Source organism: Streptomyces sp. NBC_00370 (assembly GCF_036084755.1).
Taxonomy (GTDB): domain Bacteria; phylum Actinomycetota; class Actinomycetes; order Streptomycetales; family Streptomycetaceae; genus Streptomyces.
In genome coordinates this window covers 5,205,600-5,320,942 of the sequence record NZ_CP107968.1, presented here as the reverse complement: position 1 = coordinate 5,320,942, position 115,343 = coordinate 5,205,600, and the positions used below count along the sequence as shown (strand labels likewise).

Genomic DNA, 115,343 nt, shown 5'->3' with positions numbered 1-115,343 from the left:
TGGGTCAACCTGCTGCTCGGCGTACCCGCCGTGCTCCCGCTCCATTCGGCGTGGCTGCTCCTCACCACGTACCGCGCGTGCGCGTTCGACAACTCGGGCTACGGGCTCAACACCTGTGGCGATTCCAGCATGGTCGAAGGCGCCGGATGGGCCAGGGTCGGCGTGGTCCTCGTCGGCGGGCTGGGTCTGCTGGTGGTGCTCCTGGTGGATGTCCTGCTCCCGGCCAACAGGGGACGGCGATGGCGGCAGTGGACCGCCGCCGCGCTCGTCATCCCCGTTCCGTACCTGCTTGCGGTAATCGCATTCAAGCTCCTCCACTGACCTGACTGAAGGAAACGGATTCAGACATGACGCAACAGGCCATGCCTCGGCGCGCGATGCTCATGAGACTCGCCGGGATCGGAGCGGGCGCCGCCTTGGTGTCGGCGTCCGGAGGGCTCCTGGTTCCCGCCGCCGCGGCGGAGAACGAGGGGCAGCGGACCCAGGAACCGCGTAAGCACCCGGCGACCCCGAACGGGTGGCTGGTGGCCGACTCGGCCAACACCGACCAGGGGGTGTGGTCGCGCCCGGTCTCCGGCGCCGGATTCACCGTCGCCACCCGCCTCGGCATGGTGGAAACCGTCCTGGTGCACGTCGTGCGGCGCTGGCACTACGAGATAGAGACCCTGCGCGAAGGGGAGGTCGTCGGCTGGCGGCCTCTCACCGGCCTCGACGCCGGTCATCCGGAGGCGAACCAGGCCTCCGGGACCGCGGTCACCATCCGTCCCGGTTCCTATGTGAAGGGCGCCAGGGGCGGGCTGACGCAGCCGCAGCGGAGCGTCGTGCGGGACATCCTGGACGACTGCGGCGGCCTGGTCCGCTGGGGCGGCGACGACGACGTCCCCTACGAGGCGCTGTTCTACATCGACATTCCCCCGAACGCTGCGGCACGTTCCGGCGGCGGCGCGCTGGTGAAGCTGGCCGACAAGGTGCGCGGCTGGAACCAGACACCGGGCCTGGGGGCGGGCGTGAAGGCGTAGCCCGAGCGACGGGACGGACGTACGGGTCTCCGCTGTCGGCGGCGGAGACCCGTACGTCCCCCTGGCCGGGTTTACGCGCCGGCCGGCTGGCGGACGTTCGCGTTGACCCAGTCGACGATCGACGTCGTCGTCGCCCCCGGCGTGAAGATCTCCGCCACGCCCAGCTCCTTCAGCGGCGGGATGTCCGCCTCGGGGATGATGCCGCCGCCGAAGACCTTGATGTCCTCGGCCTCCCGCTCCTTCAGCAGCTCGATGACCTTCGAGAAGAGCGTGTTGTGCGCACCGGACAGGATGGACAGACCGATCGCGTCGGCGTCCTCCTGGATCGCGGTGTCCACGATCTGCTCGGGCGTCTGGTGGAGACCCGTGTAGATGACCTCCATCCCGGCGTCCCGCAGCGCACGCGCGATCACCTTGGCCCCACGATCGTGGCCGTCGAGACCGGGCTTGGCCACCACCACTCGGATCGGACCGGACACACCCATCACTGCCTCCACATACCGACTGCGCTGTCACTGGCACGGGTCTTCGAACCGGTGACGGTACGAAGATGTGAACGAACGTTATCCACAGCATCCCGCAACCTGCTGTTTCGCGGAGGCCGGGAGGGGGAAATCACATAGAGGACATGTTCGCTTTATGGCGTTAGCGCACGACTCGGCAGCGCCGTTCGGAGGTGACCATGAGGATTCCGCCCTTCCAATGGCCACCGCTGATGTGGCTGCAGGCCACCGCCCTGGACCTGGCGATTCTCACGGGTCATCTGCTCCTCTACCCGACCGGCTTCACCCAGGAGCGCCGGGACGCCGATCTGCCGGCCGACACGACGAAACTCCCCACGGAGGGCCGCGCGCACCCGCCGGTCCTGATGGTGCACGGGTTCGTGGACAACCGCTCCGTCTTCGTCCTGCTGCGGCGCTCCCTGTCCCGGCACGGCTGGCGGCATCTGGAATTCATCAATTACTCCCCGCTGACCTGCGACATCCCGACCGCGGCCGCCACCCTCGGCGAGCGCATCGAGGAGATCTGCGCCCGTACGGGGCACCGGCGGGTCGATGTCATCGGGCACAGCCTGGGCGGCCTGATCGCCCGCTACTACGTCCAGCGGCTGGACGGCGACGCGCGGATCAGGACCCTGGTCACGCTGGGCACGCCGCACGAGGGCACGTCCGTCGTCCCGATCGCCAGCGCGCACCCCATCGTGCGGCAGATGCGGCCCGGCTCGGCCGTCATGAAGGAGCTACGGCTCCCCGCGCCCGGCTGCCGCACCCGGTTCGTGAGCTTCTGGAGCGATCTGGACCCGCTGATGACCCCCGTGGGGACGGCCAGGATCGACCACCCGGACCTCGACACCGAGAACGTGCGGGTGACCGGCGTGGGCCATCTCGCCCTGCCCGTCCATCCGGCGGTCGCGGCCGGAATCCGACGCGTCCTCGGGTCCGAGCGGAGCGCCGCCGGGGTCGACGGAGCGGTCTCCGTGGCCTGAGCGAGACGTCAATACACTCGAACACGTTTCGAACATAGGGCCAAAGCTGTGCCCGCAGTCCCCCGAAAGACGGCCGAATGCCCCTTTCCGCAGGGCCCAGAACCCGCCGAAGATTGTCGCCGTCGTATACCGCCGGGTACAGTCGCGGCCACTGCTTTCCCCTCCCGGGGCCCTCCCTCCAAGGACGGCTTCCGAGAGGCCCTGGTTCTGCTGCCGAGGCGAGAGAGAAGTTGGTGACCGACCAGCACACCCACGCCGGGTACGCCCCATACGGCGGCGACACCACTGGCAGTTTCGACACCGACCCGCTCTTCGGCTCCCTGCCCGGTGGCTACGAGACCGGCATCGCCTACGACACCGGCCAGTACGGAACCGATCAGTACGGCACCGACCAGTACGGAACCGGCCAGTACGACAGCACGCAGTGGAACACCGGGGCGCAGCAGACGGCGGGCTACGACGCGTACGCCACCACCGCCTACGCCACGGGCTACGCGCAGCCGCAGTACGACACCAGCGGCCAGTGGGACGCGAGCGCCTGGAACCAGCCGGACGGCGCGACGCAGGTACAGCAGACGCCCGTCCAGCAGGCTCCCGTACAGCAGACGCAGGCGCAGACCGCGCCGTACGGCTACGACACGACAGGGCAGTGGGGCACTCCCACCTTCGACACCGGCGCCTACGACGCCACCGCGTGGAACGCGACGCAGCTGACGGAGCAGTACGCGGCCGAGCCGTACGAGCACGAGCGGGCGCCCGAGCACCACCAGGAACAGCACCACCAGGAACAGCCGCACACGGAACAGCCGCAGCCGGCGGAGCAGTACGAACCGGAACACTACGAACCGGAGCAGTACGCCGCCGACCCGTACGAGCCCGTGGCGCACGAGCCCGACCCGTACCAACCCGCCGCACACGAGCCCGCGGCGCACGGATCCGAAGCGTACGAGCCCGAGCCGGAGCACGGTTTCGACCCCGGCGACGAGCCGGACCTCGACCTCGCGCCGCGCCCCGAGATCCCGGTCCGCCGGGTCGGCTCGGGCGGCGGCAGCCGTGGCCGGCGCCGTACGCCCAGCAAGCGCTCCGCGCTCCTCACCATCGCCGTCCCCTCCGCCTGCGTGATGGGCGTCGCCGGTATCGCGGCCGCCTCCGTCGGCGGGATCAGCGGCGGCGAAGAGACCCAGGACGACCGGACCTCACAGGCCGCGGCCGACCCCGCCTCGGTGCACCCCGTCGCCGCCAACAACAAGGTCGACACCCAGCTCGCCGCGCTCAGCGCCGACGCCCGGGACTTCGGGGACCGCGCCAGCCGCACCCAGGAGCGCATCGACCTGAAGGAGCGGCAGGAGGCGGAGAAGAAGAAACGTGAGGAGGAGGCGGCGCGCAAGGAGGCGCTGCGGCCCAAGTACGTCCTCCCCGTCGAACAGCACGGGCTCAGCGCCTACTTCGGCCAGGCCGGCGTCAACTGGATGTCCGTGCACACCGGCATCGACTTCCCCGTCTCGTACGGCACGACGGTGATGGCGGCGACCGACGGCACCGTGCGCACGCAGTACAACAGCGCCTACGGCAACATGGCCATCGTGACCTCGCCGGACGGCACGGAGACCTGGTACTGCCATCTGAGCAGCACCAAGATCCGCTCGGGTTCGGTCAAGGCCGGTGACGTCATCGCGTACTCCGGCAACTCCGGCAACTCCACCGGCCCGCACATGCACTTCGAGGTGCGGCCGGGCGGCGGCGCGGCGATCGACCCGATCCCGTGGCTGCGCAGCCACGGGATCAACCCCGAGTAGGAGCGCCCCGGAGCTTCTACAGCTCCAGGCCGCCGCTCACAGCTTCTGGACCGGTGCGTACCGCAGCAGCAGCCGCTTCGGCTTCGTGTCCCCGAAGTCGATCGTCGCCTGCGCGTCCGCGCCCTGACCCGTGACCGTCACGACCGTACCGAGACCGAACTGGTCGTGTGTCACCCGGTCGCCCACCGCCAGCTGGATCACCGGCTTGTCGGTCGCGCGCCGAGTCGCGAAGCCGGACGGGCCGCCGCCCGAGCGGGACCGCGCCGAGGTGGACGACAGCGACGACGTGATCCCCGAGGTGGGGCCCGCCGGGATCTGCGCGCCGGTGCGCTTCCAGTCCAGATGCGCGCCCGGAATCTCCTCAAGGAACCGCGACGGCGGGTTGTACGCCGGCTGCCCCCAGGCACTGCGCATCGCCGAGCGGGTCAGATACAGCCGCTCGCGGGCGCGGGTGATGCCGACGTACGCGAGACGGCGCTCCTCCTCCAGCTCCTTCACCTGGCCGAGGGCGCGCATGTGCGGGAAGACGCCGTCCTCCATGCCGGTCAGGAACACGACGGGGAATTCGAGGCCCTTGGCGGTGTGCAGCGTCATCAGCGTGATGACCCCTGAGCCGTCCTCGTCCTCGTCGGGGATCTGGTCCGAGTCGGCGACGAGCGCGACCTGTTCGAGGAACTCGGCGAGCGTGCCGGGGGTGGCGGGAACCGGGGCCGGAGCGGCCGGGTCCGCAACGGGAGCAGCCGGGTCCGCCGCGGGAGCAGCCGGGTCCGCCGCCGGAGTGTCCGGGCCGGCCGCCGCTCCGTCGTCACCCGCCGCCTGCTGTCTGGCCTGCTCGAACTCCAGCGCCACGGCGGCCAGTTCCTGCAAGTTCTCGATCCGGGTCTCGTCCTGCGGGTCGGTCGACGCCTGCAACTCGGCGAGATAGCCGGTCCGTTCGAGCACGGCCTCCAGGACCGTCGCGGGCCCCGCGCCCGACTCGACGACCGTGCGCAGCTCCTCCATCAGCGTGTTGAACCGCTTGACGGCGTTGGCCGAGCGCGCCGCCATCCCGTACGCCTCGTCCACCCGGCGCAGCGCCTGCGGGAAGGTGATCTTCTCGCGCTGCGCGAGCCCGTCGATCATCGCCTCGGCGCGGTCGCCGATGCCGCGCTTGGGCACGTTCAGGATGCGGCGCAGCGGGACGCTGTCCTCCGGGTTGGCCAGGACGCGCAGATAGGCCAGCACGTCGCGGACCTCCTTGCGCTCGTAGAACCGCACACCGCCGACGACCTTGTAGGGCAGGCCGACCCTGATGAAGATCTCCTCGAAGACACGCGACTGCGCGTTCGTCCGGTAGAAGATCGCGACATCGCCCGCCTTGACGTCGCCCGCGTCGGTCAGCCGGTCGATCTCCTCGGCGACGAACTGCGCCTCGTCGTGCTCGGTGTCGGCGACATAGCCGGTGATCTGGGCGCCGGCGCCCGCGTTGGTCCACAGGTTCTTCGGGCGGCGGCTCTCGTTGCGCTCGATGACGGCGTTGGCCGCGCTGAGGATGGTCTGGGTGGAGCGGTAGTTCTGCTCCAGCAGGATCGTCGTCGCGTCGGGGTAGTCCTCCTCGAACTGGAGGATGTTACGGATCGTGGCGCCCCGGAACGCGTAGATCGACTGGTCCGCGTCACCGACGACGCACAGCTCCCCCGGGTCGTGCCCCTCGCCCGACGGGCCGACCAGCTCCCTGACGAGGGTGTACTGGGCGTGGTTGGTGTCCTGGTACTCGTCGACGAGGACGTGCCGGAAGCGGCGCCGGTAGTGCTCGGCGACGTCCGGGAACGCCTGGAGGAGATGGACGGCGGTCATGATGATGTCGTCGAAGTCGAGGGCGTTGGCCTCGCGCAGCCGGGACTGGTACATCCGGTACGCCTCGGCGAGCGTCTTCTCGAAGCCGTCCGTGGCCTGTCCTGCGAACGTCTCCTCGTCGATCAGCTCGTTCTTCAGGTTCGAGACCTTGGCGCTGAACGACTTCGGCGGGTGCCGCTTGGGGTCCAGGTCCAGATCGCGGCAGACCAGGGCCATCAGCCGCTTGGAGTCCGCCGCGTCGTAGATCGAGAACGAGGACGTGAAGCCGAGCCTCTTCGACTCGCGCCGCAGGATCCGTACGCAGGCGCTGTGGAACGTCATCACCCACATGGCGGCGGCGCGCGGTCCGACGAGCTGTTCGACCCGCTCCTTCATCTCGCCGGCGGCCTTGTTGGTGAAGGTGATGGCCAGTATCTCGCCGGGGTGCACACTGCGGGTACCCAGCAGATGGGCGATCCGGTGGGTCAGCACCCGGGTCTTGCCGGACCCGGCCCCCGCGACGATGAGCAGCGGCGATCCGGTGTGCACGACGGCGGCGCGCTGCTCCTCGTTGAGCCCGTCGAGCAGCGCGGCGGGATCCACGACGGTGCGCGGAGCGCCGTCGCGGTGGTACGCATCCCTGGCCGCGGGCACGTGGAACGCCCCCTCGAATAGGTCGTCGGGCACCTGCTCGGGCGCGGTGTCCTCGGGCGGCGGCGGAGGCTCGTCGCCGGAGGGCTGGAGGTCCGCCAGGAAGCTGTCGTCAAAGAGGCTGCTCATCGCCTCCAGAGTCTAGGCTCCCGCACTGACACCCCACGCCCGCCTTCACTCAACCACGGAGTGTGACGAGACGCACTTCACGTCAAAGGTCACGAAAATGTATCGGGCATATCGCACATCAACCTTCACAGAGTGTCCACGGTTGGCTAGCGTGCTCGATCAGGCAGCCCGTCCCCTCATGAGGCGAGCCACGCCGGCCGGACGGCTCATGCCCCGGCGGGCGGTTCACGGAAGGAGATGCCGGCCTTGTCGTCGCATCGCAAAACGCGCAGCCGCACCGGAATTCGCGCGGGTTCGCCCGCCGTCGGGCTCACCACCGCGGCCATCGCCTCGGTCACCCTGCTCTCCTCGCAGAGCGCGTACGCGGCACCACGCGACCCGAAGCCGTCCGTCGAAGAGGTGCAGAAGAAGGTCGACGACCTTTACCGGCAGGCCGGTTCGGCCACCGAGCAGTACAACAAGGCGAAGGAGTCGACGGACAAGCAGCGCAAGACCGTCGACCAGGTGCTGGACCAGGTCGCCGCACGCGCCGACAAGGTCAACGAGGCCCGCCGCGCGCTGGGGATGTTCGCGACGGCCCAGTACCGCGAGGGCGCGGTCTCGGGCACGGCGGCGCTGATGTTCTCCGACAGCCCCCAGCAGTTCTTCGAGCAGAGCCAGCTGATGTCCCGGGTGACCGACCGCCAGCAGGCGGCCGTCTCCGACTTCCAGGATCAGCAGACAGCCGCGGCCGAGAAGCGCGCCGAGGCGACGAAGCAGCTCGCGACGCTGACCGCGTCGCAGACCTCGCTGCGCACCAGCAAGGTGCAGGTCCAGCAGAAGCTCGGCGCCGCACGCACGCTGCTGTCGAAGCTGACCAAGGAGGAGAAGGAGCGGCTCGCCGCGCTGGAGCGCAAGAAGGAGGACGAGGCGCGCCGCAAGGCCGAGGCCAAGGCGAAGGCGGAGGCGCGCGCGAGGGCGGAGGCGGCGAAGGCCGCGAAGAAGCCCGCCGCCACCGGGTCGGGCACCGGCTCCGGCACGGGCTCCACCGGCTCCTCGGCCGGTTCGAGCGGCGGTGCCACCACCGGTTACGCCGCCAAGGCCGCCAAGGTGCTCGCCTTCGCCCGCTCACAGATCGGCAAGCCGTACGTGTGGGGCGCGACGGGCCCCAGCTCGTACGACTGCTCGGGGCTGACCCAGGCCGCCTGGCGGGCGGCCGGCGTCGAGCTGCCCCGTACGACGTACGACCAGGTGAACGTGGGCACGCGCGTCGCGACGGACGATCTGCTCCCCGGCGACCTGGTCTTCTTCTACGACGACATCAGCCACGTCGGCATCTACATCGGCGACGGCATGATGATCCACGCGCCGAAGCCGGGTGCGAACGTCCGCGAGGAGTCGATCTACTACATGCCGATCTACGGCAGCGTGCGCCCCGCCTGACCCATCCCGGTCACCTGACCACCCCGGCCGCCCTGACCCACCAACCGCCGTCTGTATCACCACTTCGCGCTCCGGCGCCGCGTTCTCGGCGTATCGGTCGGGTCCGGAGCGGAAGCGATGATCTTGCCGTCGGCCATCCGGTCAGAAAACAGCTTTGTACTTTCATCTCGCGCCAATACCTGGCTTGTCGATGCCTCTTCGTGACCTTGCGCCCTAGCGTCCTCCTTGCAACGGACATATGACGTAAGGAAGTGGACGCCCCCGTGGCAGCGCACCGGAAACGCAAGCACCGCCCGTTCACAGGACCGGCCCGCCGTACCGCCGCCACCCTCGCCCTCGCGGGAGCGGCGACGGCGACGGCCTCGGGCGGAGCGGCGCACGCGGAGCCACAGCTCTCGCCGGCTCAGGTCAAGGCCAAGGTCGACAAGCTGTACGAGGAGGCGGAGGCCGCCACCGAGAAGTACAACGGGGCGAAGGTGAAGGCCGACTCTGCCCGCCGCTCGCTCTCGTCGCTGCGCGACCAGGCGACCCGCAGGACGGAACGGCTCAACACCTCGCGCAACGCGCTGGGTTCGATGGCGACGGCGCAGTACCGCTCGGGCGGCCTCGACCCCGCCGTACAGCTCGCGCTGTCGTCGAAGCCCGACGACTACCTGGACAGCGCGTCACTCGCCGAGCGCGTGGGCTCGCGCCAGGCGAACACGCTCAGCAGGGTCCGCGGGGAACTCGCCGCGATCGGCCGGCTGCGGAACCAGGCCGACGGCGACCTCGCGGACCTGAAGGCCCGGCAGAAGGAACTGGCGGACCGGAAGACCACCATCCAGACGAAGCTGGACGAGGCGCGGCAACTGCTGGCGCGGCTGAGCGAGCCGCAGCGGGCGGCGTACACCCAGGCGTCCGGCGCCGCCGCCCCGGCCACCCTCACGACCCGCGCCAGCCGCTCGATGTCCCGCTCCTCGTCCCAGGCCCCGGCCCGGACGCAGGCGCCGACGTCCCGCGCGGCCGCCGCCGTCGCCTTCGCGTACGGGGCGCTCGGCAAGCCGTACGTGTGGGGCGCGACGGGCCCCAATTCCTTCGACTGCTCGGGGCTGACCCAGGCGGCCTGGCGCGCCGCCGGTGTCTCGCTGCCGCGCACGACGTACACCCAGATCAACGCGGGCCGCCGGGTGTCCCGCTCCGAGCTGGCCCCCGGTGACCTGGTCTTCTTCTACTCCGGGGTCAGTCATGTCGGGCTCTACATCGGCAACGGCCAGATGATCCACGCCCCGCGCCCCGGCACCCCGGTCCGGGTGGCCCCGATCGACCAGATGCCCTTCGCGGGCGCGACCCGCCCGGCCTGAGGCCTCTCGTTCGGCTGATGCCGGGATGCCCCCGGCCGTCCCCCGGGCCACGATGGGCGGGCAGCACACCCGCAGGCCCGCGAAGGGACAGCCGTGAGAGCCGTGAGACGAAGCAGCACCGCCGGCGCGACGGGGCTGGCCCTGGTCGCGGCCGCGTTCTTCGTACTGGCCCCGGTAGGCGCACCCCCGGCGGGCTGCGACGACACCCCCGAAGGCCGCCTGTGCATCGAGGGCCCGATCGGCGCGCAGGGCACCTTCACCACCCGCTACACCCAACGCCCCGGCCACCCGGCCACCGACGTCCAGCTGGGCTACCAGCGCAAGGACCACCGCCTGACGGCCTTCGCCGCCTGGTTCGGCACCGAACGCACCCAGCACGGCCGGGCAGAACTGACCGGCACCCTGGCCACCCTCCCGGGCGAATGCATCAGAGGAGTCCTACGCGACCCCCAGGGCCACACAAGAGCAACAACCTGGCACTGCGCGCAACAGCCCGCGCGACACTGAGCGCGGGGACCGCTCGGACCGGGACCGGTCAGACCAGGACCGGTCAGACCAGGCGGCGGGCTGTTGCCCAGCGGGTCAGTTCGTGGCGGTTGGAGAGCTGGAGTTTGCGCAGGACCGCCGAGACGTGCGACTCGACCGTCTTCACCGAGATGAAGAGCTGCTTCGCGATCTCCTTGTACGCGTAGCCGCGCGCGATCAGGCGCAGGACCTCGCGTTCGCGTTGGGTCAGGCGGTCCAGGTCCTCGTCCACCGGGGGTGCGTCCGTCGAGGCGAAGGCGTCCAGGACGAAGCCGGCCAGGCGGGGGGAGAAGACCGCGTCGCCGTCCTGGACGCGGAAGATCGAGTCGACCAGGTCGGTGCCGGTGATCGTCTTGGTGACGTAGCCGCGGGCGCCGCCCCTGATCACGCCGATGACGTCCTCGGCCGCGTCCGAGACCGACAGGGCCAGGAAGCGGACCTGGTGCTCGGACGCCGCCATGAAGGGGGCGCAGCGGCGCAGGACCTCGACGCCGCCGCCGCCCGGGAGGTGGACGTCGAGCAGGACCACCTCGGGGCGGGTCGCCGTGATGACGGTGACCGCCTGGTCCACGTCGGCCGCCTCGCCGACGACCTCGACGCCCGTCTCCTCCGTACGGCCGATCTCGGCCTGGACGCCCGTGCGGAACATCCGGTGGTCGTCGACGAGCACGACCCGTACCCTGCGGCCGTCCCCCGTGCTCTCGGCCTGTACGTCCTCGCTGCTCATGGTGTGTGCCCCTCGATCGTCCGCAGGTCGTGTCGCCCGGCTGCTCATTCGTCTGCCCGTTCCATCTCCAGCTCGACCTCGGTGCCGCCGTCCGGCACCGCGCGCAGCCTGGCCGTACCGCCGTTGCGCTGCATCCGGCCGATGATCGACTCGCGGACTCCCATCCGGTCGTCGGGTACGGCGTCCAGGTCGAACCCGGGTCCGCGGTCCCGTACGGAGATGAAGACCGTCCGGCCCTCGACCTCCGCGTACACCTGCACCGCGCCCCCCTCGCCACCGTACTTGGCCGCGTTGACCATCGCCTCGCGCGCGGCCTGGAGCTGCGCCGCCAGCTTGTCGTCGAGCGGGCAGTCGCCGACGACGACGACCTCGATCGGTACGCCGTGGTAGTCCTCGACCTCGGCCGCCGTCTTCTTCACCGCGTCGGCGAGCGTGGTCGGTTCGTCCTCCTCGTCCTTGCCCGTGCCCTCCGGTTTGTACAACCAGGCGCGCAGCTCACGCTCCTGGGCGCGGGCGAGCCTGCGGACCTCGCCCCCGTCGTCCGCGTTGCGCTGGATCAGGGTGAGGGTGTGCAGCACCGAGTCGTGGACGTGCGCGGCGACTTCGGCGCGCTCCTGCGCGCGGATACGCATCAGCCGCTCCTCCGACAGGTCCTGGGTCATCCGGACCAGCCAGGGCCCGACCAGCAGCCCCACCCCGGCGAGGATGGCGATGGCCGCCGTCAGGACGTTGCCGAACTGCGCCGCCGAGCCGCGTACCACCACGAAGACGGTCAGCCCGAGCCCGACGAGGGCCACCCCCGCGAGACCGCGCGCCAGTTGCAGCACCCGGCGGCGGCGGCCGATCTCGCCCCAGCGGGCCCGCCGCGCGTTGTCGGCCTGCCGCCAGACCAGGACCACGCCCACCGCGATGAGCAGCACCGGCCAGATGTACCGGCCCGCGTGGCCACGGCCGAGATTGACGTTGCCGATGAAGATGCCGGCGCCGATGACGAGCGCGATCAGGGCGAAGACCTGCCCCTTGTCGGGCTTGCGCAGCCGGCGTTTGCCGTCGGGGCCCGTCTCGAAGACCGAGCGCGGCTGCGCCGCCGTGCCGCCGACGCCCAGCGGGACGACGATCCAGAACACCGCGTAGAGCAGCGCGCCCAAGCCCTGGGCGAAGAAGAGGCCGAGGAAGACCAGCCGGACCCAGACGACCGGCAGTCCGAGATGGCCGGCGAGTCCGCGGGCGACGCCGCCGAGCAGCCGGCCGTCGGCGCTGCGGTAGAGCTTGCGCTGCGGCGGCTCCTCGGGCGCCGAGGGGCGCGCGGAGCCACGGGCGGAACCACGGGCAGAGGTCGCTCCGGCGGCGGACGTGGCGGCTGGCATGCCACTGATGGTCACACGGACGGCCGCCCCGGGGCATCAGGGTCGCGCCCCTGAGCCGACCCTGATGCCCCCGGCGGCCCGCGCGTGGTCAAAATCAGGGATCGTCCAGGGTCCCTTCCGGTACGGCCACGCCCCGCGGGCCGTCACCATGGACGTATGACTCCGCCGCCCGCCCACCCGGTCGCCGAACCGGCTCCCCCGCCGCAGACGCCGCCCGCGCCGGCCGCGCCGCCCGCACGGCCGCCGCTGCACCGCGCCCCGCGCCAGAAGGTGGTGGCCGGTGTCTGCGGCGGTCTCGGGCGGTACTGCGACATCGACCCGGTCATCTTCCGGATCGTCATCGGCGTGCTGTCGGTGACCGGCGGCCTCGGGCTGATCTTCTACGGCTTCGCCTGGCTGCTCGTCCCCATGGAGGGCGAGGACGAGAACGAGGCGCGCCGGCTGCTGTCGGGCCGGGTCGACGGCGCCGCGCTCATCGCCGTCCTGCTCGCCCTGATCGGCTGCGGTCTGTTCCTGTCGATGCTGGGCAACGGCGGCACGCTCGGCTTCGCCGCGCTGCTGTCGCTCGCCGTCGTCGGCTCCGCCGTCTGGTCCCAGCGCCGCCGCGGCGCCGTACCGCAGGGGCAGCCGCTGGACCCCGCCGCGCCCCGGCCGCCTGTCGTGCACACGGTCGAGGCGCCGCCGGAGACCAAGGCGCCGCCGACGCCTGGCAGCCCGTCGTGGTGGCGGGACCCGATCGTCAAGGACGGTACGACGGGCCCGGTGCCCACCGGCTACCTCTGGGGCCCGCAGGACGCGGCCCCGAGGGACACCGCGCCGCCCGGCCAGCGCTACGGGGGGTACCGGTACGGGGGTCCGGTCCGCGCCACCCGGGTGCGGGGGCCGCGCTCCATCGGCGGTCTGCTCTTCGTGCTCGCGCTGATCGCGGTCGGCCTCGGCACCGGCCTGTCCTGGCACACGCAGCCGCTGGGGACGAGCCTGCAGATCGGGCTGAGCGCGGCGCTCGGCGTCTTCGGTCTCGGTCTCGCCGTGAGCTGCCTCTTCGGCCGTACCGGCTTCGGCACGATTTTCCTGACCGTGGTCACCGCCCTGCTGCTCGCCGGGGCTGCGGCGGTTCCCAAGGACATCAGCACGCAGTGGAGCCGGCAGAACTGGACGGCGACGTCGGCTGCGGCCGTCAAGCCGGGCTACACGCTGGGCAACGGCGTCGGCACGCTCGATCTGGGGAAGCTGACCGTCCCGCGCGGACAGACGGTGGTGACGTCCGCCGATGCCGGTCTTGGCCGGCTCAGGGTGATCGTCCCGCCGGACGCCACGGTGAAGGTGCGCGTCTCCACGGGGTTCGCCAATCTGCGGCTGCCCGGCGGCACGTCCGACCGGTTCGTGACGGACGACCGGGCGGGGCAGCGGACGCTGCCGCCGCCGGCCGGTTCCCGTCCCGCCGGCTCGCTCGTCCTGCGACTCCATGTCGACCTCGGCCAGGTGGAGGTCACTCGTGCCGCGTCATGACGCCAAACCCGGCCGGCTGGTCGTAGGACTCGCGGCGCTGGGCGCCGCCGCCGTCTACGCGGGCGACGCGGCGGGCGCCTGGCAGGTCCCCTGGTTCCTGGTCCTGACGATCGTCGGCGACAGCCTGTTCCTGAGCGCCGTCGTCGCGATGGGGCATCAGCGCATCCGACGGCGCCGCGAGGCCCACAGGGCGTCGAGGGAGAACATCGGGGCGCCGGCCAGTACCAGCGGCAGCCATGCCATCAGGTAGGCGAGGTCGTTGCCGTAGTAGTACGGCGTGGACTGCCAGCTGACCGTCAGCCACAGGCTCAGCGAGATCAGCGCGCCACCGAAGGCGGCGAGCCGGCCGAGGACCCCGAAGAGGGTGCCGAGGCCGACGGCGAGTTCACCGAAGGCGATGGCGTAGCCGAACCCGGCGGGGCTCTTGAGGGCCAGGTCGACCAGGGCGGGGACGGCGGCGCTGTCGCGCACGCCGTTCATCATCTCGCCGACCGAGCCCGCGCCGCTCGCCTGGAAGAAGCCGCTGGTGGTCAGCTTGTCGATGCCCGCGTAGATGAACGTGATGCCGAGGAACAGCCGGAGCGGCAGCAGCGCGTAGCGTACGGAGTTCTCCCGCCACCCCTGCGCCTGCCGGTCACCGCCTATCGTCCCGTAGTTGTCCGTCCGGTAGTCCTGAGTCATGGCCGACCTGCCCTTCGTGTCCCACGCCGCGGCCGCAGGTTCCGCTTTCCCCTGCGTGCTCATTGATGCATACGGACACGGCGCGGCCGACGCTCACCCCTCAGTCGAGAACGTCCACGGTGACCTTGTTCGTCTCCACCCCGGCCGCCGTGATCACCTGCACGTCGACCTCGCCGGGCTCCACGTCGACCGGTACGGGCACGGTCAGCGCCGCGTCCGAGGGGTTGGCGAAACCGCCCGATACCGGGACGAGCGGGACGTGCACGTGCACGGCGCCGATCCGTACGACCATCTTCGCGAGCCGGTCGGGGGTCCCGGCACCCGGCGGTACGAAGCCGGCTCCCCGGATCTCGATGTCGTCACCGGTCCGGATGGGCGCGTCCAGATCGCCGGCCTCCCTGGCCCGTACGACGGACAGCACGACGGGCCTGCCGCCCTCGGTGTACTTGCCCGCGAAGTACGTGGCGGCCGAGACGGCGACCAGCAGCGCCAGCGCCCAGGGCAGATCAGGCAGTTGCTCGGGGCGCCTGGCGAGCCGTACGCCGCTGAAGACGACGGCCGCCGCGTTGACGAACGCGTACTGCACGTCGGTGAAACTGCCGCGCCCCGCGTCGTCGCAGAGCAGATCGGCGGCGCGCGGCCGGTCGGCGCGCACCTTCTGCAGCCGCTGCGCCAGCACCCGTACGGCGACGACGCGCCGTACGACGACGGCGATCGCGCAGACGATCGCGAGGACGGTCAAGATCCCGGCGCCACGGGCGAGTTCGAGCCCGTCGATGAGCGCGTCGCGGTCCTTGTGCCCGGAGGCTCCGGCCAGTTCGAGGGCGAGGACGAGGACGGCGAAGACGACGAACAGCACCCAGGCGGAGGCGACGGCGCGCGAGGTGGAGAGCCGGTTGTCCTCGCCGATCAGCGGCGCGAGCAGCCCGCCGCGTGCGCGGTGCAGCGCGGCGGCGCCGGTGAGCAGCCCGCCGACGACGAGCGCGCCGAGCAGCCCCGCCGTGCGCGCCACGGTCCACCCGGCGCCGATGGCGGTGGCCGCCTGGGCGAGCGCGAGGACGACGACTCCGCCCCACACCGCGAACAGCGTGTAGCGCCAGACGGCCTGCAGCCAGGCTTCGCCCGCTTCCCTGCTGCGGTCGGCCACGGCCCGCGCCGACTGGGTGAGTTCGTCGGAGACCCACTGCCGGGACGCCCCCGCCGAGTGCGCGACGGCGGCCGGCAGCCCTTCTCCCGCCGCCAGTTCCTCCCGCTTGGCCAGGAAGGCGGCCACCGCCTGCCGGTGTCCCTCCCGCGCCCCGTGCGGGCAGTCGCCGCACATACAGCCACCGCCGTGCGTGCCCTGTCGCGCCTCTTGCACCGCCACGCCGAATGCCGCCTTCCCCACCCTGTCCGCCATGCCCGGTGAACTTCCTTGTGCCGCTTGCGAATTGTGCCGCACGGAACGGGGGGTACGGGCCGCCCTCCCGGCTGTGGCGGGTGACGACACGATTACGTTGTTGACGCGGGTCGCCGACCTGCGCGGGAAGGCACGTACCACAATGGCGGCCATGGCAGACAACATCTCACCGCTGGTCGCGCTCCTCGGTCTCGAACAGCACGTCGAGGGCGGCTGGTTCAAGGAAACCTGGCGCACCCCGACGGCCGCGACCCCGCCCGGCTACCCGGGCGAGCGCGCCTTCGCGACCGGCATCTACTTCCTGCTGCACCCCGGCGAGCGCTCCCGCCGCCACAAGGTGCGCTCCGACGAACTGTGGCTCTGGCACAGCGGAGGCCCGCTGCGGCTGCACATCGGCGGCACGGACGACGACGCGTCGTCGGCGGAGCCGCACATCCTCGGCCCGTCGGTCGAGGCGGGCGAACAGCCCCAACTGCTGGTGCCGGCAGGCGCCTGGCAGTCGGCCGAACCGGTCGGCACGGAACCGACGCTGGTCTCGTGTGTGGTGGCCCCGGGCTTCGACTTCACGGACTTCACCCTCGACGAGAACGACCCGGCCTGACCCCGAAACGAGCCGGCCTGACCCCGAGGGGACAGGCCGGGCAGGGGTCCGAGGTCACCGGGGTCCGAGGTCACCGGGACCGGAGATCACCGGGGGTCGGAGGTCACTCCCACTCGATCGTGCCCGGCGGCTTGCTCGTCACGTCCAGGACCACGCGGTTGACCTCGGCCACCTCGTTCGTGATCCGGGTCGAGATCTTCGCCAGTACCTCGTACGGCAGGCGGGACCAGTCGGCGGTCATCGCGTCTTCCGAGGAGACCGGGCGGAGCACGATCGGGTGGCCGTAGGTGCGGCCGTCACCCTGGACGCCGACCGAGCGGACGTCGGCGAGGAGGACCACGGGGCACTGCCAGATGTCACGGTCCAGGCCGGCCGCCGTCAGCTCCTCGCGGGCGATGGCGTCCGCCTCGCGCAGCAGGTCGAGGCGTTCGCGGGTGACGTCCCCGACGATGCGGATGCCGAGGCCGGGACCCGGGAACGGCTGGCGCTGGACGATCTCCTCCGGCAGGCCGAGCTGCTGGCCGACCATCCTGACCTCGTCCTTGAACAGCTGGCGCAGCGGTTCGATCAGCTGGAACTCGATGTCGTCGGGCAGGCCGCCGACGTTGTGGTGCGACTTGATGTTGGCGGTGCCGGTGCCGCCGCCGGACTCGACCACGTCGGGGTAGAGGGTGCCCTGGACGAGGAACGCGACGTCCTCGCCCTCGGCGCCCGCCTCGGCGACGATCTCGGCCTGGGCCTGCTCGAAGACGCGGATGAACTCACGGCCGATGATCTTGCGCTTCTGCTCGGGGTCGGAGACCCCCTTGAGCGCGGTGAGGAAGCGCTCCTCCGCGTCGACGACCTTGAGCTGCACGCCCGTGGCGGCGACGAAGTCCTTCTCGACCTGCTCGGTCTCGCCCTTGCGCATCAGGCCGTGGTCGACGTACACGCAGGTCAGCTGGGCACCGATGGCCTTCTGTACGAGCGCGGCCGCCACCGCCGAGTCGACGCCGCCGGACAGCCCGCAGATGGCGCGCTTGGTGCCGACCTGCTCGCGGATCAGCGCGACCTGCTCGTCCACGACGTTGGCCGTGGTCCAGGTCGGCTCGATGCCGGCGCCCCGGTAGAGGAAGTGCTCAAGGACCTGCTGGCCGTAGGTCGAGTGCAGCACCTCGGGGTGGTGCTGGACGCCGTACAGCTTCTTCTCGTCGTTCTCGAAGGCGGCGACCGGGACGACGTCGGTGGACGCGGTCACGGTGAAACCGGCCGGGGCCGCCGAGCAGGCGTCGCCGTGCGACATCCAGACGGGCTGCTCCGCCGGGGTGCCCTCGAAGAGGGTGGAGCCGGTCTTGGAGACATGCAGTCCGGTGCGGCCGTACTCGCGCGCACCCGAGTTGTCGACGGTCCCGCCGAGGGCCGTCGCCATCAGCTGGAAGCCGTAGCACATGCCGAAGACCGGCACGCCCGCCTCGAAGATCGCGGGGTCCAGGCGCGGGGCGCCCTCCGCGTACACGGAGGAGGGGCCGCCGGAGAGGATGATCGCCCGGGGGTTCTTGGCCAGCATCTCGGCCACCGGCATCGTGGACGGGACGATCTCGCTGTAGACCCGGGCCTCACGCACCCGACGGGCGATGAGCTGGGCGTACTGCGCGCCGAAATCGACGACCAGGACGGCGTCGGGAGTGGCGATCTCGGGGGCGGCGGGGGGCGCTGCTGGCACGGGGCGGCCTTCCGGCGGGAACAAAAAGGAGGTCTGGTCCTACGATTCTAACGGCGGCCGGAGGACCACTTTTCGTCTCGTCCGTCTCACCATCCGAAACCGGGTTGGTCCGGTTCCGGATCCGTGGTCCATACTTCCGGCATGCGCAAGCACCTCACGTACGTCTTTACCTATGGCACCGGCCCGTCCGGCTGCCATGGTCGTGCTGCTTGAGCTGACAAGCGACTTCCGACAGGCGCCCCGGGCCGGCAAGGCCCGGGGCGCCTGTCGCGTTCGGGGCCCGGCACGGTCCGGGGAGCGATCCCTCCCGACAAGGAGCACCCCATGACCGCCATGGACACGACGGGCACCACGGACACCGCGGACGCCCTCATCGCCGACGCGCGCGTGCGCATCGACGCACTCGACGAACAGATCATCGCCCTCGTGCGGGAACGGACCGCGGTGTCCGCCGTCGTCCAGCAGGCCCGGATCTCGGCCGGTGGCCGGCGGGTCAGCCTCTCCCGGGAGAACGAGATCCTCGGCCACTACCGGGCGGAGCTGGGCAAGCCCGGCACCGCGCTCGCGATGACGCTGCTGGAGCTGTCCAGGGGCCGGCTCTGACCCGTCGCGCCGCCACGTTTCCCGTACCTGCGTTCGAGCACCGCTCTCACCCGTACGGCGCGTGACCGGGTCCCGAAGGCCGTCGTTGGACCGTTCGTCCGTTGGGGCGTGTGGCGCACCGGAAGGTACGCCGTGGGACCTCGCCCCGGCGCCCCGTGACCGGACGGCAGGGGACAGCAGCCCGGTCACCCAGGGACGGCCGGCTCCGGGGACGCCCGGGGCCGGCCGTTTCCACGTCCGTCCGACGATGCCGGTCCGGCCATGCCGGTTCAACGATGTGACGCAGATCACTCAAGAAGAACACGATCTCGGCAGCAACCATCTACGCGGGTCACCGGTCTTCTATGCGTTGAGACCAACGCGGGAGACGCTGCACTCGGAGGGGGGTGCAGCGCCTCTTTCGTTCATCGACACGGATCGGCGCGGATCAGCGCGGATCAGCGCGGATCAGCGCGGCGGGACCTTCGGCATCCCGAGGAACGGCAGCCGCAGCGCGCCGAACGCCCCCTCGGGGACAGCGGGCGCCACCGGCTCGACAGCGGCCGTACGGACATACGCGGCGCCCTGCTCCGGACGCCCGTCCGCTTCACCCTTGTTGGGCCAGAGCGCCATCGCGCGCTCCGCCTGCGCCGTGATCGTCAGCGACGGATTGACGCCGAGGTTCGCCGAGACCGCCGAACCGTCCACCACCGAGATGCCCGGGTGTCCGTACACCCGGTGGTACGGGTCGATGACGCCCTCGTCGGCCGAGGCACCGATGGGACAGCCGCCCAGGAAGTGCGCCGTCAGCGGGGTGCCCATCAGCTCACCGACGTTGCTGCCGGCGAAGCCGTTGATCTCCTCGGCGATCAGCGTCGCCGCCCGGGTCGCCTCCGGTATCTGCTTCGGGTTGGGCGCGCCGTGGCCCTGTCGCGCCGTGAGCAGCCCTTTGCCGACACCGCCCGGCTTGCGGTACGTGGTCAGGGAGTTGTCCAGCGACTGCATGACCAGACCGATGATGGTCCGCTCCGACCAGTGGTGGTTGGAGAGCGAACGCGCCAGCAGCAGCGGATGCCTGGCCGCGTTGGCGAGCCAGCCGCTGACCCGCCGGTCGCTGTGCGGCACCTGGAGGATGGACAGCGCGCCCATCGCGTTCGAGCCCTTGCCGTAACGCACCGGCTCCACATGGGTGTTGGCGTCCGGGTGCATCGAGGACGTGATGGCGACGCCCTTGGTGAAGTCCGCCTTCGCCGCGCCGTGGCGCGCCCGGTAGCGCCGGTCGTCGGTCTGCGCGCCCACCAGCGCCTCGGAGTTGGTACGGGTCAGCTCGCCGAGCCGCGCCGAGAGCCGGGGCAGCAGCCCCTTGTCCTTCATCGTGTGCAGCAGGGTCTGCGTGCCGTACGTGCCGGCGGCGATCACCACCTGACGGGCGCGCAGCGTGCGGTACGTGCCCTTCTTGCGGCTCTTGCGGGCGTCGGTCGGCACGGTCGTGACGCGATGGCCGCCCGCCTTGTCCTCGGTCACCGCGACGACCGAGGTCATGGGGTGGATCACGGCCCCCGCCCGCTCGGCGAGATGGAGATAGTTCTCGGTGAGGGTGTTCTTCGCGCCGTGCCGGCAGGCGGTCATGCACTCGCCGCACTCGGTGCAGGCGTTGCGCGCGGGGCCCGCGCCGCCGAAGTACGGGTCGGCGACGCTCTCGCCCGGCCGGCCGCGCGCCGCGCCCTCCGCGTCGTCACCGTCGCCGAAGAAGACGCCGACCGGGGCGAGATGGAAGCTCTCGCCCACGCCCATCGCCTCGGCCGCCGCCTTCAGATGGACGTCGGAGGGGGTCATGGTCGGGTTGAGCCGTACGCCGAGCATCCGCTTCGCCTGGTCGTAGTAGGGCGCCAACTCCCCCTGCCAGTCGGTGATCGAGGCCCACTGCGGGTCCTCGAAGAACGCGGCGGGCGGTACGTACAGGGTGTTCGCGTAGTTGAGGGAGCCGCCGCCCACCCCCGCGCCCGCCAGCACCATCACGTTGCCGAGCAGATGGACGCGCTGGATGCCGTAGAGCCCGAGGGCCGGGGCCCAGAGGTAATTCTTGACGTCCCAGGAGTTCTTGGGGAGGGTCTCGCGGGTGAAGCGGCGGCCCGCCTCCAGCACCCCGACGCGGTACCCCTTCTCGGTCAGCCGCAGGGCGGCGACCGAACCCCCGAACCCCGAGCCGACCACGATCACGTCGTAGTCGTACGTCTCGTCGTCCTCGTCCTTGCCCTCGTCCTTGCCCTTGCCCTGGCGCTCGTCCGAGGCGCCGTACGTCTTGCGGTCGTCCGACACTCGTCCTCCTCGCTGTCGTGGAGAGCCGGCTCAGCGCAGCCGGAACGCCTTCATCGCCCGCAGGCCGCGGCTCATCAGCGCGGCGTACTTCTCGTCGTCCATCCCGAACGAAGGGGACAGCGGCAGCAGTCGCTGGTGGGCGACCGTCTGGGCCTCGGTGTACTTGAGAATGCCCTCGGAGCCGTGCCGCCTGCCGAGCCCGGAGTCCTTCATGCCGCCCATCGGCGACCCGACGCTGCCGTACGCCGCCGCGTAGCCCTCGTTGATGTTGACGGTGCCGGTGCGCAGCCGGGTCGCGACCGCGTGGGCGTGCCGGCCGCTCCTGCTCCAGACGCTCGCGTTGAGGCCGTACGCCGTGGAGTTGGCCAGCCGGACCGCCTCGTCCTCGTCGCTGAAGCGGTAGAGCGAGACGACCGGGCCGAACGTCTCCTGCGCGCACACGGCCATCGGCTCCTCGACGCCTTCGAGGACGGTGGGCTCGTAGAAGTACGGGCCGATGTCCGGACGTGCCACACCGCCCGCGACGACCGTGGCGCCCTTGGCGACGGCCTCCTCGACATGGCTGGTGACGGCCTTCAGCTGGCGTTCGCCGACGAGGGAGCCCATGTCGGCCCCGTACGAGAGGGAGTTGCCGAGCCGCATGGCTTTCGTCCGCGCCACGAAGCGCTGGACGAACGTGTCGGCGACCGCCTCGTGCACGTACAACCGCTCGATGGAGATGCACAGTTGGCCTGCGGAGGAGAAGCAGGCGCGCACCGCGCCCTCGGCCGCCTTCTCGACATCGGCGTCGTCCAGGACCAGCATCGCGTTCTTGCCGCCCAGTTCGAGCGACACCCCGATCAGCCGGTCGGCTGCGCCGCGCGCGACCTCGCGTCCGGTCGGGGTGGAGCCGGTGAACGAGACGTAGTCGGCGTGCTTGACCAACTCGGGGCCGACCACCGGGCCTTCGCCGATGACGACCTGGAAGACCTCGGCGGGCAGTCCCGCCTCGATCAGCAGATCACGCGTCCACAGGGCGGTGAGCGCCGTCTCCGTGTCCGGCTTCATCACGACGGCGTTGCCCGCGACGAAGGCGGGCAGCGCGTCGCCCGCCGACAGCTCCAGCGGATAGTTCCAGGGCACGATCTGGCCGACGACCCCGCGCGGCTGGCGCAGCTCGGTGACCTTGGTCAGCGTCGGTACGACGCCCAGATGGCGCTTGGGCTTCAGGTACGAGACGGCGGCGCGCCCGTAATGCCGCGCCTCCACGGCCACGCTCTGGACCTCTTCATGGGCATGCTGCCTGGCCTTGCCGGTCTCCAGCTGGATCAGGTCGAGCACCTCGCCCTGCCGGGAGAGCAGCAGGTCGTGGAAGCGCAGCAGCACCGCCGCCCGCTGCCGTACCGGCGTCGCCGCCCAGCCGGGCTGGGCGGCCCTGGCCCGGTCGAAGGCGGTCGCGACGTCGTCGGGCGTCGACTCGGGCAGGTCGGCCAGCTTCTCCCCGGTGTACGGGGTGTGGCTGACCGTACGGCCCGAGCCGACGATGTCGCGGGTGAGCCGGGCGACCACCTCGGGGGTGACCACGTCGGCCGCCGTGCGCGCGCCGGCCGGGGCTGCGGCCACGGGGTTGGTGCCGGGGGCGGGTGCCTGCGAGTCCGTCATGGCGCAGAGCGTATGCCGCCTGTCACAGCTTTGGGTACCCGGCGGTAACACCTTTCACCGGCCGCTCACAAAAGCGCCAGTGATCACTGGCGCCTTGCCCGCTCCCCCGCGCCCGACCTCAGGACTTCTCCAGGACGAGCTGGTCCACGACGGTGCCGTAGAACTCCTCGCCCGGCTTCGCCGCCCATCCCTTCGCGGGCATCGACACCCGCAGCCGCAGATAGAAACCACCCGAATCGGGGATGACGAGCTCGTGCCAGCGGTAGCGGAAGGCGTCGTCGTCCGACGCGCTGTAGTCGGTGTAGTCGACGACCGTCTCGAACCCCTTCCTGCCCTGGACGACGGTGTCCTTGGTGGTGACGGCGGCGTCCTTGATCTCGGTGCCGTTGTCACCGCCCTTCCGGTAGAAGGTCTTCCAGGCGGCGGGCGTCGGCGCGAGGATCTCCGCCTCCGCGTCGGGCCGTACCCGCTCCGCGTAGACGCGGAAGACATTGCTCGGGTCGTAGTAGGTCACGTTGCCGTCGTCGGCGTCCTCGACGCGCAGGTACTCGTCGGGGACGGCGATCTTGGCGTGCAGGATCTCGTTCTCCGTCCGTACGCCCCAGCCGGACGGCAGCCCACCGCCGCTCGCGAACGGGTTGGCGACGATCAGCGCGATGACGACCGCGAGGGCCAGCAGAGCGCCGCCGAGTCCGTAGCGGGCCGGGCGGCTGCGGGCCAGCACCGGCGGCACCCAGCCGGCGGCGCCCGTGACGGGCACCGGGGCCTGGGCGCCCGCGGTGACCACGCGCGTCTCGCCGGGGCCGCCCTGCGGGGGCCGCGCCACCGACTCCAGCGTCTGCCGGATCTCCGTGACGTCCGGCCGGGCCGCCGGGTCCTTGCGCAGCAGTCGCATGACCAGCGTGCCGAAGGCGCCGGAGCCCCGCGCGGGCATCTGCGGTTCGGCGGACAGCACGGCCTGGAGCGTCGCGGGCGCGTTGGAGCGGCGGTACGGGGACATCCCCTCGACCGCCGCGTACAGCACGACACCCAGCGACCAGAGGTCCGACTCGGGCCCCGGCCGCTGCCCCAGCACCCGCTCGGGCGCGATGAACTCGGGCGAACCGACGAAGGAGCCGGTCTCGGTGAGCCCCTGCTCGCCCTCGACCTGCGCGATCCCGAAGTCGCTGAGGACCACCCGGTCGTCCCGCCCGAGCAGGACGTTGTCGGGCTTCACGTCGCGGTGCAGTACGCCGACGGCATGGGCGGCGGCGAGCGCGCCCAGCACGGCGAGCCCGATCCTGGCCGCCTCGCGGGGGTCGAGCGTGCCCTCCTGGAGCCGGTCGCCCAGCGACTGGCCGCGCACCAGCTCCATGACGATCCACGGCTTGGCGTCCTCGACCACCACGTCGTGCATGGTGACGACGGAGGGATGGTCGATCCTGGCGGCGGCCCGCGCCTCGCGCTGCATCCGCAGATAGACATGGCCGCGCTCGCGCTCGCCCACGTGGTCAGGAACGCGTGGCTCCTTGATCGCCACATCGCGGTCGACGACCTCGTCGTGCGCGAGCCAGACCGTCCCCATCCCGCCGTGCCCGAGCCGCGAGACGAGCCGGTACCGGCCGCCGAGCACCCGCCCGACGGCGGGGTCGGCGGCCGGTGTCACGGCCTGGGTCAGGCTCTGCGGTGGCACAGTTGGCGCGATAGGCGGCTGAAGTCCGTAGCTGGTGGGCTCGTTCGCCCGTCCCCCGTCGTTGGTCATGGGGATATCTTTACCAACTGTCCCTGCCGTGACCACCGCGAAGGCCGAGCGGATGCACAGCCGTGACAGAGCCGAAGGCCCGGTGCGGGGCCGGCCGGCGGCTCAGCCGGTGGAGCCCGGCGGCTGCCAGCCGCGCAGCGCGGTCGCGAACTGCTTCTGGGTGGCGTCCCAGTCGTCCGCGGGGCCCGACATGAAGATGGCGTACTCGGCGCCGGTCTCGTCGTCGAAGTACATCTGGTCGACGGCGTGCCGGGGGCCCGGCACGCCGTTCTTCGCCGACTGGGTCCAGCTGAACTCCCAGCGCGCCACCTGCTTCTGGTCCCGGTAGTCGACGGGGCCGAGCTGGAGCTGCTGGTAGTCGGGCAGGACGGCGAGCCCCTTCTCCAGGTCGCGCATGTGCGCCTCGGGGGTCGCGAAGTCGGGTTCGGGGTCGATGCTCACCCGCAGCACGTGGTTGCCGCCGTCGGGGCTGTAGTCGATGGTGTTGACGTCCGTCTGCCGGGTCCAGCCGTCCGGCACCCAGAGGCCGAACCCCTCGTCGGCGTTGACCTCCTGGTAGCCGTCGGGGACGGCCCCGCCGTCCGAGGGATCCCCGGTCGGGCTCGGCGTCGTCGTGTCGTCCCCCGCGGTGTCGTCCCCTGCGGTGTCGTCCCCCGCGGTGTCGTCGGCCGTCGGCCCGGAAGCGGTCGGTCCAGGGCCCGGGTCGTTGCCGTCGCCCGGAAAGTGCATGGCGGCGAACCCGATACCGGCACCGAGCACGGCGGCCACGGCGATGGCCGTCACGGTCGTACGCCAGCGTCTGCGGCTGCGCTCGCGCGACGCCGGGGAGGGCGGCGGGTACGGGCCCGAGGGAGCGGTGTGCGGTCCGGACGGCTGCGGTCCTGTCTGCCCGGCGCCCGGCACCGGCGTCGTTTGATAGCCCGGCGGGTAACCGGCGGCGGCCGGGTAAGCGACCGTCGGGCCGCCGTCCTGCGGCATGTTCCGCGTCGGTACGTACGCCTCGGCCCCCGTGGGCCGGCCCTCCAGTACGGCGCGCAGCATCCGCTCGGTCTCGGCGACGTCCGGTCTGGCCGCCGGGTCCTTGCAGAGCAGCGCGGCGATGACCGGGGTGAGCGGTCCCGCCCGGTCCGGGGTGGGCGGCTCGTCCGTCACGACGGCCTGCATGGTGGAGAGCGGCGAGTTGCGGCGGAACGGCGACTTGCCCTGTACGGCGGTGTAGAGCGTCGCGCCGAGCGACCACAGGTCGGAGGCGGGGCCCGGGTCGGAGCCACGGACCCGCTCGGGGGCGAGATAGTCGATGGAGCCGACGATCTCACCGGTCCTGGTGATCGTCGAGTCACCCTCGATCGCGGCGATGCCGAAGTCGGTCAGCAGCACCTGACCGTCGCGGGCCAGCAGCACATTGCCGGGCTTCACGTCGCGGTGCAGCACACCGGCCGCGTGCGCGGCACGCAGCGCGCCCAGTATCTGGAGGCCTATGCCGGCCGCCTCGCGCGGCTCGATCCTGCCCCCGTCGCGCCCGGACTCGCGGGCGGCGTCGGCGAGCGAGGGCCCGTCCACGTACTGCATGACGATCCAGGGGCGGCCGTCGTACTCGATGACGTCATGGACGGTGACGACGCCGGGGTGGCTGATCCGGGCCGCGGCCCGCGCCTCCTTCTGCGTCCGCTCGTGCAGAACGGCGCGGTCGTCCGCCGAGACGTACAGCCCGGCGGTCAACTCCTTGACGGCGACGGTCCGGTGGAGAAGCTCGTCCTGGGCACGCCACACCCGGCCCATGCCGCCGCTGCCGATGGTCTCGCCGAGCCGGTAGCGCCCGGCGAGCAGCAGACCGGCACCCGTGCTCTGTGAATGTTCCACGTCTCCCGCCCTGATCTTTGAGTTGACAGGTTACGGATGACACCGCCATGCGGGGAACCTCGGGTGGCGTACGGAGACACCACTGTGACCGTCGCCTTTGACGGACCGGCAGGTGTGAGCCGCGGTCAACTCCGGTGCGTGGTCAGCCGGTCGCGCGATAGGAGCTGGTGGCCTGCTGGTAGATGTCGGTGACGGCGTCCCGCTGGCTGTCCGGGCCGATGACCTGGATCACGTGGTAGCGACCGCCGATGATCAGGGCGAGGTTGCGCACGTAGACCTGCCGGCCGCTGCTGTCCTGCCAGGTGAACTGCCCCTCAGCCATGGCCTGCTGACCCACATTGATCCGGCGGAGGCCGGAGGCGGTGGCCCAGGAGGAGTCCCGGAAGGGCTGCAACTCCCGTTCCTTGTCACGCTGGTAGGCCAGCGGGTCGCCGCCGTTGGCCTGCACGGTGTCCCGCCCGGGGACGATGACCAGCGTGAAGTCGGAGTTGCCGTAGCGCACTTGCCCGCTGTCGTTGATCGGGCTGCGCTGCCAGTCCTTGTTGACGGCGACCTGGAAGCCCTCGGTGTCCTTGCGCAGGACGTAGCCCTTTTCGAGGTTGCCGGCCGGCGCGGTCGGCGCGGCGGGTGAGGACGGCGGCTTGTCCGCACCGGACTTCGACGGCGCGGGGTCGTCCGACACCGGCGGCGGCGCCTGGGAAGCGGTGACCCCGGGGCTCGCCTCGGTGACGCTCTGCCCCTCGTTGTCGCTGGACTTGGGCATGAACATCACCGCGTAGACGATCGCGGCCACCAGCACCAGCAGGATCAGGATCAGCAAAGTGCGGCCCAGGGAACGGGGTTTGCGGTCCCGGTCGCGGTCGGGCCTGCCCTGGCGCTCGTAGCGGTCGTAGCTCTCGGCGGGCTCATACCGCTCGGGGCTCTCGCGGCGGGGCGGCGACTCGCGGCGCTGCGCGTTCTCGTAGCGCGCGGGACGCTCGTACCGCTCGTCGGCCTGCTCCCCCAACAGCTCGCCGAGGGAGGTCCTTTCGTCCTGCTCGTCGCGCTCCCTGCCCCGGCGCTGGCGGTGCCGGCCGCGGTCGATGTCGCGGTTCTTGTTCCGGCCCCAGCGGCGCCTGCGGACCAGCTCACCCCTGCGGCGGACTATCGGCAGCCGGCCGTCGATGGTCGGTACGGTCACGACGTCCTGGCCCGCGTCGGGCTCGGGCGCCGACCTGACGAGCGAGCGCAGCCAGCCGCGCAGTTCCTCGAAGTCCGGCCGCTCCGTGGGGTCCTGGCGCAGCAGCGACTCGACGACGGGGCGCAGCGGGCCGCACTCCTCGGCGAAGGCGGGCGGCTCGGCGCAGACGAGCTGCACCAGCTCGAACGCGTTCTCCTCGGGGTACGGGGCGTGGCCCTGGACCGCGCGGTAGAGCAGCGCGCCGAGCGCCCACAGGTCGGTCGCGGGCCCGATGGGCGGGGCGAGCTGCCAGTTCTCGTGGACGGGCCCTGCCTGTTCGGGGGCCCAGCGCTCGGTGACGGGGCCGACGATGGCGATCCGGGCCTGCCGGGCGCGCTCGGCGGCGAGCGGGCTGGCCGGGCCCCGGTAGGCGGGGACGGAGCCGCCGCTCGCGACGACGTCGTCCCACCGGCCCGCGCCGGGGGCCGCGCCCACGACGGCGGGGAGCTGGGCGGAATGCCGCTGGTCGTCGGCGCGCATCGCGTCGTAGGCGCCGGATGTCGTGTACCGGCTGCTGCCGCTGCCGGGGCCTGAGTACGGGGCGTCGCCGCCGTCGCCGCCGGTACGGGCCATGGCGATGCCGTGGTCGTCGCCCCGGCCGCCGTGGCCGCCCTGCGCGCCCTGGCCGCTGCCGCCGGGCGGGAGCGCCGGCACGGCGCCGGAGGCGCCGGGCGCCGGGGTGAAGCCGGCGGGCAGCGCCGGGGGCGTACGGCCCTGCGTACGGCCGGGGGCCGGGCGGTCGCCGTAGGGGCTGCCCGCGTCCGGGCCGTAGTACGGCCCTTCGGGCTCGGGGTCGGGTCCCTGCGCCGGGTGGCGGCCACCGGGCACGGGGATGCCCGACGTGCCGCCGGCCGGTACGGGCCCGGGGCCGTCCTGCCACGACGCGGGTCCGTCGCGCCACGTACCGGCCAGTTCGGCGCGGTAGGGCGGCGGCGGGTCCTCGTCGTCGTCGGCGTCCGCTTCGCTGTCGGCGTCGGCGAAGCCGCGCGGAGGCTGGGCCCACCAGTCCTGGTTGCCGCCCTGCGGTTGAGGTGCCGCGGGCGCGCCCGGTGTCCCGGGTACGCCGGGCTCCGTGCCGGTCCCCGGCGGCTGGGGCCGCTGACCCGGGCCGTCCTGACCGTCCTGGCCGTCCTGACCGTCCTGCGGGCGGGGCGCGGGGAGCGCCGCCGCCGAGCGCTGCTCGTCCTCGCTGACACGGGCCGCCGCGCGGGCCCCCGCCCGGTACGCGGCGATGGCGCCGGCGCGCGCTGCGCGGATGTCGCCCGAGGCGTTGCCGCCGCTCGGCAGCGCGGGGCGGGCCGACGGATTGCCGTAGGGGGCGGGCACCCCGGGCGTGCCCTGCTGCGGCCGGGGCATCGCACCGGACGTACCGGACGAGCCCGTGCTGTACGGCGGTTCGGGGGCGGGCACCGGGTCGAGCGCCGGCCGGCCGACGGGCCCCGGCACGCCGGCCGTCGAGCCGGTCTCGCCGGGCCCGGGGCCGTAAGGACCCGGACCAGGGCCGTAAGGACCTGCGGGACCGGGCACCCCCGGCTGGTACGGCAGACCGGGCTGCGGCTGCGGCGGTCCCTGCTGCCGGCCGCCCTGTGTGTAGTCCTGCGCCGGGCCCGGTGCCTGCTCGACCGGCTCGGACAGCGCCGGCGGCGGGGCGTGCCCCAGCGAGCCGGGCGCGCCGGCGGGCGGTACGGGTGCGCCGAAGGCGCCGGGTGCGCCAGGTGCGCCGATCGGTCCTGGCGCGCCAAGTGGGCCGACGGGACCGAGCTGTTGCTGCTGTCCCGGCACGCCGGGCGGCTCGGGCACCGGCGCGTATCCGCACAGCGCCTCCTCCGCCGCTCCGGCGGCGAGGCCGGTCAGCACCACGCGCCCGTCGTCGCAGACGAGCACCGTACGGACGGTGATGTTCCGATGGGTCCAGCCGTGGCCGTGCAGCACCCGTACGGCGGTGAGCACGTCGGAGGCGATCTCGGCGGCGCGGTAGGGATTCAGCGGGCGTTCGGCGAGCAGCGCGGCGAGCGGCCTGGCGGCGACCAGTTCACTCACTATCCACAGCGAGCCACCCTCGGCGAACACGTCGAAGACCTGGTCGAGCCGAGGGTGGTCGGGGATCTGCGCCGCGCTCTGCGCCGCCTCGATGGCCCGGCGCACCGCGGGGTCGGTCGGCCGCCGGGTGGTGCGTCCGGAGACCCGGCGCGGCGCGGGACCGCTCTCCGCCTCCACCACCTCGGCGTCCACGACTTCCGGTAACGGGACCTGCCTGACGAGGACTTCCTGGCCGCTGTACGTGTCGAAGGCCCGGGTCTCGACGAGGTCGTACTCGTCGGAGGGCGGCAGGGGCAGGCGATAGCGGTCGGCGAGCACCCGACCCGCGTATTCGTCCACAACGCCTCCCCTCACCTCTCGGGTCTCCTGATCCGGAAGACCTACGAAACCGCCAATTCCGGTCGATTACCGGCCCATTGTGGCTGCGTACGGTTCGCGTACTCTCACGATACGTGGCCGCAGGCAAACGCGCCGCAGGGTCGCGGCAACCGAATCTGGAACGTGTCGTTCCGGAGCCGCGCCCCTGCGCGCCGACGGCTGAAAGGTGTCAGTCCTTCGGCTTGAACGTGGCGAAGGCCGTGTCGCGCAGCGTCTTGCATTCCGCCCCGTCCCATTCGCTCGCCTTGCAGCTGACCATTATCGAATATCCGTGCTTGGAGTCGATTCGGAAACCCCGGTCGAGCACCTTCATCTGCTCGCCGTTCTGCTGCCGTTCGAAAGTCCAGTCCGCCACGGTCGGATACCCGTTGTAGTCGGACTTGCGCATCCCGACGAGCTTGTAGTTGGAACTGCTGCCCCGGACCGCCGACTCCAACTGCTGCCAGGCGAGCAGGGCGTTGCCCGTGGGACTGCTGGTGAAGTCGACCTGGACGCGCGGGAAGCCGCCGTTCTCGCTGTATATGCCGCCGGAGTTCTGGCCCGCTATGTCGGTGCGGTGGAAGCCCTTGGGCAGCGCCATCGAGAAGTGGAACCTGCTGTCGGTCACCGTGGAGTAGCCGGCGGGCAGTTCGGCTCCGCCGCCGCCCGCACCTCCCGTGCCCGCCGAAGCGCCGTCGCCCGGCTCGCCGGACTTCGCCGGTGAGGCGGGGGCCGACGGGGTGTCACCACTGCCGCCCGCCTTGCCCGGTGCCTCGCTCTGTCCCTGGCCCTTGTCGTCGTCCTTGCCGTCGCCGGTCGGCTGACCGCCCGCGCCGGCCCCCGCCGAAGCCGACGGGTCGTCCTTGCCGGACGCGGAGCCGCCGGAGTCGCCGCCGCTGAGGGTGATGGCGAGGATCGTGGCGATCAGCGCCAGCGCGACGACGGCCGCGATGATCACCAGGGTGCGCCGGGGCACCACATCGGTGAGGGAAGCGCGCTGCGTCGCGGGTCTGGTGGGCGCTCCGGGCGTGGCCGGCTGCGCCGTCGGCCGGGTGGGCGTGCGGCCCGTACCGGCCCCCACCGAGGCGGATGCCGTGGTCTTCACCGGCTTCGGGGTCTTCTGGGGCTTGGGGGCGCGCTCGGCCTTCGCCGGCTTGCCCGCCGCCGGGGGGACCGGCGGCAGCGGCACGACGCGGGTCTTCTCGGACGCCGGCAGGGCCGGCGGCGGCGCGGCCGGCTTCTCCGGCGCGTTGATCACATCGAGCAACAGCCTGCGGGTGCCCGGCTCGTCGAGCCGCAGCGCGGGGTCCTTGGCCAGCAGCCCGTATATGACCTCGGCCAGCTCGCCCGCGTTCTTCGGCGGGTCGAGCGGCTCGGTCATCACGGCCGTGAGCGTGGCGATGGCGGAGCCCTTGTCGTACGGGGGCGAGCCCTCGACCGACGCGTACAGCAAACCGCCGAGCGACCACAGGTCGGCGGCGGGGCCCGGCTTGTGGCCGCGTGCGCGCTCGGGCGAGATGTACGAGGGGGCGCCGACGAGCATGCCGGTGGAGGTGACCGAGGGGTCGCCCTCGACCTGGGCGATGCCGAAGTCCGTGAGGACGACCCGGCCGTCCTCCCCCGCGATCAGCACGTTGGACGGCTTCACGTCGCGGTGCAGGATGCCCTCGCTGTGCGCGGCGCGCAGCACGTCGAGGATGGCGAGACCGACCTCGGCCGCGCGCCTCGGGGTGAGCGTGCCGTCCTCGCGGATGGCCTCCGCGAGCGACTTGCCCTCGATGAGCTCCATGACGATCCAGGGCCGGTCGTCCTCGTCGACGACGTCGAAGACCGTCACGGCGCCGTTGTTACGGATCCGGGCGATCGCCTTGGCCTCGCGCAGGGTGCGGGTGATGAGCCGGCGCTTCTCGTCGTCGTCGATGCTGGAGGGGAAGCGCAGTTCCTTCACCGCGACCGTACGGCCGAGGGTTTCGTCCAGCGCCCGCCAGACGGTGCCCATGCCGCCGCGGCCGAGCACACCGCCCAGCCGGTACCTGCCCGCGAGCAGCCGCCCTTCGGGGGTGGGGCTCTTGACGGCGCCGCGCGGCGTGTCCGCGGGCGCGTCCGTCGGCGCGTCCGGCACCGCGTCGTCGGGCGCGTCCCGCCGCACGTCCCTGGGCGCGTCTTCCGGTGCGTCCTGGGACGCGTCTCGTCGTGCGTCGTCCGGCGCGTCCTGCTTCGGTTCCGGTTCCGATTCGTGCTGGGGATCCTGCGCCGTGTCCCGCGACTGCTCCGCCTCCGACATGCGTCCCCTCTGCGTTCCCTGATCCTGGCCCGCGACCGCCGCCAGGCGCTTGTCTGGCCCGGCCCGCGCGATGCCGTAACGCGCCCTGGCAGAGGCTCCATTGTCCCTCACTCCGGCACCACTGCCGCTCCCGGGTCCCGCGTCGGTAAGGATGGGTCCGGAGGAGAGGACCCCCACCATGCCACTACCCCGGCTCCGACTGGTCACCCCGCTGGTCATAGCCCTGTTCGGGCTTGGCGCAAGCGTGCTGGGGACGGGCGTACGAAGCGACGGCCCCGTCCTGTCGCTGCTGGTCTCGGCGGGCGGCGCCCCCGCCGCCGCCCAGTTGTCCCGTACACCGGGCGCCACCCGCTTCCAGAGCGCGGGGGCCGGGATCGGCAGGGCCGACCACTTCCGCGCGGGGTCCGTCACCAAGAGTCTGCTGGCGACGGTCGTTCTGCAGCTCTCCGCCGAGGGCGCGTTGAGACTCGACGACACCGTGGAGCGCTGGCTGCCGGGGCTGGTGCGCGGCCACGGCAACGACGGGCGCCGGCTGACCGTACGCGCCCTGCTCACCCACACCAGCGGTCTGTACGACTACACCGCCGACCGCTCAGCGCCGGCCCCGACGACCCCGCGGGCCGCCGTACGCGTCGCCCTGGCCCGTACGCCGGGCCCGGCCGGCGACTACGCGTACTCCAACACCGATTACGTACTGCTCGGCCTGATCATCCGCCAGGTCACCGGCCGGTCGTACGCCGCCGAGGCCGAGCGGCGCGTCATCGTCCCGCTCGGTCTCACCGGCACCTCGTTCCCCGGGAGCCGCACCACGCTCCCCGACCCGCACGGCCGTGCCTACAGCCGCACTTCGGGCCCGGACGGGCCGCTGAGCGACGTCACCGATCTCGATCCGCGTACGGCGGGGGCGGCGGGCGAGCTGATCTCGACGCTGGACGACCTCGACCGCTTCTACTCCGCGCTGCTGGACGGTGAACTCCTCGCCCCCGCCCAGCGGCGCGAACTGCTCGACACCCGGGCCACGCACGGCGTCTACGGGATGGGCGTCTATCCGCAGCGGCTCTCCTGCGGCGTCACGGTGTGGGGCCACAACGGCCGGATCGCGGGCAGTTACGTCCGCACCGCGACCACGGCCGACGGCCGCCACACCCTGTCGTACCGGATCGACACGGACGCCCTCACCGACGACTCGCTCGAACCGGCCCTCCTCGACGCGGAATTCTGCGGATCCTGATCCTGATCCGCCCGCGCGGGGAGGGCCGCCCGCGCGGGGAGAGCCGCCCGGCGCCCGCCCGGCCCGCGGCTAGATCGGCACGATGTCCGGCGCGCCCAGCCGCGCGGCGTCCGCCGTCAGATCGTCCGGCTGGCGCTGCGACTCGCGCTCGGCCTCCACCCGCTTCTCGTAATGCTCGACCTCCCTGGCGATCTGGTCCTTGTCCCAGCCGAGCACCGGCGCCATCAGCTCGGCGCACTCCTGCGCGCTGCGGGTGCCCCGGTCGAACGTTTCGATCGAGATGCGGGTGCGCCGGGTCAGCACGTCGTCGAGATGGCGCGCGCCCTCGTGCGAGGCGGCGTAGACGATCTCGGCGCGCAGATAGTCCTCGGCGGCCGGCAGCGGCTCACCGAGCCGGGGGTCGGCCTCGATCAGCTCCAGCACCTCCTCGACCAGCGTGCCGTAGCGGTTGAGCAGATGCTCCACCCTGACCACGTGGATGCCGGTGCGCTCCGCCATCCTGGCCCGGCCGTTCCACAGGGCGTGGTAGCCCTCGGCGCCGAGCAGCGGCACGTCTTCCGTGACGCACTCGGCGACCCGCTGGTCGAGGCCGTGCACCGCCTCGTCCACCGCGTCCTTCGCCATCACCCGGTACGTCGTGTACTTGCCGCCCGCCACGACGACCATGCCGGGCACCGGATGGGCGACGGTGTGCTCGCGGGACAGCTTGCTCGTCGCGTCCGACTCGCCGGCCAGCAGCGGCCGCAGCCCCGCGTACACCCCCTGCACGTCGTCACGGGTCAGCGGCACCGACAGCACCGCGTTGACATGCTCCAGCACATAGTCGATGTCCGCGCTGGACGCCGCCGGGTGGGCCTTGTCGAGGCTCCAGTCGGTGTCGGTGGTGCCCACGATCCAGTGCCGCCCCCACGGGATCACGAAGAGCACCGACTTCTCCGTGCGCAGGATCAGCCCCGTCGTGGAGTGGATCCGGTCCTTCGGGACGACCAGATGGACGCCCTTGGAGGCGCGGACATGGAACTGGCCGCGCTCGGCGATCAGCGACTGCGTGTCGTCCGTCCACACCCCGGTGGCGTTGACGATCTGCTTGGCCCTGATCTCGTACTCGCCGCCCCCTTCGACGTCCTGCACCCGGGCGCCGACGACCCGCTCGCCCTCGCGGAGGAAGCCGACGACCCGCGACCGGCTCGCCACATGCGCGCCGTAACTGGCCGCCGTACGCACCAGCGTCGCCACATAGCGCGCGTCGTCCATCTGCGCGTCGTAGTACTGCAAGGCGCCCACCAGGGCGTCCTTCTTCAGGCACGGCGCGACGCGCAGCGCGTGGCGGCGCGTCAGATGACGGTGTGTCGGCAGGCCGCGGCCATGGCCGGACGACACCGACATCGCGTCGTACAGCGCGACGCCCGAGCCCGCGTAGAGCCGCTCCCAGCCCTTGTGCTGCAACGGGTAGAGGAACGGAACGGGCTTCACCAGATGCGGCGCCAGCTTCTCCAGCAGCAGACCGCGCTCCTTCAGGGCCTCGCGCACCAGCCCGAAGTCGAGCATCTCCAGATAGCGCAGACCGCCGTGGATCAGCTTGCTCGACCGGCTCGACGTGCCGGAGGCCCAGTCGCGCGCCTCCACGATGCCGGTGGCCAGGCCACGCGTCACCGCGTCGAGGGCGGTCCCCGCACCGACCACACCCGCGCCCACCACCAGCACGTCCAGCTCGCGCTCGGCCATCGCCGCGAGCGCGGATTCGCGCTCAGCGGGTCCCAGTGTCGCTGTCCTCACTGTTTGCCTCCCGTCGCCCCCGTGTGGTCAGGCCCACCACTGGTCAGGCCCACCACTCGATTCTGTCCGCCCTCGCCGACTTCAGCCACTGCCTGTGGATAACACCGGTCGAAGATCCGGATCCGACGCCGACTCCCCGGGCCACGCAATGCCGCATAACGGTCATATTTAAGCCTAGTCTGACATTGCGCTTGCTCGTTCTGTCCAACCTGGCTTGCGCTCACTGTCCACTCCGGCTAAGGGAAGGACGGCCACCGCCATGCCCGCAGATCTCGCCGTCATCGGACTCGGCCATCTCGGCCTGCCCCTCGCCCAGGCCGCGGTAGCCGCAGGTATCGACACCATCGGCTACGACACCGACCCGCGCCCGGTCGCCGAACTCGCGGCGGGCCACACCCCGGCCGAGGGTTCACTCACCGCGTCCGACGTGCGCAGGATGCTGTCACGCGGCTTCCGCCCCACCACCAACCCGACCGAGCTGGGCCGGGTCCGCACCGCCGTCATCTGCGCGCCGGCCCCCCTCGGGCCCGACCGCACCCCCGATCTCAGCGCCATCGGCACCGCGGCGCGCGCCCTCGCGGCGCGGCTGCGCCCGCACACCACCGTGCTGCTGGAGTCGCCGGTCGCGCCCGGCACCACCGAGGGCTTCCTGCGCGGCGTACTGGAAGAGGGCTCCGGGCTGCGCGCCGGGCGCGACTTCCACCTCGCGTACTCCCCCGGCCGGCTCGACCCCGGCAACCGCAGCCACGGCATCGCCAACACCCCCAAGGTCATCGGCGGCCTCACCCCCGCCTGCACCGAGTCGGCCGCCGCGTTCTACGGCCGGCTCAGCGACAAGGTCGTACGGGCCCGGGGCCCGCGCGAGGCCGAGACGGTCAAGCTCCTCGAAACCAACTTCCGCCATGTCAACATCGCCCTCGTCAACGAGATGGCCGTCCTCTGCCACGACCTCGGTGTCGACCTGTGGGACGTCATCCGCTGCGCCGAGACGAAACCGTTCGGCTTCCAGGCGTTCCGGCCAGGACCCGGCGTCGGCGGCCACGGCGTACCGCTCGACCCCAGCTATCTGCCGCACGCGGGCCGCACCCCCGGCCATCCGCTGCGGATGGTCGGGCTCGCCCAGGAGATCAACACGCGGATGCCGCAGTACGTCATCCAGCGCTGCGCGACCCTGCTCAACGAGCACGGCAAGTCGGCGCGCGGCGCGCGGGTGCTGCTGCTCGGCGTCACGTACAAGCCGGACCTCGCCGACCAGGAGAGCTCACCGGCCACCGAGATCGCCTGCCGGCTCACGGATCTCGGCGCCGCCGTCAGCTACCACGACCCGTACGTCCCCGACTGGCGCGTGCGCGACCAGCCCGTACCGCGCGCCGACTCGCTGTACGAGGCGGCGGCCAACGCGGATCTGACGGTGCTGCTCCAGCACCACCGCACGTACGACCTCCAGGGGCTCGCCGTCAAGGCCCAACTGCTGCTGGACACCAGGGGCGCGAGCCCGGCGGGGGCCGCGCACCGGCTCTGAACCGGCCACACCGGCCCTGAGCTGGAATTGCGTACCGCGTTGTCGGTGGCGGCTGTTACTCTCCAGGGCCATCGTGTGCAAGTCATGCGCACGCCATAATCCCTGGGGGGGATTTTCACCATGAGCCAGCCTGTCCAGCCGCCCGGCAACCAGCCCGTTCCGCCGTCCGGCAACCCGTTCGCCGACGGCGCGGGCGCCGTTCCGCCCGCCCCGTTCATGCCGGCCCCGCCGCCGGCCAGGGTCCGCAACAACATCGCGGGCGGTGTGGTCGCAGCGGTGATCGCCGCGCTCGTGGCCGCCCTGGTGTACGGCTGGATCATCGGGCTCACCGAGCGCGAGATCGGCTGGGCCGCCCTCGGCGTCGGCGCCCTCATCGGCTTCGCCGCGGGCAAGGTCGGCGGCGGCAACCAGCTGCTGGCGGGCGTCAGCGCGCTCCTCGCGCTGGGCGCCGTCTACCTGGGGCAGATCTTCGGCCTCGCCGCGATCGGCGGCAAGCAGCTGAATGTGTCGGCGACGAGCATGGTGATGGACCACTTCAGCGTCCTCACCGACGCGTGGAGCCAGGAGATGGACTTCATGAGCTTCGTCTTCCTGGCGCTCGCCGCGTTCGCCGCGTTCTCGGCGGCGAAGAAGACGGCCGAGTAGAGCCCGTACGCACCAGAGTGCCCCGGCCGGAATCCGGCCGGGGCACCCTCATCTACGAGCGCCAGGTACGAGCGCCACGCACGCGCGTGGCCGTCAGCGCCGGTGCTGCGAGTCCGCGACCGTGACCTCGACGCGCTGGAACTCCTTGAGTTCGCTGTAGCCCGTCGTCGCCATGGCCCGCCGCAGCGCGCCGAAGAAGTTCATCGAGCCGTCCGGGATGGTCGAGGGCCCCGCCAGGACCTCCTCCGTCGTCCCGACGACACCGAGGTCCACCAGCTTGCCGCGCGGCACGTCCTCGTGGACGGCCTCCATGCCCCAGTGCCTGCCCTTGCCCGGCGCGTCCGACGAGCGCGCGAGCGGCGAGCCGATCATCACGGAGTCGGCGCCGCAGGCGATCGCCTTCGGCAGGTCGCCGGACCAGCCGACCCCGCCGTCCGCGATGACATGCACGTACCGGCCGCCCGACTCGTCCATGTAGTCCCTGCGGGCCGCCGCCACATCCGCGACGGCCGTCGCCATCGGGACCTGGATCCCCAGCACGTTACGGGTGGTGTGCGCGGCGCCGCCGCCGAAACCGACGAGCACCCCGGCCGCGCCGGTACGCATCAGGTGCAGCGCCGCCGTGTACGTGGCGCAGCCGCCGACGATGACCGGGACGTCCAGCTCGTAGATGAACTGCTTCAGGTTCAGCGGCTCGGCCGCGCCCGAGACATGCTCGGCGGAGACCGTCGTACCGCGGATGACGAAGATGTCGACGCCCGCGTCCACCACGGCCTTCGAGAACTGCGCGGTGCGCTGCGGCGAGAGCGCGGCGGCCGTGACGACGCCCGAGTCCCGCACCTCCTTGATGCGCAGCCCGATCAGCTCTTCCTTGATCGGCTCGGCGTAGATCTCCTGGAGCCTGCGGTTGGCCGTGGCCTCCTCCAGCTCGGCGATCTCGTCGAGCAGCGGCTGCGGGTCCTCGTAACGGGTCCAGAGGCCTTCGAGGTTGAGCACCCCGAGCCCGCCCAGCTCACCGATGCGGATCGCGGTCTGCGGGGAGACGACCGAGTCCATCGGAGCGGCCAGGAACGGCAGGTCGAACCGGTAGGCGTCGATCTGCCAGGCGATCGAGACCTCCTTCGGGTCCCGGGTGCGCCGGCTGGGGACGACGGCGATGTCGTCGAAGGCGTACGCCCTGCGGCCGCGCTTGCCGCGCCCGATCTCGATCTCAGTCACGATGTGCCTTTCCCTCTACGTCAGCCGTCCCAGTATCCCCGACACACCGATGCCGCCGGTGACGGGCCACCGGCGGCATCGGGAGATGTCAGTGCTGGTTGTAGTTCGGCGCCTCGACCGTCATCTGGATGTCGTGGGGGTGGCTCTCCTTGAGCCCCGCCGCCGTGATCCGGACGAACTGCCCCTTGCGCTCCATCTCGTCGATGGAGGCGGCGCCCACATAGCCCATGGTCTGCCGCAGCCCGCCGATCAGCTGGTGCAGCACGGCGCCGAGCGGGCCCCGGTAGGGCACCTGGCCCTCGATGCCCTCGGGCACGAGCTTGTCGTCGGAGGAGACGTCCGCCTGGAAGTAGCGGTCCTTCGAGTACGAGCGGGCCTGGCCGCGCGACTGCATGGCGCCGAGCGAGCCCATGCCGCGGTACGACTTGAACTGCTTGCCGTTGATGAACTGCAGCTCGCCCGGTGACTCCTCGCAGCCCGCGAGCAGGCTGCCGAGCATGACCGTGCTGGCCCCTGCGGCGAGCGCCTTGCCGATGTCGCCCGAGTACTGCAGGCCGCCGTCGCCGATGACGGGGACACCGGCGGCCATGCAGACCGACGCCGCCTCGTAGATCGCCGTGACCTGGGGGACGCCGATGCCGGCGACCACGCGCGTGGTGCAGATGGAGCCGGGGCCCACACCCACCTTGACGCCGTCCACGCCCGCGTCGATGAGCGCCTTCGCGCCGTCGCGGGTGGCGATGTTGCCGCCGATAACATCCACGGAGACACTGGACTTGATCTTGGACATCCAGCTGAGCGCGTTGCTGTTGTGGCCGTGCGAGGTGTCCACGACGATGAAGTCGACCCCGGCCTCGGCCAGCGCCTGGGCCCGCTCCAGGGCCTCCTGGCTGGCGCCGACGGCCGCGCCGACGAGCAGCCTGCCCTCGGCGTCCTTGGCCGCGTTCGGGTACTGCTCGGCCTTGACGAAGTCCTTGACGGTGATGAGGCCCTTGAGGATGCCCGCGTCGTCGACGAGCGGCAGCTTCTCGATCTTGTGGCGGCGCAGCAGCTCCATGGCGTCCACGCCGGAGATGCCGACCTTGCCGGTGACCAGCGGCATGGGGGTCATGACGGCGCGCACCTGCTGGCCGCGGTCCGTCTCGAAGGCCATGTCGCGGTTGGTGACGATGCCGAGCAGCTTGCCGGCCGCGTCGGTGACGGGGACGCCGCTGATCCGGAACTTCGCGCAGAGCTGGTCGGCCTCGGCCAGCGTGGCATCCGGATGGACCGTGATCGGGTCGGTCACCATGCCGGACTCGGAGCGCTTCACGAGGTCGACCTGGTTGGCCTGGTCGGCGATGGAGAGGTTCCGGTGGAGCACACCGACCCCGCCCTGGCGGGCCATCGCGATGGCCATCCGCGCCTCGGTGACCTTGTCCATCGCCGCGGAGAGCAGCGGGATGTTGACCCGTACGTTCCTGGATACCTGGGACGCCGTGTCCACCTGGTTGGGCAGCACCTCCGAGGCGCCAGGCAACAGCAGCACGTCGTCGTATGTCAGCCCCAGCGTCGCGAACTTCTCGGGCACTCCGTCGACGTTTGCAGTCATGACACCTTCCCCAGATGGCCTTGATCGGTGCGGATGTCCATGCTAACGGGCTCCACGGCGGTCTCATTCCACGATCGTCTCGATCAGGACCTGGGTCACGGCCGGAGGGCCGGGTGCCGGGCCGCTGCCGCCGCCTACTGCTCGGCGAGGGCGCGCAGTCTGCTGAGCGCGCGGTGCTGCGCGACCCGTACGGCGCCGGGCGACATGCCGAGCAGCTGTCCGGTCTCCTCGGCGGTCAGCCCCACGGCGACCCGCAGCACCAGCAGTTCGCGCTGGTTGTCGGGGAGGTTGGCGAGCAGCTTCTTGGCCCACTCGGCGTCGCTGCTGAGCAGCGCCCGCTCCTCGGGTCCCAGCGAGTCGTCGGGCCGCTCCGGCATCTCGTCGGACGGTACGGCCGTGGATCCCGGGTGCCGCATGGCGGACCGCTGGAGATCGGCGACCTTGTGTCCGGCGATGGCGAAGACGAACGCCTCGAAGGGCCTGCCCGTGTCGCGGTAGCGCGGCAGCGCCATGAGGACCGCCACACACACTTCCTGCGCGAGGTCCTCGACGAAGTGCCGTGCGTCACCGGGGAGCCTGCTCAGTCGCGTACGGCAGTAGCGCAGCGCCAGTGGGTGGACCCGGGCGAGGAGGTCGTGCGTCGCCTGCTGGTCACCGTCGACGGCACGGTGGACGAGCGCACCGATCACTGTGGGCTCGTCGTCGCGCATCGGTCCATGGTGCCTTGGCGGCTCCTGATTGGTGGCACCGCGTCCGTAGTTGTGCACTGAAGCGTTATGAGCAGGTGCGGCGGAACTCATGCCCTGTGCCCTCCCCTCGCGCTCGTCCGACTCGTTCCCGAGGAACTCCACATCTCCAAGGATGCGGCATCGCGCGGGAAACGGTCGCGTACGGGCATACGTTGCCCCGCCCACCCTGAGTTATGGCCTGTCCGGCGGATCAGGGTCGGACAGGCCGCGGCGTCTGGTGCGGTGGATCGCAAGGCGCCGGGACGCTTCGATAGCGGAGCCATCGGGGCGGTTCGGCAACGCCGCGAGGTGCCGTGCCAGGCGTCGCGGACCCGGCCATGATCCGCCGGACAGGCCAGAGGCAGCGAGCGGGGTTCAGGGACCGCCGGTCCCGGGGTCCGGGGAGACCGGCGCCCGGAAGGGTGCGGCGGATCGTGAAGCCTGCGGACCGCGCGGCCCCTGCGGGCTCAGCGCACCAGGCCCCAGCGGAATCCGAGCGCGACGGCATGCGCGCGGTCCGAGGCGCCGAGCTTCTTGAACAGCCGCCTGGCGTGCGTCTTCACCGTGTCCTCCGAGAGGAAGAGCTCCCGGCCGATCTCCGCGTTGGAGCGGCCGTGGCTCATGCCTTCGAGCACCTGGATCTCCCGCGCGGTGAGCGTGGGCGCCGCACCCATCTCCGCCGAGCGGAGCCGGCGCGGGGCCAGCCGCCACGTCGGGTCGGCGAGCGCCTGGGTGACGGTCGCGCGCAGTTCGGCGCGCGACGCGTCCTTGTGCAGATAGCCGCGGGCACCGGCGGCGACCGCGAGCGCGACCCCGTCCAGGTCCTCGGCGACCGTGAGCATGATGATCCGGGCGCCGGGGTCGGCGGAGAGCAGTCTGCGCACCGTCTCGACGCCGCCAAGACCTGGCATGCGTACGTCCATCAGAATCAGGTCCGAGCGATCGGCGCCCCAGCGGCGGAGGACTTCCTCGCCGTTGGCCGCGGTCGTCACGCGCTCGACGCCGGGCACGGTCGCGACCGCGCGGCGGAGCGCCTCTCGGGCAAGCGGGGAGTCGTCGCAGACGAGGACGGATGTCATGACCGTCCTCCGCAGCTGATGCGCGTCACCTTGGGCCTCCAGGCTGGTTACATTTCGTCACCTGTGCGATTGACGGCTTTCGGACATGTGCCCGATCGCTCGTTCTCTCAACCGCCTCGCACATTCAACGACGGTCACTCGAAAGAGTTACGGGTCCGACGATCGACTTCAACACTCTTTGTAAGCGGGCGCACACAGAGATGTACGGGGCGGATCACCCGTTTCCCCCGTTAGGGGTATGCCCCATTTAGTGGCTTTTCTTCCCTTTTGCTGGTGTCTGTGGCTAGATTCGCAATGAGTCATATTTACATCTACTTACACTGCAGATGTACGGTCATGAGTGATCCAACGCCGTCCAGGTTTCAAGGGGACTTAAGCAATGGCAGATTTCTCCCGCCTTCCCGGACCGAACGCCGATCTGTGGGACTGGCAACTCCTCGCGGCCTGTCGTGGCGTCGACAGTTCACTCTTCTTCCATCCGGAGGGGGAGCGCGGCGCGGCGAGAAGCGCGCGTGAGAACTCGGCGAAAGAGGTGTGCATGCGGTGCCCGGTCCGCGCGGAGTGCGCGGCACACGCACTGGCGGTGCGGGAGCCGTACGGCGTGTGGGGCGGACTGACCGAGGACGAGCGCGAGGAGCTGATGGGCCGCGCCCGCACCCGGCTGATCACGGCGTCCACCGCCGCCTCGCACGGCGGCGCGCACCAGGGGCCACCGCCGTCGCACGACCCGGGGCCCGGGGGTCACGGCCTGGGGCACGGCGGTCATAGCGGCCACGGGGGCCACTCCTTCGGCGACCACCTCGACCACCTCGACGACTGAGGCAGCAGCCCCCAACAGCCGAGAAGAAACGTTTCTGCACTGCCTGGTCGGGACGGTCCGGTCGGCCGGTACGGCGGGGGCGGCCGCCTCAGCGGGCGGCGGCCACGGCCAGCTCGTCCAGCGTGGCGGCGACGGCGGGCACCCTGGCCAGGTCCGGCAGGGTGAGCGCGACGACCTCACGGAGCACCGCCGGCTCGACCGCGAGCGTACGGACCCCTTCGGTACGCACCGAGGCCAGCGCCAGCTCGGGCAGTACGGCGACCCCGAGCCCGGCGGCGACCAGGCCGACCACGGCCGGGTAGTCGTCCGTGGCGAAGTCGATCCGCGGGGTGAACCCCGACTCCTCGCAGGCGGCGACGAGTTGGGTACGGCAGCGCGGACAGCCCGCGATCCACGGCTCGCCCGCCAAGTCCCCCATGGCGACCGCTTCGGCGCCGGCGCGCGCCAGCCGGTGCCCTTCGGGTACGAGTCCGACGAGCCGGTCCACCAGCAGCGGCCGTACGACCAGGTCGTCCCACTCGGCGTCGGCGCCGTCCCCGTACCGGAACGCCAGCGCCACGTCACAGTCGCCGTCCCGCAGCATCCCGGCCGAACTGGGCGGTTCGGCCTCGACGAGTGAGACCCGGGTGCCGGGGTGGGCGGCGCGCAGCGCGGCGAGCGCGGCGGGGACGAGTGTCGAGCTGCCGCTGGGGAAGGAGACGAGCCTGACCCGGCCCGCCCGCAGCCCCACCAGGGCGGCGATCTCCTCCTCCGCGGCCGTGAGCCCGCCGAGGATCCCCGTCGCGTGCCGGACCAGCACCTCACCGGCCTGGGTGAGCCGCGTCTCGCGCCCGGTGCGGACGAGCAGGGTGGTGCCCGCCGACGCTTCGAGGGCCTTCATCTGCTGGCTGACGGCGGGCTGGGTGCAGCCCAGCTCACGCGCGGCGGCCGAGAAGGAACCGGTGACGGCGACGGCGCGCAGGACGCGGAGATGGCGGGCCTCGATCATCTTCCAACTATAAGCAACGCTTGGGCACGGCGGAAAATAATCGGTGGATGCTTTGAGGTGGCTGCCGATACCGTGCTGCCATGAAAGTTCTGACCGTGAACGTGGGGCGGCCCGAAGTCGTCCCGTACACCGACACGCCGGGCAAGGTCACGGGCATCGGCAAGCAGCCGGCCGAGGGTCCCGTGCGGGTGCGGGACCCCGGCGCCAAGGGCGAGGGCGGCAGCGGTCTCATCGGGGACGCGGTGTGCGACCTGCGCCATCACGGCGGCAGCGACCAGGCCGTGTACGCGTTCGCGCGGGAGGATCTGGACCACTGGGAGCGGGAGCTGGGCCGCCCCCTGGCCAACGGCGCGTTCGGCGAGAATCTCACCACGTCGGGGCTCGACATGGCGGCGGCGAAGGTCGGTGAGCGCTGGCGGATCGGGGACGAGTTGGTGCTGGAGGCGACGAGCGGCCGCATCCCGTGCCGTACGTTCCAGGCGACGCTCGGCGAGAAGGGCTGGATGAAGCGCTTCACCCGCCATGCGGTGACGGGCGCGTATCTGCGGGTCATCACACCCGGGGAGATCCGCTCGGGCGACCCGATCGAGATCGTGCACCGTCCGGACCATGACGTCACGGTGGCGCTGGCCTTCCGCGCCGTCACCCTGGAGCGCGAGCTGCTGCCGCGCATCCTGGCCGCCGCGGACGCCCTGCACACCGAGGAGTTGAAGGCCGCCAGGGAGTACGTCGCCAAGTACGGCAGCTGAGCGGCGGCCTGGTACGGCAGGTGAGCGGCGCCCTGCCGGATCGGCGGGCCGCCGTGGGGCGCTAACGTGCCGTCGCATGACGACTGCTCTCATCACCGGCGCGACGGCGGGTATCGGCGCCGCCTTCGCGCGGCGGCTGGCCACGGACGGACACAATCTCGTCCTGGTGGCCCGCGACACCGAGCGCTTGCGCACGCACGCCACGGAACTGCACGACCGCCACGGCATCGAGGCCGAGGTGCTGACCGCCGATCTGGCCACCGACGCGGGGATCGAAGCGGTCGAGAAGCGGCTCGCCGACCGGAGGCATCCGGTCGATCTGCTGGTCAACAACGCGGGGTTCGGCAGCAAGGGCGCGTTCCTCGAAGTCTCCCTCGCCGACGAGCTGACCATGCTGAAGGTGCACTGCGAGGCGGTGCTGCGGCTGACCTCGGCCGCCGTCGCCGGGATGCGGGCGCGCGAGCGGGGCGGAGTCGTCAACGTGGCCTCGGTGGCCGCCTTCCTGCCGCGCGGTACGTACGGCGCCTCCAAGGCGTGGGTCGTGCAGTTCACCCAGGGTGTCGCCAAGGACGTGGCGGGCTCGGGCGTACGGCTGATGGCGCTGTGCCCGGGGTTCGTACGGACCGAGTTCCATGAGCGGGCCGGGCTCGGCACGGAGAAGATCCCCGACTGGATGTGGCTGGACGCGGACAAGCTGGTGACGGCGGCGCTGGCCGACCTGGCGCGCGGCAGGACGGTGTCGGTGCCGGATCCGCGCTACAAGGCGCTGATGGGCGCGGTGAAGATCGCGCCGCGCGGGCTGCTCGGCGGGATCACGTCGAAGGCGCGGAGCAAGTACGGCCCGCAGTGACCGCCCACTTCGCCGCCGATCGATCGCGATGAGCGCCGGGTGTCGCTGGCTGTCATCGCCCGCTGTCAGCGCCAGCTGTGGTCGACAGCCGTGATCGAATGATCGGATGCCCGCCTTTCGATCGTACGCATTAGGCTCGTCGCGTCCGGGCCATGCCATGGCGCGTGACATCACATTGCGAAGGGTCTGCCACCGTGCGCGAAGGTGCCGCTGAACGTCATGACCGCCTGCTGAACCTGGTACGCGAACGGGGCACCGTCCGGGTCGCCGACCTCGCCGTCGAGCTGCGGGTGTCCCCCGTCACCGCCCGCCGTGACGTGGAGACGCTGGCAGGCCGCGGGCTGCTCGACCGGGCGCACGGCTCGGTGTCCTGGCCCGAGCGGCGGGGTCCGGCCGGTACGGCGCCGGGCGGCGGCGGCCCGGTCATCGGGATGCTGGCGCCTGCGGCCGCCTACTACTTCGCCGAGGTGATCAGGGGCGCCCACGAAGCGGCGGCCAGGCTCGGCGCCCGGCTGATCCTGCGGGTCTCCGACTACCGCCCCGACGACGACGCCTCGCACGCGGCGGGGCTGCTCGCCGCCGGCGCCGAGGGCCTGCTGGTCGCGCCCAGTTGGACGGCCCCCGACCACCCGGCCCTGCACAGCGACTGGATCGCCCGGCTGCCGGTGGCCACGGTGCTGGTGGAGCGGGCCGGGGTGCCCGGCGGCCCGCTGGACGACATGGACCAGGTCAGGTCCGACCACGCGCACGGCGTGCTGATCGCCGTCCGGCACCTGGTCCGGCTCGGCCACGGGGCGCCGCTGCTGGTGGCGCGCTGGGACAGCCCGACCGCCATGGCCGTACGGGCCGGGTACGGGCGGGCGCTGGACGCGCTGGGGCTCACGGCGCCAGGGCCGATGATCGACTCGAACTCGCCCGAGCGTGACCCGGAGCTCTTCGAGCGCGCGGCGCTCGCGCTGCGCGACGCGGTGACGTCCGGTGAGGCGACGGCCGCGCTGATGCACAACGACGAGGACGCCACCTGGATCGTCCGGCGCCTGGCCGAGCTGGGCGTACGGGTGCCGGGCGACCTCGCCCTGATCACGTACGACGACGAGGTGGCGGCCCTCGCCGACACTCCGCTGACCGCCGTGGCGCCGCCCAAGCGCGAGGTGGGCGCAGCGGCGGCCGAACTGCTGATCGAGCGGCTCACCGGCAGGTCCGGCGGCGGCGCGGGGCCGGGCGCCGAGGTGACCCGCCGCCATCTGGAGCTGCTGCCGCGGCTGCGGGTGCGAGAATCCTGCGGCGCCCCGGCAAGATCGAAACAGCGCTAGACCCAGCCGTTTCGCTCATTTTTCGATCATTCAATCTTTCGCTCTTGACTTCGCTCACGGCTCCTCGAAGTATCACGGCACGCCTGTCCCCGCACGCATCAGGAGCCGCGCCGTGAGTCGCAGTTGGTCCCGTCCCATCCATGCCCTGGCCGGCGCCGCCACCGCGCTGGCCGCACTCGTGGCGCTCACGGCGTGCGGTGGCGGCGCCGAATCCCCGGCCCAGGGCACCGCCGAGCACCCGGTCACCGTCACGTTCTGGGCCTGGACCAAGGGATCCCAGGAGGTCGTGGACGCGTTCAACGCCTCCCACGACACGATCAAGGTGAAGTTCGAGGAGATCCCGTCGGGCGGTCTCGGCGGCTATCCCAAGATCGCCAATGCGGTGAAGGCGGGCATCGCGCCCGATCTGCTCTCCATCGAGTATCCGCAGCTCGGACAGTTCGTCAGCCAGGGCTCGCTGCAGGACCTCAGCGGCTATCTCACCCCGGCCGAGAAGCGGAAGTTCCTGCCGCAGACCATCGAGCTGACCACCCTGGGCGGCAAGAACTGGGCGATCCCGTCCGACGCCTCGCCGCAGATCTTCTACTACCGCAAGGACTTCTTCCAGCAGCACCACATCGCACTGCCGCGCACCTGGGCCGAGTTCCGCACGGCGGCGCAGCAGGTCAAGAAGATCGCGCCGGACACCAGGATCGCCACGTTCTTCCCCGACGATCCGACCTTCTTCCAGTCGATGGCCTGGCAGGCCGGCGCCGAGTGGTTCAAGACCGACCACGACGCCTGGCAGATCAACACGACGGACCCGGCGACGCTCAAGACCGCGAAGTACTGGCAGGGCATGATCGACGACAAGCTGATCAGCACCGCCTCGTCGTACAGCCCCGAGTGGACCAGCTCGCTCAAGGCGGGCACCACGCTCGGCTATCTCGGCGCCTCCTGGAGCGCGGGCACCCTCGCCGGGATCGTGCCGGAGGAGAAGGGCAAGTGGGCGGCCGTACAGATGCCGAGCTGGGACGCGGCCAAGCCGTCCAGCGGCATGATCCAGGGCTCGTCCTTCGCGGTCAGCAAGAACAGCAAGAAGACGGCCGCCGCCGTCCAGTTCGCCCTGTGGATGACCACGTCGAAGGAAGCCGTCCAGGCCAGGATCGGCGCGAGCACGTCGAGCGCCCTGCCCGCGGCCCCGGCCATGGTGCCGGTCGCGCAGAAGGCCTTCGACACCAGCTTCTACGGCGGCCAGGACCTCTACGCCCTGTACGAGAAGGCCGGCGCGACGATCAACCCGGACTGGATCTGGGGCCCGAGCACGGGCGCGACCAACGACGCGCTCGGTGACGCGCTGACCAAGGTCGTCGGCGGTACGTCCACCCTGCCCGAGGCGGTCAGGACGGCTCAGAAAGCCACTGTCGCCGATCTGAAGAAGCGCGGCCTGAAGGTCGAGGACCCCTCATGAGCACCGACGCAAGCACCAGTACCCGCACGAGCACCGATGTGAGCACCACGGCGAGCACCAGCGGAAGCACGAAGCGGCTGAAGACCAACAGGGCCCGCACCGGCCTCGCCGCCGGTGTGCTGCTCACTCCCTTCTTCGTCCTGTTCACCGTCGCGATGGTCGTCCCCATCGGCTACGCGCTCTGGCTCAGCCTGTTCACCGAGAAGTCGACCGGGCTCGGCTTCGACGGCCCCACGACCGTCTTCCACGGCCTCGGCAACTACGCGGCCGCACTCGGCGACTCCGCGTTCCGCGACGGGTTCTGGGTGCTGGCCAAGTACTGCGTGTTCTACATCCCGCTGATGGTCGGCGGCGCGCTCGTCCTGTCGCTGCTGCTGGACACCGCCCTGGCCAGGGCCCGCCGCTTCTTCCAGCTGGCGCTGTTCCTGCCGCACGCCATCCCCGGCCTGATCGCGGCGCTGATCTGGATCTACCTCTACACACCGGGGCTCAGCCCCGTCGTCAACGCCATGCACTCCGGCGGTATCGGCTTCGACTTCTTCTCGTCGGACGGCGCTTTGCCGTCCATCGTCAACATCGCCCTGTGGGAATGGCTCGGCTACAACGTCGTGATCTTCTACGCCTCGCTCCAGGCCGTCGACCGCTCCCTGCTGGAAGCGGCGACCGTGGACGGCGCTGGTCAGTGGCGGCTCGCCTTCAGCATCAAGATCCCGCTGATCCGCTCCTCCCTGATGCTCGTGCTGCTCTTCACGATCATCGGCTCGATGCAGCTGTTCACCGAACCGCTGATCCTCAGCGGCTCGGGCGCGGCCGTCACCAGCGCCTGGACGCCCAACATGTACGCCTACAGCGCGGCCTTCCAGCGCAACGACTACGGCCTCGCCGCCGCCGCTTCCGTCTTCATCGCCCTCGTCGCGGCCGTGCTGTCCTTCGTCGTCACCCGACTCTCCAACCGGAAGGAGGCGTCGGCGTCATGACGACTCCTCTCGTGGTCGACCCGGCCACCCAGCTCAGCTCGCAGCGTGGCCGCGACACCGGCCGCCGCTCCCCCGTCGGGGCCGCCCGCCGCCCCGGCACCAGCCGCTGGCTGTCCAAGTCCGCGGTCAACGGCGTCCTCGTACTGGCCGCCGCGTACACGCTCTTCCCGCTCGTCTGGCTGATCACGGCCTCGACCAAGGACGCCGGGAATCTGCTGGGCGGTGACGTCTTCTCGTTCGAGGGCTTCAACCTCGGCAACAACCTCTCCGAGCTGTCGTCCTACCAGGACGGCATCTACTTCCGCTGGTACGGCAACTCGCTGCTCTACGCCGGCATCGGCGCCCTCGGCTGCTCGCTGGTGAGCATCGCCGCCGGGTACGCCTTCGACAAGTACCGCTTCCGGGGCAAGGAGAAGCTGTTCGCCGTCGTCCTGCTGGGGGTGCTGCTGCCGTCGACCGCGCTGTCGCTCCCGCTGTACCTGCTCGCCGTGAAGACGCACACCATCAACACCTACTGGTCCGTGCTGATACCCGTGCTCGTCAATCCGTTCGGCGTGTACCTGTCCCGGATCTTCAGCGCCGGCTATATCCCGAACGAGTCCCTGGAGGCGGCCAGGATCGACGGCGCCGGCGAATTCCGCACCTTCTGGTCGATCGGGCTGCGCATGGTGATGCCGGGGTTCGTGACCGTCTTCCTCTTCCAGTTCACCGCGATCTGGAACAACTTCTTCCTCCCCCTGGTGATGCTCTCCGACAAGAACCTGTATCCACTGAGCCTCGGGCTCTACAACTGGCACAGCAACGCCAACGCCACCCCGGACTTCTATCCGATGGTGGTCACCGGGTCCCTCCTCGCCGTCGTCCCGCTGATCGTCGCGTTCATCGCGCTGCAACGGCACTGGAAGGCCGGCCTCACCGCAGGCAGCGTCAAATGACCGACGCTGATCGACCGTCGCCGATCGACCGACGCCGGACGACCGCCGGGTGACCGGCCCCCAGTGACCAGCCCCACGTGATCCCGAGGAGCACACGTCCCACCATGCACCACACCACTGACAACCGGCCGTCCGCGCTGCTCGCCATGAGTCCGGGCATCGCGGACCGGCTGCTGACCGCCGCCCACCGCACCCGGCTCACCGGTCTCGTCCGCACCGACCTGGCCCTGACGGCCCATCAGCTCACCGACCCGACCCCGGCGGTCGCCGCCGCGCTCGCCGACGCCGAACTGCTGCTCACCAGCTGGGGCGCGCCGCCCCTCACCGCCGAGGTGCTGGCGGCGGCGCCCCGGCTGCGCGCCGTCGTGCACGCGGCGGGCACCGTCAAGCACCACATCACCGAGGCGTGCTGGGAGCGCGGCATCACGGTCACCTCCGCCGCCGCGGCCAACGCCGTGCCGGTCGCCGAGTACACGCTGGCCGCGATCCTCTTCGCCGGCAAGAACGTCCTCGGCTCGGCCCGCCGCTACCGGGAGCTGCGCACCGAGCACGACTGGCGCGCGGAGCTGGACGGCGCGGGCAACTACCGCCGTACGGTCGGGCTCGTCGGCGCCTCCCGCATCGGCCGCCGGGTGGCCGAGCTGCTGCGGCCGTTCGATCTCGACGTCCTGCTGTACGACCCGTACGTCGACGCCGAAGCGGCGGCGGCGCTCGGCGCGGCGGCCGTACCGCTCGACGAGCTGTGCGCGCGCAGCTCGATCGTCTCCGTACATGCCCCGCAGCTCGCGGCGACGCACCACATGATCGGCGCGGCGCAGCTCGCGGCCATGGCGGACGGCGCGACGCTGATCAACACCTCGCGCGGCTCGCTCGTGGACGAGCGGGCGCTGCTGCCCGAGCTGGTCTCCGGCCGGCTGCACGCCGTACTGGACGTGACGGAGCCGGAACTGCCGCCTGCGGATTCGCCGTTGTACGACCTGCCGAACGTGCTGCTCACCCCGCATGTGGCGGGTTCGCTCGGCAACGAGATCCACCGTATGGCGGACCAGGCGCTCGACGAGATCGAGCGCTACACGAAGGGCCTGCCCTTCGCCGATCCCGTACTCCCGGCGGCGCTGCACCTCTCCGCGTAGCCCGCGGCGCCGGACGGCGTACGCACCGAGGCCCGGTGCCCCCGCGAGGGGACACCGGGCCTCGGTGTACTGAACAGACTGAGCAGCGACGCGCTACGTCAGTGGCTGTGCCCGTGGCCGCCGGCCGCCTCGGGCTCCTCCTCCGCCGGCTTCTCGACGACCAGGGTCTCGGTCGTGAGCAGCAGGGCGGCGATGGAAGCGGCGTTCTCCAGCGCGGAGCGGGTGACCTTGACCGGGTCGATGACGCCGGCCTTCACCAGGTCGACGTACTCGCCGGTCGCGGCGTTGAAGCCGTGGCCCTTGTCGAGCTCGGAGACCTTCGCGGTGATGACGTAGCCCTCCAGGCCCGCGTTCTCCGCGATCCAGCGCAGCGGCTCGACGACGGCGCGGCGGACGACGGCGACACCGGTGGCCTCGTCGCCCTCCTTGCCGAGGTTGCCTTCGAGCACCTTGGCGGCGTGCACCAGGGCGGAGCCACCACCGGAGACGATGCCCTCCTCGACCGCGGCGCGGGTCGCGGAGATGGCGTCCTCCAGACGGTGCTTCTTCTCCTTGAGCTCCACCTCGGTGGCGGCACCCACGGAGATCACGCACACGCCGCCGGCCAGCTTCGCGAGGCGCTCCTGGAGCTTCTCGCGGTCCCAGTCGGAGTCCGTGGACTCGATCTCGGCCTTGATCTGGTTGACGCGGCCGACGACCTCGGTGCTGTCGCCACCACCGTCGACGATCGTCGTGTCGTCCTTGGTGATCGTGACGCGGCGGGCGGAGCCCAGCACGTCGAGACCGGCCTGGTCGAGCTTGAGGCCGACCTCCTCGGCGATGACGGTCGCACCGGTGAGGGTGGCGATGTCGCCGAGCATGGCCTTGCGGCGGTCACCGAAGCCGGGGGCCTTCACCGCGACGGCGTTGAAGGTGCCACGGATCTTGTTGACGACGAGGGTGGAGAGCGCCTCGCCCTCGACATCCTCGGCGATGATCAGCAGCGGCTTGGAGCCACCCGCCTGGATGACCTTCTCCAGCAGCGGCAGCATGTCCTGGATGGAGGAGATCTTGCCCTGGTTGATCAGGATGTACGGGTCGTCGAGGACGGCCTCCATACGCTCCTGGTCGGTCACCATGTACGGCGACAGGTAACCCTTGTCGAAGGCCATGCCCTCGGTGAAGTCCAGCTCAAGGCCGAAGGTGTTGGACTCCTCGACGGTGATGACACCGTCCTTGCCGACCTTGTCCATCGCCTCGGCGATGAGGTCACCGACCTGCTGGTCCTGCGCGGAGAGCGCGGCCACGGCGGCGATGTCGGACTTGTCGTCGATCGGGCGCGCGGTCGCCAGCAGCTCCTGCGAGACGGCGGCGACGGCTGCGTCGATGCCCTTCTTCAGGGCGGCGGGGGAAGCACCGGCGGCGACGTTGCGCAGGCCCTCGCGGACCAGCGCCTGGGCCAGCACGGTCGCGGTGGTGGTGCCGTCACCCGCGATGTCGTTGGTCTTGGTCGCCACCTCCTTCACCAGCTGCGCGCCCAGGTTCTCGTACGGGTCGTCGAGCTCGACCTCGCGGGCGATCGTGACACCGTCGTTGGTGATGGTCGGGGCGCCGAACTTCTTGTCGATGACGACGTTGCGGCCCTTGGGGCCGATCGTCACCTTCACCGTGTCGGCAAGCTTGTTGACGCCGCGCTCGAGGGCGCGACGGGCGTCCTCGTCGAACTTCAGGATCTTCGCCATTAGAGCTTCTGTGTCCTCTCAAATGAACTGCGCCCCCGTCCGCCCGGCAATCGCAGGGGGGCCGAGGGCGCAGATCAAAAGCAAACGAACTGGTGAATTACTTCTCGATGATCGCGAGAACGTCGCGAGCCGAGAGGACGAGGTACTCCTCGCCGCTGTACTTCACCTCGGTGCCGCCGTACTTGCTGTAAAGAACGACGTCGCCGACGGAAACGTCGAGCGGAAGCCGCTCGCCGTTCTCGAAACGGCCCGGACCGACTGCCAGGACGACGCCCTCCTGGGGCTTCTCCTTCGCAGTGTCCGGGATGACCAGGCCAGAGGCCGTGGTCTGCTCGGCGTCGAGCGGCTGGACCACAATGCGGTCCTCGAGCGGCTTGATGGCAACCTTGGTGCTGGCGGTCGTCACGATCCGACCTCCCCCTTCGGAGATCTCACGGGGTTAACTGTCTGGGGTGGCGACAGCTGGGATCCGTCGTCGCGGGAGCCGGACCTGCTTGTCGCGCTTTGGCACTCTCCAGTGGGGAGTGCCAGACCTGAGACTATGACCGCGGTTAGCACTCGGTCAAGCGGAGTGCCAGCGGGCGGGCGCGTGGCGGATCCGCGCGGATCACGAAACCGCTGGCCGGAGGCGGCCGTTCCGTACGAAAGTACGAGCGTGACAAACCCTCTCGACCCGGTGTCCTCCGCTGACGCGGCGCCCTCCGCCGATGCGGCACCCTCCGCCGACGCGGCGCGGCCGACGCGTGGCGCCGACGCGTTCCTGGCCTTCGTCGTCCTGGTCGCCGACGCCATGCTCCTGGGGATCGGCACGCTGCTGCTGATCTTCGCCCAGCTCGACGTGGGCCCCCGCGACCTGCCGCCGCGCACGGTGCCGGAGATGGACTGGGCGCCGCTGCTCTCGTACGGCGTCCCGGTGCTGCTGATCGCGCTGTCGGTCTGGTGGTTCGTACGGAGCAGGCACCCGATCACCGTCTGCGTACAGGTCCTGGTGGTGCTGGTGGTCGGCGGGGCGATGCTGGCGGTGACGGCACGGGCCTACCAGCACGCGCACCCGCCGCCGCGGCCCCCGCAGCGCCACTACGTGCCGTGCTACAGCGGCAGCGGCGACTGCCCGGGCGGCTGAGCGCGGCAGCCCCCGTGGCGGCCGGGGTCAGACGTAGTCCTCCAGCTTGGCCACGGCGAAGCCGCTGTCGGTGATCCGCTTCAGCAGCGACCTGATCAGGTCCGGCATCGACGCCTTCCAGTCGGAACGGCCCCTGAAGTGGGTAAGGATGATGTCGCCGGGGTCCAGGTGCTGGTCGGCGTCCCGCCAGTCCATGTGGTCGGGGAACGCCTCGGTCTCCCACAGCGGTACGGCGGTCACTCCGCACGCCTTGGCGATACGCAGCGTGTCGGCGTTGTAGTTGCCGAACGGCGGCCGGAAGAGCGTCGGCCGCTTCCCGTAGTGCTTGGCGAGCTTGTCCTGCTGGTCGCAGATCTCGTGCCGCTGCTGGGCCGGGGTGAGCTTGGGAAGGTAAAGGTGGTGCAGGGTGTGGTTGTTCAGCGAGACGCCGAGGTTCTGCGCCTTCTTGAAGTAGCCGTAGTCGTCGCTGATCAGGTAGTCGCTGAGGAACGCGCTGTACGGAATGCGCAGCTCGGACATCATCCGCAGCAGCTCGGGGTCCTTCTCGGCGCCGTCGTCCATGGTCAGGAAGACGACCTTGTCCTTGACGGGGACGGTCGTGAACACCGGTGGCAGTCCCGCGTCGCCGCCCCTGACCTCGAAGCCCTTGCGGGTGGTGATCTTCGGCTTGACCGCGGGCGGCGGGGGCGCGAGCAGGGGCACCTTGCGCAGCCCCCACTTCTTGGCCAGGGCGACCCGGGCGAGCTGGCCGCGCTTGAGCAGGTCCGCCTGTGCGGCCACGGCCCCGGCCGGTCCGCCCAGCGCCTGCGCGGCCTGCGCCGCCTGCGGCCCGGCGGCGGGCTTGGCGGGTACGGGACGCAGGGCCGGCTTCGATGCGGGAGCGGCGGGCGGGAAGGTGATCGGGCGGACATCGAGCGGCAGGGGCATCGGCCGGGACGTGGGGCCGCCCCCGGCGCCGTCCGCCCCTGCGGCGCAGCCGGAGCCGATCGCGGCGACCAGCAGCACCGCGAGTGCCGTACGGGTACGCCGGACGCCCCGGAGCCGGGCCCGCGCCTGCGCCCTCAGCCGCGCTGTTGCCGCCCCTTTGGTCACCGCATCTTCCTTTTGTCTTACTAGTTGCATGGCCCCGCATCCTGTCAGCGCTGCGGGCCGCCGCCCGGCAGACACCTCCGCCCGAAGCGCGCGGTCCCCCGGCTGGCCCACAATGGCCGGGTGACCGACCGCACGCCCGCCCCGCACCCGTCGCCCACCCCGCACCCCGCGCCCGCCCCGTCGCCCGCCTCCGCCGGCCTGGCGCCGCTGCTGTCGGCCGAGGGCCAGGCGCTCCTCGCCGAACTGCGCGACCACGACCCCGCGACGGAACTCGCCCTCGCCACCCGGCTGCGCCGTGACCACCCGGCCGAACTGGTCTCGGCGGCGCTGGCGCAGGCGCGGCTGCGCCAGCGCGCGGTGGCGAAGTTCGGCGCCGAGGACGCGTACCGGATGTTCTTCACGCCCAACGGCGTCGAACAGGCCACCCGCACCGTGGTCGCCGCCCACCGGGCCGCCCGCTTCCGCCGCACCGGCGCGCGCCGGATCACCGACCTGTGCTGCGGGATCGGCGGGGACGCACTCGCCCTGGCCCGCGCGGGGTTCGCCGTGACGGCCGTCGATCTGGACGGTCCGACGTGCGAGATCGCGGCGGCCAACCTCCGTACGCTGGCGCCCGCCGCGCCCCCGGCGACCGTGCTCAACGCCGACGTCCTGACCCACGACCTGTCGGACGCCGAGGCCGTCTTCGTCGACCCGGCCCGGCGCGGCGGCCGGGGCAGGATCTTCGACCCCGAGGCGTACGCGCCGCCGCTGTCCTGGGCGATCGAAGCGGTACGCCGGGTCGGCACGGGAGCCGTCAAGATCGCCCCCGGCATCCCGCACGAACTCGTCCCCGACGACTTCGAGGCGGAGTGGATCTCGGCGGGCGGCGACGTGAAGGAGGCGGTGCTCTGGCACGCGCCGGACGCTTCGTCCGACATCACCCCCGGCACCCGCCGCGCCACCCTGCTCCCCACCGGCGCGACCCTCACCACCCGCGGCCTCCCCAACCCCCCGGTCCGCCCACTCGGCCGCTACCTCTACGAACCGGACGGCGCCGTCATCCGTGCCCACCTGGTGGCCGAGGCAGCCGAAGACCTCGCCGGCGGCCTGATCGACGAGACGATCGCGTACATCACCTCCGACCACCTGCGCCCCACCCCGTACGCCACGGCCTACGAGATCACCGACCAACTCCCCTTCGGCCTGAAGAAACTGAAGGCGCTTCTCCGCGAACGCGAGGTGGGCGTACTGACGGTGAAGAAACGCGGCTCGGCGGTGGAACCGGAAGAACTCCGCCGCCGCATGAAACTCAAGGGCCCGAACGCCACGACGGTCTTCCTGACGAGAGTCGCCGGAGCCCCGACGATGCTGCTCGGCGCCCCCGCCAAAGGGGCCGAAAATCTCTGACGTCCCCTCACGGTCCCCTGTTTATAGTATTGACGGCAAGATCCATACGGGGTGATGAACGACTGTCCGGGGGGATCATGGTGGACCGGCCCGATCTCGACGTCTCGGAGGACGACCTGACACGCCTGTCGGGCGACCTGGACGACATGCAGCAGCATCTGAACAGCCAGGTACGGCGGATGGACGCGATCGTCGACCGCATCGAGGCAGGCTGGCAGGGCGCGGCCGCCACCGGATACCGCGACCTGCACCGAGGCGCCGCCGAGGACGCCGTACGCATCCGTGAGGTCCTGGTCGTCATCGAAGAGGCAGTCCGCCTGAGCCGCGACGGGTTCACCCACCAGGAACTCGAAACGCTACGCCGGATGCGCGGCGCCGAGTCCCAGGTCGACGTGGCGGGCGAGGCGGCGAAACTGTCCGACGACACCTCCCCGCCTCAGAGCCGCATCCTCGACATCTGACCGATCTGAGCCATCGCATCCAACCGGGGGGAACAGATGCCGGACGACGACCACATCAAGGTCAGCTTCGCCACGTTGCGCGAACTCGCGGGTGAGCTGGAGGACATACTCAAACAGCTGAACCAGCGCCTCGACTCGCTCTACGACCGTACGGAGAAGGTCGTCCTGAGCTGGGACGGCCAGGCGCGGGACGCCTTCGTCGACGAATTCGACACCTGGGACCGCTCGATGCAGGACCTCCAGGCCGCCCAGGCCTGGCTCCACGAGGTCGTGACGACGGGCCACGCCAACTACGCGGCGGCACACCGGGCGGTGCTGCGCGGCTGGGGAGCAGCCTGATGGCCACCCCACCACCGCCCCAGCCCTCACCGTCCGCTTCGCCGTCCGCAGGCGACGCACCGCCTGTACCGCCGATGCCCGACCGGACGCCCAGTCCTACCCCTGGCCCGTCCCCCGATCCGAACTACGAACCGCCGCCCCCGCCGCCCACCGGGGCGGACGGTCTGCCCAGCGACAAGCGCCGCAAGTGGGAGCGGGAACAGCTGAAGCAGCCGGCGCCGGACGCGGGAGGCGGCTTCGACGTGCGGCCCGGCCACGTCTACTACACGTCCGCACTCGTGCGCGACGAGCAGTTCACGTTCCACAAGGCCGGCCAGCAGATGGTCGAGGACGTCGACCATCGCCAGGCCGCGGGCAAGGGCGAGGGCCCCGACGCGTTCGCCGCCGCGTACGAGGATGTCGCCAAACGGTTCCTCGACGTGTGGGCCAGATGCATCCAGAGCATCGGCGGCGTGGCCGTCGGACTCACGGAAACGGCCAACCACTACCAGGCCGCAGACTGGGCAGCGCGCAAAATACAGGGCCCGCCGCCCCGCAGGGACCCGCCGATCGGCGTCGGCAACACGCACTACGGTCCTGTCGCCTCCATCAAGTGGACCGGCACGGGAGACGGCACGGACATCCCGTTCGTGGCCGGGATAGGCAACTTCCCCGACTTTCTCTCCGACTTGATCGAGCCGGCCATCAAAGAGGGACTCCGGCTCGGGAAGACCCACGACATCACGCCGGGCGCGGACAGTGACGATCTGCGTGGCATCGGGGACGGCTGGAAGCGGACCGGAGACTCCGCGAAAACGTCGGCCGGTAACTTCGCGGGGATCATCGGCTATCTGACGGACGACGGAAACAGCGAATGGCAGGCCGCGATGAACGGCTTCTGCCAGTCCATCTGGGGAACGACACCGTGGGGCGAACCGCGCAACGCGGACGGCACAGCGGTGCCCAAGGGCTCCTCCGGGGGACGGGAATGGCGCACCAACCCGTCGAAGAAACCCGGTGAGCGACAACCCGTCATTGAGGTGCTGCAGAAGACGGCGAATGCCGTGAAGAAGGCGTGCGACGACCTGGCCACCACGGCGGACACCACCAGGGAGACCACGTCCCGGCTCGGTTCCGAGGCCGCGAAGGCGACCGTGAAGGACCTCACGACCGGTCTTGACTTCGGGGAGCTGACGCGGCTGGGCTCCACCTTGGCGTTCGGCGAGATCGTCATGACGTTCCGGTCCCACATGGACAAGTCAGGTGTGGACGCCGCCGTGGACGCGTACCAGCAGGCCTTCCACGATGCCGCCGCGACGCTCAGCGGCCTGCTCCCCGAGCTGGAGGAGGCGTACCAGAGCGCGCCGACCTACCAGTCGGAGGAGGCTCGGGCCGAGGGGTTCGGCGCCCGGTCCCTCGACGAGTTCAAACCACGGCACCGTTGGACGAAGGACGGGGACACCGCCAACGGCAACTACCAGCTCGACCTGGCATCGACGGAGTGGCTGAACAACTCGCACACGCTCAACAAACATGTCGGGCTGACCGACGACCAGCTCGCCCAGCGGCTGCGCGACGATTTGAAGAAACCGCCGCGACCCGGCACCGCCTGGCCGTACGGACAGCCGAAGATAGGAAACGCATCGACGTTCCCGGACATCGACACGGCGCAACGACTCACGCAGTACACGATTGACCGGAACAACAGCAAGATCAGCACCTGGCTCGCGACCCAGCCCAATCCCAAAGAACCGCGTCTCGATATTCGAGTGGATCATCCGGCCAACCCGGATGAATTCAGCGGACGCAGTATCGACAGGACGGAGATGCAGACGTCACCCTTCCCGTCGGGCAAGGCAACGGACGTGAAGGGCGTCGAAACCCGCCTGGCGTATGATCCGGACCTGGACCCTCCCTTCACCGTGGTGACGTCCATGCCGGTGGCCGCGAAGCCCGGCACAGGCCCTTAATGCCCCGCCAGGAAACAAGGGAGGCTATTTTGACGCCGATTCGAGACCATTGGCGACTGCCCGGCGCCAGAGAACTGCTGTCGATCGTCGACCACAAAGGCATCCCGGACGACCGCACCGAATGGGAGCCCGCGCTGGCATCCTCGATTCGAGGGCTCTATTACGCCGCGAGCGGCGGCGGTCGGACCCTGCACGAGACTGCTGCTCAACTACGCACGGCTGCCGATCTGTTCATCGACGATCCCGGCTCATCCGTACTGGAGAACATTCCCAGGACAGTCACTCCCGAGAAAACACCCGCAGTCCTCCGGGAAATCGCGGAGCATCTCGACACATGGAAGCCTTTCCCGGCCGAAGGCAGAACCTGTCCCGTCAGGACGACAGCCACCGAACTCGAATTCCGATTCCCTCGGTTGAGTCAGATCCTGCCCATCTACTTCGGTCAGGACGGTCTTGCCGTCTCGGACGACATGAGCGACGCGACCACCGAGGAGGGCATCGCCATGGTGATCAACGAGGCTCACCCTGCCTGTCCGTGGCACCTGCCTGCCGTGGCCGGCGAGTGCTATGAGGCGTTGGCCACGTTCCAGACCGAGGAACGATTGGATCTGTTCTTCACCGGCGTGATCCACGGCGGCTCCAGCTACGCGGACTTCACGGAATTCTTCCCCATGCTCGCGCAAGCCTGCATCGACCACATGACGGAGTTCCACCCAGTCAGCTGGGACGGACGCTGACCACATCCAGGCAGGGCAATCAATCATGCGAACGCGCAGCGCCAGCTATCCCGACCGGGAGACCGCCCAGTGGGCCACGCAGCAGGTGGTGACGTGGAACGAGCAGGCGATTCATCGGTGGCTCGCTCAGAACACCCGACAGCGGCTCACCGTCGAGGCCGCCTGGCCTTCGCGGGCCGAGCCCGTGGGGCGGGTGTTGTTGCAGGCCATGATGCTGGCCGGGCGGGAGCCTGTGGACGTGCGGGCCGCTCGGGTCGTGCTCAAGCGGGACGCCGGCAGTCCGCACGGCTTCACCGTCCACGCCACCTTCCCGATCCACCTCTAGAGGCAGGCCGTCCATGTCCCTGAAGCCCCTCGAACACGACCGTAAGTACGGCGAGTTGGATCAGGTCATCCGTGCGTTCGTGGGCAGGACCGCCGACGACGAGGAAGCGCTGGCCGGCTATCTGCGGCATACCTGGCGTACCCGACCGTGGGCGCTCGCCGTGGCCGAGGAGCAGTTGCGGCAGTACGCCGAACATCCGCCGGGGCGGCTGCGGCTGCGGCTCGGTGAGTTCTATCCGGTGCCCGATGTCGGACTGACCGACTCCGAGATCCAGGCGTGGCTGCTGTCCCTCGCCGATCGCATCAAAGTAAGCGTCGAGAACGGCGCGGCACCGCCGGCCTCGACTCCGCGGACCCATGGCGAGTGGCATGCCCGCTTCCCCGAACTCGCGCAGTTCCTGGGCGGGTGGTTCTCGCAGGACATGCCCGACGAGTTCGAGGATCACGACGCGGCGCTCCAGGACTACCTCGACACCACCGACCCCGGCCTGGTCGCCGCGCTCGCCGGGGAGCTGGCCGAGCTGTTGGCGCTGCCGCTCGGGGAGTCCGACCACGCCGTCGCCGTCGCCGAGCTGGGCATGGAGATGGATCCTCCCGAGCCCTACTCCCCCAGCGGCTGGCTCGCCGCCCTCGCCGTCCGGCTCAGGTGATCGGGGGCTCGGCGGGCACGAGTTACCGGTCCGCTTCGGAGGTGCCGCCTGTTCGTTCGTCTTGTGTGTCCGTCTCCGGGGACCGGCAGTGGATGCGGATGCCCGTGGCGTCCGGGGCGTGGTGGGGGCGGAGGACCAGGTGGTCGTCGTAGTCGCCGCCGTTCTGGTGGCGGTAGGAGATCGGGGGCGTTTGCGGGAGGGTGAGGAGGCGGTCGCGTAGCTGGGCCGCGGCCGTCGCGTAGTCGGCGTCCGACAGGGCTACCGCGCCGTTGACGACCAGTGGGGGGACGACGTCCATGCCCGTGTACCAGAGCGTGCCGTGCAGGACGGGGAACAGGACCTCGTTGATGTCGCCGTGGATCCCGCGCGGGCCCGTCGTGGCGGCGTTCGCGCCGACCGTCGTCACCACCATGGCCCGCCTGCCGGTCAGGCCACCGTTGCCGTAGCGCTGGGCGCGGCCGGTTTCCGGGTCGAGGACGCCTTGCGCGTAGCCCTGCACGAACAGCCGGTCGAACCAGCCCTTCAGGATGGCCGGCACGCTGAACCACCAGAGCGGGAACTGCACGATCAGCGTGTCCGCCCGGTCCAGTTTGGCCTGTTCGCGGCGGATGTCGTCGCTGAGCGTCCCCGACTCGAAGGCCTGCTGGGACTCGTTGAGTACGTCGAGCCGCTTCACCGGGTCGTGCTGGAAGTCGGCATGGTCGACGACCGGGTTCCACTTCATGGCGTACAGGTCCGACTCCACCACCTCGTGCCCGTGTTCGCGCAGCACGGCGATCCCCTCGTCGCGCAACGCGCCGTTCAGCGAGCGCGGGTCGGGGTGGGCCGACACCCAGAGCACCTGCATGGAGTCATCCCTTCGCGCGTGGTCTTTTCCGTGTGCGGTCGCGCAGAAGGCGACCGCACACCCGCACGACGGTGCCTGCCCTCACGCCAGGTCCGTAAGCTCGTCAGCGTAGATCTGCGACAGCGGCTGCGGGCCGATGTACTGCTGGCAGTTGCACTGCCTGCGTTCGTACCGCAGCGGCTTCTTGTTCTCGTCCCACTCCGTCGGCACTTCCACGTCCTCGTGGCACTTGCCCTTGCGGTCGTGCTTTGCCAGATGGTGTGAGCATCCGCATACCGGCTCGGGTGGCTTGTGTGCCTCTTCCAGAGCCAGCCGTTCCTTCTCGCCCAGCTTGAGCCGTTCCATCCTTCGCTCATGCCGGGTTTTCAGCGCCGTACGCCCGGTGTCGGCTATCCAGCTGAAGCCGCCCACCATAAAGAAGACGAAAACCCACCAAAACCAGTCCATCCGCCGCCCCTTAACCCTGAATGGCGCATGCGTTCCCACTCCAGGATAGGCCGGACACGGTAGGAACCGCCTCAGCGATGGGCGCCGCCCCTGCCCCGCCCGGAAACCGGCCGCAGCAACCGCCCTGACCAGCGCAAATGTCCGGCCGCCCGGACGAAGCCCAGAACACCCGCCAGCAGGACTGTCGCGGCGAGACCGTACGCGTACAACATCTGACCGACGGTGACCGATTCTGCTGCGCCGCCCGCGTTCAGTAGCGTCCACACCCCGTACCCGCAGAGCGCGGCCGACGACAGCAGCCAGCCGGCGCAGCGGCGCTCCGCCCGCAGCCGCTCGTCGGTGACGAGTTCGGCGCCGACATCGGCCCAGTCGTCGAGCCGGTCGCGTATCTCGCGGCCCGTGCTCACCCAGACCGCTATACCGATCGAGGCGGGCAGCAGGAACAGCGCCCCGAGGACCAGACCGACGAGCCCGGACAGCGCCCCGAGGCCGCCCTGCTCGAAGCTGTCACTCGCCAGCCCCAGCGCCGCCCAGCCGAGGACCGCCACCCCGGCCGCCAGCCAGAGCGCCAGCAGCCGCCACACCGACAGACCCCGGGTCGCCAGTTCCAGCATCGCCGCGTCCCTGGCCGCGACCACGGCCTCGTCGTCGGGCCCGAGGTCCGCCGGCTCCTCGTCGGGCCCGAGGTCCGCCGGCTCGTCGGAGGACAGCTCGTACGGGGACGGGGGCAGCGGGCGGCGGTTGATCATGAGACATGACAGTAGCGGGGCGCCTCGGGTGCTACGCCGGGTGCCCGGCCCCCGCCGACCCCGTGCCTGCCGGGTCGGGCGCGCCCCCGCCGAACAACTCCAGCTTGGCGTAACGCGACTGCCAGAACAGCCGGTTGACCAGCCGCGCGGGCGGCGGCAGGGCGGCCAGGAACTGCCGCTGCTCGACGCGCGGCCTCCCGTCGAGTATCCACGGGATGTAGACGGCGGCGCCCTTGACGCCCTGAGCCCGCCGCATCTGACCGCCGAAGGCGGCCCAGTCCGCCGGTGTGAGCACGGCCTGAATCAGCGGGAGCGCGCTGATCTCCTCGTGTACGAGGTGATGGCCCAGCGCGTCGGAGAGCTCCCGCAGCCGCTCCGGCAGCACGTCCGGCCGGTCGTCCCTGGCGGCGCCCCTGGGGGCGTCCAGGCCGGCGTCCATGGCGGCGTCGACCGCGGCGAGCAGCGGATCGATCAGGGCATGCTCCGCCTCCATCTCGTCCAGCAGCGCCAGATCCGCCGGGTCGGTGACGGCGGCGCGCAGCCGGGGCCACAGCGTGTCGTCCTCGACCGTGTGGTGGATGTGCAGCTGGTGCTTGAAGTTGCGCCAGCCCGCCCGGGTCTGCGGCGTGTCCGCCCGGCCCCCGGCAGCGGCGGCCTGGATCCGGCCCAGATCCCGCCGGAAGGCGTTGTGCGTCGCGTACATCATGATGAAGTCGATCTTCTCGGTGTCCGCGCCCCCGGTCATGACGGCCTCCCCGCCTCTGCGACGGCGTGCGGGTGCGTGAACGCGCCGGCGTGGTCGGCCACCCAGTCGGCGAAGGTGCGCGCGGGGCGGCCGAGCAGCCGCTCGACCGTGTCGGTGGCCGGGCCCGGCTCGTGCAGGCACGCGGCGAGATAGCCGAGCATCCGGTCGGGGACGTTCTCCTCGACGCCCTGGGCGAGCATCGCCTCCCTGACCTGGTCGGGCGGGACCTCCTCCCAGGACACCTCCCTGCCGAGCGCGGCGCCGACGGCGGCGACCTTGTCGCGCTGGCTGAGCGACCGAGGCCCGGTGAGCGCGTACGCGCGTCCCGCGTGCGCCTCGTCGGTCAGCGCCAGCGCGGCCACCTCGGCGATGTCCCGCTCATGGATCGCCGAGGTCGCCGCAGCTCCGTACGCCCCCCGAACAACTCCGGTCGTACGGATCTGCGGCGCCCAGACGAGGGCGTTCGCGTCGAAGTCGGCGCAGCGCAGATGCGTCCACGCCAGTCCCGACGCCTCGGCGGCGGTCTCCACCGCCGTGAACGCCTCGGCGAACCGCCGGTAGCCACCGCCGTACTCGACGGTGACCGCCGACAGCACGACCACCCGCCGTACGCCCGCGTCGGCGGCGAGCGCCAGCAGTTCCCCCACCCCCGCGCCGACCGCGCGCGGGCTGAGCAGGATCGCTTCGACGCCGCGCAGCGCGGGCGCGAGGGTCGCGGGCCACGACGGATCGCCGCCGATCACCCGCGCCTCGGCCGGCAGGGCCGCCCCGGCCGGATCGCGGGTGACCGCGGTGACCTGCTCGCCCGCGGCCAGCAGCAGGTCGACCGCCGCGCGGCCGACGTGGCCCGTCGCTCCAGTAATCAAGATCATGGCGTACCTCTCCAGGCACCCCTCGGGGTACCCTGGTCCATGAAGTCCATATCTTACGTGGAGAATATCATATGAGTTCCGTAGAATCAGAAGGGCTCGACGGTGCGGCCGTGGACCCGGCCGGTGGTGCGGCCGGTGACGCGCGCGCCCGCAGACGGCTCGGGGTCTCGGTGAAGGAGTCGCTCCGGGAGCTGAGCGTCCAGCTGTCGCTGCTGAACAACCGGGTCGGCGCCCGGCTGGACCTCAAAGAGGTCGATGTGGACTGTCTTGACCTGATCACCCGGCACGGGCCGATCGGCCCCAGCTCGCTGGCGCGCCGCGCCGGCCTGCATCCGGCGACCATGACCGGCATCCTCGACCGGCTGGAGCGCGGCGGCTGGATCGCGCGCGAGCGGGACGCGTCGGACCGCCGCGCTGTGCTGGTACGGGCGTTGCGCGACCGAACGGGCGAGCTGTTCGGGCTCTACGCGGGGATGAACACCGCGATGGACTCGATCTGCGCGGGGTACGCGGATGCGGAGCTGGAGGTCCTGGCCGACTTCTTGCGGCGCACGGTGGACGCGGGCCGGGTGGCTACGGACGACTTGGCGTCGGACTGACGCGGCGCGGTGTCGCCGTCCGGCGCGGTGTCGGTTGGCGGTTTTGGTTGCGGTTGTTGCCGGGTGTCGTTCCGGGGTCGTGTCCTGCGCTGCATGATTTACGGCGCGTACTCCCCAGACGCGGAGCCACCGCAAAGATGCGCCACAAATCACGCTCTACGCTCCGGACACCACCCCTGCACGACCCCCTTCAGCCCCCGCCCCATCGGGGGGGCTGCCCGGACCCGCTGCCCGCAGGGCACCGCTCACCCGCGGCGACGCGGACGGGCGTGCCCGACCACCGGGGGGAGGGGGCCGGGGCCGGAGGAGGGGGGTGTCCGGACGTAAAGCGAAGGAGCTCATGCGACAAGCAGTCCGGACACCCCCCTCCGCAGGACCCGGACACCGACACGGACGACGACAACCGCAACCACCGAACCCGGCCGCCCCCGCCGGACGGCGACACCGCCGGACGGCGAACCGTCAGGCGCCGACGATCTCGCGGACCTCGCAGGCGATCTCCCACTCCGGTTCGTGCAGCTCGATGAACTTGCGGGACCACTCCACCGCCTGGGCCAGATCGTCCGCGCGCAGGATCATGTAGCCGCCGACGACCTCCTTGGTCTCCGTGAAGGGCCCGTCGGTCACCGCGATCTGCCCGCCGCGCTGCCCTACGCGTGCCGACTTCGACGTCGGCAGGAGGCCGCCCGTTTCGAGCATGACGCCCGCCTCGGTCATCTCCTCGATCAGCTTGCCCATGCCCTCCATGAGCGCGTCGCTCGGGCCGCCTGCGGGGTGGTTGTTCTCGTCGTTGCAGATCATGGAAAGAAAGCGCGGCATGGTGACTCCTCGATGTGCTGGGCGGGCTGTTCCCCGCCTCTCACCCTTACGTCGATCGAGGGGAGCCCGCATCGACACACGCCGGAGGATTCTTCTACTCCACCGTCTCGAACCGCCAGCGGTGCACCGCCCGCGCCACCAAGTCGTCGGCCGGCTCGGGCAGTTCGGGCAGCTCCGCGTCGTAGGGGGCGTCCCACCAGGTGAGGACCAGGACCCGGTCCTGCGGGGCGCGCAGTACCTCGCTGCGCAGCGGCGCGGGCGAGGGGCGCTCCAGCGCCCGTACCCAGGCCAGCAGGTCGGCGCCCCGGCCGGGCGCCGCCTTCGCCTCCCACATCAGTGCGACGGTCATGAGTACAGGTTGTCCTTGCTCAGCTCGTGCAGGTGGTCGTGGCCCGGTACGTGTGTCTCCGTCACCGGCAGCGAGGAGTCGGCCGACAGGTCCCAGTCCGACGGCGCCCGCCCCCGTGCCACCATCTCGGCGCCGAGCGCGGCGACCATCGCGCCGTTGTCCGTGCACAGCCCGGGCCGCGGCACCCGCAGCCGGATGCCCGCGCGCTCGCACCGTTCGGCCGCCAGCGCCCGCAGCCGGGAGTTGGCGGCGACACCGCCGCCGATCATCAGATGGTCGACGCCCTCGTCCTTGCAGGCGCGGACCGCCTTACGGGTCAGCACGTCGACGACCGCCTCCTGGAACGACGCCGCCACATCCCGTACCGGAACCTCCTCGCCGGCCTTCCGCTTCGCCTCGATCCAGCGCGCGACCGACGTCTTGAGGCCGGAGAACGAGAAGTCGTACGCCGCGTCGCGCGGCCCCGTGAGGCCGCGCGGGAACGCGATGGCCGCCGGGTCGCCCTCCCGGGCGAGCCGGTCGATCACCGGGCCGCCCGGGAAGCCGAGCTGCAGCACGCGCGCGATCTTGTCGAACGCCTCGCCCGCCGCGTCGTCGATGGTCGCGCCCAGCGGCCGTACGTCGGCGGTGATGTCCGGCGCGAGCAGCAGCGACGAGTGGCCGCCGCTGACCAGGAGCGCCATCGTCGGCTCGGGCAGCGGCCCGTGCTCCAGCTGGTCGACGCAGATGTGCGAGGCCAGGTGGTTGACGCCGTAGAGCGGCTTGCCGAGCGCGTACGCGTACGCCTTCGCCGCCGATACGCCCACCAGCAGCGCCCCGGCGAGCCCCGGGCCCGCCGTCACGGAGATCCCGTCCAGGTCGCGCGCGGCGATCCCGGCGTCTTTCAGGGCGCGCTCGATGGTGGGGACCATGGCCTCCAGATGCGCCCGGGAGGCGACCTCGGGCACCACTCCGCCGAACCGGGCGTGCTCGTCCACGCTGGAGGCGACGGCGTCGGCGAGCAGGGTCGTCCCGCGCACGATGCCGACGCCGGTCTCGTCGCAGGACGTCTCGATGCCGAGGACGAGAGGTTCGTCAGCCATGGTTCTCAGTTCCTTGTATGTGGAGTCCTTGCATATGGAGGCGCATGACGAGCGCGTCCACATTGCCCGGCTGGTAGTAGCCGCGCCGGAAGCCGATGGGCTCGAAGCCGAAGCGCTCGTACAGCTTCTGCGCGCGGTAGTTGTCGACCCGCACTTCGAGCAGCACCTCCTCGCACTCGAAGGCGGTGGCGTGCTGCAGCAGGTCGGTGAGCAGCCGGGCGCCGAGACCGCCGCCCCAGTGGTCGCGGGCCACACCGATCGTCTGGACGTCACCGAGCCCGCCGGCCGCGGCGAGGCCCGCGTAGCCGACGATGCGCTCGCCGTCGTCGGCGACGACGTAGCGCCGGGTGGCGTGCGGGCCGCGCGCGTGGGCCAGCTCCGACCAGAACATGCCCGTGGACCAGGCGTCCTCGGGGAACAGCTCGTGCTCAAGGGTCAGTACGGGCTCGATGTCCCACCAGCGCATCTCGCGCAACGGCACGGACGGGCGCTCGGTATCGGTCACTTCGGAGTGACCACCTTGTAGTTCTTCGGGACCTGCGCGTCGGGCCTGCGCAGATAGAGCGGCAGCGGCGGCAGGAACTCCCCGCCCGCCGCCAGTCGCTCGGCGGCCAGCGCGGCGAGCGCCGCCGCCGACTGATGCTCGGGGGCGCGGGCGTCGGGGAAGGAGTCCGGGTAGAGCAGCGCGCCGGCGCCCACCACGGGCAGCCCGGCGAGCTGTTCGGCGATGTCGGCGGGTCGGTCGACCGCCGGTTCGCCGGTACGGGTACGGGCGTCCGCGTACCGCGCCCAGTAGACCTCCTTGCGGCGCGCGTCGGTGGCGACGGCGAACGGGCCTTCGAGCCCCGCCGCGTACGCGAGGCCGTCCAGCGTGCACAGCCCGTGCACCGGAACGCCGAGCACGGAGCCGAAGGTGACGGCGGTGGCGAGCCCCACGCGCAGGCCCGTGTACGGTCCTGGTCCGACGCCGACGACCACATCCGTCACGGCGTCGAGCCGCATCCCGGCGCCGGCGAGCACCCGGTCGACGGCGGGGAGCAGCAGCTCGCCGTGGCGGCGCGCGTCGACCTGACTCTCCTCGGCGATGACGGACGTGCCGTCGTGGAGGGCGACGGTCACGGCTGGTGTGGCGGTATCGACAGCAAGCAGAAGCACGCAAACAGCCTACGGCTCCTGAGCGCCAGGCACGGCGCCCCTGAGCGTCACCCGGCTGCTGCTACCGTCACCAGGCAGTCATACGTACGAGAGGTGGATCAAGGTGCCCAAGCGCAGCTCGGGAATCGTGGCCGGGCTCACCGCTGCGGCTCTCGCCGCCGTGGGCTTCCTCGCCTACCAGGCGTCGGCGAACGTACCCGACAGCCTGGCCAAGCCCGCCGCACCGAGTTCGGCGGCCCCAGGCCCGTCCGGCTCCCCCGTCAAGAAGCCCGACCCGCTGGTCGTCCCGGCCACGTCGGGCACGGGCAAGCGGGTCGTGTACGCGCTGAAGGCCCGGCGGGTGTGGCTCGTGTCGGCGAGCGGCAAGGCGCAGCGGACGTTCCCCGTCATGCCGAGCACGATCAACCCGAAGCCCGGCGCGTACGCGGTGACGAGCCGGACCGGACAGACCGCGGGCTCCGACGGCGTTCCGATCGAGCATGTGGTGCGGTTCGCGACGGTGGGCGGGGCGACGATCGGGTTCAGCGCCGCGCTGGACAACACCATGCCGAGCCCGGACCCGACGTCGAAGACCGGCGGGGTCAGGATGAAGCGGGCGGACGGCGACGCGCTGTGGTCGTTCACGACCGTCACGTCGAAGGTCGTCGTCGTCCGGTAGCGCCGAAGCCGGAATTACGCCGCGTCGAGCCGCGCCCCGGCACGTTCCTGTTCGGCCCGCGCCGACACGGCCGACGGCTCGTCGGGCGGTGTCGATACGGCCGAGGCCGCCGCACAGGACGCCAAGAGGTCCTTCATCGACACGTCCGACGGCTGCGGGCGACGCTGCGGACGCGGTTCGCTGTCTGGCGCCGGCATGGATGCCTCCTGAGGCTCCGGGGGCAGGCCTGGTTAGGTAGACCTAACCATGTCTCTCCAACCATGTGAACACGCCAGGACCGGCGTGCGCAACATTTTGCCGACGTCTTGTCGGAATCTTCCCCGGAAAGGTGGGTCAGCGGCCCTGCCGTGCCAGCGCGGCGACTTCCGCCTCCGCCCAGCGGCTGCCGTACCCGGTCAGCGTGACCACCCGGCGGTCGTCGTCCGTGTCGCCCGCAACCCGGTCGATGACGACGTGCAGCCGGTCGTCGGACAGCTCCTCCACCTTGCCGTCGCCCCACTCCACCACCACCACGGAGTCGGGCAGCGACACGTCGAGGTCGAGGTCCTCCATCTCGTCGAGTCCGCCGCCGAGCCGGTACGCGTCGACATGGACCAGCGCGGGCCCGCCGGTCAGCGACGGGTGGACGCGCGCGATCACGAAGGTCGGGGACGTGACGGCGCCCCGCACCCCGAGCCCGGCGCCGAGCCCCCGGGTGAGCGTCGTCTTCCCCGCGCCGAGTTCACCCGTGAGCATGACGAGGTCGCCGGGGCGCAGCACGGCGGCCAGGGCGCGGCCGAGATCGGCCATCAGCTCGGGCGAATCGACGGTGAGGGTGTGGGCGGCGGTGGTGCCGGCGTCAGCCGCCGGGCCGTGCGGTGCTTCCATGGGGGTCAACGTTAGCCCCGGCGGGCACGGCACCCGCCCGGGTCAGCAGGTCCGCGAGCCGGTCGGTGACGACCTCCGGGTGCTCCAGCATCACCAGGTGGCCCGCGTCGGGCACCAGCACCAGCTCGGCGTCCGGCAGCAGGTCCTGGATGGCCTCGCTGTGCGTACTGGGCGTCACCAGATCGCTCTCGCCCGCCAGCACCAGCGCCGGCACCTCGCGGAACTCCGCCAGCGCCCCGGTCTTGTCGTGGTCCGCGAAGGCCGGGTAGAACTCGGCGACCACATCGATCGGGGTGCCCTCGATCATCCGCTCCGCGAACCGCGCGACGGCCGGGTCCACGTCCTTCGAGCTGAACGAGTAGCGCTTGATCAGCCCGGCGAACAGATCGGCGCTGGCCCGCCGGCCGCGCTCGACCAGCTCGGGCTGCGAACCCAGCGCCTTCAGCACCCCGGGCAGCACCCGCCGTACGGCGTTCACACCGGCCACCGGCAGACCGTAGTTGACCTCGCCGAGCCTCCCGCTCGACGTGCCGACGAGGGCGACAGCGACGACCCGCTCCCGCACCAGCTCCGGGTACTGGTCGGCGAGGGCCATCATCGTCATCCCGCCCATCGAGTGCCCGACCAGCACCAGCGGCCCCTCGGGCGCCGCAGCGTCGATGACGGCCTTCAGATCGCGGCCCAGCTGCTCGATGGTGACCGGCACGGCGCCGGGGCCGCGCTGGGCGACTCCGCGCCCCGACCGGCCGTGGCTGCGCTGGTCCCAGTGGACGGTACGGACCAGACCGCGCAGCGCGGCACGCTGGAAGTGCCAGGAGTCCTGGTTGAGGCAGTAGCCGTGGCTGAAGACGACCGTGACGGGCGCGGGCGCCTTACGGCCGAACAGCCGCCGCCTGCGCGGCGCGTCGGCGGCCGGATCGGGCAGGTCGTCCAGCTCGTCGGTCTCGTAGTAGAGCTGCGTGCCGTCGTCGGCGACGGCCTTGCCGGGGGCGCCGCGCAGCGCGCCGTACGGGCCCGTCGCGTCGAGCGCGAGGCGCGCCTTCTTCCGCATGCCACGGCCCACGGCGAGGCGGTCCATCGCGATACCGGCAGCGGCGCCCGCCGCGATCACGCCTATGGCGACGCCGGCCACACCGGCCCTGCTCCAGTTCCCGGCGGCAGCGTCCCTCGACATCGTCACCGTGGCGGCCGCGACAGCCGCCGCGTCCCCCGCCGCGCTTCCCTTGCTCAACGTGCCGCTCCTCGCTGTCCTGGCTTGTCTTCCCCTTCGTGCGGTGGTTCACCCGAGCGGGATCACACGGGATCCTCGTTCACATACACCCGCGGCACCCGCGCGCCGATCCGGGTGACGATCTCGTACGCGATGGTCTGCGCGGCCTCCGCCCAGTCCTCGGCGGTCGGCTCGCCGTTGTCGCCGGGGCCGAACAGGACGGCGGGAGCGCCCGCCTCGACCGTGTCGTCGCCCATGTCGACCACGAACTGGTCCATGGCGACCCGCCCCGCCACCCGCCGCCAGGCACCGCCGACGAGCACCGGGCCGCGCCCGGAGGCGTGCCGGGGGATGCCGTCGGCGTACCCGAGCGGTACGAGTCCGAGCGTCGTCTCGCCCGCCGTGCGGTACGTGTGCCCGTAGCTGACGCCGTGTCCCTCCGGCACCCGCTTCACCAGCGCGACGGAGGCGGCGAGCGTCATCACCGGGCGCAGCCCGAAGTCGCGCGAGGTGCCCAGCTCGGGGCTGGGCGAGATGCCGTACGTGGCGATGCCGGCCCGTACGAGGTCGAAGTGCGACTCGGGGACGGTCAGGGTGGCGGCGGAGTTGGCGATGTGCCGCACCTCGGGCTCGACGCCCTCCTTCTCCGCGTAGCCGACCATCTCGTGGAAGACGTCCAGTTGCGCGGCGACGGACGGGTGGCCCGGCTCGTCGGCGCACGCGAAGTGCGACCACAGCCCGGTCACCTCGACGGCCCCCTCGGCCCGCGCGGCGAGCGCGGCGCCGACGAGTTCCGGCCAGTCGGCGGGCTGGCAGCCGTTGCGGCCGAGGCCGGTGTCGGCCTTGAGCTGGATACGGGCGGGCCGCCCCGCCGCACGCGCCGCCGCCACCACCTCGCGCAGCGCCCACATCGCGCTGACCGACATGTCGAGGTCGGCCTCGATGCCCTCGCGCCAGGGGTCGCCGGGTGTCCAGAGCCAGCACATCAGCCGCCCCCCGACACCGGCGGCCCGCAGCGCCAGCGCCTCGTGCGGTGTCGCCGTCCCCAGCCAGGCCGCGCCGGCCGCCTGCGCCGCGCGGGCGCTGGGCACCATGCCATGCCCGTACGCGTCGGACTTCACGACCGCCATGAGCGCGGTACGCGGCCCGACGCGGGCGCGCAGCGCGCGCACATTGCCGCGCAGAGCGGCGAGATCGATCTCCGCGCTGGCTCTGCCGCGCTGCGTGGTTGGTGTCGTTCCGGTCATCCCGCCCAGTGTCGCAGAGCAGCGCCTCGACGCACCGCCGCACGCCGTACGCTCGGACGCGGACAAGCGGAGGAGGACCCCATGCCCGACATCCCGGCCTCGCACCTCCCGGCCCCGCCGGACCTCCCGGACGCCCTGCCCGAACCGTCCGTGGCCGAACTGCGCCTGGAAACCGTGCTGGGCGCCCTGAGCGACCCGCTGCGGATCGGCATCGTGCGCAAACTCCTCCTGGAGCGCTCGGAGTTCGACCACACCTGCGGCTGGTTCGGACTCGACCGCCCGAAGTCCTCGCTCACCCACCACTTCCGCGCGCTGCGGGACGCGGGCCTGATCAGACAGCGCCAGTACGGTCTGGAACGCCGGAGCCACGTACGGACGGACGACCTCGACGCCCGCTTCCCCGGCCTGCTGGACCTGGTCGTCGCCTGGTCCCCCGAGTGAGACTGGCGTGGCGGCCGCTGATCGCGGAGGGTTGACCCATGCGTACTGCGTACAGCGTGGAGACAGTCCGGACGGCCGAGCGCGAGCTGATGGCCCGCCTTCCCGAAGGCGCGCTCATGCAGCGCGCGGCGGCGGGCCTCGCCGCGGCCTGCGCGGGGCTGCTGGGCCGGGTGCGCGGCGCCCACGTCGTGCTGCTCGTCGGCAGCGGCGACAACGGCGGTGACGCGCTGTACGCCGGCGCGCGGCTCGCGGGGCGCGGCGCGGCCGTCACGGCGGTGCTGCTGGCCCCCGACCGGGTCCACACCGCCGGCCTCGCCGCCCTGCGCGGCGCGGGCGGCCGGGTCGCCGACGACCCGTTCGACGTACTGGCCTCCGCCGACCTCGTCCTGGACGGGATCACCGGCATCGGCGGCCACGGCGGTCTGCGCCCGGACGCCGTCCCCGTGGCCCGCGCGGCCCACGGCTCGGACGCCGTCGTCGTCGCCGTCGACCTGCCGAGCGGCGTCGAGGCGGCGAGCGGCGAGGTGACGGGCGAGGCGGTACGGGCGGACGCGACGGTGACGTTCGGCGCGTACAAGCCGGGCCTGCTGATCGACCCGGCGCACGAGTACGCGGGGGCCGTCCAGCTCGTCGACATCGGCCTCGGCCCGCACCTGCCGTCCGTGCCCGACGTGGAGGCGCTGCAGCACGCGGACGTGGCGGTGTTGCTGCCGGAGCCCTCGGCGGAGAGCGACAAGTACCGCCGGGGCGTCCTCGGCGTCCTGGCGGGCTCGGCCCGCTACCCGGGTGCGGCGGTGCTGGCCGTGGCGGGCGCGCTGCACGGCGGCGCGGGCGCCGTACGGTACGTGGGCCCCGGCCGGGACGCGGTGCTCGCCCGCTTCCCGGAGGCCCTGGTGCACGAGGGGCCGCCGTCGCAGGCGGGCCGCGTCCAGGCCTGGGCGGCGGGGCCCGGCCTCGGCGACAGCCCGGGCCTGGACGAGGTGCTGGCCTCGGACGTACCGGTCCTGATCGACGCGGACGGTCTCCACGACCTGGACCCGGCGGCGGTCCGCGCCCGTACGGCCCCGACGGTGCTGACCCCGCACGCGGGCGAGGCGGCGGCGCTGCTGGGCACGGACCGTACGAAGGTCGAAGTGGCGCGGCTGTCCGCCGTGCGGGAACTGGCGTCGCGCTTCGGCGCGACGGTCCTGCTCAAGGGCTCGACGACGCTGATCGCCTCGCCGGAAGAGGGCGTTCCGGTCCGGGTGAACCCGACGGGCACGCCCTGGCTGGCGACGGCGGGCAGCGGCGACATCCTCTCGGGCCTCACGGGCTCGCTCCTGGCCACGGGCCTGGCGCCGCGCGACGCGGCGTCGGTGGGCGCGTACCTCCACGGCCTGGCGGCGCGCCTGGCGTCGAGGGGGGCGCCGGTGTCGGCGTTTGACGTGGCGAGGCATGTGGCGTCGGCGTGGCGGAACGTGGCCGAAGGCTGAGCGGTTTCGCCGTCCGACGCGGTTTGGTGTGCGGGTTCGTGGTTGCGGTTGTCGCCGGGTGCCGTTCCCGGGTCGTGTCCTGCGCGGTGTCGCCGTCCGGCGCGGTTCGGGGTTGCGGGTCTTGGTTGCGGTTGTTGCCGGGTGCCGTTCCGGGGTCGTGTCCTGCGCGGTGTCGCCGTCCGGCGCGGTTCTTGGTTGCGGGTCGTGGTTGCGGTTGTCGCCGGGGGCCGTTCCGGGGTCGTGTCCTGCGCTGCATGATTTACGGCGCGTACTCGCCTGACGCGGAGCCACCGCCGAGATGCGCCACAAATCACGCTCTACGCTCCGGACACCACCCCTGCACGACCCCCTTCAGCCCGGCAGCCACGGACGGCTGCGCCGCGACCACCAAGGGCCGGTGGCCGGGCGTTCACGCCAGGGATGTTCCCTCGGCCCGCAGGGCACCGCTCGCCCGCGCTGACGCGGTGGTCTGCTGGGACCCACCGGGGGGAGGGGGCCGGGGCCGGAGGAGGGGGGTGTCCGGACGTAAAGCGAAGGAGCTCATGCGACAAGCAGTCCGGACACCCCCCTCCGCAGGACCCGGAACCCGGCACGGACGACGACAACCGCAACCAAGAACCCGCACCCCCCGCCGGAAGGCGAACCGTCAGCCCTCCGCGATCACCACCGCCGACGCCACCCCCGCGTCGTGGCTCAGCGACACGTGCCACCCCCGTACCCCCAGCTCCGCCGCGCGCGCCGCCACCGTTCCGCGTACGCGCAGGCGTGGCTGGCCGGACGGTTCGACGTAGACCTCCACGTCCGTCCAGCTCAGCCCGCCCGGCGCGCCCAGCGCCTTCGCCGTCGCCTCCTTCGCCGCGAAGCGCGCCGCCAGCGACGCCACCCCGCGGCGGTCGCCGCCCGGCAGCAGCAGTTCCTCGTCGCGGAACAGCCGCGCGGCGAGCTGCGGCGTGCGCCGCAGGGACGCGCCGAACCGTTCGATCTCCGCCACGTCGATCCCCACCCCGATGATCAAGCCGGACTCCTCACTCCACCGTCACGGACTTCGCCAAGTTACGAGGCTGATCCACCTCGTTGCCGCGCGCCGTCGCCAGCTCGCAGGCGAACACCTGGAGGGGCACCGTCGCGACCAGCGGCTGGAGCAGCGTAGGCGTCGCGGGGATCCGGATCAGGTGGTCGGCGTACGGGACCACCGCCTCGTCGCCCTCCTCCGCGATCACGATCGTCCGCGCACCCCGCGCCCTGATCTCCTGGATGTTCGACACGATCTTGTCGTGCAGCACGGACCGGCCGCGCGGCGAGGGTACGACCACGACGACCGGCACGTCGTCCTCGATCAGGGCGATCGGTCCGTGCTTCAGCTCGCCGGCGGCGAACCCCTCGGCGTGCATGTACGCCAGTTCCTTCAGCTTGAGCGCGCCTTCGAGGGCCACCGGGTAGCCCACGTGGCGGCCCAGGAACAGCACCGTCCGCTTGTCCTTGAGCGAGCGCGCCAGCTCCCGTACCGGCTCCATCGTCTCCAGCACCCGCTCGACCTCGCAGGAGATCCGCGACAGGTCCTTGATGACGGCGCGGATCTCGTCGCCCCACTTCGTGCCGCGCAGCTGGCCCAGGTAGAGCGCCACCAGGTAGCAGGCCACGAGCTGGGTCAGGAACGCCTTCGTGGAGGCGACGGCGACCTCGGGGCCGGCGTGTGTGTAGAGGACGGCGTCGGACTCGCGCGGGATCGTCGAGCCGTTGGTGTTGCAGATGGCCAGCACCTTCGCGCCCTGCTCGCGCGCGTGCCGCAGCGCCATCAGCGTGTCCATGGTCTCGCCGGACTGCGAGATGGCGATGACCAGGGTGCGCGGGTCGAGGATCGGATCGCGGTAGCGGAACTCGCTGGCCAGCTCCACCTCGCACGGCATCCGGGTCCAGTGCTCGATGGCGTACTTCGCGATGAGCCCGGCGTGGAACGCCGTTCCGCACGCCACGATCACGACCTTGTTGACCGCGCGCAGCACGGACGCCGGCATCCGCACCTCGTCCAGGTGCAGCGAGCCCTCGCCGTCGATCCGTCCGAGCAGGGTGTCGGCGACGGCCTTGGGCTGCTCGGCGATCTCCTTGAGCATGAAGTAGTCGTAGCCGCCCTTCTCGGCGGCGGAGGCGTCCCAGTCGATGTGGTACGAGCGGACGTCGGCGGGGGCGCCGTCGAAGTCCGTCACCGTCACGCCGTCCCTGCGCACCTCGACGACCTGGTCCTGGCCCAGCTCGATGGCCGAGCGGGTGTACGCGATGAACGCGGCGACGTCCGAGGCCAGGAACGTCTCGCCCTCCCCGACGCCGACGACCAGGGGGGAGTTGCGGCGGGCTCCGACCACCACGTCCGGCGCGTCCGCGTGGACGGCGACGAGCGTGAAGGCGCCGTCGAGCTGACGGCAGACCAGACGCATCGACTCGGCGAGGTCGCCGCAGGAGGAGAAGGCCTCGGCGAGCAGATGCGCGACGACCTCGGTGTCGGTCTCGGAGGCGAGGTCGTGGCCGCGGTCGGTCAGCTCGGCGCGCAGCGCGGCGAAGTTCTCGATGATGCCGTTGTGCACGACGGCGACCCGGCCCGCGTTGTCCAGGTGCGGGTGCGCGTTGGCGTCGGTGGGGCCGCCGTGGGTGGCCCACCTGGTGTGTCCGATCCCGGTGGCGCCGCTCGGCAGCGGCGCTTCCACCAGTGCTTTCTCCAGATTGACGAGCTTTCCGGCCTTCTTGGCCGCCGCGAGCCCCCCGTCGGCGAGCACGGCGACCCCCGCCGAGTCGTACCCCCGGTACTCGAGCCGCTTGAGGCCTGCGACGACCACATCAAGCGCCGACTGTCCGCCGACGTAACCCACGATTCCGCACATGTCGGCAGCCTACGGTGAGGGTCCCCACGCCTCTCGTGACCGACGCTCCCGAGCGGCCGAGTCGGCGAACCGGTCGCCGGAACGTCTGGTGTCAACCACCCCCGACCGCATTCAATGGCCCGGTGACGCTCCGCACGTTGATCACCCTGCCCCGGATGCTCCGGCACGGCTCCGCCGTCGGCGCCGACCTGCCGCCCGACACCGCCGTAGTCCTGGACCCGCCCGCCCCCGAGCTGCGGGGCGCCCTGATCGCGGCAGCCGCCGGTGACCACCGTCCCGCGCGTGACCTGCTGGCGGCGACCCGGCTCGGCGGCGAGTGGGAGCGGCGCGGCAGTTGGGTGCCCCGGCTCGCGGCGAGCGCGCTGCACAGCCCCGGGTGGCTGGACGACTGGCTGGCGGCGGAGCCGGAGAATCCGGACGCCACGCTGGTCAAGGCCGATCTGTGCGTGAAGCAGGCGTGGGAGATACGGACGGCGGCCCGCGCCAAGGACGTGGCCCAGGACCAGTTCCAGGCGTTCTTCGCGCTGCTCGACGACGCCGTACCGGTCATCGGCGCGGCCGCCGAGCTGAACCCGACGGATCCGGTGCCGTGGCAGCTGGCGCTCACCCACGCGACGGGCAGTCAGGCGCCGCGTGAGGTCTTCGACGCGTACTGGGCCGAGGCGGTGGAGCGGGCCCCGCACCACTACGGCTGTCACGCGGCGGCGCTGCAGTACCTGTGCGACAAGTGGCACGGCTCGCACGAGGAGATGTTCGACTTCGCCGAGCGCGCGGCGCGCGGCGCGCTGCCCGGGTCGCAGCTGCACGCGCTGCCGCTGCTGGCCGCCGTCGAGTACGACGTGGTGGCGAACGCGAACGTCACGTCGGGCGACCAGCGGATCCCCCGGGCCCGGATCGAGGCCGCGATCGAGCGGGCCCTGAAGCTGTCCGCCGGATATCCGCCGGGCGATCCGGAGGCGGCGGGCGTACGCAACCAGCTGGCGCTGATGCTGATCCTGGCCGGGCGGCACGAGGAGTCGCTGGAGCAGTTCCGGGCGCTCGGCGTGCATGCGACGGAGCTGCCGTGGGCGTACTTCGGCGACGCCCGCAGGGAGTTCCTGGACTTCCGTACGGGCGTGCGGATGCACGTGGCGGCCCGGATCCCGTTCTTCTCAGCGCCGAAGCCCGCCCCGCGGACGCGCGGCGCCGACCACACGCCGCGCTCACTCGCCCTGGTCAAGGCGCCGCCGCACAAGGTCGCCGAGGCCGCGCTGATCTGTGGCGTACCGCTGCGGATCGCACCGGCGGCCGAGGGGATCTCGTACGTGGAGGTGGCGGCGGAGGCGGCGGAGGCCGCCGACGCGGCGCCCGGCGGGCGCGCGGCGCTGCTCGGCGAGGAGCGGCTGACCTCGGCCGCCGACAACTTCACCACCGGCGAGCGCTGGCCGGCGCTCGTGCTGCGCAGGACGGCGGACCGGTACGGCGTCACGCTCGTCCAGCGGGGCAAGACGCTCGCCGACCACGAGTGGGACCCGGCGGCCCCGGTCCCCGACCACGCGACGGCCGCCGCCACGGCGCGGGCGCTGGCCGCCGTCTACGGCATCGACGACATCCGTCCGCTGACATCCCTGCTGCGCGGCTCGGACGCCCCCGACCGGCGGCAGAGCGGACTCGTCGCCGCGCTCGGCCTGCCCCCGCTGCCGGCCGCGTTCGGCGAGCGTGACGAGGTGCTGACGGAGGTACCGGGCGCGCAGGTGCTGGCCAGGCACGGCTTCTTCGCCGGTCTGCGGCGGGTGCTGACGGTCGGCAACGGCCACCGGGCCGCCGCGTTCCGGCCGCAGCCCGCGCTGCCCCGGCCGGTGGTGCCCCGGCCGCGCGGCTGGTGGACGCTGCGTCTGCTGGGTGTGCTGCTGTTCCTGCCGACCACGGCGTACGCCTGGTGGGCGCCGGACGTGGGCCATCTGCGCGCGGTGCTGGCCTCCGTCGCGACGCTGTATCTCGGCGGCCAGCTCACCAGGGCCTGGCGCCAGCGCACCCGCGCCCCGCGCGCCGCCGCCCACGTGACCGAGCCCACCGCCCACGGCGCGCCCGCACCCCCGACAATGGACGCGTGATCAATTCAGCTCCACACACCTCTCAGCGCCGGGCCGAGCACGGGCCGACCCCCTACGTCGACCTCACCCGCGCCGAGTGGAGCGCGCTGCGCGACAAGACGCCGCTGCCGCTGACGGCCGACGAGGTGGAGCGGTTGCGCGGGCTCGGTGACGTGATCGACCTCGACGAGGTGCGGGACGTCTATCTGCCGCTGTCCCGGCTGCTGAACCTGTACGTGCAGGCGACGGCCGGGCTGCGCGGCGCCCTCAACACCTTCCTCGGCGAGGCGGGCGGCGGCCACGGCGCGCAGCGCGGCACGCCCTTCGTCATAGGGGTCGCGGGCAGTGTGGCGGTGGGCAAGTCGACCGTGGCGCGGCTCCTGCAGGCGCTGCTGGCGCGCTGGCCCGAACACCCGCGCGTCCAGCGGATCACCACGGACGGTTTCCTGCTGCCGATGAAGGAGCTGCAGGCGCGCGGGCTGATGGCGCGGAAGGGCTTCCCCGAGTCGTACGACCGGCGGGCGCTGACGCGGTTCGTGGCCGACATCAAGGCCGGCAAGGACGAGGTGACCGCGCCGGTCTACTCGCATCTGATCTACGACATCGTGCCGGGCGAACTGCTGACCGTACGGCGCCCGGACATCCTGATCGTGGAGGGGCTGAACGTCCTCCAGCCGGCCCTGCCGGGCCAGGACGGCAGGACCAGGGTCGCTCTGGCGGACTACTTCGACTTCAGCGTGTACGTCGATGCCCGCGCGGACGACGTGGAGGCCTGGTATCTCAACCGCTTCCGCAAATTGCGCGAAACGGCGTTCCAGGACCCTTCTTCGTACTTCCGGAAATACACCCAGGTTTCCGAGGAAGAGTCGCTGGACTACGCACGCACGATGTGGCGAACCGTCAACCGGCCGAACCTGCTCGAAAATGTCGCGCCGACCCGCGGTCGCGCCACGCTGGTGCTGCGCAAGGGCCCTGACCACAAGGTACAGCGGTTGTCGCTGCGCAAACTCTGAGTGACCGCATCTGCCCCTCCCCGTACGTGAGTTCTTTTTCGCTGACTGAATGTGTTCCTTCCATTACCTTGGTGTGGCCAAGCGAGGTCGTGACAGCGATGTGATGGAGCATTCAACTATGTTCGGTCCGGGGATTGGCCAGAAGTTAGCCGTGCCGCCGACGGCCGGGGGCAGGACCTGATGCCGCGCCTGTCACGGCAGACGATCCGCGAGCAGGAACAGCTCCAGGACCGGCTGGAGCGCGAGATCGCGGCGCTGAAGGGCGAGTTGGCCCAGCGGGACGACACCCTGCGGGCGATCGTCGGTGAACTGCACCATCTGAGCGCCGTACGGCTGCCGGAGTCGGTGATGTCCACCGCCCACCCCCGCGTCCATGTCCCCGGACTGCTCGACAACCGCCTCGCGGGCGGCGACGTCGACCGGCTCCTCACCCAACTGATGCAGCAGGCGGCCCAGTTCGTCGTGGACGAACGGCGCAGGGGCGACGAGGCGGCCAAGGCCGTGATGCGCGGCGTCATGGGCAAGCTCCAGGCCCAGCACTACCGCCAGCAGACCTTCGTACAGAGCATGCAGGAGCGCTACGACCATCCGGACGTGGCCCAGGACCTGGTCAGGCTCGACGAGCTGAACGAACGCAACCTCCGGCTGGTCCAGGGCCTCGCCGTGGTGTGCGGCCGGTGGCCGGGTCTCGCGCGGGAGGACTCCCCCGTCCAGGACATCGTCAAGAGCGCCACCGGCCGGGTCGTCGGCTACCAGCGCGTCGCCCGGTCGAGTTACCAGGTCAGGGGCCGGCTGGCGGTGACGGCTCGGGCCGTCGAACCGCTCGCGATGATCCTCGCCGAACTGCTCGACAACGCGCTCAGCCACTCGCCCAGCAACGTGGACGTGGAGGTCGCCGTCAAACACGGCGCCAGCGGCTGCACGTTCTTCGTCACCGACTGGGGACTCGGCATGAGCGCCGAGGAGTTGCGGCGCGCCAACGGCCTGGCCTCGGGCGAGCTGGGGCAGTTGCTCACCGACCTGGAGGGCGAGCCGCCCGGTATCGGCCTGCCGGTGGTCGGCGCCATCGCCCGGCAGTACGGCTTCCACACGGTGCTCGAACCGTCCCCGTACAGCCACGGGCTGCGTGCGGCCGTGCTCGTACCCGAGCCGCTGCTCGTGACGATCGAGGACCGGTACGTCGAGGACCCGTACGAGGAACCCGCCGTCCTCCCCGCGCAGCGCGAGACGTACGAGCCCGGTCCCGGCGCCGTTCCGTCGACCGCTCCCTCGGCCGTTTCCTCGACCGTTTCTTCGGCCGGTCTGGACGGGCTCGGCGGCTTCGGCGTCCTGGAGAGCCCGGCCGCCGAGCCGGGCCACGACGAGCACGCCCGCAGCGCGCTGCCGCAGCGGCGGGCGCTGCGCAGACGGGCGGCCGAGGGGCAGGCGCCGCCGGACCAAGGCAGCTGGGCGCAGCCACCGGGCGGCTGGGAGCAGGGGGATCCGGCGATACACACGCACGCCGACGACCACCCCCCGCTGCCGCCGCTCCAACTCGCCGAGCAGGCCGGATTCCCCGAGCCTGACGGGCCGAGCCCGGCGGAGAGCCGGAACCGGTGGGCGGCGCTCCAGCTGGGCACGGCGGCGGGCCGCGCCGCCGACGACGAACACGCAGTCGAAGAACGGGGAACCCACTCATGACGACCGCAGCGCGCCACCCCAGGCTCCGTACGACCGAGGAGACCATGTCGTGGGTCCTCGATCCGCTGACCGAGATCCCGCATGTGCGGCACGCCGTCGTCCTGACCACCGACGGACTGATCGAGGGCCGCTCGGCCGATCTGCCGAGGGCCGACGCCGAAGGCGCGTCCGCCATGCTGGCGAGCATCATGTCCGCGTCGCGCGGGCTGCTCGGGGCGTACGAGGGCTCGGCGGGCGCCAGTCCCGTACGGCAGGTCGTCATCGAGGGCCATGACGGGTACGCCTTCCTCACCAGCGCGGGCGAGAACACCGTCATCTCGGTCTACGCCGACATCGACGTGGACCTGGGCGTCGTGGCCCACGAAGTGCAGGTGCAGGTCAAGAAGTTGCGCCGCGCGATGGACAGCCCGCCGCGCGAGACCGGCGCCGCCGGTACGGGTGTGACCGGCACCGGCGCGGCCGGTACAGGCGTGACCGGCACCGGCGCGGCGGACACCGTGTCATGACAGCGGGCCGGGTGCCGAGGCCTTTGGTGCGGCCTTATGTCGAGACCGACGGCAAGGCCCGGACCGATCGTTACTCCCTCGAACGCATAACGCTGCTGCACCGCGTGAGCGACGAGGTCCCGCCGGGTCTGAGCGACAAGCAGCGCGAGGCCATGGACCTGCTCGGCGGCGGCGCCCTGACCCTGGTCGAGACGGCCTCCTGTCTGCGGATGCCGGTGTCCCTCTCGAAGGTGGTGCTGGCGGATCTGATCGCGTCGGGCTGTGTGCTCGCGCGGCCCCCGGTGCCGCAGGCGGCGCGGCACGACCCCGACCTCCTGAGAAAGGTGCTCGATGCGCTCCAGCGAGCCAAGTCCGTCTCCTGACGCCGCGTCGGCCGGCCATCCGGCACCCGACTACCTGCCGTCGAACGCGCTGATGCTGAAGGTCGTCGTGACGGGCCCGCTGGCGGTCGGCAAAACCACCTTCGTCAGCACCGTCTCCGAGATCAAGAGCCGGCACACCGAGGAGCGGATGACCCAGGCGGGCGCGCTGGTCGACCAGTTGGACGGGTACCGGGCCGACGGGGAAGCGGCCAAGACCCACACCACCGTCGGCACGGACTTCGGCCGGCTGACGCTGGACGAGCGCATGGTGCTGTATCTGTTCGGCAGCCCGGGTCAGCAGCGGTTCCGGGTGCTGTGGGACGACCTGGTGCGCGGCGCCCTCGGCGTGCTCGTCCTCGTCGACACGAGCCGGCTGGAGGCCGCCTTCGAGGTGATGGACATGGTCGAGGCCGCCGACGTGCCGTACGCGGTCGGTGTCAACCGCTTCCCCACCTCGCCCGTGCACAGCCTGGGCAGCGTACGGGCCGCGCTCGACCTGTCCCCCGGCACCCCGCTGATCAGCGTCGACGCGCGGGACCGCGACGAATGCCTGGACACCCTGATCGCCATGACCCGGCACGTCTTAGCCCCGTTGGAGTCAGTGTGACGACGCACGCCACCCCCGCCCCCGCCGCAGGACCCGCCCCCGAACTGCCCGCCCTCTACGGCCCCGAGTACGCGGCGGACGCCTACGGCCTCTACCGGCGGCTGCGGGCCCGCGGCAAGGTCGTCCCCGCCGAGATCGCCCCGGGCGTACGGGCGATGCTGGTGACCGACCTCGACACGGCGCTGGAGGTGCTGCACGGCACCGACCTGTGGTCCAAGGACCCGCGCACCTGGGAAGCGGCCCATCTCGCCCCCGATTCGCCGGTGCGGGGCATGCTCGGCTACCGCAGGAACCCGATGTTCACGGACGGCGAGGAACACGCCCGCTACCGGGGCGCCGTCTCCGACTGCCTCGCCCGTTTCGAGCCGCACATACTGCGCGCCATGGTGCAGCGCAGCGCCGACCGGCTCATCCAGGGGTTCGCCGCCAGGGGTGAGTGCGACCTCGTCGCGGAGTTCGCGATGGGCCTGCCCGTCCTGCTGTTCAACGAGATGTTCGGCTTCCCCGACAAGGAGAGCGACCGGCTGGTCGGCGCGCTGACCGACCTCACCAGCGTGCACGAGGAGACGGCGCAGGCCGCGTATCTCACCTTCGCCGGTTACATCGGTGATCTGGTCTCGCTCAAACTTCGCGAGCCGGGACGGGACTTGACCTCCTGGCTGCTGTCCCACTCGGCGAACCTCACCACGGAGGAAGTCACCGAGGAGCTGATCCTCACCATCGGCGCCGCCCACGAACCCACCAGCGGGCTGATCGGCAACAGCCTGCACCGCATGCTGACCGACGACCGGTACTACAGCACCCTCACCGACGGCGCCCTGACCGTGCACGACGCGATCCGGGTCGTGCTCTGGCACCAGTCGCCGGCCGCCAACTACGGCGCCCACTTCGCCCGTAAGGACACCGTCCTCGGCGGGGTGCGGGTCAAGGCCGACGAACTCGTACTGATCTCGTTCGCCGCGATCAACGACGCCGGCGCACCCGAGCGGCCGGAGGAACCCGGCAACGGCGGCCGCTCGCATCTGGCGTTCTCGGCGGGCCCGCACGCGTGCCCGGCGAAGGACCCCAGCGTGCAAATCGCGGCGACCGCCGTCGAGCAGCTGACGTCCTGGCTGCCCACCCTCGAACTGGCCGTCCCGGCGGACGAGTTGGTGTGGCGCCCGAACGGCTTCCTGCGCGGTCTCGCCGCCCTGCCGGTGCGCTTCACCCCCATCCACCCCGACCAGGTAGGGACCACACCATGGACACCGACCCCCAGCGCGTCCTGATCGACCCGACAGGCCGCGATCTGCCCGGCGAGACGGCGCGGTTACGGGAGTTGGGCACGGCCGTGCCCATAGCGCTGCCCGGGAACGTACCGGCGTGGGCCGTCACCCGGCACGCCGCCCTGCGTACGCTGCTGCTCGACCCGAAGGTCAGCAAGGACCCGGGCCACTGGACGCTGTGGACGGACGGGACCATCCACGCCGACCCGGCGACGCACTGGCTGTACGGCTGGATTGGCGTCGACAACATGTTCACCGCCTACGGCCCCGACCACCGCAGGCTGCGCACGCTCGTCTCCCCCGCGTTCACCGCACGCAGGACCGAGGCGATGCGGCCCCGCGTCCAGCGCATCACCGACACCCTCGTCGCGGAGCTGGCCGCCGTACCGGACGGCGCGAGCGTCGACCTCGTCGCCGACTACGCGCACCCGCTGCCGATGCGCTTCATCTGCGAACTGTTCGGCCTGCCAGAGGAGTTGCACGCCGACACGGCCCGCCTGGTGAACGTGATCGTGACCACGACCGCGCCGCCGGCCGAAGTGGCCGCCGCCATGGGCGAGTTCCAGGAGATGCTCGGCACGTTCGTCGCGGCCAAACGGCTGAACCCCGGGGACGACCTGACCAGCGACCTGATCGCCGCTCGGGCCGACGACAACGACCATCTCGCCGAGAAGGAACTGATCGACACGCTCGTGCTGATCCTGGGCGCGGGACACGAGACGACCGTCCACTTCATCGGCAACACCGTGGCCGCGCTGTTCAGCCACCCGCAGTACCGCGACCAGCTGGCGGCAGGCGAGTTGACGTGGCGTCAGATAACCGACGAGGTGCTGCGCTGGGCGCCGCCGGTCGCCAATCTGCCGCTGCGCTACGCGACCGCCGACATCGAGGTCGACGGCACGGTCATCCCGGCGGGCGAGGCGATTCTCACCACGTACGCGGCGACGAGCTGGGACCCCGAGCAACACGGCGACGACGCGCATGTGTTCGACCCGCACCGCAGGCAGCGGGACAACCTCGGCTTCGGCACGGGCGTGCACCGCTGCATCGGCGCGCCGCTGGCGCAGCTCGAAGCGAGCATCGCGCTGCCCGCGCTGTACGAGCGCTTCCCCGACATGACGGCGGCGTACGGGACGGAAGAGGCCGTCACGCACGAGTCGTTCATCATGTACGGCTACCCGAGGCTGCCGGTGAGACTGAGCAAGTAGCCGGGTGCGGGTGGCGGGGTTCCACGTGGACGAACCGTGGAACCCCGCCACCGACGTCACCCCAGGGCGGACTTGACGACGTCGGCGAGGCGGCCGGCGACGGACCGGGCCTGCTCGATGTCGGCGGCCTCGACCATGACCCGTACCAGCGGCTCGGTCCCGGAGGGGCGCAGCAGCACGCGGCCCGTCTCGCCCAGCTCCCGCTCCGCCTCGGCGACCGCGGTCGCCAGCTCGGCGGAGGTGTCGACGCGCGACTTGTCGACGTCCGGCACGTTCACCAGCACCTGCGGCAGCCGCCGCATGACGCCGGCGAGGTCGGTCAGCGTACGTCCGGTGGCGGCGACGCGCGCCGCGAGCATCAGCCCGGTGAGCGTGCCGTCGCCGGTCGTCGCGTGGTCGAGGACGATGACATGGCCCGACTGCTCGCCGCCGAGGGCGTAGCCGTGCTCCTTCATCGACTCCAGCACGTAACGGTCGCCGACGCCCGTCTGGACCAGCTCGATGCCCTCGCGCTCCATCGCGATCTTGAAGCCGAGGTTCGACATGACCGTGCCGACCACGGCGTTCCCGCGCAGCGTGCCGGCCTCGCGCATGGCGAGCGCCAGGACGGCGAGGATCTGGTCGCCGTCGACCTCTTCGCCCGCCGCGTCCACGGCGAGGCAGCGGTCGGCGTCGCCGTCGTGCGCGATACCGAGGTCGGCGCCGTGTTCGACGACGGCGGCCTTCAGCTGGTCCAGGTGCGTGGAGCCGCACCCGTCGTTGATGTTGAGCCCGTCCGGCTCGGCGCCGATGGTGATGACCTCGGCCCCGGCCCGCGCGAACGCCTCGGGCGAGACCCGGGCAGCCGCGCCGTGCGCCTCGTCCAGGACGACGGTGAGCCCGTCGAGCCGGTTCGGCAGCACCCCGATGAGGTGGGCGACGTACCGGTCGAAGCCCTCGTCGTACGTACGGACCCGGCCGACGCCTGCGCCGATGGGCCGCTTCCAGGAGGGCCCGGTGTGGTGCACCACGCTCTCCACGGACACGGCGTCCCGGTACGCGGCCTCGATGCGGTCCTCCAGCTCGTCGGCCAGTTTGTGGCCGCCGCGCGCGAAGAACTTGATGCCGTTGTCGGGCATGGCGTTGTGGCTGGCCGACAGCACGACGCCGAGGTCGGCGCCCAGCACGCCGGTGAGATACGCCACCGCGGGGGTGGGCAGCACACCGACGCGCAGAACGTCCACACCCGCGCTCGCGAGTCCGGCCACCACAGCGGCTTCGAGGAATTCCCCCGAGGCGCGTGGATCACGCCCGACGACGGCGGTGGGCCGATGCCCCTCGAACGTCCCCACCTCGCCGAGCACATGCGCCGCAGCGACCGACAGCCCGAGCGCGAGCTCCGCCGTCAGATCGGCGTTGGCGACACCGCGCACGCCGTCCGTGCCGAAGAGTCGTCCCACAGCTCTCCCTCCGAAAAGGCTCAGAAATACACAAGCTCATGGGCCCTGGTGCCCGAGCGTTTAATGTTGTTTATACGCCCGACCTGGCTCATTCCCATAAACGAACGCCCCGGCAAGCACAAAGTGCTGCCGGGGCGAACCATTTGCCGTACGGGCCACAGGCCGTTCGGGTTTAGCGCTTGCTGTACTGCGGAGCCTTACGGGCCTTCTTCAGACCGGCCTTCTTACGCTCGACCGCACGGTCGTCGCGGCTGAGGAATCCGGCCTTCTTCAGCGGGGCGCGGTTGTTGTCCACGTCCGCCTCGTTCAGCGAGCGGGCCACACCGAGGCGCAGCGCGCCGGCCTGGCCGGAGACGCCGCCGCCCGAGATGCGGGCGATGACGTCGTAGCGGTTGTCGAGCTCAAGCACCTTGAAGGGCTCGTTGACAGCCTGCTGGTGCACCTTGTTGGGGAAGTACTCCTCAAGGGTGCGACCGTTGATCTTCCACTTGCCGCTGCCCGGAACGATCCGGACACGGGCGATGGCGTTCTTCCGACGGCCCAGGCCGGCAGCCGGCTGGGGGTCGCCGAAGCGGGACGCCAGGGACTCGGAGGTGTACTCGCCCTCGACGGGGGTCTCCGACTCGAAAGTCGTCACCGCGTCGAATGTCTCCTCGGCCTCGGGGGCTTCGGCGGGCGTCTCAACAGTGGTCTCGGCCACGATTATCCTCAGATTTCTTTTGTCTTAGGGGGTGGCCGGAACTACTGCGCGACCTGGGTGATCTCGAACGGGACAGGCTGCTGAGCAGCATGCGGATGCTGGTCGCCCGCGTAGATCTTGAGCTTCGAGATCATCTGACGGCCCAGGGTGTTCTTGGGGATCATGCCCTTGATGGCCTTCTCGACGGCCTTCTCGGGGTTCTTGGCGAGAAGCTCGTCATAGCGGACGGACCGCAGACCACCCGGGTAACCGGAGTGGCGGTACGCCATCTTCTGAGTGCGCTTGTTGCCGGAGAGGTGCACCTTGTCGGCGTTGATGATGATGACGAAGTCACCGGTGTCGACGTGGGGTGCATAGATCGGCTTGTGCTTACCCCGGAGGAGGTTAGCGGCGGTGGTCGCCAGACGGCCCAGGACGATGTCCTGCGCGTCGATGATGTGCCACTGACGCGTCACATCGCCGGGCTTGGGGCTGTACGTACGCACGGTCGTAGCCTTCGCTTCTTCAGTGGGTGAGTCCTGACAAGGCCACCCGGACGATCACGACAGCCCTGGCGGTACTACGGGGACGCAACCCGTGCACCTGCCGCTGTCCATCGGCCCGGCGGACCTGCGTAAGGGCCCCTCGCGTGAGAACGACCAAGCCAATACGCATAACGAACCAGAAGAATACCCGGGCGCCCCCACACGGGTCAAAACGCGTCCACGTAGCCCGTCCGGCCCATCGGACCCAGACTACGGAAGTCACGCTTCGAGCACGAAGCGGGGCTCTCGCGTAACAGGGCCGACACGCTTCGTCACCATAAGGCTCCGAGGACCGGTCGGGTACGAGGCGGAGGCAATGGCGGGTGGCACAGGAGGAGCCGGCTCGGCTCTGCGTCAAGCACGGCTGATCCGCACCTTGACGCTGGAAGAGGCAGCGGAACGGCTGAACGCGATCACCGGCGGCGCGACGGACGCGAGTCTCCTCAGCGCCTGGGAGTCGGGCCGCAAACGGACCGGGATCAAGAATCGTGCAGGGCTGTGCAGGCTTTACGACGAGCGTTCCGAAGTCCTCTTCGCCCATCAGGACAGGGACTCGGGTGCCTCGGACGCGGCCGGTACCGAGGTGGCCGCGCGCGTACTGGCCCGCTATGCCGATCTCGCCCAGGCGATGGTCGACGTGGTGACCGGCGCCCGCGAACAGCTCGTCGTGACCGGAAGCCGCAGCCGCGAGACGGCATACCTGCCGGCGATCGAGAGGGCGGTGGCGGAGCGGCCGGACCTCGTCCACTACCGGGTGCTCTACGGTCCGCCGCATCATCACGCGCTCACGGACCACCTGATGCGTCTGCTGGCACTGCGCGATCCCGCCGAGCGCCGCAACGGGGTCAAGACGCTGCACATCGGCCTGGCGGAGCCGCCCGCCGCGCGGGAGCGCTTCTTCGTGGCGTCGGAACGGGCCGCCGTTGTCCCGCTGCCGAGCTTCCACGGCGCTGAAGGCTTCGACTGCGGGCTGCTGCTGGGCCGTGAGGCCGCCCTCGGGCTGGTACGACACGGGCGGGAGGCCTGTGCCGCCGCCCGGCATGTGGAGACGATGGAGGCTGTCCGCGCGCTGCCGCTCCGGTAGCCGGGACGCCGAGGCGAGGAGAAGCGTGAGCAACAACCTGGTGGCGCGCGCCACCGAGCGGTCGGCTTCGGTGATCGGCCTCGCCCAGGAGCTGATCCGGCTGCCGAGCCGCGGTGGCGTCGACGACTACGCGCCCGTGCTCGGAATCCTGGAGTCCTGGCTGACCGGGCGGTCGCTGCCGCACCGCAGGCTGTACGACGGGACAGGACAGCTGGTCGGTCTGCTCGTGGAGATCGCAGGTGGCAGGCCGGGGCCGTGGTGGACGCTCGACGCGTGCGTGGACACCGCGCCGTTCGGTGACGAGAGCGCGTGGTCGTTCCCGCCCACGGCCGGTGACGTGGTCGGCACCTGGCTCCGGGGCCGGGGGGCCGCCGACTCGAAGCTGGCCGCCTCGGTGTTCTGTCACATCGCCGCCGACCTGTACCTCGACGCCGCCGAACTGACGGGCGGTCTGGCGGTCCTGCTCGATGTGGACGAGCACACCGGCGGCTTCGGCGGCGCCCGCGCCTATCTCGCCGACGAGCGGGCCGCCCGTCCGGCGGGGGTGATGATCGGCTATCCGGGCATGGACGAGGTTGTCGTCGGCGGACGCGGTCTGTGGAGGGCCGAGATCACGGTGCACGCTCCCTCGGGACACTCCGGCTCCCGCCGTACGGTGGTCAGCGCCATCTCCCGGGCGGCCCGGCTGGTACAGCTGCTCGACGCGGCGGAACTCCCCGAGGCCCCGGCCGGAGGGACGGGTTTCCCGTTGCCGCCGAAGCTGAGCGTCACCGCCGTACGAGGCGGCGAAGGCTTCTCCGTCACCGCCGACCGGTGCGACATGAACGTGGACTTCCGCACGACCCCTGAGTTCACCGTCGAGGACGCCGACAAGCTGGTCCGGAAGGCCGCCGCCCAGCTCGACGCCGATCTTCCGGGTCCCGCGCCCACCGACGTCACCGAGATCACGTCGTGGCCCCCCTTTCGCCTGGAGCCCGACCAACAGCCCGCGGCGGCCCTGCTGGCCGGAGCCGCCGAGATGGGCCTGGCGGTGCGGGCGAAGGTCGCCGGTCCGTCCAACATCGGCAACTTGCTGGCCGGGCACGGCATCCCTGCCACCGCCGGGTTCGGCGTGCCTTACGAAGGTCTGCACGGCATCGACGAACGTGCCGATCTGGCGGAACTCCCCCGGGTCCACGCGGTCTACCACCACGCTGTCCTCGCCCTCCTGGGCCGCCGATGACCTGCGCCCGTCCCAGCCGGATCCCAGTTCCGCCCCGGATCAGGTCCTAGCAAGTCCCCATCTTCAGATCTACCGGGCCTGGTGGGAATTCGCTGTCATGGAGGTGGCAATAGCCCGCTGAGAAGGGAAAACCCCATGGACGACCTCCGGATCGATGCTCTCTCCGATGACGAAGTGCTGATGGTCGACATCGGCGATGCCGCAGACCTGACCGAGGGACAGGGGCAGGGCAGCAGCGAGGACAAGCGCAGGGCCTACAACTCCTGCGGCTGACGCGCCACCCGGGTGGTGCCGCACGCCGGCGGCACCACCTCGCCGTTCTGATCCTGGCCGCGCCCCTGCCGCTCTGTCTGGAGGACCCCGTGATCTTCGGCGGTTTCAGCACGCTCGACCACACCTGCCCGAGACCGGAAGGCGCCCAATCACTTGCCGCCGGATCGACCGCGTGGAGGCTCGGGGAAGGTCAGTCGCACGCGAGCGTCGTCGGAGCGGGCCACCGACGGGTCCTGGTGCTGGGACGGTGCGGCGCCACCGCCGGCGAACTGCGGCAGCTGGCCGAGATGCCTGTCCCCGCCGACGTCACATGGCGGTGGCCCGGCGCGTACACCGTGGTGGAGGAGACCGTCGAAGCTGTCGTGGTGCACACCGATCCCGTGGCCGCACAGCCTGTCTACACGGCCTCGTACCGGCACACATGGGCATGGTGCACCTCGCCCAGGGCGCTGGCGGCGCTGACCGGGGCAACCGTCGACATCCAGCGACTGGCTTGCGCTGTCTTCCTCCCGTCGATCCCCGCGCTGGCGGGGTCACGGAGCTTCTTCACCGCTGTGGAACAGCTGCCGCCCGGCAGCCGCGTCGAACTTCCCGCCGACGGCGGCAGATTGCGCCGCACGACCACATGGCGCCCCGATCCTGTCTCCGGCCACCCCCCGCACCAGCGATTACGTGCGGCCCTGACCAGCGCGGTAACACTGCGGGTCGCTCATGACCCCGGGCTGTCGTGCGACATGTCCGGCGGACTGGACTCCACGACCGTCGCGCTGCTCGCCGCGACGGCGCTCCCGCCCGGACTACGCCTCGACGCGATCACGATCCACCCTGAAGACGATCTCGACGGTGCGGACCTGCGTTACGCACGACTGGCCGCCGCCGCACACCCGACACGCCTCTCGCACCATCTGCTGCCGCTAAGTCGCCGGCATCTGCCCTACACCGCGATCACCGACGTACCGGCCACCGACGAACCGGCGCCCTCCACCCTCACCCAGGCGCGCCTGACGGCTCAACTCCACTGGATGCGCGATCGGCTGGGCTCACACACCCATCTGACGGGCGACGGAGGGGACAGCGTTCTCTTCCAACCGCCCATCCACCTGGCGGACCTGGTCCGCCACCACCGCTGGCGGCGCGCGCTGGGCGAGGCCGCGGGCTGGGCACGGCTACGGCACACGACGGCCCCGGCCGTCCTGCGTGAAGCGATCAGCACAGCTGCTGTCGGGCGCTCCGAAGCCTTGACCCGACTCGTCCGTGACATCGGCGCGCCCGCCAGGAACGATCACGGCCACATCCAGTGGTTTCCGCTGCTGCCGTTCCCCGCCTTCGCCGACCTGTCCGTCCAGCACCTCCTGACTCATGCGGCCCAGCAGGCTGCCGCTGCCCCCGATCCGATGCCGGACCTGGACGCCGCCGTACGGACTCTGGTGGACGACATCCGTGAGGTCGCCCGCACCGCGGCCGCCGATGCCGCCCTGGCCGGAGGATGCGGCGTCGATCTGAACAACCCTTTTCTCGATCCGGCGGTGGTGGACACGATCCTCACGGTCCGGCTGGACGAGCGCCCGCGCGTGCATACGTACAAGCCGCTACTCAGCAGCGCGGGCCGGCACGTACTGCCCGTCGCCGTCGCGAACCGCAGCACCAAGGGAAGCTTCGACGCGGACCACTACACGGGAATGCGCACCAACCTCCCGCAGCTCCTGAGCCTCGCGGACGGCCACCTCGCCGCGCTCGGGCTCATCGATCCCGCACCGTTCCGCCGCCATGTCCGCCGGGCGGCGGCCGGGGTCCCCATGCCGCTGGCCACGGTCGAGCAGGCCCTCGCCGCCGAGGCGTGGCTCGTCGCGCACCATCGCGATCCCGCCCCTGTCTGGAGCACGACGCGTCCAGGGAGTGCCCGTGACTGACCTGCCTCTGCCGCGGTTCGCGACGGCCCCTGCCCACGTCCGATGCGTCGACTTCGGCCATGTCGCGGTCCTCGTCGACTACCGGACCGGCCGCGTCCAATGCCTGCTGCCTGCCGCTGCCGCGCGGTGGAGCGAGGCAGCCAGAACCGGCTGCCTCGACGGTATGCCGGAAGACCTCGCCAAAAGCCTGCTGGCCGCAGGTCTCCTCACCCCCACCGCGCTTGCCACCCCTTGGGAGGTTCCGCCGCCCGCCACCACGTCCGTGGCGAGTTGGGGCAGTGCGGAGTTTCCCGCCGGGGCACAACGGCCCTCGCCCGTCCGCCTGCCGAGGGCACTTGCTGCAGCCGGCGCACTGGCCGCTGTCTTCGCCGTCGGACACGTCGGACGCCCTGCAACGGCCATGCACCGCGTGAGCCGGCTAATCGCATCCGCTACAGCGATGTGCCGCCGACCCGCCACGCCGGCGCAAGCGGCCGCCTGCGTACTGGCCGTCCGCCGTGCCGCATGGCACAGTCCGACACGCGTGGCCTGCCTGGAAGAATCCGCCGCCGCCGTCCTGCTGCTGGCCGCGCGCCGTCTGCACGTCACCTGGTGCCACGGCGTCGCCGCCGATCCGGTCCGGCTGCACGCCTGGATACAGACCGCCGACGGAAGTCCCGTCGCAGAACCGCCGTCCACCCGGGCGTCCGAGCCCGTCCTCACCATCGGAGCCCGACATCAGCACCACCTCTGAGCCGATCCTCTGGATCCGCACCGACACCTGCGCGCTCGGCCCCTACCGTCCCGACCTCGTCGAGACCTACTGGCGCTGGGAGCAGGATCCCGGGCTCATGATCGGCTACGGACGCCAGGCGCCCGAATCGCTGGAAGCGCGGACGGAGGGCATGGCCGCCCAACTGCGGGGCGGAAATATCCGTTTCACGGTCTACGACACGACGGCGGAGACACCCACCCCCGTCGGAGTCACCACCCTGCTGCCGGACGACTCCGTCCGCACCGCCGAATACGTCGTCATGCTCGCCCCCGAGGCACGCGGCCGGGGTTTCGGCACCCGGGCCACGCGGCTGACGCTCGACTACGCCTTCCACATCACCAATCTACGCATGGTCTGGCTCAAGGTCCTGGCCCCGAACACCGCGGGTGTCCGCGCCTACGAGAAGGCAGGATTCAAGCCCGCCGGACGACTCCGCGAGGCCGGCTACTGGCTCGGGACGACCTGCGACGAGATCCTCATGGACGCGCTCGCCACGGATTTCACGGGCCCGTCGGCTCTTAAGCAGCAGAACCCGCCCACCCACTGACCCGCCCCGGCCCACTTCCCAGTCGGTCCCGGCCCACTTCCAGCCCGTCCGGGCGCACCTTCCAGCCTGTCCGGCGATTGAGGACCGGGGTCCGGGGCGGAGCCCCGGGCCCCCCCGGGGGGCGGTCGGCGTAAGCGGGCCGCTAGCGCGCGCGGACCACGCGGCGTTCGTCCCAGACCGGTTCCGGGGTCTCCCGGACCACCCCGTCCGAGCCGAACACCAGGTACCGGTCGAACGTCCGGGCGAACCAGCGGTCGTGCGTCACCGCCAGCACCGTCCCCTCGTACGCCTCAAGGCCCTCCTGCAGCGCCTCCGCCGACTCCAGGTCCAGGTTGTCCGTCGGCTCGTCCAGGAGCAGGGCCGTCGTGCCGCGCAGTTCCAGCAGCAGGATCTGGAAGCGGGCCTGCTGGCCGCCCGAGAGCTTTTCGAAGGGCTGGTCCCCCTGCCGTTCCAGCTCGTACCGGCGCAGCACGGACATCGCCCCGCCCCGGTCCTTCGCGTGCTCGGTCCACAGGATGTCCACCAGCGTCCGGCCCAGCAGCTCCGGGTGCGCGTGGGTCTGGGCGAAGTGGCCCGCCACCACGCGCGCGCCGAGCTTCCACTCGCCCGTGTGCGCGACGTCGCCGCCCGCGAGCAGGCGCAGGAAGTGGGACTTGCCCGAGCCGTTCGAGCCGAGCACGGCCACCCGCTCGCCGTAGTAGACCTCCAGCGAGAACGGCTTCATCAGGCCGGTCAGCTCAAGGTTCTCGCAGGTCACGGCCCGTACGCCGGTACGCCCGCCACGCAGCCGCATCTTGATGTCCTGCTCGCGCGGCGGCTCCGGCGGGGCGCCGGCGTCCTCGAACCGTTTGAAGCGGGTCTGCATCGCGTGGTAGCGCGACGCCATGTCCGGGCTGATCGCCGCCTGCTGCCGCAGCCGGTGCACCAGCGCCTTCAGCCGCGCGTGCTCCTCGTCCCAGCGCCGCTTCAGCTCCTCGAAGCGCGCGAAGCGCTCCTTGCGGGCGTCGTGGTACGTCGCGAAGCCGCCGCCGTGCACCCATACGTCGGAGCCCGCCGCGCTCGGTTCCACGCTGACGATCTTCTCGGCGGCCCTGGCCAGCAGTTCCCGGTCGTGGGAGACGAAGAGGACCGTCTTACGGGTCTCCTTCAGCCGCTCCTCCAGCCACCGCTTGCCCGGCACGTCCAGATAGTTGTCCGGCTCGTCGAGCAGCAGCACCTCGTCAGGCCCGCGCAGCAGCGCCTCCAGCACGAGCCGCTTCTGCTCGCCCCCGCTCAGGGTGGACAGCAACCGCCACTGCGCCTTGTCGTACGGCATGCCGAGCGCGGCGCTCGTGCACATGTCCCAGAGCGTCTCGGCCTCGTAGCCGCGCACCTCGGCCCAGTCGCTCAGCGCCTGCGCATACCGCATCTGCGCGGCCTCGTCGTCGACGGTCATGATCGCGTGCTCGGCCTTGTCCACGGCGAGCGCCGCGTCCCTGATGCGCGGCTGCGCGACGGATACGAGCAGGTCGCGGACCGTGCGCTCGTCCCGTACGGAACCGACGAACTGCGACATCACCCCGAGCCCGCCGCTGACGGTGACCGTCCCGCCGTGCGGCTGGAGGTCCCCCGCGATCAGCCGCAGCAGGGTGGTCTTGCCCGCGCCGTTCGCCCCGACCAGCGCGACGACGGCGCCTTCCCCCACCCGGAACGACGCGTCCCCGAGCAGCACCCGCCCGTCGGGCAGGTAGTACTCCAGGTGTGCCGCTTCTAGATGTCCCATGCTCCGCATTGTGAAGGGAGTCGGCCCCAGGACCCAACCCAATTCCGGTCGGGGGCGGGACCGGGGTCCGGAGACAGGGCGCTCAGCGTCCCGTCTCCGGCACATCGGTCACATCCGTCCCGGTGCCTCGCAGGTCAGCGAGGTCAGGCCAGGCGCCACGCGTGGTCGTCGCCCGGCGAGCACTTCGCCACGCCGAGCCGGGCGTTCTGGCCGCCTGTACCGTGCTCGCCCCAGACGTCCAGGCACATGTTGCTCGCCCTGTAGCTGCGGATCCACCACTCGCCGCCGCCCCGGCCCTCCAGCCACCACAACTGGTTGTCCGTGAGGCTGCCGTCGCACCCGTACTCCTGGACCGCTGTCCTGCCCGGCACGGCGCCCTTCCCCGGCAGGTCCATGCAGAGGCCGTCCTTGGTGTTGCGGATCACGTACAGATCGCGGCCGCCGGGCGCCTTGCCCTGCTGCTTCTTCACGAAGTCCCACGTCTGGTTGTCCGCGCTCCTGGCCTTGACGCACTTGTACTGCACGATCCGCGCTTCGGGCTTGCCCTTCCCCATGCCGGCGAGATCGGCGCACATCCCGGTCATGACGTTGAAGAGCAACCTGCTGTCGAAGGTCTGGGCGCCCGGCCCGGATACGGCGATCTTGGGCTTCACCGAGGTGGTCCTGGCCTTCGCGTCGGCGGGCTTCTCCTTGGCCCCCTTCGCAGCGGGATCGGGCTTGCCGACTTCGGACGTGGTGTCAAGGGCGGAGTTCTTCCCGCTCTCTCCCTTGCTCCCGCTCTTGGTCTTGTCGTCCTTTCCGGCCGTGGGCGAAGGCGAGGGCGAGGGCGACTTGGCCTCGTACGAGCCGGGTGCGACCTCGTCGCCCTTCAGGATGGTCACTCCCGAGGCGGCCTCGGCCGTCTTCGGCTTGTCGTCGTCCTTGTCCGTGACGACGATCAGGAGCGGTACGGCTATCAGGAGGGCGCCCGCGAGGGCCGCGGCGGCGCGCAGCGACTTGGTGGGCCGACCCGAGGGGGGTTCCTCACCGCCGTCCGTATCGCTGGACGGCTCGGGCGGATTGCCGTCCGCCGTGGTCGCCGTGGCAGCGGCGGCGCCCGCACCGCGACCGCCGGGCGCGGACGCGGCGGGCGCCGGGGTCTCCGACGTCGTGGACGTCTCGGCCGTCGCGAGGACCGTCGTCTCGGGCTCGGCCTCCGGGTCTGTCGACGGGTCCGCCTCGGGCTCGGCCGGAGCGGCCGGGGAACCCGGTCCGAAGGAGGCGGTCGGTCCGAAGGAGGTCGGCGGCACGGCTGCCTCCGCGTCCGGGTCGACGCCCCTCCGCCGCAGTGCGTCAGGGTCGGGCGGGCCCGCCGAGCCGGTCAGCGGTACGGCGCGGCGCACCTCCAGGCCCTGGCCCGTCGGTTCGTTGCTGGGCATGTTTTCTCCGTTTCGGATTTCGGTCGAGTGGGTCATCGGGCGCCCGGCACGGCACCGGCCGCGTCCCCGCGGCGTCCCAGGGGCCCTGCGCACAACTCCGGCCAGCGGAACTGCCCGGGTGCGAGAGGGTGCCGGCGCAGGGCCTGGTCGAGCCGGTCGAGTGCCACACGGTCGTGGTCGTCGAGTGCGGTGCCCTGCGGCACGGTCTCCGTGGTCGCGGTGGCGGGGGACGCGGGTACCTCGCGCAGCAGCACCAGGGGTGCGCCGTCGCTCTCGCGTACGTCGAGCACCCGCAGCAGCGAGCCGGGGGCGAACATGATCATGTCCCGGCCCGCGGCTCCCGGGCCGCTCACCAGTTCGCGCACCCGGCGTCCGGTCGCGGACCAGATCGCGTACTGCGCTCCGCCCGGCCGGGGCGCGCCGGAGCCGAGGGGCAGCGCGCCCACCGGGGTCGCGTCGCGCAGCAGGTTTCCCGGCACGAGTCCCGCGTCCGCCGCGTCGGTGCCGCGCAGGGCGAGTCCGCGGTACGACGGCAGCCGTCGCAGCGCGGAGGACACGCATGCCGCGTAGGGCAGCAGCCGCGCCTCGCCCGCTCGCAGGCTACGGCCCAGTTCGCCGTGGCTCAGGGGACCTTCGGTGGTGTGCAGGTACATGTGAAGGGCGATCAGGTCGTCGCGGGCCTCTGCCTGCTCCTGTCCGCGCAGCGCGGGCATCTTGGTGAGGGCCCGGGTGACCGCGGCCCCGTGCCGCTCCCAGCCGTCCTCCCCGAGCCCACGGAACGCGGCGCGCTCCGCGGCGCTGGTGGCGTATCCCGGCGGGACCGGCACCGGCGGCAGCGGGCCGGGGACGACGACGGCGGGCGGGGCCGCCGGCCGGGCCGGCGCGGGAGGTTCGGGCGTCTCGGGCGCGGCGGGGTCGGGCACGGGAGGTTCGGGCGTCTCGGGCGCGGGCTCCACGGGTGCGCTCCCGGTCCGGTCCGGGGGCACCGCGGCCGTGGGGGCGATGGACGAGGTCGACGGCGAGAAGGCCCGGTGCACCATGGATTCCTCCGGCCGTGCGCGTTCCCTCGGCCGTGCGGGTTCCAGCGCCCGTGCGGGCTCCACCGGCGGCGCCGCCACCCCGGGCTCCGCGGGCGTCATGGACGCCGGGAGAACCGCGGGCAGTTCGATGGGGTCCAGGTAGGACGGGACGGACGGGGCGGCGCGGCTGACGGGCGGTTCGGGGAGCGGGGTTCCGGTCAACGCCCGGGTGATCAGGGCCGGTTCCGGGACAGGGGAGCCCTCGGTCGGCTGCCGCCGACGGGGGGCGGCAGGGCCGGTCGCCTCCCCTGGCCCCCTCGCGGGGGCCGGCTCAGGAGCGGGCAGGGGCCCGGGCGGGGGCGGTGCCGTCCGGATCGCCGGGGACGGCGTCGGCGCGCTCGGCTGCGATTCCCTGTCGCGGTCGGACGACAGCGGGACCGGAGCCGGAGCGGGCGGCACGGCGCCCCGCGGTGCGAAGCGGACGGCGCGCAGCCCGTTCTCCGCGGCAATGCGGCGCAGTTCGCGTCCGCCGTCGGCGCTCGTCCCGTGGACGAACAGCCGGGCCCTGCCGCGGACGTCGGCGCCGAGGCCGCCGAGGAGTTCGGCGAGTGCGGGGAAGAGCGAAGCGTCGAGGGGCTGCCCCGGCCGGCCCACCTCGATCGCCGGGCCCTCCGGGTCCACCGGCCTGTCGGTGGCGGGGGGACGCCCGTCCGAGGGGTCGGTGAGCCACAGGCCTGCCCGCGTCAGGTCGGCCCGCCAGCCGGCGGAGAGGCGAATCGCGCCGCCCTCCGCCGGCTCTCCGGGGGCCAGGCTCCAGGGCAACGGCTCCGGGGCGGCCTGCTGTTCACCCGCTTCACCCGCCGCTGCCGGTACGCACCTCACCGCGCCGACGTACGCCTCCCAGCGCGGCGCGCCGTCGGCTCCGACGAGTACCGCGCGTACCTTGCCGGGCCGGTCCGCCGGGCTCCGGGACAGCAGCGGCATACCCGTGTACACCACGGTCCCGGTCCCCAGGGTGTCCGAGACCGACTGGCCGACGGCCAGAATGTCGCGGGAGCCGCCGGGAGCGAGCATGACCCGTTCCCTGACGGACTCGGGCAGGGCGCCGAGCACTTCGGCGATGTCGTCCGCCGGGACCTCCTCGCTCTCCCGGCCGCCCACCAGGACGGTGGGGCCGCGGGGATCGGCGGGTACCGCGTAGCAGAGGTCTCCGTGGCGGGGCGGCGGCGACCCGGGCGACCTGGCGAGCAGCCCGGCGGGGAGCTGCTCGATCACACTGCCGCCCGCGACCCGGCCGGGGACGAGGTCGACGGCCGACTGCCAGTCCGGCACCGGCTGCCGTGCGCCGACGCACCGGGGCTCCTCGTCCGGCGCGAACCGCCACCAGCCACCGCGCGCCGGGTGCTCCGCGGCGCCGGGTTCCGGGCGCCTGGGGGGTACGAACAGTCCGCCGCCCGGCACCACGAGGGCGGCGCCGTCGGGGGCGATGACCTCCATCCGCCAGGCGTCGGCGATACGGCGGGCCAGGGCGGGCGCGCCAGGGCGGTCGTCCCCCGCGGCGGCCAGGACGAGCCGGACCGTGCCGGTGCCTTCGGCTCGCACGTCGTCGAGCAGCCCGCCGAGCCGGGGCCACAGGTCTGCGGAGCGCGGAGCTCCGGCCCCGGCGACCACCGTGACGGTGTTCTTCTCGGCGCCGAAGACCCGGGCCAGGTCGAGGACGTCGGAGTCGCTGATCGTGTCGTCGGACGAGGTACGCAGCAGCCTGATGCCGTCGTACTCCTCGACGAGCAGTCGCTCGGCGTCTCCCGTACCGTCGCCGCCGGCCCCTCGGGCGGGTGTCGTGGGCGGGCCGGGCCGTACAGCCGCTGTCCGGCTGCCTCGGCGGCCGAACCATCGCGCCCAGCCGCTGTCCGAGCGGCTCATGCCTCTGGCCCTGGTTCGGGAGTTGCGGGGCAACTCGGGTTCTGCCACTTACCGTTGTCACCTGATGGAGTCGACATGTCCTGATTTCCGTGGTCCTGGCGGTGCGGATGGTTCACATGGGCCCGCCGAGTGCGATGCGCGTGCGGCCGGAAAGGTTCACGCCGCCGGCTGCCGGACTGCTGTCAACTCCCCTCCCCCGACCGGGAGTCCTGTGCGGCGTCCGACCCGGACTCGGACTCCGACCCGGACTCCGACCCGGAGGCGGACGAGGACCCGGCCGCGGACTCGGGGACCTCGGTGCTCGTCGTCCGCGGCCAGCCGGACGCGGCGGCGGACCCGGGCTGCTCGCCCTCGCCCTCGCCCTCGGGCGCCTCTCCGGCCGCGCTCAGGATGTCCGCGAGGCCGTCGGTGGTCATCACCATGCTGACGGGACCCGAGCTGTTGATGCACATGCTGTGCCCCTCGGGGATCCGCTCCAGGAACTCCGGCACCCGCGTCGTCTCGAAGGCCAGCCGGCCGGCGAGGTGGAGGTACTTCGGGGAGCTGTAGACGAGGACCACGGGGGTGCTGTCGGGCGCCGAGGCGCGCACCGGCTCGCCGTCCGCCGTGACCAGTACGGCCACCTCCGCGGCGGCCAGCGCCTTGGTGACGTCGTCAGCGGGGCCGTACCCGGTGGTGGCCAGTTGGATGGCGGCGTCCACGTCGTCGGCGGGCTCCGGCCAGCCCATCGCGGAGGGTGAGGGCCGGTACTCCTCGTTGTCCTGCCACTCGACGATCTCGCCCTCGGCGTCGGAGCGCCACTGCCCCACCACGGCCCACTCCGGCGGCGGGCCTTCGTCGGACCAGGTCGGGTCGATCAGATACAGCCAGTGGTCGGGGGCGAGCCTGGCCGCCTCCACGAACTCCTCGGGCGGGGGTGGGTCCACTGTCGCGGTGCCGGTGGAGCCGCCCGCTCCCGGCTCCGCCGGGTCGGTGGCGACTAGGACCTCGCCGTTGGTCTCGCTCATCTCTTCCTCACTCGCCGATCTTTCGGGGTCGTACCGTCCGGACGTCGGTTCACGTCGGTTCACGTCGGTTCATGTCTGTTCACGAGTCGTCGTCGCTCTCCTCCTCGTCCTCCTCCCCGAAGTACGGGTTGGGCAGGTAGTCCCCGACGGGCAGGCCGTTCTCCAGGCGCTGCGCGCCCCGGATGTAGCGGCGGTGGACGCCTCCGGGGAACAGGACTTCCCCTCGCTGCGGGAAGGGCGAGGCGAGCCCCAGCGTGGCGTTCACGTCCACTCCGCCGGGAGCGCCGAGGTCGAATCCCCAGGTGCTCCCGCCGGGCGGCCCGACGGAGAGGTTCGCCGTCGCGCTGACCCAGGCCGAGGTGGAGCGGTCGTCGCCGTACACGTGATCAAGTGGGTGGATCCCCTCGTCTCCTTCCGGTCGCAGTCCCTCTGCGAAGACCAGCTCGGCGGACCGGGAGCTGACGGCGTACAGGGGGCCGGTGCTGACGCGCCAGCGGAGGGCCGCGTGCAGGTCGCGCGGCAGCAGGGGGAGCGGAGAAGCGGCGACGGTGGCCGGGTGGACCGGCGCCGTCGCGCTGACGGGTCCGGTGGCAGGCCAGGCGGCGGGCACCGGCAGGACACCCGAGTCGTCCGGGTCGCCGTCGGCGTCACGCGCCAGAAGGACCGTCCGCGGCCGGGAGGAGGCGACCAGGCCGCGGCCCGCCATGTACCAGTCCCAGGCGGGGCCTTCACTGTACTGCCGCCCGCCGTCGTCCGTCACCCGGCCTGCGGACGGGCCGTCCGGGTTGTACGCGCCGCGCAGCCCGAGACCGGGCAGTTCGGCCACGAAGACGTGCAGTCGCGGATCGTGCTGCCCCTCGCCCCACACCGTGCTCGACCCGGTGGAGGTGACGGCCGGGGTGGGATACGCCTTCCGGGTGTCCGCGAAGGTCTCGTCGAACCGGCCGTCGGCGGAGTACGGCACGTCGCGCGGGATCGGGAGCCGCGGCGCGCGCCCGTCGGCCGGGACGGCGGGCCGGGTGCGGTGCCACCTGCCGGCCGACCCGGTCGCGGGGTCGGGGAGGGCGGTGAGCCAACTGGGCTCCGCCGGGGCGCCTTCGGAGAGCACGGTCGTCCCTCCGTAGCTGATCGCCGTCCGGTTCTCCCGCTCGCTGTACGCCTGCTGGGCCGCCCGGCGGGACGCCGTGCCCGGCCCCGCCGTCAGCAGTGCGAGCCACCGTTCCCGGCCGGCCCCGCGCAGCTCCGGGTCGGCGGAGAACAGGGCGAACAGCTCGGCGTCGGAGACCGGCACCCTGCCGCCGGGCAGCTGGAGCACGCTGCCGCCGGTGCCGGGGTCCGTGTCGGTGTGCGCGAAGTACGGCAGCGATCCGCCGTGCGCTGCCCACGGGGCGAACTCCAGGTGGGTGGTGTTCCCTTCGGGACCCGGCCGGACGGTGTACATCCGCAGCGGCTCAAGTCCGCCGGGCATGGGCGTGCTGCCGTAGTCGCGGCCCTGGTTGCCGCCTTCGGGGTCCAGGAGCCGGGTCGCGTCCGAGAACGCGCCGAGCGTGCGCAGGTGCACGAGCCCGAGTACCAGCGGGTCGGCCGGATCCTGCCCTGCGGCGGCGGCCTGTTCCTGGACTTCCCTCAGCTTCGTGTACGCCGCCCCGTCCCACGCGGCGTCAGGGGCGAGGTGCAGCGCGGCGCGGCCCAGCGCCTCCGACGCGCGCAGTTCCTCCCGGGTGGGCGGGGCGAAGGGCAGGTGGACCGGGCCTTCCGGGGTGCGCAGGACCAGTTCGACGGGGCGGCCCGACCGGACCGCGGCGCGCGCGGCACCGCCCATCGCGGCGGCGAGGTCGGCGGGGAGCGCGGCGCCGGCGGCCCGCCGGGCGTCGGGGAGCGCGCCACCGGCCGTGAGAGCCTGCCGGGCACCGAGCAGCGCCCGGCGCGCCGCCGTCGTGACATCGCCGGGGTCCAGCCACACCTGCGGCGACTCGTCCTCGTCGGTGAAGGCGGCGGCGAGCCGGTCGCCGAAGTCCTCCGGGCTCAGCGCGCGCCAGTCGCCGCGCGCTCCGTCGGGCGTCCCGTGCGCGGCGAGGGCCGCGGGGGCGTCGTACACCCCGGGGGACGGCCTGGCAGGGGCGAGACCGAGGCCGAGTACGTCCTCCAGGGTGGCCCGCACCGCTGCGTTCCCGGTCACCCAGCGGGTGCCGTCGGGGCCGCTGACCTCCAGGAGCGCGTGCACGGTCAGCGTGAAGCCGAGCACGCCGCTGTCGTCCGGCTCACCGTCCGCGTTCTGCGAGAGGCCCGTACCGTACTTGATCACCTCGCGGCGGAAGCCGGTGACGCCGGTGCTCTGCCCGGTCGAGATGTTCTCGCCCGCGATCGGGAGCGCGCCGCTGAGGGCGTCGGCGTCACTCGTCGTCATACCGCCGCTCAGCGGCACGTTCACGGCAGGTGCGTAGGTCTGCCCACCGGCGGTCGATACGGTGCGGACGTCGGTGCGCAGCTCCATCAGGGTGCTCGTCCGGCTGGTCGTCTCGCTCTGCGGCCGGTAGAGCGTCAGTCGGACGGCCGAGGAGCTGCCGGACGGCCGCTGTCCGGTGTAGCGGCCCGCGCGCGCCGGGGTCAGCGCGACCCTGCCCGCGCGTACGAGGTCGCCGATGCGCAGCAGGGTGGCCTCCTGGGACTCCGACGTCTTCGGCAGCGCCTTGTCGCGCAGGGCGGGGTCCACGGCGCGCAGCGCGTCGGCGAGTTCGTCGGTCGCGTCGAAGTCGCCGACGACCAGCGTCTGCCGGGGCGTCCAGCGGGCGTTGTCCCGCAGCGGATTCGCGGCGGTGTCCTGGGCCGGGCTCGTGGCCGGCTCCTGGAGCGGGCGGTCCGCGATGTCGCGTGGGTCGGCCTCGTGGACGGCCGGGACCAGCAGTTCGGGCACGGCATGCCACACCGCCGTGCCGTCCTCCTGCTGCTGCGGCGTCTCGCTCGCGGGGAACCGCAGCGTGACGGTCACGGGCGTGCTGGAGACGGGGGTGCCGGGCGCGGGCTCCCGGTCGGACACCGCGGGCTCGTTGTCCGGGTCTCCGGCGGTCCGCTCACCGGGCGCGGTCAGCCGGTGGAGGGGGATCATCCCGCCGGTCGCGCCGCCGGTCAGAGCGCTGATCAACTGGGTCACTCCGCTGGCCGCGCCCAGCGACAGCGCCCCCGCCCCCAGCAGCCCGGCCAGTTGCCCGAGCGAGACGACGCGGTTGACCAGGAAGCCGGGGAGCGAGTCGTCGAGCCGCGTCGACGAGACCGCCACCCGGTACTCGTACTCCACCCTGAACTGCGCCGACGGCGCGTAGGTGCGGATCCACTGCTGGCGGTTGCGGTTGAGGGTGAGTGAGGTGGACCTGGAGGTGCTCAGGGAGAGCGACGCGGCGAGTCCGGCGCCGCCGGTGTTGTCCGTGCCGGGCGCGACCGTGTAGCCGCCCGCCCCGGAGAGGCCGAGCGAGAAGGTGCCCGACCGGGTGAGCGTGCGCGTCACCGAACTGGGCGACGAGGAGTAGATGTTCTCCGTGCCGGACTTCGGGCGCAGTGCCCCGCGTACGTCGCCCAGTTCGCGAGCGGGCGCCGGGCGGGCGTTGAGGGCCACCTCCACCAGGTGGAGGCTGCCCGTCCGGCCCTTGCGGACGAAGTGGATCCGCTGCCACTTCTTGGCGCCCGTTGACGCCAGCGTCCGCAGGCCGATGACCGATCCGACTCCACCGACCAGGGCGTCGAGCCCGGGGATGTGGGTGCCGCTGCCCGGGGTGAGCGCGCCCGGGGCCACGCGCCGGACCTCGGCGCGGATCGCGTCCACGAACGCGTCGAGAGGGCCGTCCGGAACGACGTCCGCGACGGTCGCCGGTCCGATGGCCCTGCCCCGCGACCGCACGTAGTACAACGGGAGGAGCCGGTCCAGCGTCGGCACCGACGGGGTGAGGCCGGCCAGCGCCGCCAGCCGCGGGTCCTCCCTGACGTCGGTCTCGGCGACGAAGAAGACCAGGCCGCCCGGCACCCGCACGGCGATGGCCCGCGTGCCGCGCGGACCGAGTCCTACGGCGTTGGCGGGCGCGTTGCGGTAGCCCTGCGACAACGCGAAGACATAGGTGATGTGGGCGCGGAACGCGTGGATCGGTTCCCTGGACTCGACGTTCATCCGGGCGTTGAAGACCGTGTCGGTGTCCGTCTCGCTCGACGCCACCGACGTGCCCCGGCCTCCGCTGCCGGACACCGCGCCCGAGGTGTCCCCGTCCGTACGGGTCCCCGAGCCGCTGAACACGATCTGCGCGGTGCGCTTGGAGCCGGTCCCCCGCCAGGACGAGTCGGTGGCGGTGACGTCGCTCTCGATCCAGTACTCGGTGCCGGCGAAGCCCTCCGGGTGGAAGCCGACGCCTTCGTGGACCGCGTTGTCCAGGAAGCCGCGCACCTCCCCCTGGGTGTCGGTGCCCAGCAGGGTGCCGGCCGCACCGGCGTCGAAGACGTAGACGCCGCGCAGCATCTGCGAGGCGCGGGCGTGCACCATGGTGCTGGACAGGGCGCTCCTGGCGACCTGCTGGGCCGGGCTCTCGGGGTGCGTCAGGGACTCGCCGAGCGTGATGTCCTTCAGCCACTGGGCGGGCTCGGTGACGAATGACGGCAGCGTGCTGCCGACCTGGGCGCCGCTCTCGGCGAACCAGTTCAGGACTCTGGCCAGCGCCCCCGGCTCCGGGCGTCCTTCGGGGTGGCCGTCGGTGAGCAGGTGCTGGAACGCCTTGATCAACTCGGCGCTGCCGACCGCCAGGTTGATGTGTGCGTAGGGCGGCAGCATCAGTGCTTCGTGCGGGCGGTCGCCGTTCTCGTCCGGTGCCAGTCGCGCGAGCCGGTAGTCGTCGTCGGTGGCGGTCCTGCTCGTGGGCGCGGGCAGCGGGTCGGGGCGCGCGTCGAGGGTGCGGGCGAGCGGGACGGCGAGGGAGACGGTCCCGTCCTGCGGGTCGAACGCCGCCACCGGCTCGGTGCCCTGCCCCGAGAAGACCTCCATGGTGAAGGTGGCCGGTATGTCGTAGACGCCCAGGTCGACCTGGCTGTACACGAGCATGTCCAGCCCGTACCCGGTGGCGGAGCCGGCCGTGGCCGCGCGCTGCTCGGCGACAGACGCGCTGGACGGGATGCCGCCGGCCAGCGTCGTGTTCCCCGGGACCGGGCCGTGGGCCTCGCCCGACAGCTCGGCGGAGACCGTGTGCGACGTGGTGAACGACTCGCTGCCCGTCACCGACAGGCCGTTGGAGTTCAGCGAGGACCAGTTCGGCAGGTTCTTGCGGTGCCGGGGGTAGGTGCCGGCCTGCGGCGCGACCGTGAGCAGCACACCGGCCCGCCAGACGTCGTGCTCGAAGGGCAGGTCGAAGTGGAGCGGGCGGCCGCCGTCCACCATCTGCCGCAGCCCGCTGCGCAGCCCCACCTGGGAGCGGGCGAGAGTGAGCTTGCGGGCGTTGGCCAGCCAGGCGTTGACGATCTTCCTGCGGCTCTTGTGGTCCATCCAGGAGAGCGACTGGCGGTCGGCAGGGGGCAGGAAGCCGTGGTCGCGCAGCCAGGTTTCGAGCTGCTCGAACAGCGGATCCGTACCCGCGACCTTGAGCGGGGTCGTGGACACGCCGAGCGAGCGCAACTCCGCCAGCTCCGGCGGCAGATGCCGCTCCTGGCCCGGCGCGACGGGGACTCCGTCGGTCTCGGCCCTGCTGGGCACCCGCAGGATGTGGTCGCCCGAGGCGGTGAAGGTGAACGGTTCGGTGCGGCCGCCCTCGGCGAGGACCAGGACGGCCTCGAACTCCAGGTCCGCGTCGACCAGGAGCTGCGGGTTCTCGGTGGTGAGGCTGAACCAGTCGTACGCCGTGCCCCCCGAGTTGAGCACGTGGTCGCGCTGGTACTGGTAGGAGCCGGCGAAGACCGGGCCGCCGCCGATGCCCGAGCCGTCGGGCTTCACGAAGGCGGGAGCGACGGAGAAGCCCGGCTTCAGCGCGTTGGACACCTTGTACGAGCCCTTGGGGCCGACGGTGTGCAGCAGGCTGTTCTCCAGCACCACGTTCTTCGACCTGGCCAGCACATCGGGACTCAGCCAGGTCAGCCGCGCGCTGACCTCGAGGAACCCCAGCGGATCCCCGGCCCGGTCCAGCAGGACCGGCGACGGGTAGGCGCCGGCCAGCATCAGCGGCAGCCCGGCGCGCTGGTTGTTCTCGGAGAGGAATTCGCCCAGCTCCGCCGCGGACTCCTTCGACATCCGGCGCAGATGGGGGTGCAGCTCGTCGGCCGCCATGATCGCGTCGTGGAGTGCGGCCGGGTCGCGCACGGTGTCCACGCGCAGGAGCGGCAGCTCATCGGTCAGCGTCCACGGGTCGGGCGGCAGATCGTCCGGCGTCGCGAACAGGGTGCCGAACGGACTGGGCTCCGGTGTCTCGGTCAGATAGGCGGGGAACCACGCGTCGAGCCGGCCGGGGGCGAGTGCGGCGTCGCCCCAGCCGTCGTCAGCGGTGGCCGGGTCGACGCCCGGAGCCGGGTCGGACACGGGCGCGGGCGCCGGCGCCGGCGCCGGGATCGGGATCGTCCCGTCGACCGGCTCGACCTTGACCTGCCACTCCATCGCGTAGTCGTGGACGTGCGAGGGGTCCATGCCCATGACCAGCCCGGACATCGCCATGAAGTCCTCCTCGACCGTGACCGAGTGGGCCTCCTGGTTGTGCGTCAGCGTCAGCTTGGGGGTGAAGCCCAGCGCCGACAGCACGGGGTCCCCCGCACCGTCCATCGCCCACCTGCGGGCGTAGGCGAGCGGAATGCTCCGTACGGTGCCCTGCCCCGCGGTGTCGGCGGACGTGACGGTGGTCTTGTTCCGCTCCTCCTGATGGACCGTGCGGCCGTCGGGCCCCTCGGGCGTCATCGTGGGTGCGGGCCGGGCGTCCGAGAGGTTCAGCCGCGCCGAGATCCGGTACTCGCGGCCCCGGTAGGTCACGGTGCGGACCATGCCCTTGACGCTCAGCGCGTACGGCAGAGCCTCCAGCAGCTCGGTTCCGTCGTACGCGTCGGTCACCTGCGTTCCCAGGGCCGCCAGCGCGGCGGTGTCGGCGTCCTGCGCTTCCACGTCCCGGGCCGACGGATCCTGGACCGCCCGCTCGTGGACGGCCCGGCCCAGGGTGATGTGCAGCCACTCCAGCGTCTCGGCCGGGAACGGCATGACGTACACCGAACCCTGGAGTCCACGACGGTCGCGGCCGAAGCCGGCGACGACGGTGGAGAGGTCGCTCCGGCCGGAGTCGGAGCCGGCGACCACGGTGGAGAGGTCGCTCCGGCCGGCGTCGGAATCGGCGTCGGAATCGGCGTCGGAGCCGGCGTCGGAATGGGATTCCGGCCCGGAATCCAGGTCCTGGACGTCCCCGGCCGTGTCGGCGCCGTCGACGACGTCCAGTGGGGCGGAGCGGGGCACCGGAAGCGTCGCGTCCAGCCGGGACTCCCCCGGCGCCGCGGGCATCACGGGCTGCGTCTTGCGGAAGGAGGCGGCCGACGGCGCGGGCGTTCCCGCCGGGCCGTCCTTGAGGGTGAGCACCGTCTGTCCGCTGTCGTTGGTCCCTGACAGATCCACGGGCAGATCCGTCCACCACACGGTCCTGGCGAGCCGGTCGGCGATCCGCTGCGCCGTCTCCGGAGTCAGCAGGCCGTCCTCCAGACACAGCAGGACCGGGAGGTTGTGGTCCTCGCGCAGGGTGGGGTCGGAGAGCAGCAGTTCCAGGAAGGCGTCGAGCCGGGTCCGGTAGGTGATGTCCTTGACGGACAGCACGATCATCCCCGGGTCCTGCGAGTCCATGGCGGCCCGCAGCACATAGGGCTGCGGTTGTTCCTTGCCGTCCACGGTCCTGCCCTCCCACCTGACGGCTGCCAGGCCCGCCGAGGTCCGGATCTGGGACAGATCGATCAGGGAGACGCCGGGCCGCGGGCCGAAGTCCCGTCCCGAACCCCGGTACGAGCCAGCGCCCATGTCCCAGACCGTCGCCACGACGGAGTCGGGGTCCAGCGCGTCGTGCCGCTCCAGGTAGTGCGCGGCGGCCACCGCGGGATCCGAGGCGGCGCGGCCTGCAGCGAAGGCGGTGGTGAAGACCGACCGCAGCTCCTCGCGCAGCCGGGCGTCGGCTCCGGCGCCCGGGATGACGGCCCGGTGCAGCACCCTGGCGACGGTCTCGTCGAAGTCCAGGCCGGGCCCGCCGAGTACCTCTTCGGCCTTGACCCGGGCCCAGAACATCCGCGACCGCTCTTCGGTGCCCACCTCGTCGGGGCCGTCGAGGAGCAGGGCGTCGGCGGCCTCCTGGCTCAGGTCCACCCGCTGTGCCCACGCCGCGGCCCGCGCCACGGCCGGGAGGGTGACGAAGTCGGCGAGCCGGCTGCCGGCCGGCGCCGCACCCGCCTTGCCCAGCACCGCTGCGTAACCGGCCTGACTGGCGGACCTGCCACCCTCGGGGTGGGCCTCGACCACCCGGTGCAGCAGGTCCAGGGTGAAAGGACCCAGCCCGTCGAACCGGCTGTCGGCGCGCCACATGCCGTCCAGCGCCGCCACACCGCGCAGCAGACCGAGGTAGTCGGTCCCGGCGGGGGCGCTCCGGCCGAAGGCCCGCCGCAGCGACGTGGCGACGCCGGACTTGCCGCCGGTGGTGCCGAATTCCTGTTCCACGTTCCAGCCGAAGGCCAGCCGCAGCGCCCGCACGGCCCGCAGGGTCCGCTCCCTGACCTCGGCGCTCGCTTCGCCCCGGCCCGTGTGCCAGGCCACCTGGGTGGCGAGCCGGTCAAGACCGGCGCCCTTGGGCTCCGGAAGGAACTGCACCCAGCGGCCGCGCCGGCCCCACGCGTCGGTGTACAGGAAGCGGGTGTACCTGCCCCCCTCCTCGTCGGTCGCCTGGGGGCGGGTCGCGGCTCGCGCGGGGCGGTCGGACGCGTTGGCGGCGAGCTGCCCGTACGGGACGTGCCTGAGCGGGTCGGCGACGAAGGGCCCGTCCATGTGGGAGTACAGCCGCTCCCGGGCGGGCACGGCCATGTCCTTCTGGGTCGCGCCCATGCACGAGCCGAGATCGAGCCAGCCCTTCGGGTTCGCGACCAGGCTGTTGCGCCGGTACCAGCGCCGCAGGACGCTCGGGTCCGACATCGTCCGGGAGGAGCCGTCCGGCAGGGCCAGTGCCACATAGCCCACGCCGCCGTGGGTGTCCTCGTAGTAGGCGTCGGCCGCGTCGCCGGGCCCCTCCAGCGGGAAGGGCTGCGACATGTGGTCGGCGATGGGGTGCACGTGTGTGTACGTCGTCATCTCGTCCAGGTGCCGGCTCTCCTCCTCGAATCGCCACCGGACCAGATCGTCGACGTTGTGCGAAGAACGCCCGATCTGCTTGCCGGTCTTCTTGCTGACGATGGCCTGGGTCAGCACGTCGCGGAACTCGGCGAGCGGGTCGCCGTCCCGCGGGTCGAGGGCCAGTCCGGGCGGGCTGGGCACCCAGGAGCCCTCCGTCGCGCCGTGCCGGAAGATCTCGTCCATGGTGGTGCTGCCGTCGGGCTGCGCGGTGAGCGTCACCTCGCTGAGGTGCGACCACACCGTAAGCCCGGTCCGCTCCGCCAGCAGTCGCGGCAGATCCAGCAGCCGGCCGCCGGCGGACGGGATCACCAGCACGATGTCGGTGCCCTGCGGCAGTCGCTGCCGGGCCACGTCGGCCGCCACCAGCTCGGCGAACTCCTCGGTACCCGTCTCCTGCTCGGAGCCGTCGGGCAGTTGTGCCAGGACGACGTCGAACCGGCCGTCGGCCGCCACCAGGTACGGCGGCAGACCCGTCTGCCACGGAGGGGTGACCGGCTCCCGCCGCGTCTCCCTCCCCCTCTGGTCCACCTGGATGGCATAGGTGCGGACGGTGTCCAGGGCGACGACCGTCCCGCCACTCCAGTTGATCCCCGGTACGCGCACCCCGTTCCGGGTGAAGTGCCGGGCCCGCCGCGGGTCCAGAACGCCCTGTTCCGCCAGATGGAAGGCGACCAGAGCCGCGAAACCGCGGGTGCTGCCCGCCGCCCGGGCCCGCCCGACCAGGGCGAAGAACTCCCGGCGCGCCGCGGCGTCGACCGGGGCGGCCTCGCCCAGGTGCAACACCTGCCTGGCCAGTCCGGCCACGTCCAGCGGCTTTCCGTCCAGCCGCCGGTCCCGGGCCCGCAGCACGTCCAGGAACTCCACAGCCGCCGCGTCCGGCTGCTGCGCGACCTCCAGGGTCGCCCGGCGCCGGCCCCCGCCTGCGGCCGTCTCCCCGCGCAGCGCGGCGCGTGCCCGCGCGCGCCTGGAGATCCGCGCTCCCTCCGCCGGGCCCGGCTGCTCGCGCCGGGTGATCGTGAAGTCTGCTGCCGTCAGGGGCCGTTGCCCTGCGGGCAGGTTCCGCTGCGACGCCCGCAGTTTCCCGTCCAGCCGGCTCACGAACTCCTGACGCACGGACCGCGCGTCCTGGTCGCGCGCACCGTCCGCGCCGTGTCCGACGACGGTGATCTCAGGAAGCGAGACACGCAGCGCGTGGTTGCGCAGCCCGCTCCTGGCCACCGCCACCGCCAGCCGGCCGACGGCAGAGGACGTCTGTCCCGAGCGGTCGACGGGCACCGGAGTCTCCTGCGGCAGCTCGGGCAACGGCGCTGTGACGACCGGCTCGGTGAGCGGACGGACCGGGAGCCGCGCCGGAGTGCCGGCCGCGCCCAGTCCGGGCATCGGCTGCCCGGACGAGGAGCGGGCCGGCGTCCGGGCCCGGTCGCCGCCGCGGTTGTGGTGAGCCGCGTCCTGGCGTACCTGCCGGTCGGCGGTGCCCGTGGCGGGCTCCGCCGCCCGTGCCGGGGAGCCGGCCGGGTCCGGCACGGCCCTGTCCTGGATCTCCGCGAGGACCGCACGGCCCTGGCTCTCCCCCGGGGCCACGGCGGGATCGGCCGACCGGTCGAACAGCGGACCGCCCGGCCACGGCAGCACCTTCGGGACCTGGGGGTCGACGGGGCGCGCCCGCTGCCAGCCGTCGTTGCGGGGAGCGGCCCCGGTGCCGGGACGCAGTGTGACCACCGGGTCACCGCTGTCGCCGTTCTCCGACGTACTCACCACGGAATTGGTCCACCACACGGTCCGGCCCAGCCGCTGGGCGAGCCGCTCGGCCAGGCCGGGCGCCAGGTCGCCCAGGCTCGACACGGCGAGGACCACCGGAGTGGTCAGCCGCACGAGACGCAACCAGCCGTCGTCGGCGAGCAGTTCGACCAGCTCGCCGACGGGGCTCCGCGTGAGGGCCCCGTCCACGGTCAGCAGAACGACGTCGGGGTCTGCGGGGTCGAGTTCGGCGCGGACCAGGTAGGGGGTGGGCAGGTCTTCGCCCTTCGCGTCCTTGAGCCAGGGTGCGTCCTTCAGCCCGTCGGGGGTGTGGACCCGCGTGAGATCCACCCGCGCCGGTTTCGGCCCGCTCGTGAAGTCGCGCCCGCCGACCGGGGACGTGCTCGGGACCGTGCGCAGAACCGTCTTTGTCTCCAGGGCGCCGAGCAGCCCCAGGTGCCGGGCACCCATCACGTCCGGGCCCGTCACCTCGCGCCCCTCGGCGAAGACCCTGGTGCAGAGGTCGCGCATGCGATCGTGCTCGGCCGTGTCGTCCGTGGTCCCGACGGGCAGGTGCAGCAGCCTCGCCGTGAGCCGGCCCATGTCGACGCCGGGAGCAGCCAGTGCCTCGGCCGTCTTGACCCGTGCCCAGAACATCCGCGACCGCATGGCGTCGGTGACCTGGCCGGGACCGGAGAGCTTGAGGACGTCGGCGGCAGCGGCGTCCACGTCCCGCTGGGCGGCCCACACCAGGGCCTCGTCCACGGCGGGGAGCTGCACGAAGTCCGCCAGCCGCGTACCGGGCGCCGCCGCCCGTGCCGCGCCGAGTACGGCCCGGAGGGCGCTCTGTTCGTCGTGCGTCCCACCGGCCGGGTGCGCCGCCACCACGCGCCGCAGCAGGTCCATGGTGAAGGGGCCCAGATGCGCGAACCGCCCGTCGGCCAGCCACATGTCGTCCAGCGCGGTGATACCGCGCATCAGGTCCTCGTGGTCCGGTTCGAACTCCGCCTGGTACCCGAACACCAGCCGCAGTGCCCGCACCGCGCGCAGGGTCCCGTACCGCACCGCCTCCGGTACGGCGCCGGGGCCCGGGTGCCGGCCGACGACCACCGCCAAGCGGTCCAGCTCCGCTTCCGAGGGCTCGGGGCGATGTATCGACCACCACGTCGACCGGCCCTGGGCATCGCTGTGCAGCCCCCGGAAGTATCTGCCGTTCGTGTATTGCTGGGTGCTCTGCCGCAGGTAGGAGACCCGGGTGACGCGTCCGGTCGCGTTGGCGGCCTCCTGCCCGACGCTGATGGCGGCGAGCGGATCGGCGACGAAGGGGCCGGCGAAGGAGTCGCCCAGGAGGGAGGCCGGCACGGCATCGTCCGGCGCGGCCCCGCTGTGGCAGAACACCAGGTCAAGCCAGTCCCGCGCGGGGCGGGTGGCGAAACTGGCCCGGCGGCTGAACCACTGGAAGAACGGGCGGGCCGGCACGATCTCGCCCCCGCCGTCCTCCAGCGGCACCTTGACCGCACCCGGTACGGAGTGGGCGTCCAGGTGGTACGGGTCGCCGAAGGGCGGCTCGCCCGGCCCTGGCTGCGGGCCCGGCATGGCGTACTCCACCGAGATGGCGCCGGTCGCGGGATTGAAGTGGGCGTACGTCGTCATCCGGTCGAGGTGGCGGCCGTGGTCCTCCAGAGGGGTTTTGGTCTCCGCGTGCAGCCCGCGGCCGATCTGCTGCCCGGTCTCCGCGCTGATGATCGCCCGGGTGAGGATCCGCAGCCGCCAGCCGTCCGTGTCGTCGAAGTCCGCCCCGGGGGCCGTCCCGGGTACGCTCGGCACCCAGTCGCCCTGCTGCTCCTGGTAGCGGTGGACCACCTGGAGCCGGCTCGTGCCGCCCCGGGCGCCGTTGAGCTTCGCCACACCGCTGTGTGCCCACACCGTCAGGCCGGTCCTGTCGGCCAGCATGCGCGGCAGCCGCAAGGTGCGGTCACCGGCGAAGGGGTACGCCAGCACGATCGCCGTCCCCTGCGGCAGGCCCGCGTTCCGTACGTCCTCGGCGATCAGCTCGGCTGCCTCGTCGCTGTCCACCTCTCGTGCCGAGTCGTCGGGCAGCCGCACCGTGACCACGTCGTGCCGCCCCTCCTCCGCGGCGACCACGTAGGGCGGGGTGTGCGTCGGCCAGCGGGCCGGAAGCGTCAGCGGGGAGGTGAGGCCGCCGTCCTGCTCGGTCTCGCGGACGTGGAAGGCGTCCAGCTCCAGTCTCCTGGCCTTCTCCTGTGTCCAGTTCAGCCCGGGGACCCGGCTGCCCCCCACCGTGAAATGCCGCTCCCTGTCGGCCGCGAGCACACCCAGTTCCGAGAGGTGGAAGGCGGCCAGCGCCGCCACACCGTTCGCCCGGCCCGCCGCCCTCGCGCGCGCGAACAGGTCGAGCAGGTCGGCGCGTACCGCTCCGTCCACCCGCGCCGCCGCCTCCAGGTGCAGTACGCGACGGGCCAGCGCGGCCAGGTCGAACCGTCCCCCGCGCAGCCATCTGTCCTGCC

General features: G+C 71.8%; 92 protein-coding genes and 1 pseudogene (2 of these 93 cut by a window edge). 47 read left to right on the top strand and 46 right to left on the bottom strand.

Annotation, left to right across the window (positions count from 1 at the left end; genetic code table 11):
* Together OHS57_RS23730 and OHS57_RS23725 are read left to right on the top strand one after the other, a co-directional pair.
* Nucleotides 1-321: the 3' portion of a hypothetical protein gene (locus OHS57_RS23730; RefSeq protein ID WP_157874289.1), read on the top strand. Its footprint begins 72 nt before the window's first position; 321 of the gene's 393 nt are visible here — the last part of the coding sequence; its start codon lies beyond the left edge, outside the window; it ends in the stop codon at nucleotides 319-321.
* A gap of 26 nt (nucleotides 322-347) precedes the next feature.
* Nucleotides 348-1,019: a hypothetical protein gene (locus tag OHS57_RS23725; protein ID WP_328583269.1), complete on the top strand. Its 672-nt coding sequence runs from the start codon at nucleotides 348-350 to the stop codon at nucleotides 1,017-1,019.
* Nucleotides 1,020-1,090: 71 nt separating this feature from the next.
* Here the strand turns inward: OHS57_RS23725 and OHS57_RS23720 are convergent, their stop codons facing one another.
* On the bottom strand, nucleotides 1,091-1,504 hold the full coding sequence (locus tag OHS57_RS23720) for a cobalamin B12-binding domain-containing protein (RefSeq protein ID WP_041985474.1): 414 nt from the start codon (nucleotides 1,502-1,504) through the stop codon (nucleotides 1,091-1,093).
* A 197-nt stretch (nucleotides 1,505-1,701) separates the two neighbouring features.
* On the opposite strand from OHS57_RS23720, the gene OHS57_RS23715 reads away from it, so the two are divergent.
* Complete coding sequence (locus tag OHS57_RS23715) at nucleotides 1,702-2,505, top strand: alpha/beta fold hydrolase (protein ID WP_328583268.1); 804 nt, start codon at nucleotides 1,702-1,704, stop codon at nucleotides 2,503-2,505.
* A gap of 233 nt (nucleotides 2,506-2,738) precedes the next feature.
* Nucleotides 2,739-4,301 carry a M23 family metallopeptidase gene (locus tag OHS57_RS23710; RefSeq protein WP_328583267.1) on the top strand — a complete coding sequence of 521 codons (1,563 nt, stop codon included), beginning with the start codon at nucleotides 2,739-2,741 and terminating at the stop codon, nucleotides 4,299-4,301.
* A gap of 36 nt (nucleotides 4,302-4,337) precedes the next feature.
* Here the strand turns inward: OHS57_RS23710 and OHS57_RS23705 are convergent, their stop codons facing one another.
* Nucleotides 4,338-6,896 (bottom strand): ATP-dependent DNA helicase, encoded by a 2,559-nt coding sequence (locus tag OHS57_RS23705; protein ID WP_328583266.1) that lies wholly within the window; start codon nucleotides 6,894-6,896, stop codon nucleotides 4,338-4,340.
* A 237-nt stretch (nucleotides 6,897-7,133) separates the two neighbouring features.
* On the opposite strand from OHS57_RS23705, the gene OHS57_RS23700 reads away from it, so the two are divergent.
* The 3 genes from OHS57_RS23700 (at nucleotide 7,134) to OHS57_RS23690 (ending at nucleotide 10,165) form a co-directional block, all read left to right on the top strand.
* The gene (locus tag OHS57_RS23700; RefSeq protein ID WP_328583265.1) at nucleotides 7,134-8,318 is read left to right on the top strand and encodes a C40 family peptidase; all 1,185 of its coding nucleotides are present in this window, start codon (nucleotides 7,134-7,136) and stop codon (nucleotides 8,316-8,318) included.
* A gap of 263 nt (nucleotides 8,319-8,581) precedes the next feature.
* A complete protein-coding gene (locus OHS57_RS23695) occupies nucleotides 8,582-9,658 on the top strand; it encodes a C40 family peptidase (RefSeq protein ID WP_078863894.1) in 1,077 nt (358 codons plus the stop codon).
* 102 nt (nucleotides 9,659-9,760) lie between these two features.
* Nucleotides 9,761-10,165, top strand: coding sequence for a hypothetical protein (locus OHS57_RS23690; RefSeq protein WP_328583264.1), 405 nt, complete (start codon nucleotides 9,761-9,763; stop codon nucleotides 10,163-10,165).
* Between the two features lie 43 nt (nucleotides 10,166-10,208).
* On the opposite strand, the gene OHS57_RS23685 is transcribed toward OHS57_RS23690, so the two are convergent.
* Nucleotides 10,209-10,910 carry a LuxR C-terminal-related transcriptional regulator gene (locus tag OHS57_RS23685; protein ID WP_041985494.1) on the bottom strand — a complete coding sequence of 234 codons (702 nt, stop codon included), beginning with the start codon at nucleotides 10,908-10,910 and terminating at the stop codon, nucleotides 10,209-10,211.
* A 44-nt stretch (nucleotides 10,911-10,954) separates the two neighbouring features.
* A complete protein-coding gene (locus tag OHS57_RS23680; RefSeq protein ID WP_328583263.1) occupies nucleotides 10,955-12,277 on the bottom strand; it encodes a PspC domain-containing protein in 1,323 nt (440 codons plus the stop codon).
* Nucleotides 12,278-12,433: 156 nt separating this feature from the next.
* On the opposite strand from OHS57_RS23680, the gene OHS57_RS23675 reads away from it, so the two are divergent.
* On the top strand, nucleotides 12,434-13,786 hold the full coding sequence (locus OHS57_RS23675; protein WP_328583262.1) for a PspC domain-containing protein: 1,353 nt from the start codon (nucleotides 12,434-12,436) through the stop codon (nucleotides 13,784-13,786).
* Between the two features lie 156 nt (nucleotides 13,787-13,942).
* On the opposite strand, the gene OHS57_RS23670 is transcribed toward OHS57_RS23675, so the two are convergent.
* Together OHS57_RS23670 and OHS57_RS23665 are read right to left on the bottom strand one after the other, a co-directional pair.
* Entirely contained in the window at nucleotides 13,943-14,467 is a 525-nt protein-coding gene (locus OHS57_RS23670) for a DoxX family protein (protein ID WP_328583261.1), read from the bottom strand.
* Between the two features lie 100 nt (nucleotides 14,468-14,567).
* Nucleotides 14,568-15,833 carry a hypothetical protein gene (locus tag OHS57_RS23665; protein WP_328585149.1) on the bottom strand — a complete coding sequence of 422 codons (1,266 nt, stop codon included), beginning with the start codon at nucleotides 15,831-15,833 and terminating at the stop codon, nucleotides 14,568-14,570.
* 184 nt (nucleotides 15,834-16,017) lie between these two features.
* Between OHS57_RS23665 and OHS57_RS23660 the strand changes: the two genes are divergently transcribed.
* Nucleotides 16,018-16,467 carry a cupin domain-containing protein gene (locus OHS57_RS23660; protein WP_041995319.1) on the top strand — a complete coding sequence of 150 codons (450 nt, stop codon included), beginning with the start codon at nucleotides 16,018-16,020 and terminating at the stop codon, nucleotides 16,465-16,467.
* 103 nt (nucleotides 16,468-16,570) lie between these two features.
* Here OHS57_RS23660 and guaA read toward each other — a convergent pair whose 3' ends face one another.
* On the bottom strand, nucleotides 16,571-18,169 hold the full coding sequence (guaA, locus tag OHS57_RS23655; protein ID WP_328583260.1) for a glutamine-hydrolyzing GMP synthase: 1,599 nt from the start codon (nucleotides 18,167-18,169) through the stop codon (nucleotides 16,571-16,573).
* Between the two features lie 324 nt (nucleotides 18,170-18,493).
* On the opposite strand from guaA, the gene OHS57_RS23650 reads away from it, so the two are divergent.
* Nucleotides 18,494-18,772, top strand: a complete 279-nt coding sequence (locus OHS57_RS23650) for a chorismate mutase (RefSeq protein WP_328583259.1) — start codon at nucleotides 18,494-18,496, stop codon at nucleotides 18,770-18,772.
* 447 nt (nucleotides 18,773-19,219) lie between these two features.
* Here the strand turns inward: OHS57_RS23650 and OHS57_RS23645 are convergent, their stop codons facing one another.
* The 6 genes from OHS57_RS23645 to OHS57_RS23620 all read right to left on the bottom strand — a co-directional run bounded on the left by OHS57_RS23645 (nucleotide 19,220) and on the right by OHS57_RS23620 (nucleotide 32,212).
* Nucleotides 19,220-20,971 (bottom strand): GMC family oxidoreductase, encoded by a 1,752-nt coding sequence (locus OHS57_RS23645; RefSeq protein ID WP_328585148.1) that lies wholly within the window; start codon nucleotides 20,969-20,971, stop codon nucleotides 19,220-19,222.
* A 129-nt stretch (nucleotides 20,972-21,100) separates the two neighbouring features.
* Entirely contained in the window at nucleotides 21,101-22,711 is a 1,611-nt protein-coding gene (locus tag OHS57_RS23640) for a succinic semialdehyde dehydrogenase (protein WP_328583258.1), read from the bottom strand.
* Nucleotides 22,712-22,829: 118 nt separating this feature from the next.
* The gene (locus OHS57_RS23635) at nucleotides 22,830-24,452 is read right to left on the bottom strand and encodes a serine/threonine-protein kinase (RefSeq protein WP_328583257.1); all 1,623 of its coding nucleotides are present in this window, start codon (nucleotides 24,450-24,452) and stop codon (nucleotides 22,830-22,832) included.
* Nucleotides 24,453-24,554: 102 nt separating this feature from the next.
* Complete coding sequence (locus OHS57_RS23630) at nucleotides 24,555-26,312, bottom strand: serine/threonine-protein kinase (protein WP_328583256.1); 1,758 nt, start codon at nucleotides 26,310-26,312, stop codon at nucleotides 24,555-24,557.
* Nucleotides 26,313-26,454: 142 nt separating this feature from the next.
* Entirely contained in the window at nucleotides 26,455-29,910 is a 3,456-nt protein-coding gene (locus OHS57_RS23625; protein WP_328583255.1) for a protein kinase, read from the bottom strand.
* A gap of 208 nt (nucleotides 29,911-30,118) precedes the next feature.
* Nucleotides 30,119-32,212, bottom strand: coding sequence for a serine/threonine-protein kinase (locus OHS57_RS23620; protein WP_443042948.1), 2,094 nt, complete (start codon nucleotides 32,210-32,212; stop codon nucleotides 30,119-30,121).
* 178 nt (nucleotides 32,213-32,390) lie between these two features.
* Between OHS57_RS23620 and OHS57_RS23615 the strand changes: the two genes are divergently transcribed.
* On the top strand, nucleotides 32,391-33,443 hold the full coding sequence (locus tag OHS57_RS23615; RefSeq protein ID WP_328583254.1) for a serine hydrolase domain-containing protein: 1,053 nt from the start codon (nucleotides 32,391-32,393) through the stop codon (nucleotides 33,441-33,443).
* A 69-nt stretch (nucleotides 33,444-33,512) separates the two neighbouring features.
* On the opposite strand, the gene OHS57_RS23610 is transcribed toward OHS57_RS23615, so the two are convergent.
* Nucleotides 33,513-35,219, bottom strand: coding sequence for a glycerol-3-phosphate dehydrogenase/oxidase (locus OHS57_RS23610; RefSeq protein WP_328583253.1), 1,707 nt, complete (start codon nucleotides 35,217-35,219; stop codon nucleotides 33,513-33,515).
* Between the two features lie 259 nt (nucleotides 35,220-35,478).
* Here OHS57_RS23610 and OHS57_RS23605 point away from each other — a divergent pair, with 259 nt between their 5' ends.
* Both OHS57_RS23605 and OHS57_RS23600 read left to right on the top strand, forming a co-directional pair.
* Complete coding sequence (locus OHS57_RS23605) at nucleotides 35,479-36,741, top strand: nucleotide sugar dehydrogenase (RefSeq protein ID WP_041985520.1); 1,263 nt, start codon at nucleotides 35,479-35,481, stop codon at nucleotides 36,739-36,741.
* A 120-nt stretch (nucleotides 36,742-36,861) separates the two neighbouring features.
* The gene (locus OHS57_RS23600) at nucleotides 36,862-37,386 is read left to right on the top strand and encodes a hypothetical protein (protein WP_328583252.1); all 525 of its coding nucleotides are present in this window, start codon (nucleotides 36,862-36,864) and stop codon (nucleotides 37,384-37,386) included.
* A 93-nt stretch (nucleotides 37,387-37,479) separates the two neighbouring features.
* On the opposite strand, the gene OHS57_RS23595 is transcribed toward OHS57_RS23600, so the two are convergent.
* The 4 genes from OHS57_RS23595 to OHS57_RS23580 form a co-directional block, all read right to left on the bottom strand.
* Nucleotides 37,480-38,604 carry a GuaB3 family IMP dehydrogenase-related protein gene (locus OHS57_RS23595; protein WP_041985526.1) on the bottom strand — a complete coding sequence of 375 codons (1,125 nt, stop codon included), beginning with the start codon at nucleotides 38,602-38,604 and terminating at the stop codon, nucleotides 37,480-37,482.
* Between the two features lie 88 nt (nucleotides 38,605-38,692).
* Nucleotides 38,693-40,195: an IMP dehydrogenase gene (gene guaB, locus OHS57_RS23590; RefSeq protein WP_041985528.1), complete on the bottom strand. Its 1,503-nt coding sequence runs from the start codon at nucleotides 40,193-40,195 to the stop codon at nucleotides 38,693-38,695.
* A gap of 134 nt (nucleotides 40,196-40,329) precedes the next feature.
* Nucleotides 40,330-40,905, bottom strand: a complete 576-nt coding sequence (locus tag OHS57_RS23585; RefSeq protein ID WP_041985532.1) for a sigma-70 family RNA polymerase sigma factor — start codon at nucleotides 40,903-40,905, stop codon at nucleotides 40,330-40,332.
* A 485-nt stretch (nucleotides 40,906-41,390) separates the two neighbouring features.
* Complete coding sequence (locus OHS57_RS23580; RefSeq protein WP_003948568.1) at nucleotides 41,391-42,002, bottom strand: response regulator transcription factor; 612 nt, start codon at nucleotides 42,000-42,002, stop codon at nucleotides 41,391-41,393.
* 379 nt (nucleotides 42,003-42,381) lie between these two features.
* On the opposite strand from OHS57_RS23580, the pseudogene OHS57_RS23575 reads away from it, so the two are divergent.
* Nucleotides 42,382-42,714, top strand: a pseudogene (locus tag OHS57_RS23575) (WhiB family transcriptional regulator); the annotation flags it as partial.
* A gap of 196 nt (nucleotides 42,715-42,910) precedes the next feature.
* Here the strand turns inward: OHS57_RS23575 and OHS57_RS23570 are convergent.
* Nucleotides 42,911-43,810, bottom strand: a complete 900-nt coding sequence (locus OHS57_RS23570) for a LysR family transcriptional regulator (RefSeq protein WP_328583251.1) — start codon at nucleotides 43,808-43,810, stop codon at nucleotides 42,911-42,913.
* Nucleotides 43,811-43,890: 80 nt separating this feature from the next.
* On the opposite strand from OHS57_RS23570, the gene OHS57_RS23565 reads away from it, so the two are divergent.
* The 7 genes from OHS57_RS23565 (at nucleotide 43,891) to OHS57_RS23535 (ending at nucleotide 51,217) form a co-directional block, all read left to right on the top strand.
* Entirely contained in the window at nucleotides 43,891-44,559 is a 669-nt protein-coding gene (locus tag OHS57_RS23565) for an MOSC domain-containing protein (RefSeq protein WP_328583250.1), read from the top strand.
* A gap of 76 nt (nucleotides 44,560-44,635) precedes the next feature.
* Nucleotides 44,636-45,409: an SDR family NAD(P)-dependent oxidoreductase gene (locus OHS57_RS23560; protein WP_328583249.1), complete on the top strand. Its 774-nt coding sequence runs from the start codon at nucleotides 44,636-44,638 to the stop codon at nucleotides 45,407-45,409.
* 194 nt (nucleotides 45,410-45,603) lie between these two features.
* Nucleotides 45,604-46,722, top strand: a complete 1,119-nt coding sequence (locus tag OHS57_RS23555) for a substrate-binding domain-containing protein (RefSeq protein WP_041985542.1) — start codon at nucleotides 45,604-45,606, stop codon at nucleotides 46,720-46,722.
* Between the two features lie 112 nt (nucleotides 46,723-46,834).
* Nucleotides 46,835-48,172, top strand: coding sequence for an ABC transporter substrate-binding protein (locus OHS57_RS23550; RefSeq protein WP_041985544.1), 1,338 nt, complete (start codon nucleotides 46,835-46,837; stop codon nucleotides 48,170-48,172).
* Complete coding sequence (locus tag OHS57_RS23545) at nucleotides 48,169-49,149, top strand: carbohydrate ABC transporter permease (RefSeq protein ID WP_041985547.1); 981 nt, start codon at nucleotides 48,169-48,171, stop codon at nucleotides 49,147-49,149. Before OHS57_RS23550 ends, OHS57_RS23545 begins: the two co-directional genes overlap by 4 nt.
* Nucleotides 49,146-50,084, top strand: coding sequence for a carbohydrate ABC transporter permease (locus OHS57_RS23540; RefSeq protein ID WP_078863462.1), 939 nt, complete (start codon nucleotides 49,146-49,148; stop codon nucleotides 50,082-50,084). The genes OHS57_RS23545 and OHS57_RS23540 overlap by 4 nt, the downstream gene beginning before the upstream one ends.
* Before the next feature lie 104 nt (nucleotides 50,085-50,188).
* Nucleotides 50,189-51,217 carry a hydroxyacid dehydrogenase gene (locus OHS57_RS23535; protein ID WP_328583248.1) on the top strand — a complete coding sequence of 343 codons (1,029 nt, stop codon included), beginning with the start codon at nucleotides 50,189-50,191 and terminating at the stop codon, nucleotides 51,215-51,217.
* A gap of 98 nt (nucleotides 51,218-51,315) precedes the next feature.
* Here OHS57_RS23535 and groL read toward each other — a convergent pair whose 3' ends face one another.
* Both groL and groES read right to left on the bottom strand, forming a co-directional pair.
* A complete protein-coding gene (gene groL / locus OHS57_RS23530; RefSeq protein ID WP_041985555.1) occupies nucleotides 51,316-52,938 on the bottom strand; it encodes a chaperonin GroEL in 1,623 nt (540 codons plus the stop codon).
* A 97-nt stretch (nucleotides 52,939-53,035) separates the two neighbouring features.
* Nucleotides 53,036-53,344 carry a co-chaperone GroES gene (gene groES / locus OHS57_RS23525; protein WP_023539274.1) on the bottom strand — a complete coding sequence of 103 codons (309 nt, stop codon included), beginning with the start codon at nucleotides 53,342-53,344 and terminating at the stop codon, nucleotides 53,036-53,038.
* 249 nt (nucleotides 53,345-53,593) lie between these two features.
* On the opposite strand from groES, the gene OHS57_RS23520 reads away from it, so the two are divergent.
* The gene (locus OHS57_RS23520; RefSeq protein WP_328583247.1) at nucleotides 53,594-54,061 is read left to right on the top strand and encodes a DUF6234 family protein; all 468 of its coding nucleotides are present in this window, start codon (nucleotides 53,594-53,596) and stop codon (nucleotides 54,059-54,061) included.
* A 27-nt stretch (nucleotides 54,062-54,088) separates the two neighbouring features.
* On the opposite strand, the gene OHS57_RS23515 is transcribed toward OHS57_RS23520, so the two are convergent.
* The gene (locus OHS57_RS23515) at nucleotides 54,089-55,183 is read right to left on the bottom strand and encodes a polysaccharide deacetylase family protein (RefSeq protein ID WP_443042947.1); all 1,095 of its coding nucleotides are present in this window, start codon (nucleotides 55,181-55,183) and stop codon (nucleotides 54,089-54,091) included.
* A gap of 90 nt (nucleotides 55,184-55,273) precedes the next feature.
* Between OHS57_RS23515 and OHS57_RS23510 the strand changes: the two genes are divergently transcribed.
* From OHS57_RS23510 to OHS57_RS23480, 7 genes are all read left to right on the top strand, one after another.
* Nucleotides 55,274-56,542 carry a THUMP-like domain-containing protein gene (locus tag OHS57_RS23510; RefSeq protein WP_443042946.1) on the top strand — a complete coding sequence of 423 codons (1,269 nt, stop codon included), beginning with the start codon at nucleotides 55,274-55,276 and terminating at the stop codon, nucleotides 56,540-56,542.
* A gap of 77 nt (nucleotides 56,543-56,619) precedes the next feature.
* Nucleotides 56,620-57,003, top strand: coding sequence for a WXG100 family type VII secretion target (locus OHS57_RS23505; RefSeq protein WP_328583245.1), 384 nt, complete (start codon nucleotides 56,620-56,622; stop codon nucleotides 57,001-57,003).
* A 36-nt stretch (nucleotides 57,004-57,039) separates the two neighbouring features.
* Nucleotides 57,040-57,342, top strand: a complete 303-nt coding sequence (locus OHS57_RS23500) for a WXG100 family type VII secretion target (protein WP_328583244.1) — start codon at nucleotides 57,040-57,042, stop codon at nucleotides 57,340-57,342.
* Nucleotides 57,342-59,291, top strand: coding sequence for an RNase A-like domain-containing protein (locus OHS57_RS23495; protein WP_041985573.1), 1,950 nt, complete (start codon nucleotides 57,342-57,344; stop codon nucleotides 59,289-59,291). Before OHS57_RS23500 ends, OHS57_RS23495 begins: the two co-directional genes overlap by 1 nt.
* A 29-nt stretch (nucleotides 59,292-59,320) precedes the next feature.
* Entirely contained in the window at nucleotides 59,321-60,028 is a 708-nt protein-coding gene (locus OHS57_RS23490) for a hypothetical protein (protein ID WP_328583243.1), read from the top strand.
* A gap of 25 nt (nucleotides 60,029-60,053) precedes the next feature.
* Entirely contained in the window at nucleotides 60,054-60,353 is a 300-nt protein-coding gene (locus OHS57_RS23485; RefSeq protein WP_041985577.1) for an RNase A-like domain-containing protein, read from the top strand.
* A 13-nt stretch (nucleotides 60,354-60,366) separates the two neighbouring features.
* Nucleotides 60,367-61,002, top strand: coding sequence for a contact-dependent growth inhibition system immunity protein (locus OHS57_RS23480; RefSeq protein WP_328583242.1), 636 nt, complete (start codon nucleotides 60,367-60,369; stop codon nucleotides 61,000-61,002).
* Between the two features lie 22 nt (nucleotides 61,003-61,024).
* Here OHS57_RS23480 and OHS57_RS23475 read toward each other — a convergent pair whose 3' ends face one another.
* The 5 genes from OHS57_RS23475 to OHS57_RS23455 form a co-directional block, all read right to left on the bottom strand.
* Nucleotides 61,025-61,849, bottom strand: a complete 825-nt coding sequence (locus OHS57_RS23475; RefSeq protein ID WP_328583241.1) for an NAD(P)H-dependent oxidoreductase — start codon at nucleotides 61,847-61,849, stop codon at nucleotides 61,025-61,027.
* Between the two features lie 81 nt (nucleotides 61,850-61,930).
* On the bottom strand, nucleotides 61,931-62,296 hold the full coding sequence (locus OHS57_RS23470) for a hypothetical protein (RefSeq protein ID WP_041985586.1): 366 nt from the start codon (nucleotides 62,294-62,296) through the stop codon (nucleotides 61,931-61,933).
* A 71-nt stretch (nucleotides 62,297-62,367) separates the two neighbouring features.
* Nucleotides 62,368-63,045 (bottom strand): hypothetical protein, encoded by a 678-nt coding sequence (locus OHS57_RS23465; protein WP_041985588.1) that lies wholly within the window; start codon nucleotides 63,043-63,045, stop codon nucleotides 62,368-62,370.
* A gap of 31 nt (nucleotides 63,046-63,076) precedes the next feature.
* Complete coding sequence (locus tag OHS57_RS23460; RefSeq protein WP_328583240.1) at nucleotides 63,077-63,790, bottom strand: hemerythrin domain-containing protein; 714 nt, start codon at nucleotides 63,788-63,790, stop codon at nucleotides 63,077-63,079.
* Nucleotides 63,787-64,662 carry an NAD(P)H-binding protein gene (locus OHS57_RS23455; protein ID WP_328583239.1) on the bottom strand — a complete coding sequence of 292 codons (876 nt, stop codon included), beginning with the start codon at nucleotides 64,660-64,662 and terminating at the stop codon, nucleotides 63,787-63,789. Before OHS57_RS23455 ends, OHS57_RS23460 begins: the two co-directional genes overlap by 4 nt.
* Nucleotides 64,663-64,733: 71 nt before the next feature.
* Between OHS57_RS23455 and OHS57_RS23450 the strand changes: the two genes are divergently transcribed.
* Nucleotides 64,734-65,261, top strand: a complete 528-nt coding sequence (locus tag OHS57_RS23450; RefSeq protein WP_078863464.1) for a MarR family transcriptional regulator — start codon at nucleotides 64,734-64,736, stop codon at nucleotides 65,259-65,261.
* Between the two features lie 462 nt (nucleotides 65,262-65,723).
* On the opposite strand, the gene OHS57_RS23445 is transcribed toward OHS57_RS23450, so the two are convergent.
* The 5 genes from OHS57_RS23445 to tsaB form a co-directional block, all read right to left on the bottom strand.
* Complete coding sequence (locus tag OHS57_RS23445; RefSeq protein ID WP_328583238.1) at nucleotides 65,724-66,080, bottom strand: YciI family protein; 357 nt, start codon at nucleotides 66,078-66,080, stop codon at nucleotides 65,724-65,726.
* A 94-nt stretch (nucleotides 66,081-66,174) separates the two neighbouring features.
* On the bottom strand, nucleotides 66,175-66,429 hold the full coding sequence (locus OHS57_RS23440; RefSeq protein ID WP_041985599.1) for a hypothetical protein: 255 nt from the start codon (nucleotides 66,427-66,429) through the stop codon (nucleotides 66,175-66,177).
* Nucleotides 66,426-67,511, bottom strand: coding sequence for a tRNA (adenosine(37)-N6)-threonylcarbamoyltransferase complex transferase subunit TsaD (tsaD, locus tag OHS57_RS23435; RefSeq protein WP_041985603.1), 1,086 nt, complete (start codon nucleotides 67,509-67,511; stop codon nucleotides 66,426-66,428). The genes OHS57_RS23440 and tsaD overlap by 4 nt, the downstream gene beginning before the upstream one ends.
* The gene (gene rimI / locus OHS57_RS23430) at nucleotides 67,504-67,977 is read right to left on the bottom strand and encodes a ribosomal protein S18-alanine N-acetyltransferase (RefSeq protein ID WP_041995335.1); all 474 of its coding nucleotides are present in this window, start codon (nucleotides 67,975-67,977) and stop codon (nucleotides 67,504-67,506) included. The genes tsaD and rimI overlap by 8 nt, the downstream gene beginning before the upstream one ends.
* Before the next feature lie 35 nt (nucleotides 67,978-68,012).
* Nucleotides 68,013-68,666, bottom strand: coding sequence for a tRNA (adenosine(37)-N6)-threonylcarbamoyltransferase complex dimerization subunit type 1 TsaB (tsaB, locus tag OHS57_RS23425; protein WP_328583237.1), 654 nt, complete (start codon nucleotides 68,664-68,666; stop codon nucleotides 68,013-68,015).
* A 127-nt stretch (nucleotides 68,667-68,793) separates the two neighbouring features.
* Here tsaB and OHS57_RS23420 point away from each other — a divergent pair, with 127 nt between their 5' ends.
* Entirely contained in the window at nucleotides 68,794-69,324 is a 531-nt protein-coding gene (locus tag OHS57_RS23420) for a hypothetical protein (RefSeq protein ID WP_328585145.1), read from the top strand.
* 14 nt (nucleotides 69,325-69,338) lie between these two features.
* Here the strand turns inward: OHS57_RS23420 and OHS57_RS23415 are convergent, their stop codons facing one another.
* The 4 genes from OHS57_RS23415 to alr form a co-directional block, all read right to left on the bottom strand.
* A complete protein-coding gene (locus OHS57_RS23415) occupies nucleotides 69,339-69,521 on the bottom strand; it encodes a hypothetical protein (RefSeq protein ID WP_328583236.1) in 183 nt (60 codons plus the stop codon).
* 136 nt (nucleotides 69,522-69,657) lie between these two features.
* Complete coding sequence (tsaE, locus tag OHS57_RS23410; protein ID WP_328583235.1) at nucleotides 69,658-70,191, bottom strand: tRNA (adenosine(37)-N6)-threonylcarbamoyltransferase complex ATPase subunit type 1 TsaE; 534 nt, start codon at nucleotides 70,189-70,191, stop codon at nucleotides 69,658-69,660.
* Nucleotides 70,163-71,365 (bottom strand): alpha/beta fold hydrolase, encoded by a 1,203-nt coding sequence (locus tag OHS57_RS23405; protein WP_328585144.1) that lies wholly within the window; start codon nucleotides 71,363-71,365, stop codon nucleotides 70,163-70,165. The genes tsaE and OHS57_RS23405 overlap by 29 nt, the downstream gene beginning before the upstream one ends.
* A gap of 119 nt (nucleotides 71,366-71,484) precedes the next feature.
* On the bottom strand, nucleotides 71,485-72,648 hold the full coding sequence (gene alr / locus OHS57_RS23400) for an alanine racemase (RefSeq protein ID WP_328583234.1): 1,164 nt from the start codon (nucleotides 72,646-72,648) through the stop codon (nucleotides 71,485-71,487).
* Nucleotides 72,649-72,729: 81 nt separating this feature from the next.
* On the opposite strand from alr, the gene OHS57_RS23395 reads away from it, so the two are divergent.
* Both OHS57_RS23395 and OHS57_RS23390 read left to right on the top strand, forming a co-directional pair.
* Nucleotides 72,730-73,089 carry an ArsR/SmtB family transcription factor gene (locus tag OHS57_RS23395; RefSeq protein WP_328583233.1) on the top strand — a complete coding sequence of 120 codons (360 nt, stop codon included), beginning with the start codon at nucleotides 72,730-72,732 and terminating at the stop codon, nucleotides 73,087-73,089.
* A 38-nt stretch (nucleotides 73,090-73,127) separates the two neighbouring features.
* Nucleotides 73,128-74,561: an NAD(P)H-hydrate dehydratase gene (locus tag OHS57_RS23390; RefSeq protein ID WP_328583232.1), complete on the top strand. Its 1,434-nt coding sequence runs from the start codon at nucleotides 73,128-73,130 to the stop codon at nucleotides 74,559-74,561.
* A gap of 646 nt (nucleotides 74,562-75,207) precedes the next feature.
* Here OHS57_RS23390 and OHS57_RS23385 read toward each other — a convergent pair.
* Both OHS57_RS23385 and glmS read right to left on the bottom strand, forming a co-directional pair.
* On the bottom strand, nucleotides 75,208-75,576 hold the full coding sequence (locus OHS57_RS23385; RefSeq protein WP_041985621.1) for a holo-ACP synthase: 369 nt from the start codon (nucleotides 75,574-75,576) through the stop codon (nucleotides 75,208-75,210).
* A gap of 10 nt (nucleotides 75,577-75,586) precedes the next feature.
* The gene (gene glmS / locus OHS57_RS23380) at nucleotides 75,587-77,434 is read right to left on the bottom strand and encodes a glutamine--fructose-6-phosphate transaminase (isomerizing) (RefSeq protein ID WP_041985626.1); all 1,848 of its coding nucleotides are present in this window, start codon (nucleotides 77,432-77,434) and stop codon (nucleotides 75,587-75,589) included.
* A 122-nt stretch (nucleotides 77,435-77,556) separates the two neighbouring features.
* Here glmS and OHS57_RS23375 point away from each other — a divergent pair, with 122 nt between their 5' ends.
* The 8 genes from OHS57_RS23375 (at nucleotide 77,557) to OHS57_RS23340 (ending at nucleotide 86,147) form a co-directional block, all read left to right on the top strand.
* Nucleotides 77,557-79,527, top strand: a complete 1,971-nt coding sequence (locus OHS57_RS23375) for a hypothetical protein (RefSeq protein ID WP_328583231.1) — start codon at nucleotides 77,557-77,559, stop codon at nucleotides 79,525-79,527.
* Nucleotides 79,527-80,519 carry a type I pantothenate kinase gene (coaA, locus tag OHS57_RS23370; protein ID WP_107070160.1) on the top strand — a complete coding sequence of 331 codons (993 nt, stop codon included), beginning with the start codon at nucleotides 79,527-79,529 and terminating at the stop codon, nucleotides 80,517-80,519. The genes OHS57_RS23375 and coaA overlap by 1 nt, the downstream gene beginning before the upstream one ends.
* A 180-nt stretch (nucleotides 80,520-80,699) precedes the next feature.
* Nucleotides 80,700-82,199: an ATP-binding protein gene (locus tag OHS57_RS23365; protein ID WP_328583230.1), complete on the top strand. Its 1,500-nt coding sequence runs from the start codon at nucleotides 80,700-80,702 to the stop codon at nucleotides 82,197-82,199.
* Nucleotides 82,196-82,705 (top strand): roadblock/LC7 domain-containing protein, encoded by a 510-nt coding sequence (locus tag OHS57_RS23360; protein ID WP_328583229.1) that lies wholly within the window; start codon nucleotides 82,196-82,198, stop codon nucleotides 82,703-82,705. Before OHS57_RS23365 ends, OHS57_RS23360 begins: the two co-directional genes overlap by 4 nt.
* Entirely contained in the window at nucleotides 82,702-83,067 is a 366-nt protein-coding gene (locus OHS57_RS23355) for a DUF742 domain-containing protein (RefSeq protein WP_041985635.1), read from the top strand. Before OHS57_RS23360 ends, OHS57_RS23355 begins: the two co-directional genes overlap by 4 nt.
* Nucleotides 83,036-83,674: a GTP-binding protein gene (locus OHS57_RS23350; RefSeq protein ID WP_443042944.1), complete on the top strand. Its 639-nt coding sequence runs from the start codon at nucleotides 83,036-83,038 to the stop codon at nucleotides 83,672-83,674. The genes OHS57_RS23355 and OHS57_RS23350 overlap by 32 nt, the downstream gene beginning before the upstream one ends.
* On the top strand, nucleotides 83,671-84,942 hold the full coding sequence (locus OHS57_RS23345; RefSeq protein ID WP_041985641.1) for a cytochrome P450: 1,272 nt from the start codon (nucleotides 83,671-83,673) through the stop codon (nucleotides 84,940-84,942). Before OHS57_RS23350 ends, OHS57_RS23345 begins: the two co-directional genes overlap by 4 nt.
* Nucleotides 84,915-86,147 (top strand): cytochrome P450 family protein, encoded by a 1,233-nt coding sequence (locus OHS57_RS23340; protein WP_328583228.1) that lies wholly within the window; start codon nucleotides 84,915-84,917, stop codon nucleotides 86,145-86,147. The genes OHS57_RS23345 and OHS57_RS23340 overlap by 28 nt, the downstream gene beginning before the upstream one ends.
* Nucleotides 86,148-86,203: 56 nt before the next feature.
* Here OHS57_RS23340 and glmM read toward each other — a convergent pair whose 3' ends face one another.
* The 3 genes from glmM to rplM form a co-directional block, all read right to left on the bottom strand.
* Complete coding sequence (glmM, locus tag OHS57_RS23335) at nucleotides 86,204-87,586, bottom strand: phosphoglucosamine mutase (RefSeq protein ID WP_041985645.1); 1,383 nt, start codon at nucleotides 87,584-87,586, stop codon at nucleotides 86,204-86,206.
* A gap of 172 nt (nucleotides 87,587-87,758) precedes the next feature.
* Nucleotides 87,759-88,286 carry a 30S ribosomal protein S9 gene (rpsI, locus tag OHS57_RS23330; protein WP_041985647.1) on the bottom strand — a complete coding sequence of 176 codons (528 nt, stop codon included), beginning with the start codon at nucleotides 88,284-88,286 and terminating at the stop codon, nucleotides 87,759-87,761.
* 41 nt (nucleotides 88,287-88,327) lie between these two features.
* Nucleotides 88,328-88,771, bottom strand: coding sequence for a 50S ribosomal protein L13 (rplM, locus tag OHS57_RS23325; protein WP_041985650.1), 444 nt, complete (start codon nucleotides 88,769-88,771; stop codon nucleotides 88,328-88,330).
* A 415-nt stretch (nucleotides 88,772-89,186) separates the two neighbouring features.
* On the opposite strand from rplM, the gene OHS57_RS23320 reads away from it, so the two are divergent.
* From OHS57_RS23320 to OHS57_RS23295, 6 genes are all read left to right on the top strand, one after another.
* Nucleotides 89,187-89,894 (top strand): XRE family transcriptional regulator, encoded by a 708-nt coding sequence (locus OHS57_RS23320; RefSeq protein WP_328583227.1) that lies wholly within the window; start codon nucleotides 89,187-89,189, stop codon nucleotides 89,892-89,894.
* A gap of 25 nt (nucleotides 89,895-89,919) precedes the next feature.
* Nucleotides 89,920-91,116 (top strand): M20 family metallopeptidase, encoded by a 1,197-nt coding sequence (locus OHS57_RS23315; RefSeq protein ID WP_328583226.1) that lies wholly within the window; start codon nucleotides 89,920-89,922, stop codon nucleotides 91,114-91,116.
* A 135-nt stretch (nucleotides 91,117-91,251) separates the two neighbouring features.
* Complete coding sequence (locus tag OHS57_RS23310; RefSeq protein ID WP_328583225.1) at nucleotides 91,252-91,389, top strand: albusnodin family lasso peptide; 138 nt, start codon at nucleotides 91,252-91,254, stop codon at nucleotides 91,387-91,389.
* An 89-nt stretch (nucleotides 91,390-91,478) separates the two neighbouring features.
* Nucleotides 91,479-93,299, top strand: a complete 1,821-nt coding sequence (locus OHS57_RS23305; protein ID WP_328583224.1) for an albusnodin/ikarugamycin family macrolactam cyclase — start codon at nucleotides 91,479-91,481, stop codon at nucleotides 93,297-93,299.
* Nucleotides 93,292-94,032, top strand: coding sequence for a lasso peptide biosynthesis B2 protein (locus OHS57_RS23300; RefSeq protein ID WP_328583223.1), 741 nt, complete (start codon nucleotides 93,292-93,294; stop codon nucleotides 94,030-94,032). Before OHS57_RS23305 ends, OHS57_RS23300 begins: the two co-directional genes overlap by 8 nt.
* Before the next feature lie 13 nt (nucleotides 94,033-94,045).
* Nucleotides 94,046-94,600: a GNAT family N-acetyltransferase gene (locus OHS57_RS23295; RefSeq protein ID WP_443043091.1), complete on the top strand. Its 555-nt coding sequence runs from the start codon at nucleotides 94,046-94,048 to the stop codon at nucleotides 94,598-94,600.
* A gap of 142 nt (nucleotides 94,601-94,742) precedes the next feature.
* Here OHS57_RS23295 and OHS57_RS23290 read toward each other — a convergent pair whose 3' ends face one another.
* The 5 genes from OHS57_RS23290 to OHS57_RS23270 all read right to left on the bottom strand — a co-directional run.
* Entirely contained in the window at nucleotides 94,743-96,371 is a 1,629-nt protein-coding gene (locus tag OHS57_RS23290) for an ABC-F family ATP-binding cassette domain-containing protein (protein ID WP_328583222.1), read from the bottom strand.
* Between the two features lie 134 nt (nucleotides 96,372-96,505).
* On the bottom strand, nucleotides 96,506-97,780 hold the full coding sequence (locus OHS57_RS23285) for an RICIN domain-containing protein (protein WP_328583221.1): 1,275 nt from the start codon (nucleotides 97,778-97,780) through the stop codon (nucleotides 96,506-96,508).
* A 32-nt stretch (nucleotides 97,781-97,812) separates the two neighbouring features.
* Nucleotides 97,813-100,722, bottom strand: a complete 2,910-nt coding sequence (locus OHS57_RS23280; RefSeq protein WP_328583220.1) for a hypothetical protein — start codon at nucleotides 100,720-100,722, stop codon at nucleotides 97,813-97,815.
* A 182-nt stretch (nucleotides 100,723-100,904) separates the two neighbouring features.
* Entirely contained in the window at nucleotides 100,905-101,729 is an 825-nt protein-coding gene (locus OHS57_RS23275; RefSeq protein ID WP_328583219.1) for a type VII secretion system-associated protein, read from the bottom strand.
* A 79-nt stretch (nucleotides 101,730-101,808) separates the two neighbouring features.
* Nucleotides 101,809-115,343 carry the end of a lonely Cys domain-containing protein gene (locus OHS57_RS23270; RefSeq protein WP_328583218.1) on the bottom strand. 36,574 nt of this gene lie beyond the right edge of the window, so only the last 13,535 of its 50,109 coding nucleotides appear in the window; the start codon falls outside the window, past its right edge; it ends in the stop codon at nucleotides 101,809-101,811.

What these genes read in the sequence shown, in the direction of transcription:
- OHS57_RS23440 (WP_041985599.1), bottom strand. Translation starts at nt 66,429, where the DNA reads ATGACCGTCGCACTGATGTGGGAGGCGAAGGCGGCGCCCGGCCGGGGC.
- OHS57_RS23415 (WP_328583236.1), bottom strand. Translation starts at nt 69,521, where the DNA reads ATGCCGGCGCCAGACAGCGAACCGCGTCCGCAGCGTCGCCCGCAGCCG.
- rimI (WP_041995335.1), bottom strand. Translation starts at nt 67,977, where the DNA reads ATGCGCTGGTGGGACATCGAGCCCGTACTGACCCTTGAGCACGAGCTG.
- OHS57_RS23725 (WP_328583269.1), top strand. Translation starts at nt 348, where the DNA reads ATGACGCAACAGGCCATGCCTCGGCGCGCGATGCTCATGAGACTCGCC.
- OHS57_RS23600 (WP_328583252.1), top strand. Translation starts at nt 36,862, where the DNA reads ATGAGCCAGCCTGTCCAGCCGCCCGGCAACCAGCCCGTTCCGCCGTCC.
- OHS57_RS23290 (WP_328583222.1), bottom strand. Translation starts at nt 96,371, where the DNA reads ATGCGGAGCATGGGACATCTAGAAGCGGCACACCTGGAGTACTACCTG.
- OHS57_RS23640 (WP_328583258.1), bottom strand. Translation starts at nt 22,711, where the DNA reads ATGACGGACTCGCAGGCACCCGCCCCCGGCACCAACCCCGTGGCCGCA.
- alr (WP_328583234.1), bottom strand. Translation starts at nt 72,648, where the DNA reads ATGACCGGAACGACACCAACCACGCAGCGCGGCAGAGCCAGCGCGGAG.
- OHS57_RS23485 (WP_041985577.1), top strand. Translation starts at nt 60,054, where the DNA reads ATGCGAACGCGCAGCGCCAGCTATCCCGACCGGGAGACCGCCCAGTGG.
- OHS57_RS23680 (WP_328583263.1), bottom strand. Translation starts at nt 12,277, where the DNA reads ATGCCAGCCGCCACGTCCGCCGCCGGAGCGACCTCTGCCCGTGGTTCC.
- OHS57_RS23545 (WP_041985547.1), top strand. Translation starts at nt 48,169, where the DNA reads ATGAGCACCGACGCAAGCACCAGTACCCGCACGAGCACCGATGTGAGC.
- OHS57_RS23355 (WP_041985635.1), top strand. Translation starts at nt 82,702, where the DNA reads ATGACAGCGGGCCGGGTGCCGAGGCCTTTGGTGCGGCCTTATGTCGAG.
- OHS57_RS23275 (WP_328583219.1), bottom strand. Translation starts at nt 101,729, where the DNA reads ATGAGCGAGACCAACGGCGAGGTCCTAGTCGCCACCGACCCGGCGGAG.
- OHS57_RS23365 (WP_328583230.1), top strand. Translation starts at nt 80,700, where the DNA reads ATGCCGCGCCTGTCACGGCAGACGATCCGCGAGCAGGAACAGCTCCAG.
- OHS57_RS23565 (WP_328583250.1), top strand. Translation starts at nt 43,891, where the DNA reads ATGAAAGTTCTGACCGTGAACGTGGGGCGGCCCGAAGTCGTCCCGTAC.
- OHS57_RS23585 (WP_041985532.1), bottom strand. Translation starts at nt 40,905, where the DNA reads ATGCGCGACGACGAGCCCACAGTGATCGGTGCGCTCGTCCACCGTGCC.
- groL (WP_041985555.1), bottom strand. Translation starts at nt 52,938, where the DNA reads ATGGCGAAGATCCTGAAGTTCGACGAGGACGCCCGTCGCGCCCTCGAG.
- OHS57_RS23280 (WP_328583220.1), bottom strand. Translation starts at nt 100,722, where the DNA reads ATGAGCCGCTCGGACAGCGGCTGGGCGCGATGGTTCGGCCGCCGAGGC.
- OHS57_RS23535 (WP_328583248.1), top strand. Translation starts at nt 50,189, where the DNA reads ATGCACCACACCACTGACAACCGGCCGTCCGCGCTGCTCGCCATGAGT.
- tsaE (WP_328583235.1), bottom strand. Translation starts at nt 70,191, where the DNA reads ATGGAAGCACCGCACGGCCCGGCGGCTGACGCCGGCACCACCGCCGCC.
- OHS57_RS23505 (WP_328583245.1), top strand. Translation starts at nt 56,620, where the DNA reads ATGGTGGACCGGCCCGATCTCGACGTCTCGGAGGACGACCTGACACGC.
- OHS57_RS23450 (WP_078863464.1), top strand. Translation starts at nt 64,734, where the DNA reads ATGAGTTCCGTAGAATCAGAAGGGCTCGACGGTGCGGCCGTGGACCCG.
- OHS57_RS23705 (WP_328583266.1), bottom strand. Translation starts at nt 6,896, where the DNA reads ATGAGCAGCCTCTTTGACGACAGCTTCCTGGCGGACCTCCAGCCCTCC.
- OHS57_RS23560 (WP_328583249.1), top strand. Translation starts at nt 44,636, where the DNA reads ATGACGACTGCTCTCATCACCGGCGCGACGGCGGGTATCGGCGCCGCC.
- OHS57_RS23500 (WP_328583244.1), top strand. Translation starts at nt 57,040, where the DNA reads ATGCCGGACGACGACCACATCAAGGTCAGCTTCGCCACGTTGCGCGAA.
- guaB (WP_041985528.1), bottom strand. Translation starts at nt 40,195, where the DNA reads ATGACTGCAAACGTCGACGGAGTGCCCGAGAAGTTCGCGACGCTGGGG.
- OHS57_RS23465 (WP_041985588.1), bottom strand. Translation starts at nt 63,045, where the DNA reads ATGATCAACCGCCGCCCGCTGCCCCCGTCCCCGTACGAGCTGTCCTCC.
- OHS57_RS23460 (WP_328583240.1), bottom strand. Translation starts at nt 63,790, where the DNA reads ATGACCGGGGGCGCGGACACCGAGAAGATCGACTTCATCATGATGTAC.
- tsaD (WP_041985603.1), bottom strand. Translation starts at nt 67,511, where the DNA reads ATGGCTGACGAACCTCTCGTCCTCGGCATCGAGACGTCCTGCGACGAG.
- OHS57_RS23670 (WP_328583261.1), bottom strand. Translation starts at nt 14,467, where the DNA reads ATGACTCAGGACTACCGGACGGACAACTACGGGACGATAGGCGGTGAC.
- OHS57_RS23580 (WP_003948568.1), bottom strand. Translation starts at nt 42,002, where the DNA reads ATGACATCCGTCCTCGTCTGCGACGACTCCCCGCTTGCCCGAGAGGCG.
- OHS57_RS23455 (WP_328583239.1), bottom strand. Translation starts at nt 64,662, where the DNA reads ATGATCTTGATTACTGGAGCGACGGGCCACGTCGGCCGCGCGGCGGTC.
- OHS57_RS23700 (WP_328583265.1), top strand. Translation starts at nt 7,134, where the DNA reads ATGCCGGCCTTGTCGTCGCATCGCAAAACGCGCAGCCGCACCGGAATT.
- OHS57_RS23340 (WP_328583228.1), top strand. Translation starts at nt 84,915, where the DNA reads ATGGACACCGACCCCCAGCGCGTCCTGATCGACCCGACAGGCCGCGAT.
- glmS (WP_041985626.1), bottom strand. Translation starts at nt 77,434, where the DNA reads ATGTGCGGAATCGTGGGTTACGTCGGCGGACAGTCGGCGCTTGATGTG.
- OHS57_RS23620 (WP_443042948.1), bottom strand. Translation starts at nt 32,212, where the DNA reads ATGTCGGAGGCGGAGCAGTCGCGGGACACGGCGCAGGATCCCCAGCAC.
- OHS57_RS23390 (WP_328583232.1), top strand. Translation starts at nt 73,128, where the DNA reads ATGCGTACTGCGTACAGCGTGGAGACAGTCCGGACGGCCGAGCGCGAG.
- OHS57_RS23660 (WP_041995319.1), top strand. Translation starts at nt 16,018, where the DNA reads ATGGCAGACAACATCTCACCGCTGGTCGCGCTCCTCGGTCTCGAACAG.
- OHS57_RS23445 (WP_328583238.1), bottom strand. Translation starts at nt 66,080, where the DNA reads ATGCCGCGCTTTCTTTCCATGATCTGCAACGACGAGAACAACCACCCC.
- OHS57_RS23495 (WP_041985573.1), top strand. Translation starts at nt 57,342, where the DNA reads ATGGCCACCCCACCACCGCCCCAGCCCTCACCGTCCGCTTCGCCGTCC.
- OHS57_RS23540 (WP_078863462.1), top strand. Translation starts at nt 49,146, where the DNA reads ATGACGACTCCTCTCGTGGTCGACCCGGCCACCCAGCTCAGCTCGCAG.
- OHS57_RS23715 (WP_328583268.1), top strand. Translation starts at nt 1,702, where the DNA reads ATGAGGATTCCGCCCTTCCAATGGCCACCGCTGATGTGGCTGCAGGCC.
- OHS57_RS23395 (WP_328583233.1), top strand. Translation starts at nt 72,730, where the DNA reads ATGCCCGACATCCCGGCCTCGCACCTCCCGGCCCCGCCGGACCTCCCG.
- OHS57_RS23650 (WP_328583259.1), top strand. Translation starts at nt 18,494, where the DNA reads ATGACCGCCATGGACACGACGGGCACCACGGACACCGCGGACGCCCTC.
- OHS57_RS23720 (WP_041985474.1), bottom strand. Translation starts at nt 1,504, where the DNA reads ATGGGTGTGTCCGGTCCGATCCGAGTGGTGGTGGCCAAGCCCGGTCTC.
- OHS57_RS23480 (WP_328583242.1), top strand. Translation starts at nt 60,367, where the DNA reads ATGTCCCTGAAGCCCCTCGAACACGACCGTAAGTACGGCGAGTTGGAT.
- OHS57_RS23470 (WP_041985586.1), bottom strand. Translation starts at nt 62,296, where the DNA reads ATGGACTGGTTTTGGTGGGTTTTCGTCTTCTTTATGGTGGGCGGCTTC.
- OHS57_RS23615 (WP_328583254.1), top strand. Translation starts at nt 32,391, where the DNA reads ATGCCACTACCCCGGCTCCGACTGGTCACCCCGCTGGTCATAGCCCTG.
- OHS57_RS23570 (WP_328583251.1), bottom strand. Translation starts at nt 43,810, where the DNA reads ATGATCGAGGCCCGCCATCTCCGCGTCCTGCGCGCCGTCGCCGTCACC.
- OHS57_RS23515 (WP_443042947.1), bottom strand. Translation starts at nt 55,183, where the DNA reads ATGCAACTAGTAAGACAAAAGGAAGATGCGGTGACCAAAGGGGCGGCA.
- OHS57_RS23350 (WP_443042944.1), top strand. Translation starts at nt 83,036, where the DNA reads ATGCGCTCCAGCGAGCCAAGTCCGTCTCCTGACGCCGCGTCGGCCGGC.
- OHS57_RS23675 (WP_328583262.1), top strand. Translation starts at nt 12,434, where the DNA reads ATGACTCCGCCGCCCGCCCACCCGGTCGCCGAACCGGCTCCCCCGCCG.
- OHS57_RS23405 (WP_328585144.1), bottom strand. Translation starts at nt 71,365, where the DNA reads ATGTCGAGGGACGCTGCCGCCGGGAACTGGAGCAGGGCCGGTGTGGCC.
- OHS57_RS23285 (WP_328583221.1), bottom strand. Translation starts at nt 97,780, where the DNA reads ATGCCCAGCAACGAACCGACGGGCCAGGGCCTGGAGGTGCGCCGCGCC.
- OHS57_RS23310 (WP_328583225.1), top strand. Translation starts at nt 91,252, where the DNA reads ATGGACGACCTCCGGATCGATGCTCTCTCCGATGACGAAGTGCTGATG.
- OHS57_RS23475 (WP_328583241.1), bottom strand. Translation starts at nt 61,849, where the DNA reads ATGCAGGTGCTCTGGGTGTCGGCCCACCCCGACCCGCGCTCGCTGAAC.
- OHS57_RS23360 (WP_328583229.1), top strand. Translation starts at nt 82,196, where the DNA reads ATGACGACCGCAGCGCGCCACCCCAGGCTCCGTACGACCGAGGAGACC.
- OHS57_RS23605 (WP_041985520.1), top strand. Translation starts at nt 35,479, where the DNA reads ATGCCCGCAGATCTCGCCGTCATCGGACTCGGCCATCTCGGCCTGCCC.
- OHS57_RS23635 (WP_328583257.1), bottom strand. Translation starts at nt 24,452, where the DNA reads ATGACCAACGACGGGGGACGGGCGAACGAGCCCACCAGCTACGGACTT.
- OHS57_RS23685 (WP_041985494.1), bottom strand. Translation starts at nt 10,910, where the DNA reads ATGAGCAGCGAGGACGTACAGGCCGAGAGCACGGGGGACGGCCGCAGG.